The organism is Kitasatospora sp. NPDC001664, assembly GCF_053596675.1.
This window is the reverse complement of sequence record NZ_JBSFGS010000021.1, coordinates 1-113,761: the sequence shown is the minus strand read 5'-3', so window position 1 is coordinate 113,761 and position 113,761 is coordinate 1. Positions and strand designations below refer to the sequence as shown.

At 72.7% G+C, this 113,761-nt stretch carries 98 protein-coding genes, 3 tRNA genes and 2 pseudogenes (1 of these 103 cut by a window edge); 40 read left to right on the top strand and 63 right to left on the bottom strand.

Annotated elements, in window-relative coordinates:
- A protein-coding gene (locus ACWCYY_RS27435; protein ID WP_345288902.1) for a helix-turn-helix transcriptional regulator crosses the window boundary here: on the top strand, positions 1-614 show its 3' portion. The gene continues 478 nt to the left of window position 1, outside the view; 614 of the gene's 1,092 nt are visible here — the last part of the coding sequence; its start codon lies beyond the left edge, outside the window; it ends in the stop codon at positions 612-614.
- Positions 615-720: 106 nt separating this feature from the next.
- Here the strand turns inward: ACWCYY_RS27435 and thiC are convergent, their stop codons facing one another.
- The 4 genes from thiC to ACWCYY_RS27415 all read right to left on the bottom strand — a co-directional run bounded on the left by thiC (position 721) and on the right by ACWCYY_RS27415 (position 4,295).
- On the bottom strand, positions 721-2,547 hold the full coding sequence (thiC, locus tag ACWCYY_RS27430) for a phosphomethylpyrimidine synthase ThiC (protein ID WP_449797550.1): 1,827 nt from the start codon (positions 2,545-2,547) through the stop codon (positions 721-723).
- 329 nt (positions 2,548-2,876) lie between these two features.
- Entirely contained in the window at positions 2,877-3,077 is a 201-nt protein-coding gene (locus tag ACWCYY_RS27425; protein WP_345288883.1) for a DUF5326 family protein, read from the bottom strand.
- A 170-nt stretch (positions 3,078-3,247) separates the two neighbouring features.
- Positions 3,248-3,910 carry a thiaminase II gene (gene tenA / locus ACWCYY_RS27420; RefSeq protein WP_345288881.1) on the bottom strand — a complete coding sequence of 221 codons (663 nt, stop codon included), beginning with the start codon at positions 3,908-3,910 and terminating at the stop codon, positions 3,248-3,250.
- Between the two features lie 67 nt (positions 3,911-3,977).
- Entirely contained in the window at positions 3,978-4,295 is a 318-nt protein-coding gene (locus tag ACWCYY_RS27415) for a cupin domain-containing protein (protein WP_449797549.1), read from the bottom strand.
- Positions 4,296-4,384: 89 nt separating this feature from the next.
- On the opposite strand from ACWCYY_RS27415, the gene ACWCYY_RS27410 reads away from it, so the two are divergent.
- Complete coding sequence (locus ACWCYY_RS27410; protein ID WP_345288879.1) at positions 4,385-4,762, top strand: phage holin family protein; 378 nt, start codon at positions 4,385-4,387, stop codon at positions 4,760-4,762.
- A 72-nt stretch (positions 4,763-4,834) separates the two neighbouring features.
- Here the strand turns inward: ACWCYY_RS27410 and ACWCYY_RS27405 are convergent, their stop codons facing one another.
- Together ACWCYY_RS27405 and ACWCYY_RS27400 are read right to left on the bottom strand one after the other, a co-directional pair.
- On the bottom strand, positions 4,835-5,260 hold the full coding sequence (locus ACWCYY_RS27405) for an SsgA family sporulation/cell division regulator (RefSeq protein ID WP_345288878.1): 426 nt from the start codon (positions 5,258-5,260) through the stop codon (positions 4,835-4,837).
- Between the two features lie 177 nt (positions 5,261-5,437).
- Positions 5,438-6,244 (bottom strand): IclR family transcriptional regulator, encoded by an 807-nt coding sequence (locus ACWCYY_RS27400; protein WP_345288877.1) that lies wholly within the window; start codon positions 6,242-6,244, stop codon positions 5,438-5,440.
- A gap of 343 nt (positions 6,245-6,587) precedes the next feature.
- Here ACWCYY_RS27400 and ACWCYY_RS27395 point away from each other — a divergent pair, with 343 nt between their 5' ends.
- Positions 6,588-7,127: an NUDIX hydrolase gene (locus ACWCYY_RS27395; protein ID WP_345288876.1), complete on the top strand. Its 540-nt coding sequence runs from the start codon at positions 6,588-6,590 to the stop codon at positions 7,125-7,127.
- A gap of 16 nt (positions 7,128-7,143) precedes the next feature.
- Here ACWCYY_RS27395 and ACWCYY_RS27390 read toward each other — a convergent pair whose 3' ends face one another.
- The 4 genes from ACWCYY_RS27390 to pdhA all read right to left on the bottom strand — a co-directional run bounded on the left by ACWCYY_RS27390 (position 7,144) and on the right by pdhA (position 12,281).
- The gene (locus tag ACWCYY_RS27390; protein WP_449797548.1) at positions 7,144-8,550 is read right to left on the bottom strand and encodes a globin domain-containing protein; all 1,407 of its coding nucleotides are present in this window, start codon (positions 8,548-8,550) and stop codon (positions 7,144-7,146) included.
- A gap of 278 nt (positions 8,551-8,828) precedes the next feature.
- On the bottom strand, positions 8,829-10,136 hold the full coding sequence (locus ACWCYY_RS27385; RefSeq protein ID WP_449797567.1) for a dihydrolipoamide acetyltransferase family protein: 1,308 nt from the start codon (positions 10,134-10,136) through the stop codon (positions 8,829-8,831).
- A gap of 7 nt (positions 10,137-10,143) precedes the next feature.
- Positions 10,144-11,145 carry an alpha-ketoacid dehydrogenase subunit beta gene (locus ACWCYY_RS27380; protein WP_345288873.1) on the bottom strand — a complete coding sequence of 334 codons (1,002 nt, stop codon included), beginning with the start codon at positions 11,143-11,145 and terminating at the stop codon, positions 10,144-10,146.
- Complete coding sequence (gene pdhA, locus ACWCYY_RS27375) at positions 11,142-12,281, bottom strand: pyruvate dehydrogenase (acetyl-transferring) E1 component subunit alpha (protein WP_380149518.1); 1,140 nt, start codon at positions 12,279-12,281, stop codon at positions 11,142-11,144. The genes ACWCYY_RS27380 and pdhA overlap by 4 nt, the downstream gene beginning before the upstream one ends.
- Positions 12,282-12,470: 189 nt before the next feature.
- Here pdhA and ACWCYY_RS27370 point away from each other — a divergent pair, with 189 nt between their 5' ends.
- Positions 12,471-12,959 carry an Lrp/AsnC family transcriptional regulator gene (locus ACWCYY_RS27370; RefSeq protein ID WP_449797547.1) on the top strand — a complete coding sequence of 163 codons (489 nt, stop codon included), beginning with the start codon at positions 12,471-12,473 and terminating at the stop codon, positions 12,957-12,959.
- A 148-nt stretch (positions 12,960-13,107) separates the two neighbouring features.
- Here ACWCYY_RS27370 and ACWCYY_RS27365 read toward each other — a convergent pair whose 3' ends face one another.
- Together ACWCYY_RS27365 and ACWCYY_RS27360 are read right to left on the bottom strand one after the other, a co-directional pair.
- Positions 13,108-13,650, bottom strand: a complete 543-nt coding sequence (locus ACWCYY_RS27365; RefSeq protein WP_380149519.1) for a DinB family protein — start codon at positions 13,648-13,650, stop codon at positions 13,108-13,110.
- Positions 13,651-13,675: 25 nt separating this feature from the next.
- Entirely contained in the window at positions 13,676-14,257 is a 582-nt protein-coding gene (locus tag ACWCYY_RS27360) for a TetR/AcrR family transcriptional regulator (RefSeq protein ID WP_345288869.1), read from the bottom strand.
- A 109-nt stretch (positions 14,258-14,366) separates the two neighbouring features.
- Here ACWCYY_RS27360 and paaN point away from each other — a divergent pair, with 109 nt between their 5' ends.
- Positions 14,367-16,067: a phenylacetic acid degradation protein PaaN gene (gene paaN / locus ACWCYY_RS27355; protein ID WP_345288867.1), complete on the top strand. Its 1,701-nt coding sequence runs from the start codon at positions 14,367-14,369 to the stop codon at positions 16,065-16,067.
- A gap of 47 nt (positions 16,068-16,114) precedes the next feature.
- Here paaN and ACWCYY_RS27350 read toward each other — a convergent pair whose 3' ends face one another.
- Entirely contained in the window at positions 16,115-17,341 is a 1,227-nt protein-coding gene (locus ACWCYY_RS27350; protein WP_345288866.1) for a bifunctional glycosyltransferase family 2/GtrA family protein, read from the bottom strand.
- Positions 17,342-17,461: 120 nt separating this feature from the next.
- Here ACWCYY_RS27350 and ACWCYY_RS27345 point away from each other — a divergent pair, with 120 nt between their 5' ends.
- A complete protein-coding gene (locus tag ACWCYY_RS27345; RefSeq protein ID WP_345288864.1) occupies positions 17,462-18,934 on the top strand; it encodes an FAD-dependent monooxygenase in 1,473 nt (490 codons plus the stop codon).
- Between the two features lie 163 nt (positions 18,935-19,097).
- Here ACWCYY_RS27345 and ACWCYY_RS27340 read toward each other — a convergent pair whose 3' ends face one another.
- Complete coding sequence (locus ACWCYY_RS27340) at positions 19,098-19,820, bottom strand: TetR/AcrR family transcriptional regulator (protein ID WP_345288863.1); 723 nt, start codon at positions 19,818-19,820, stop codon at positions 19,098-19,100.
- Positions 19,821-19,954: 134 nt separating this feature from the next.
- On the opposite strand from ACWCYY_RS27340, the gene ACWCYY_RS27335 reads away from it, so the two are divergent.
- Both ACWCYY_RS27335 and ACWCYY_RS27330 read left to right on the top strand, forming a co-directional pair.
- Positions 19,955-21,451, top strand: coding sequence for an MFS transporter (locus tag ACWCYY_RS27335; protein WP_345290562.1), 1,497 nt, complete (start codon positions 19,955-19,957; stop codon positions 21,449-21,451).
- A gap of 210 nt (positions 21,452-21,661) precedes the next feature.
- Complete coding sequence (locus ACWCYY_RS27330) at positions 21,662-22,957, top strand: peptidoglycan-binding protein (protein WP_449797546.1); 1,296 nt, start codon at positions 21,662-21,664, stop codon at positions 22,955-22,957.
- Positions 22,958-22,964: 7 nt separating this feature from the next.
- Here the strand turns inward: ACWCYY_RS27330 and ACWCYY_RS27325 are convergent, their stop codons facing one another.
- The 5 genes from ACWCYY_RS27325 to ACWCYY_RS27305 all read right to left on the bottom strand — a co-directional run bounded on the left by ACWCYY_RS27325 (position 22,965) and on the right by ACWCYY_RS27305 (position 28,731).
- Positions 22,965-23,633 (bottom strand): TrmH family RNA methyltransferase, encoded by a 669-nt coding sequence (locus ACWCYY_RS27325; RefSeq protein WP_380149520.1) that lies wholly within the window; start codon positions 23,631-23,633, stop codon positions 22,965-22,967.
- The gene (locus ACWCYY_RS27320; protein ID WP_345290560.1) at positions 23,630-25,756 is read right to left on the bottom strand and encodes an FUSC family protein; all 2,127 of its coding nucleotides are present in this window, start codon (positions 25,754-25,756) and stop codon (positions 23,630-23,632) included. Before ACWCYY_RS27320 ends, ACWCYY_RS27325 begins: the two co-directional genes overlap by 4 nt.
- 10 nt (positions 25,757-25,766) lie before the next feature.
- The gene (locus ACWCYY_RS27315) at positions 25,767-26,909 is read right to left on the bottom strand and encodes an HTTM domain-containing protein (RefSeq protein ID WP_449797545.1); all 1,143 of its coding nucleotides are present in this window, start codon (positions 26,907-26,909) and stop codon (positions 25,767-25,769) included.
- On the bottom strand, positions 26,906-27,532 hold the full coding sequence (locus tag ACWCYY_RS27310) for a DUF5819 family protein (RefSeq protein ID WP_449797544.1): 627 nt from the start codon (positions 27,530-27,532) through the stop codon (positions 26,906-26,908). The genes ACWCYY_RS27315 and ACWCYY_RS27310 overlap by 4 nt, the downstream gene beginning before the upstream one ends.
- Before the next feature lie 71 nt (positions 27,533-27,603).
- The gene (locus tag ACWCYY_RS27305; protein ID WP_345290558.1) at positions 27,604-28,731 is read right to left on the bottom strand and encodes a rhodanese-like domain-containing protein; all 1,128 of its coding nucleotides are present in this window, start codon (positions 28,729-28,731) and stop codon (positions 27,604-27,606) included.
- Between the two features lie 214 nt (positions 28,732-28,945).
- Between ACWCYY_RS27305 and ACWCYY_RS27300 the strand changes: the two genes are divergently transcribed.
- Positions 28,946-31,729, top strand: a complete 2,784-nt coding sequence (locus ACWCYY_RS27300; protein ID WP_449797543.1) for a SpoIIE family protein phosphatase — start codon at positions 28,946-28,948, stop codon at positions 31,727-31,729.
- Positions 31,730-31,874: 145 nt separating this feature from the next.
- Here ACWCYY_RS27300 and ACWCYY_RS27295 read toward each other — a convergent pair whose 3' ends face one another.
- Positions 31,875-32,630: a hypothetical protein gene (locus ACWCYY_RS27295; protein ID WP_345290556.1), complete on the bottom strand. Its 756-nt coding sequence runs from the start codon at positions 32,628-32,630 to the stop codon at positions 31,875-31,877.
- A gap of 236 nt (positions 32,631-32,866) precedes the next feature.
- Entirely contained in the window at positions 32,867-34,654 is a 1,788-nt protein-coding gene (locus ACWCYY_RS27290) for a phosphatidylglycerol lysyltransferase domain-containing protein (protein ID WP_345290570.1), read from the bottom strand.
- Positions 34,655-34,973: 319 nt separating this feature from the next.
- Here ACWCYY_RS27290 and ACWCYY_RS27285 point away from each other — a divergent pair, with 319 nt between their 5' ends.
- Together ACWCYY_RS27285 and ACWCYY_RS27280 are read left to right on the top strand one after the other, a co-directional pair.
- Positions 34,974-35,645 (top strand): response regulator transcription factor, encoded by a 672-nt coding sequence (locus tag ACWCYY_RS27285; protein WP_345290555.1) that lies wholly within the window; start codon positions 34,974-34,976, stop codon positions 35,643-35,645.
- On the top strand, positions 35,642-36,811 hold the full coding sequence (locus tag ACWCYY_RS27280) for a sensor histidine kinase (RefSeq protein WP_345290554.1): 1,170 nt from the start codon (positions 35,642-35,644) through the stop codon (positions 36,809-36,811). The genes ACWCYY_RS27285 and ACWCYY_RS27280 overlap by 4 nt, the downstream gene beginning before the upstream one ends.
- A gap of 107 nt (positions 36,812-36,918) precedes the next feature.
- Here ACWCYY_RS27280 and ACWCYY_RS27275 read toward each other — a convergent pair.
- A tRNA-Leu gene (locus ACWCYY_RS27275) sits at positions 36,919-37,002 on the bottom strand.
- 376 nt (positions 37,003-37,378) lie between these two features.
- Between ACWCYY_RS27275 and ACWCYY_RS27270 the strand changes: the two genes are divergently transcribed.
- The 6 genes from ACWCYY_RS27270 to pknB all read left to right on the top strand — a co-directional run bounded on the left by ACWCYY_RS27270 (position 37,379) and on the right by pknB (position 45,729).
- Complete coding sequence (locus ACWCYY_RS27270) at positions 37,379-38,248, top strand: DUF3662 and FHA domain-containing protein (protein WP_345290553.1); 870 nt, start codon at positions 37,379-37,381, stop codon at positions 38,246-38,248.
- 10 nt (positions 38,249-38,258) lie between these two features.
- Complete coding sequence (locus ACWCYY_RS27265) at positions 38,259-38,774, top strand: FHA domain-containing protein FhaB/FipA (protein WP_345290552.1); 516 nt, start codon at positions 38,259-38,261, stop codon at positions 38,772-38,774.
- 50 nt (positions 38,775-38,824) lie between these two features.
- Positions 38,825-40,243, top strand: a complete 1,419-nt coding sequence (locus ACWCYY_RS27260; protein ID WP_345290551.1) for a PP2C family protein-serine/threonine phosphatase — start codon at positions 38,825-38,827, stop codon at positions 40,241-40,243.
- Positions 40,244-40,346: 103 nt separating this feature from the next.
- Positions 40,347-41,909, top strand: a complete 1,563-nt coding sequence (locus ACWCYY_RS27255) for an FtsW/RodA/SpoVE family cell cycle protein (RefSeq protein WP_380149531.1) — start codon at positions 40,347-40,349, stop codon at positions 41,907-41,909.
- Positions 41,906-43,369, top strand: a complete 1,464-nt coding sequence (locus ACWCYY_RS27250; RefSeq protein ID WP_449797542.1) for a peptidoglycan D,D-transpeptidase FtsI family protein — start codon at positions 41,906-41,908, stop codon at positions 43,367-43,369. Before ACWCYY_RS27255 ends, ACWCYY_RS27250 begins: the two co-directional genes overlap by 4 nt.
- A gap of 287 nt (positions 43,370-43,656) precedes the next feature.
- Positions 43,657-45,729: a Stk1 family PASTA domain-containing Ser/Thr kinase gene (gene pknB / locus ACWCYY_RS27245; protein WP_345290549.1), complete on the top strand. Its 2,073-nt coding sequence runs from the start codon at positions 43,657-43,659 to the stop codon at positions 45,727-45,729.
- Between the two features lie 57 nt (positions 45,730-45,786).
- Here the strand turns inward: pknB and ACWCYY_RS27240 are convergent, their stop codons facing one another.
- The 6 genes from ACWCYY_RS27240 to ACWCYY_RS27215 form a co-directional block, all read right to left on the bottom strand.
- Positions 45,787-46,425, bottom strand: coding sequence for a hypothetical protein (locus tag ACWCYY_RS27240; protein WP_449797541.1), 639 nt, complete (start codon positions 46,423-46,425; stop codon positions 45,787-45,789).
- 142 nt (positions 46,426-46,567) lie between these two features.
- Entirely contained in the window at positions 46,568-47,311 is a 744-nt protein-coding gene (locus ACWCYY_RS27235; RefSeq protein WP_449797540.1) for a class E sortase, read from the bottom strand.
- 24 nt (positions 47,312-47,335) lie between these two features.
- Positions 47,336-48,496, bottom strand: a complete 1,161-nt coding sequence (locus tag ACWCYY_RS27230) for a class E sortase (protein WP_449797539.1) — start codon at positions 48,494-48,496, stop codon at positions 47,336-47,338.
- 4 nt (positions 48,497-48,500) lie between these two features.
- A complete protein-coding gene (locus ACWCYY_RS27225; protein ID WP_345290545.1) occupies positions 48,501-49,163 on the bottom strand; it encodes an aminodeoxychorismate/anthranilate synthase component II in 663 nt (220 codons plus the stop codon).
- A gap of 95 nt (positions 49,164-49,258) precedes the next feature.
- Positions 49,259-49,435, bottom strand: coding sequence for a hypothetical protein (locus ACWCYY_RS27220; protein ID WP_345290544.1), 177 nt, complete (start codon positions 49,433-49,435; stop codon positions 49,259-49,261).
- Between the two features lie 70 nt (positions 49,436-49,505).
- Positions 49,506-50,261: a DUF881 domain-containing protein gene (locus tag ACWCYY_RS27215; RefSeq protein ID WP_345290568.1), complete on the bottom strand. Its 756-nt coding sequence runs from the start codon at positions 50,259-50,261 to the stop codon at positions 49,506-49,508.
- Between the two features lie 165 nt (positions 50,262-50,426).
- On the opposite strand from ACWCYY_RS27215, the gene crgA reads away from it, so the two are divergent.
- Entirely contained in the window at positions 50,427-50,681 is a 255-nt protein-coding gene (gene crgA, locus ACWCYY_RS27210; protein ID WP_345290543.1) for a cell division protein CrgA, read from the top strand.
- A gap of 289 nt (positions 50,682-50,970) precedes the next feature.
- Here the strand turns inward: crgA and ACWCYY_RS27205 are convergent, their stop codons facing one another.
- Complete coding sequence (locus ACWCYY_RS27205) at positions 50,971-51,873, bottom strand: rhomboid family intramembrane serine protease (protein WP_449797538.1); 903 nt, start codon at positions 51,871-51,873, stop codon at positions 50,971-50,973.
- A 54-nt stretch (positions 51,874-51,927) separates the two neighbouring features.
- Positions 51,928-52,449: a peptidylprolyl isomerase gene (locus tag ACWCYY_RS27200; protein WP_345290541.1), complete on the bottom strand. Its 522-nt coding sequence runs from the start codon at positions 52,447-52,449 to the stop codon at positions 51,928-51,930.
- A gap of 191 nt (positions 52,450-52,640) precedes the next feature.
- On the opposite strand from ACWCYY_RS27200, the gene ACWCYY_RS27195 reads away from it, so the two are divergent.
- Complete coding sequence (locus ACWCYY_RS27195) at positions 52,641-53,465, top strand: DUF5324 family protein (protein ID WP_449797537.1); 825 nt, start codon at positions 52,641-52,643, stop codon at positions 53,463-53,465.
- 68 nt (positions 53,466-53,533) lie between these two features.
- Here ACWCYY_RS27195 and ACWCYY_RS27190 read toward each other — a convergent pair.
- The 13 genes from ACWCYY_RS27190 to dnaA form a co-directional block, all read right to left on the bottom strand.
- Positions 53,534-53,606 (bottom strand) — tRNA-Ala (locus ACWCYY_RS27190).
- Positions 53,607-53,691: 85 nt separating this feature from the next.
- A complete protein-coding gene (locus tag ACWCYY_RS27185; RefSeq protein ID WP_014137031.1) occupies positions 53,692-53,820 on the bottom strand; it encodes a DLW-39 family protein in 129 nt (42 codons plus the stop codon).
- A gap of 199 nt (positions 53,821-54,019) precedes the next feature.
- Positions 54,020-54,325 carry a DUF6191 domain-containing protein gene (locus ACWCYY_RS27180; RefSeq protein WP_449797566.1) on the bottom strand — a complete coding sequence of 102 codons (306 nt, stop codon included), beginning with the start codon at positions 54,323-54,325 and terminating at the stop codon, positions 54,020-54,022.
- 80 nt (positions 54,326-54,405) lie between these two features.
- Positions 54,406-54,479: transfer RNA gene (locus ACWCYY_RS27175), tRNA-Ile, on the bottom strand.
- 16 nt (positions 54,480-54,495) lie between these two features.
- Complete coding sequence (locus ACWCYY_RS27170; protein ID WP_449797536.1) at positions 54,496-55,857, bottom strand: class I SAM-dependent methyltransferase; 1,362 nt, start codon at positions 55,855-55,857, stop codon at positions 54,496-54,498.
- Between the two features lie 190 nt (positions 55,858-56,047).
- Positions 56,048-56,779, bottom strand: coding sequence for a DUF3566 domain-containing protein (locus ACWCYY_RS27165; RefSeq protein ID WP_449797535.1), 732 nt, complete (start codon positions 56,777-56,779; stop codon positions 56,048-56,050).
- Positions 56,780-56,917: 138 nt separating this feature from the next.
- Positions 56,918-59,503: a DNA gyrase subunit A gene (gyrA, locus tag ACWCYY_RS27160; RefSeq protein ID WP_345290537.1), complete on the bottom strand. Its 2,586-nt coding sequence runs from the start codon at positions 59,501-59,503 to the stop codon at positions 56,918-56,920.
- 50 nt (positions 59,504-59,553) lie between these two features.
- Positions 59,554-61,554, bottom strand: a complete 2,001-nt coding sequence (gyrB, locus tag ACWCYY_RS27155) for a DNA topoisomerase (ATP-hydrolyzing) subunit B (protein ID WP_345290536.1) — start codon at positions 61,552-61,554, stop codon at positions 59,554-59,556.
- A 273-nt stretch (positions 61,555-61,827) separates the two neighbouring features.
- The gene (locus ACWCYY_RS27150; protein WP_345290535.1) at positions 61,828-62,337 is read right to left on the bottom strand and encodes a DUF721 domain-containing protein; all 510 of its coding nucleotides are present in this window, start codon (positions 62,335-62,337) and stop codon (positions 61,828-61,830) included.
- Between the two features lie 153 nt (positions 62,338-62,490).
- Complete coding sequence (gene recF, locus ACWCYY_RS27145) at positions 62,491-63,624, bottom strand: DNA replication/repair protein RecF (RefSeq protein ID WP_345290534.1); 1,134 nt, start codon at positions 63,622-63,624, stop codon at positions 62,491-62,493.
- Positions 63,625-63,683: 59 nt separating this feature from the next.
- On the bottom strand, positions 63,684-64,559 hold the full coding sequence (gene gnd / locus ACWCYY_RS27140) for a phosphogluconate dehydrogenase (NAD(+)-dependent, decarboxylating) (RefSeq protein ID WP_345290533.1): 876 nt from the start codon (positions 64,557-64,559) through the stop codon (positions 63,684-63,686).
- A 147-nt stretch (positions 64,560-64,706) separates the two neighbouring features.
- Positions 64,707-65,837 (bottom strand): DNA polymerase III subunit beta, encoded by a 1,131-nt coding sequence (gene dnaN / locus ACWCYY_RS27135; protein ID WP_345290532.1) that lies wholly within the window; start codon positions 65,835-65,837, stop codon positions 64,707-64,709.
- A gap of 985 nt (positions 65,838-66,822) precedes the next feature.
- Positions 66,823-68,871 carry a chromosomal replication initiator protein DnaA gene (gene dnaA / locus ACWCYY_RS27130; RefSeq protein WP_449797534.1) on the bottom strand — a complete coding sequence of 683 codons (2,049 nt, stop codon included), beginning with the start codon at positions 68,869-68,871 and terminating at the stop codon, positions 66,823-66,825.
- Positions 68,872-69,376: 505 nt separating this feature from the next.
- Between dnaA and rpmH the strand changes: the two genes are divergently transcribed.
- From rpmH to ACWCYY_RS27085, 9 genes and pseudogenes are all read left to right on the top strand, one after another.
- On the top strand, positions 69,377-69,514 hold the full coding sequence (gene rpmH, locus ACWCYY_RS27125; protein WP_148643823.1) for a 50S ribosomal protein L34: 138 nt from the start codon (positions 69,377-69,379) through the stop codon (positions 69,512-69,514).
- A gap of 22 nt (positions 69,515-69,536) precedes the next feature.
- Positions 69,537-69,965 (top strand): ribonuclease P protein component, encoded by a 429-nt coding sequence (gene rnpA, locus ACWCYY_RS27120; protein WP_345290531.1) that lies wholly within the window; start codon positions 69,537-69,539, stop codon positions 69,963-69,965.
- On the top strand, positions 69,962-70,282 hold the full coding sequence (gene yidD / locus ACWCYY_RS27115) for a membrane protein insertion efficiency factor YidD (RefSeq protein WP_345290530.1): 321 nt from the start codon (positions 69,962-69,964) through the stop codon (positions 70,280-70,282). The genes rnpA and yidD overlap by 4 nt, the downstream gene beginning before the upstream one ends.
- Positions 70,279-71,454 (top strand): membrane protein insertase YidC, encoded by a 1,176-nt coding sequence (gene yidC, locus ACWCYY_RS27110; protein ID WP_449797533.1) that lies wholly within the window; start codon positions 70,279-70,281, stop codon positions 71,452-71,454. The genes yidD and yidC overlap by 4 nt, the downstream gene beginning before the upstream one ends.
- An 84-nt stretch (positions 71,455-71,538) precedes the next feature.
- A complete protein-coding gene (locus tag ACWCYY_RS27105) occupies positions 71,539-72,054 on the top strand; it encodes a Jag family protein (RefSeq protein WP_345290528.1) in 516 nt (171 codons plus the stop codon).
- 208 nt (positions 72,055-72,262) lie between these two features.
- Positions 72,263-73,054, top strand: a complete 792-nt coding sequence (gene rsmG / locus ACWCYY_RS27100; RefSeq protein ID WP_449797532.1) for a 16S rRNA (guanine(527)-N(7))-methyltransferase RsmG — start codon at positions 72,263-72,265, stop codon at positions 73,052-73,054.
- 228 nt (positions 73,055-73,282) lie between these two features.
- A pseudogene (locus tag ACWCYY_RS27095) lies at positions 73,283-74,293 on the top strand (ParA family protein); the annotation flags it as partial.
- Complete coding sequence (locus ACWCYY_RS27090; RefSeq protein WP_345290525.1) at positions 74,290-75,393, top strand: ParB/RepB/Spo0J family partition protein; 1,104 nt, start codon at positions 74,290-74,292, stop codon at positions 75,391-75,393. The pseudogene ACWCYY_RS27095 and the gene ACWCYY_RS27090, both read left to right, overlap by 4 nt.
- A gap of 147 nt (positions 75,394-75,540) precedes the next feature.
- A complete protein-coding gene (locus ACWCYY_RS27085; protein ID WP_345290524.1) occupies positions 75,541-76,176 on the top strand; it encodes a GNAT family N-acetyltransferase in 636 nt (211 codons plus the stop codon).
- Positions 76,177-76,278: 102 nt separating this feature from the next.
- On the opposite strand, the gene trxA is transcribed toward ACWCYY_RS27085, so the two are convergent.
- The 7 genes from trxA to ACWCYY_RS27050 all read right to left on the bottom strand — a co-directional run bounded on the left by trxA (position 76,279) and on the right by ACWCYY_RS27050 (position 86,571).
- Positions 76,279-76,605 (bottom strand): thioredoxin, encoded by a 327-nt coding sequence (trxA, locus tag ACWCYY_RS27080; RefSeq protein WP_345290523.1) that lies wholly within the window; start codon positions 76,603-76,605, stop codon positions 76,279-76,281.
- Between the two features lie 66 nt (positions 76,606-76,671).
- On the bottom strand, positions 76,672-77,640 hold the full coding sequence (trxB, locus tag ACWCYY_RS27075; protein ID WP_345290522.1) for a thioredoxin-disulfide reductase: 969 nt from the start codon (positions 77,638-77,640) through the stop codon (positions 76,672-76,674).
- Positions 77,641-77,848: 208 nt separating this feature from the next.
- Entirely contained in the window at positions 77,849-78,736 is an 888-nt protein-coding gene (locus tag ACWCYY_RS27070) for a zf-HC2 domain-containing protein (RefSeq protein ID WP_449797531.1), read from the bottom strand.
- Complete coding sequence (gene sigM, locus ACWCYY_RS27065) at positions 78,733-79,458, bottom strand: RNA polymerase sigma factor SigM (protein WP_380149532.1); 726 nt, start codon at positions 79,456-79,458, stop codon at positions 78,733-78,735. The genes ACWCYY_RS27070 and sigM overlap by 4 nt, the downstream gene beginning before the upstream one ends.
- Positions 79,455-81,374 (bottom strand): protein kinase family protein, encoded by a 1,920-nt coding sequence (locus tag ACWCYY_RS27060; RefSeq protein WP_345290519.1) that lies wholly within the window; start codon positions 81,372-81,374, stop codon positions 79,455-79,457. Before ACWCYY_RS27060 ends, sigM begins: the two co-directional genes overlap by 4 nt.
- Positions 81,375-81,649: 275 nt before the next feature.
- Entirely contained in the window at positions 81,650-84,070 is a 2,421-nt protein-coding gene (murJ, locus tag ACWCYY_RS27055; RefSeq protein ID WP_449797530.1) for a murein biosynthesis integral membrane protein MurJ, read from the bottom strand.
- 44 nt (positions 84,071-84,114) lie between these two features.
- Positions 84,115-86,571, bottom strand: coding sequence for a DUF6049 family protein (locus ACWCYY_RS27050; protein ID WP_449797529.1), 2,457 nt, complete (start codon positions 86,569-86,571; stop codon positions 84,115-84,117).
- 487 nt (positions 86,572-87,058) lie between these two features.
- Here ACWCYY_RS27050 and ACWCYY_RS27045 point away from each other — a divergent pair, with 487 nt between their 5' ends.
- On the top strand, positions 87,059-88,519 hold the full coding sequence (locus ACWCYY_RS27045) for a CCA tRNA nucleotidyltransferase (RefSeq protein ID WP_380149533.1): 1,461 nt from the start codon (positions 87,059-87,061) through the stop codon (positions 88,517-88,519).
- A gap of 213 nt (positions 88,520-88,732) precedes the next feature.
- Entirely contained in the window at positions 88,733-89,416 is a 684-nt protein-coding gene (locus ACWCYY_RS27040; protein ID WP_345290516.1) for a restriction endonuclease, read from the top strand.
- Here ACWCYY_RS27040 and ACWCYY_RS27035 read toward each other — a convergent pair.
- The 3 genes from ACWCYY_RS27035 to ACWCYY_RS27025 all read right to left on the bottom strand — a co-directional run bounded on the left by ACWCYY_RS27035 (position 89,389) and on the right by ACWCYY_RS27025 (position 92,673).
- Positions 89,389-90,675, bottom strand: coding sequence for an MFS transporter (locus tag ACWCYY_RS27035; RefSeq protein ID WP_345290515.1), 1,287 nt, complete (start codon positions 90,673-90,675; stop codon positions 89,389-89,391). The genes ACWCYY_RS27040 and ACWCYY_RS27035 overlap by 28 nt on opposite strands.
- Positions 90,676-90,794: 119 nt before the next feature.
- Positions 90,795-91,877, bottom strand: a complete 1,083-nt coding sequence (locus ACWCYY_RS27030) for an inositol-3-phosphate synthase (protein ID WP_345290514.1) — start codon at positions 91,875-91,877, stop codon at positions 90,795-90,797.
- 130 nt (positions 91,878-92,007) lie between these two features.
- Positions 92,008-92,673 carry a PadR family transcriptional regulator gene (locus ACWCYY_RS27025; protein ID WP_345290513.1) on the bottom strand — a complete coding sequence of 222 codons (666 nt, stop codon included), beginning with the start codon at positions 92,671-92,673 and terminating at the stop codon, positions 92,008-92,010.
- 320 nt (positions 92,674-92,993) lie between these two features.
- Between ACWCYY_RS27025 and ACWCYY_RS27020 the strand changes: the two genes are divergently transcribed.
- Both ACWCYY_RS27020 and ACWCYY_RS27015 read left to right on the top strand, forming a co-directional pair.
- Positions 92,994-95,654: a transglycosylase domain-containing protein gene (locus ACWCYY_RS27020; protein WP_345290512.1), complete on the top strand. Its 2,661-nt coding sequence runs from the start codon at positions 92,994-92,996 to the stop codon at positions 95,652-95,654.
- A 202-nt stretch (positions 95,655-95,856) separates the two neighbouring features.
- On the top strand, positions 95,857-97,482 hold the full coding sequence (locus ACWCYY_RS27015) for a glycosyltransferase family 87 protein (protein WP_449797528.1): 1,626 nt from the start codon (positions 95,857-95,859) through the stop codon (positions 97,480-97,482).
- Here the strand turns inward: ACWCYY_RS27015 and ACWCYY_RS27010 are convergent.
- From ACWCYY_RS27010 to ACWCYY_RS27000, 3 genes are all read right to left on the bottom strand, one after another.
- Entirely contained in the window at positions 97,479-98,504 is a 1,026-nt protein-coding gene (locus ACWCYY_RS27010) for an alanine racemase (RefSeq protein ID WP_449797527.1), read from the bottom strand. The genes ACWCYY_RS27015 and ACWCYY_RS27010 overlap by 4 nt on opposite strands.
- Before the next feature lie 32 nt (positions 98,505-98,536).
- Positions 98,537-99,655, bottom strand: coding sequence for a lipid II:glycine glycyltransferase FemX (locus ACWCYY_RS27005; RefSeq protein ID WP_449797526.1), 1,119 nt, complete (start codon positions 99,653-99,655; stop codon positions 98,537-98,539).
- A gap of 212 nt (positions 99,656-99,867) precedes the next feature.
- On the bottom strand, positions 99,868-100,170 hold the full coding sequence (locus ACWCYY_RS27000; protein WP_345290508.1) for a hypothetical protein: 303 nt from the start codon (positions 100,168-100,170) through the stop codon (positions 99,868-99,870).
- Positions 100,171-100,452: 282 nt separating this feature from the next.
- Between ACWCYY_RS27000 and rpsF the strand changes: the two genes are divergently transcribed.
- From rpsF to rplI, 4 genes are all read left to right on the top strand, one after another.
- Positions 100,453-100,743, top strand: coding sequence for a 30S ribosomal protein S6 (gene rpsF / locus ACWCYY_RS26995; protein ID WP_345290507.1), 291 nt, complete (start codon positions 100,453-100,455; stop codon positions 100,741-100,743).
- A 102-nt stretch (positions 100,744-100,845) separates the two neighbouring features.
- Positions 100,846-101,463, top strand: coding sequence for a single-stranded DNA-binding protein (locus ACWCYY_RS26990; protein WP_345290506.1), 618 nt, complete (start codon positions 100,846-100,848; stop codon positions 101,461-101,463).
- A gap of 68 nt (positions 101,464-101,531) precedes the next feature.
- Entirely contained in the window at positions 101,532-101,768 is a 237-nt protein-coding gene (rpsR, locus tag ACWCYY_RS26985) for a 30S ribosomal protein S18 (RefSeq protein WP_030270170.1), read from the top strand.
- Between the two features lie 17 nt (positions 101,769-101,785).
- Positions 101,786-102,232, top strand: a complete 447-nt coding sequence (gene rplI / locus ACWCYY_RS26980; protein ID WP_345290505.1) for a 50S ribosomal protein L9 — start codon at positions 101,786-101,788, stop codon at positions 102,230-102,232.
- An 83-nt stretch (positions 102,233-102,315) separates the two neighbouring features.
- Here rplI and ACWCYY_RS26975 read toward each other — a convergent pair whose 3' ends face one another.
- The gene (locus tag ACWCYY_RS26975; protein WP_449797525.1) at positions 102,316-103,641 is read right to left on the bottom strand and encodes an MATE family efflux transporter; all 1,326 of its coding nucleotides are present in this window, start codon (positions 103,639-103,641) and stop codon (positions 102,316-102,318) included.
- A gap of 271 nt (positions 103,642-103,912) precedes the next feature.
- On the opposite strand from ACWCYY_RS26975, the gene dnaB reads away from it, so the two are divergent.
- Positions 103,913-105,505, top strand: a complete 1,593-nt coding sequence (dnaB, locus tag ACWCYY_RS26970; protein ID WP_380149527.1) for a replicative DNA helicase — start codon at positions 103,913-103,915, stop codon at positions 105,503-105,505.
- 18 nt (positions 105,506-105,523) lie between these two features.
- Here the strand turns inward: dnaB and ACWCYY_RS26965 are convergent, their stop codons facing one another.
- Both ACWCYY_RS26965 and ACWCYY_RS26960 read right to left on the bottom strand, forming a co-directional pair.
- The gene (locus ACWCYY_RS26965; protein WP_345290503.1) at positions 105,524-106,732 is read right to left on the bottom strand and encodes a GNAT family N-acetyltransferase; all 1,209 of its coding nucleotides are present in this window, start codon (positions 106,730-106,732) and stop codon (positions 105,524-105,526) included.
- A 122-nt stretch (positions 106,733-106,854) separates the two neighbouring features.
- Positions 106,855-107,574 (bottom strand): GbsR/MarR family transcriptional regulator, encoded by a 720-nt coding sequence (locus ACWCYY_RS26960; protein ID WP_345290502.1) that lies wholly within the window; start codon positions 107,572-107,574, stop codon positions 106,855-106,857.
- A 211-nt stretch (positions 107,575-107,785) separates the two neighbouring features.
- On the opposite strand from ACWCYY_RS26960, the gene ACWCYY_RS26955 reads away from it, so the two are divergent.
- Together ACWCYY_RS26955 and ACWCYY_RS26950 are read left to right on the top strand one after the other, a co-directional pair.
- Positions 107,786-108,451 carry a DUF4097 family beta strand repeat-containing protein gene (locus ACWCYY_RS26955; RefSeq protein WP_345290501.1) on the top strand — a complete coding sequence of 222 codons (666 nt, stop codon included), beginning with the start codon at positions 107,786-107,788 and terminating at the stop codon, positions 108,449-108,451.
- 56 nt (positions 108,452-108,507) lie between these two features.
- Positions 108,508-109,335, top strand: coding sequence for an alpha/beta fold hydrolase (locus tag ACWCYY_RS26950; protein ID WP_449797524.1), 828 nt, complete (start codon positions 108,508-108,510; stop codon positions 109,333-109,335).
- A gap of 23 nt (positions 109,336-109,358) precedes the next feature.
- On the opposite strand, the gene ACWCYY_RS26945 is transcribed toward ACWCYY_RS26950, so the two are convergent.
- Both ACWCYY_RS26945 and ACWCYY_RS26940 read right to left on the bottom strand, forming a co-directional pair.
- Positions 109,359-110,288 carry an oxygenase MpaB family protein gene (locus tag ACWCYY_RS26945; RefSeq protein ID WP_449797523.1) on the bottom strand — a complete coding sequence of 310 codons (930 nt, stop codon included), beginning with the start codon at positions 110,286-110,288 and terminating at the stop codon, positions 109,359-109,361.
- Between the two features lie 123 nt (positions 110,289-110,411).
- The gene (locus ACWCYY_RS26940; RefSeq protein WP_449797522.1) at positions 110,412-111,326 is read right to left on the bottom strand and encodes an alcohol dehydrogenase catalytic domain-containing protein; all 915 of its coding nucleotides are present in this window, start codon (positions 111,324-111,326) and stop codon (positions 110,412-110,414) included.
- Positions 111,327-111,462: 136 nt separating this feature from the next.
- On the opposite strand from ACWCYY_RS26940, the gene ACWCYY_RS26935 reads away from it, so the two are divergent.
- On the top strand, positions 111,463-112,038 hold the full coding sequence (locus tag ACWCYY_RS26935; protein ID WP_449797521.1) for a class I SAM-dependent methyltransferase: 576 nt from the start codon (positions 111,463-111,465) through the stop codon (positions 112,036-112,038).
- Positions 112,039-112,073: 35 nt separating this feature from the next.
- On the opposite strand, the gene manA is transcribed toward ACWCYY_RS26935, so the two are convergent.
- Together manA and manB are read right to left on the bottom strand one after the other, a co-directional pair.
- A complete protein-coding gene (manA, locus tag ACWCYY_RS26930) occupies positions 112,074-113,270 on the bottom strand; it encodes a mannose-6-phosphate isomerase, class I (RefSeq protein WP_449797520.1) in 1,197 nt (398 codons plus the stop codon).
- Positions 113,271-113,376: 106 nt separating this feature from the next.
- Positions 113,377-113,761: pseudogene (gene manB / locus ACWCYY_RS26925) on the bottom strand (phosphomannomutase/phosphoglucomutase); the annotation flags it as partial.

Below are 113,761 nucleotides of genomic sequence, written 5' to 3'. Positions count from 1 at the left end.
TGCTGGTCGAGGCCACCCCTCGCGCGCTCGCGATGCTCCAGCGCGGCCTGCGGATGCGGACGATCTACCAGCACACCGCCGCCTTCTCCGGGCCGACCAGGGACTACGTCCACGAGGTCACCCGCAAGGGCGCGGAGGTCCGGATCTTCGGGGAGGACTTCACCCGAATGATCATCTTCGACCGGGAGACGGCCTTCGTCGGCGACCGGGAGCACCCCGAACGGGCACTGCTGATCCGCGAACCCACCCTGGTCGGGCTGCTCGCCGACGACTTCGAACGGGTCTGGCGCTGGAGCAATCCCTTCCTCACCCCGCACCGCCCGCACCGGCCGGCCGACTCCGGCCTGAGCAGCGCCAAGCGCACCGTGCTCCGGCTGATGGCCGACGGCCTCAAGGACGAGGTGATCGCCCGCTCGCTCGGCATGTCGGTGCGCACCTGCCGCAAGCACATCGCCGAGATCATGCAGGAGCTCGACGCCACCAGCCGCTTCCAGGCCGGCTACCGCGCGCTCCAGCGCGGCCTGATCGAGGACGGCCCGCTGAACGTCTCCCCCGACGGCTACCTGCTCGCCGACCCGTGCCGCCCGGTGCACTACGAGAGCATCCCCGCCTGACCGGCCCCCGGCGGCCCGGCCGGGGGCCGGTGGCCCCACCGGCCGGAGCGCCGCCCCGGGGAGTCCCCTCCTCCCCCCGGAGCAGCGCGGTTCGGGTGACGACGGGTCAGTCGGCCAGCGGGAGGTAGACCCGGTTGCCGGCGGCGGCGAACTCCTCGGACTTGGCCTGCATGCCGGCCAGCGCCTCGGCGTCGAAGTCGGTGGCCACGGCACTGGAGCCGTCGCCGTGCTCGTCGCGGATCTTCTGCGAGATCTTCATCGAGCAGAACTTCGGGCCGCACATGGAGCAGAAGTGCGCGGTCTTGGCCGGCTCGGCGGGCAGCGTCTCGTCGTGGAAGGCGCGGGCCGTCTCCGGGTCGAGGGCCAGGTTGAACTGGTCCTCCCAGCGGAACTCGAAGCGGGCGTCGGAGAGCGCGTCGTCCCAGGCGGAGGCGCCGGGGTGGCCCTTGGCCAGGTCGGCGGCGTGGGCGGCGATCTTGTAGGTGATCACGCCGGTCTTGACGTCGTCCCGGTTGGGCAGGCCCAGGTGCTCCTTGGGCGTGACGTAGCAGAGCATCGCGGTGCCCCACCAGGCGATCATGGCCGCGCCGATGCCCGAGGTGATGTGGTCGTAGCCGGGGGCCACGTCCGTGGTGAGCGGGCCGAGGGTGTAGAACGGCGCCTCGTCGCAGATCTCCTTCTGGAGATCCATGTTCTCCTTGATCTTGTTCATCGCGACGTGGCCGGGGCCCTCGATCATCACCTGGACGTCCCGCTCGCGGGCGATCCGGCCCAGCTCGCCGAGGGTCTGCAGCTCGGCGAACTGCGCCTCGTCGTTGGCGTCCGCGGTGGAGCCCGGCCGCAGGCCGTCACCCAGCGAGAAGGTGACGTCGTAGCGGGCCAGGATGTCGCAGAGCTCCTCGAAGTTGGTGTAGAGGAAGTTCTCCTGGTGGTGCGCCAGGCACCAGGCCGCCATGATCGAGCCGCCGCGCGAGACGATGCCGGTCTTCCGACGGGCCGTCAGGGGGACGTAGCGGAGCAGCACGCCGGCGTGCACCGTCATGTAGTCCACGCCCTGCTCGCACTGCTCGATGATCGTGTCCCGGTAGACCTCCCAGTTCAGCTCCTCGGCCTTGCCGTCCACCTTCTCCAGCGCCTGGTACAGCGGCACGGTGCCGATCGGCACCGGCGAGTTGCGCAGGATCCACTCGCGGGTGGTGTGGATGTTCCGCCCGGTGGAGAGGTCCATGACGGTGTCGGCGCCCCAGCGGGTGGCCCAGGTCATCTTCTCCACCTCCTCCTCGATCGAGGAGGTGACGGCGGAGTTGCCGATGTTGGCGTTGATCTTCACCAGGAAGTTGGTGCCGATGATCGACGGCTCCACCTCGGGGTGGTTCACGTTCAGCGGGATGACCGCGCGGCCGCGGGCCACCTCGGAGCGGACGTACTCCGGGTCCATGCCCTCCCGCAGCGCCACGAACTCCATCTCCGGGGTGACGATCCCCCGCTTCGCGTAGGCGAGTTGGGTCACCGCGACGCCCTCGCGCCCGCGCAGCGGGCGGCGCGGGCGGCCGGGGAAGACCGCGTCCAGGTTGCGCAGGTTCCCGCCGCGCGGCGAGGTGTGCTTGATGCCGTCGTCCTCCGGGCGGGCCTCGCGGCCCTCGTACTCCTCGACGTCGCCGCGCTGGCGGATCCAGGCGTCGCGCAGCGCGGGCAGGCCCCGGCGCACGTCGGGCTGGTAGGAGGGGTCGGTGTACGGACCCGAGGTGTCGTACAGCGGAACGGACTTGCCGTTGGTGAGGACGACCTCCTTGAACGGCACCCGCAGGTCGGGGCGGGATCCGTCGCGGTAGGCCTTGCGCCATGCCGGGGTCGGGTAGCCGGTGGTGGCGCTGGTGACCGCGCTCTCCACCTGGGCCGGGGCAGACTTCTGCTGTGCGTCGAACGTGGTCATGAGACCTCTATCTCCCTACGCCGGCATTACCCGGTCAGGTTCCTGCGGTCGACGCAGCGGTCGGTACGCGGCTCGCACGTACCTTTCAGCGCCCTCTCAGCCCGGTGCTCCGAGCTCCCGTGTCCACAGGCGGTTTGCCTGCAACAAGACGTCCATCACCGTAGCGGTCAGGTCCCGGATGGTCCAGAGCGGACCTGACGGTCTGTTCGGCATGCGGACAGGTCAGGGGCGTCACGGCGTCTCCCCGGACGCCTTCCGTCACTTCCGCCCCGCACGGCGAACGGCCCGGCCCCCGTGAGGGGCCGGGCCGTTCCGGGTTCGCGCCGCCGTCAGCTCTTGGCGGCCTTCTTCACCAGGATCACCACGCCGGCCGCGACGCCGACCACCACCAGTGCCTTGAACAGGAAGGCGAGCAGCGAGGTCACCGCACCGACGACGAACAAGATCAGGTTCCAGGCGAGGATCACCGCGACGATCGGGACGACGATGTTGCGCACCCACGAGGGCAGCGACTTCCAGAGCTCAGCCATGTCCGTTCCTTCTCTCCCCTCGGGCCGGTGACGGCTGGTCCGTCGCGTCCCGTTGCTTCGATACTTAGAACGTACCGGGCCGGAGCACGGCTTCCGAGGGGTTCGAGCCCGGAGAGAACCCGGAGATGCCCCCTAGGTCCGGGAGGGACGACCCCCTACCCGGGGAGGGCTCAGACCGGCCAGGTCTCCCGACGCCAGGCGGCGTCCCAGAACATCCACTCGTAGCGCGAGGTGGTCACGAAGTGCTCCACCACCCGGGCCCGCTCGGCCGGGGCGAGCTGCTCGCCCAGACGGTCCGTCAGCTCCAGCACCCGGCGGACCACGGACTGGAAGGCCTCGTCCCCGTAGGTGGCGATCCACTTGGCGTAGAGCGGGTCGGGGGAGGAGGAGGCGAGCAGCTGCTCGCCGACCCGGGCGTAGATCCAGTAGCAGGGGAGCACCGCGCCGACCGCCTCGGCGAAGGAGCCGCCGTAGACGGTGGCCAGCAGGTAGCTGGTGTAGGCCCGGGTGGTGGGCAGGACCGGCTCGGCGGCGGCCTCCTCGGCGCGCTCGCCGAAGGCGGAGAGGAAGTCGGCGTGCATCTCCTGCTCGGCGGCGATGGCGCCGACCGCGTCGGCGGCGAAGGCCCGCACGCCCTCCTCGTCGGGGGCCTTGGCGGCGCAGACGGCCAGCGCCCGGGCGTAGTCCCGCAGGTAGTGCGAGTCCTGGACCACGAAGTGGCGGAAGGCGTCCCGCGGCAGGGTGCCGTCGGTCAGTCCGGAGATGAAGGGGTGCGCCAGGATCTCGGCGTGGATCGGCTCGATCGCCGACCAGAGGTCCTCGGTGAAGGTCATCGCTGCTGCTCCTGCCGTACGGGGTCGGGCCTCGGCCGACCCTACCCGGAGCGTTCCGGACGGCCCGTCAGTCCTCCGGCGGGGAGAACACCACCAGCACCCGGAGCTCCTCGGTGACGTGGTGGAAGCGGTGCGGCGTCCCGGCCGGGACGTAGACCACGCTGCCCCGGCCGACGGTGGTGGTCTCGCCGCCGACGGTGAGCTCGGCCCGGCCGCTGATCACCTGGTAGAGCTCGTCCTGGGCGTGCGCGGTCTGGGTGTCGGTCTCGCCGGGGGAGAGCGCGTAGAGCCCGGCGGACATGTGACGCTCCTTCAGGAAGCGCAGGTAGGCGCCGCCGCCCTCGGTGCGCTCGGTGTCGAGCCGGTCCAGCCGGAAGACCTTCACGGGGCCACCCTCCTGTTGTGATGGCCACATTGAACAACATGCGGCCGGAGAGCTTCCGCCCGGCCCGGCGGCCTGCCAGGCTCGGGACCATGAAGAACTTCGTCATCAAGACGCTGATCAACGCGGCCGCCATCTGGGTGGCCGCCTGGATCGTGTCCGGCATCACGCTGTCCGGGGACGACTGGCAGAGCAAGACCGTGACGGTGATCCTGGTCGCCCTGGTCTTCGGGGTGGTGAACTTCCTGATCAAGCCGCTGGTCAAGCTGTTCTCGCTGCCGCTGTTCATCCTCACCCTGGGGCTGATCACCTTCGTGATCAACGCCCTGATGCTCTGGCTGACCTCCTGGGCCTCGGACAAGCTGAGCCTGGACTTCCACGTGGACGGGTTCTGGGCCGCGCTGCTCGGCTCGCTGATCATCAGCCTGGTCTCCTGGGGCCTCAACCTGGCCTTCGGCGACGACGACTGACGCGCCGCCGGACGCACGAGGGCCCACCGTCGGCGAGGCGGTGGGCCCTTCGTGCTGTCGGGAGCAGCGGCGTCAGCCGAGGTTCTCGCAGCCCTTGGCCAGGATCGCGGCCAGCTCCTCGTCCAGCTCGCTGCCGGTCGGCTCCTGGCCCATCGGCACCAGCCGGTCGGTCCGGGCCAGGAAGGCGATCAGCGGCGGGGCCGAGGCGACCAGACGGGCGTCGCCGTCCGGGGAGTGCAGCACGATGCAGACCTCGGAGAGCTCCTCGCCCACGGGGTGGATGTGCACGTCCCCCTCGCCGGTCGGGCGGCTGATGCCGTCCAGCAGCAGCTCGCGGGCGAAGTACCAGGTGACCGGGGCGTCACCGGGGAGGTGGAAGGTGAACCGGACCGCGAAGGGGTCCACGGGGTCGTAGTCGAGGTCGACCACGATGCGGAAGGAGAGCTCGTGCGAGACCACGAGGTTCATCACCACGTGGCCCTGGACCGTGCTGTGCATGCGCCAGTACCTCTCGTTCTGCCCGGTGTCCGGTGGCTGAGGGGGACCGCCGGTTGGCCGGGCATGCGATTCGATGTCGTGGTCCTCAAGGTCCCCATCCGGGTCCATCGTGGTGCTTTGGGGACGAATTGGACAAGACGCGCTTTTTCAAATGGTGAGCGGACACACCCGAGGGGGTCAGTGGACGAACGAGGGGGACATCGCCCCGACCAGCGAACGGAGCCGCTCGGCCTTCGCGGCCAACTCCCCGGCGCGGGCCGCCGGGAGGGAGATCGCCATGGTGGCGACGGCCGAGCCGACGGTGATCGGGACGGCGGCGCAGACCGTGCCGAGCGCGTACTGCTGACGCTCCAGCACCGGCCTGCTGGGCTCGGCCGCGGCCAGGCGGCGGAGCAGCAGGGTGCGGTCGGTGAGGGTGGACGGGGTGAGCCCGACCGGCGGGTGGCGGCTGAAGTGGTCCTGGCGGTCCTCCTCGCCGAGCTGGGAGAGCAGGCACTGGCCGACCGCGTGGGCGTTGGCGCTGACCTTGAAGTCGGCCACCTCCTCGACCGCGGGCCGGGCCGGGGCGTCGACCACGTCGACCACCCTGACCTCGCCGTCCTCGTAGACGGCGTAGTAGACGGCGGTGTCCAGCTCCTGGCCGATCTGTTCCATCCGGCCGCGCAGGTCGGCCCGGTCGGCCCGCCGGACGCCGTCCCGGCCGATGCCGTCCGCCGAGGCGCCGTAGAAGAACCGGCCGGCCACCCGGCACAGGTAGCCCTCGTGGGTCAGGGTGCGGAGCAGGTGGTACGTGGTGCCCAGCGGCAGCCCGGCGGCGCGGGCCAGCTGCTTGGCGGTGGCGCCCTCGCGGTACTCGCCGACGGCCTCCAGCAGCCGCAGCGCCCGCTGGACGGAGGCGATCAGGGTCGGCTCCCGGGTGCCCCCGGTCGCTGACCCGGCGCCCCGTATGCTCCGTGCGGCGTCCGTGATCTGATCCACTGTCATGCCCTGCCCCCTGCCCGGTTTCAGTGCAGTTGTGCCCGAATGGCGCTCATTGCAGCACAGGGCGCCCATGCCTGCAATCATTCCGGTGAGCAATGTCGGCTTTTGACCTTCGAATCCAAGGCACCCCCAGCGGAATGTGACTCTCCGGTAGGAGCATCTCCGGCGCCCGCCTTGCTATCGAAGATCCAAAGGGCCTGACTGCCCGCTGCGGCCCCGAAGCGCCCGGGCACGCCGAATCAACCGTTCGGCGGAACCGGGCCGTCCCGTTCGTCCGTCCGTACGAGTTTCACCGGTGGTCGGTGGCGGGAGACTCAGCCACAACGCTCCCCTCCCGGAGGTGGTCATGACCGGCCCCGTCCGTCCCGTGGTGAAGCGCACCGCGCGGGCGATCCTGCTGGAGCTGGACCCGGACGATCCGCACCGCCCGGCCTCGATCGTGCTGATCAAGCGGACCAGGCCCGGCGCCCGGCCGTACTGGATCACGCCGGGCGGAGGGGTGGAGGACACCGACCGCACCGTGGTGGCCGCCCTGCACCGGGAGGTGGACGAGGAGCTCGGGGGCAAGGTCGAGGGCGTGGTGCCCGCCTTCGTGGACACGGTCGCCCACTCCCACCACGAGGACGGCTCACCGGCCCACCCCCACGGCGTCAAGGTCCAGCACTTCTTCGTCTGCCGGCTCACCGCGATGGACCCGTCCCGCCGCCACGGCCCCGAGGTGGACGAACCCCGGGGCGAGTACGAGATCGTCCGGCTGCCCTTCACCCGCGAGGGCGTCACCTCGGTGAACGTCGTCCCGCCCAGCCTGCGCGCCTACCTGGCGGCCAACGTGGAGGGCGTCCGGGCCCTGCTCGCCCCGGACCTGGGCGCCGCCGAACGGCACTGACGGGCGGCCGGCCACCTCAGGCCTCCTCGCCCAGGTCGTGGAAGACCCGGCCCGGCGCCACCCCGGCCCGGGCCAGCGCCCGCGCGCCCCGGCGGACCATGGCCGCCGGGCCGCTCAGGTACGCGTCCCGGCCGGCCCAGCTGCCGTAGCGGGAGACCGCGTCCGGCAGCTCCCCCGCCAGCAGACCGACGGCCTGCTCCTCGGAGACCACCGGATGCACCGTCAGCCACGGGTTCCCGGCGGCCAGTTCGCGCAGCCGGTCCAGCTCGTACAGGCCGTCCTGCCGGCGGGCGCCGTAGAAGACGTCCACCGTCCGCCGGCCCCCGCCGCGCTCGACCAGCTCCTCCACCAGCGCGGTGACCGGGGCGATCCCGGTGCCGCCGCCCAGGCAGACCAGGTCGGCCCCGTCCCCCTGGTCCAGCAGCATCGACCCGGCCGCCGGGCCGAGCCGCAGCACGTCGCCCGGCGCGGCCCGGTGCACCAGCGCGTTGCTCACCCAGCCCGCCTGCACCGCCTTGACGTGCAGGGTCAGCAGCCCGTCCGGCCGGGGCGCGGTGGCGAAGGAGAACGGCCGCCAGACCCGGGGCCACCAGGGCGTCTCCAGGGTGGTGTACTGCCCGGCCCGGTACGGGTACGCCTGGTCCGGACGGAGCGTCAGCTCCGCCACGTCCGGCGTGCGCATCCGGTGGCCCACCACCTCGGCCTGCCACCACGGCGGGGAGGTGCGGGCCGCCGCCTCGGCCGCCTCCGACATCACGGTGGCGACCAGGCCGTAGACCCGGCGCCAGGCCAGCTCGGTCTCCGCGTCCCACTTCGGGCCGCAGTACTTGGCCAGCGCCGCCACCAGGCACTCACCGACCGGGGCGTAGTGGCCCGTCAGGGTGCCGTACTTGCGGTGCCCCTGGCCCAGCCGGGTCAGGTAGGCGGTCAGGCCCGGCAGGTCGTCCGCACTCCGGGCGGCCATCAGCAGCGAGCGGAACAGCCGGTCCCGCTGGACGTCCATGGCGGCCGGGAAGAGCGCCCGGACCTCGGGGTGGTGTACGAAGATCAGCGCGTAGAAGTGCGCGGTGGCCCGGTCGGCGAGCGGCTCCACCACCGCCAGGCTGGCCCGGATCAGTTCGACGTCCCGCGCGGTCGGCGGGTCCCCCGCACCGGCCGGGGGCTCGGCGGCCGGCGCCTGCGGGGCGACGCCGCCCAGGGTGTCCATCGCCCAGGCCCGGCTCCAGTGGTCGCCCGGCCCGGCCCAGTTGAGGCCCGGGGCCTGCGGGAACAGCGGCTCCACCGGGGAGGGCGCCACGGCCGGCACCGCCGGCGGGTGCACCGGCCGCGGCGGGATCACCAGGGCCGCCGGCTCCACCACGACGGGGGCTTCCGGCTCCACCGGGACGACCGGCTCCACCACGGCCAGGGGTTCCGGCTCCACCGGAACGACCGGCTCCACCACCCGTGCGGGTGGCTCCGGTTCCGTCTCCGGCATGCCCGGTACGGCGGCCACCGCGACCGAGCCGCGCCCCGCCCGGACCCTCAACGGGGCTGTCTTCACCGCGATTTGACGAGTGCCCAAGAGAATCGTTTCGCTTCCGGTCGTGCCAGTTGCTGAGGCTCAGCAGCGTGGCACGACCGTGAAGCTCATCCGACAAATCCTCGGAAGCCCGGACACAAGGCCCCCGAAGCGCTACCCTCCCGCGCCCACAGCGGCCGTCAGAGCTGCCGCAGCAGCGTCCCGGGCTGCTCCACGCAGTCCGCGACGAACCGCAGGAAGCCGCCCGCCGTACCGCCGTCGCAGACCCGGTGGTCGAAGGTGAAGGAGAGCTGGGTGACCTGACGGACCGCCAACTCCCCTTGGTGGACCCAGGGTTTGGGCGTGATGCGGCCGACGCCGAGCATCGCCGCCTCCGGGTGGTTGAGGATCGGCGTGGAGCCGTCCACTCCGAAGACCCCGTAGTTGTTGAGGGTGAAGGTGCCCCCGGTCAGCTCCGCCGGGGTGATCCGGCCCTCCCGGGCCGCCTCGGTCAACCGTGCGAGCTCCGCACCGAGGTGCTCCGTCCCGAGCGCGTGCGCGTCCCTCACCACCGGCACCACCAGACCGCGCTCGCTCTGCGCGGCGAAGCCCAGGTGCACGGCGGTGTGCCGGACGATGCCGGAACCGTCGGGCGTCACGCTGGAGTTGAGCTCGGGGAAGCGGGCCAGCGCGGCGGTGGAGATCCGGGCGAGCAGGGCCAGCACGCTGATCTTCGGCCCGGCCGCCCGGTTGAGCTCGGCCCGCAGCTCCATCAGGGCGGTGGCGTCGGCGTCCACCCAGCAGGTCGCGGCGGGGATCTCCCGGTGACTGCGGGTCAGCTTCTCGGCCACCGCCTTGCGCAGCCCGCGCAGCGGGACGACGCCCTCGGCCACCGGGGCCGCCACCGGCGCGGCGGGAGCGGTCAGCAACCGCTCCACGTCCCGCCGCAGGATCAGCCCGTCCGGGCCGGAGCCGGCCACCGTCCGCAGGTCCAGGTCGTGCTCGCGGGCGATCCTCCGCACCAGCGGCGAGATCACCGCCACGACGGCGGGCGCCACGGGGACCACGGGAGCCACGGGCACCACGGGAGCCACGGGAGCCACCGGAGCGGCGGGCACCACCGGAGCGGCCGGAGCCGCGCTCCGCGCGCCCGCACCGATCCGGGCCCGCCGCGCACCGGCCGGCCGCTCGGCCACCCCGTACCCGACCAACGGCCGCTCCACCGCCGGCTCCTGCTCGGCCAGCGGCTGCGGGCCCTCGCCCGGCGCCACCGCGACCGTCACCAGCGGGGCCCCGACCGGAATCTCCTCGCCCTCGGCACCGAACCGGGCCGTCACCACCCCGCCGTACGGGCAGGGCACCTCGACCACCGCCTTGGCGGTCTCCACCTCCACCACGGGCTGGTCCACGGCGATCACCTCGCCGACCTCCACCAGCCAGCGGACCACCTCGGCCCCGGTCAGCCCCTCGCCCAGGTCGGGCAGGGTGAACTCGCGCACCACCGGCATCATCTGGTCAGTCCTCCCACTGCAGCCGCGCCACCGCGTCGAGGATGCGGTCCACACCCGGCAGGTGGTGGTGCTCCAGCATCGGCGGCGGGTACGGGATGTCGAAGCCGGTCACCCGGAGCACCGGGGCCGCCAGGTGGTGGAAGCACTTCTCGGTCAGCCGCGCGGCGATCTCCGCCCCGGCGCCGCCGAAGCCGGAGGCCTCGTGCACCACGACCGCCCGCCCGAGCGAGCGCACCACCTGACAGGCCGTCGCCTCGTCGAAGGGCACCAGCGAACGCAGGTCCAGCACCGCCAGGTCCCAGCCCTCGGCCTTCGCCGCCTCGGCCGCCTCCAGGCAGACCGGCAGCGAGGGCCCGTAGGTCACCAGCACCGCCGAGGTGCCGGGGCGGCGCAGCACCGCGCGGCCGATCGGCTCCACCGCGGCGGCGGTGTCCAGCCGGTCCTTGCCCCAGTAGAGCCGCTTGGGCTCCAGGAAGACCACCGGATCGTCGGAGGCGATGGCCTCGCGGAGCAGCCCGTAGGAGTCGGCCACGGTGGCCGGGGTGACCACGTGCAGGCCGGGGGTGTGGGCGTAGTACGCCTCGGAGGAGTCGCTGTGGTGCTCGACCCCGCCGATGCCGCCGCCGTACGGGATGCGGATGGTGATCGGCAGCGGGAGCTTCCCGGCGGTGCGGTTGCGCATCTTGGCGACGTGCGAGAACAGCTGCTCCATCGCCGGGTAGGCGAAGGCGTCGAACTGCATCTCGACCACCGGGCGCAGCCCGTACATCGCCATGCCGACGGCGGTGCCCAGGATGCCGGCCTCGGCCAGCGGGGTGTCCAGGCAGCGGTCCGGGCCGAACTCGGCGGTCAGGCCGTCGGTGATCCGGAAGACGCCGCCGAGCTGACCGACGTCCTCGCCCAGCACGTGCACCGTCGGGTCCTCGCGCATGGCGTCCCGCAGTGCGGTGTTGAGCGCCTGGGCCATGGTGCGGGTCTGGGCACCGGTGGTGGTGGCGGTGGTCATCGAGAGTGCTCCTCGGCGGCCAGCTCGGCGGCCAACTGATCGGCCTGCTCCCGCAGTTGCTGGGTGGGCTCGGCGTAGACGTGGGCGAACAGCGACATCGGGTCGAGCGTCGCGTCGGCGTGGAACTCGCTGCGCATCCGGGCGGCCAGCGCCTCGGCGGCCTCGGCGGCGTCCCGGGCCAGCGCGTCCTCCATCAGGCCGGCCTCGCGGAGCTGACGCTCGATCAGCAGGATCGGATCGTGGTCCCGCCAGGCGGCGATCTCCTCCTCCTCGCGGTACCGGGTGGCGTCGTCGGCGTTGGTGTGCGCCTCGATCCGGTAGGTGACCGCCTCGACCAGGGTCGGGCCGCCGCCGGAGCGGGCCCGCTCGACCGCCTCGGTGAGCACGGTGTGCATGGCCAGCGCGTCGTTGCCGTCCACCAGCCGGCCGGGCAGGCCGTAGCCGACGGCCTTGTGGGCCAGGCTGGGCGCGGCGGACTGCCGGGTGAGCGGGACGGAGATGGCGTAGCCGTTGTTCTGCACCAGGAAGACCACCGGGGCGTTCAGCACGGCGGCGAAGTTCAGCGCCTCGTGGAAGTCGCCCTCGCTGGTGCCGCCGTCGCCGAGCATGGCCAGCGCGACGGTGTCGTCGCCGCGCAGCCGGGCCGCGTGCGCCAGGCCGACCGCGTGCGGGGCCTGGGTGGCGAGCGGGGTGGAGAGCGGGGCGGTGCGGGTGGCCCGGGGGTCGTAGCCGGTGTGCGCGTTGCCGCGCAGCAGGGTGAGCGCCTCCAGCGGGTCGACGCCCCGGCTGACCACGGCCAGGGTGTCCCGGTAGCTGGGGAAGAGCCAGTCGTCCTGACGGAGCGCCAGCGCGGCGGCCACCTGGCAGGCCTCCTGGCCGGTGGAGGCCGGGTAGACCGCGAGCCGGCCCTGCTTGGTCAGCGTGGTGGCCTGCTGGTTGTAGCGGCGGCCCGCGACCAGGCGGCGGTAGAGCTCGGTGAGCAGCAGCGGCTCGGCCTTCTCGGCGGCCGGGGTGCCCAGCATCCGGTAGGGCTCGTGGTCCGGCAGCAGCGGAGCCGGGTCGATCCGCGGGCCGGAGGCGCCGGGGCGCCAGCCGGGCACGTCGCCGGCCAGGTGTCGGTGGTCGAGAACGGTCATCTCGGGCACCTCCAGAGGGTGGGGGAGGGTGCGGCAGGGGCGGGGTCATGCCGGTGGTGCACGAGGGGTGGCAGGGCTGGTCGCCGGAGCGCCCTCTCCCTACCGATTGTTCGGTTGTCCGTTCAATCTGGCCACAGCTGTGCCGTAGTGGTGGACAATCGGCCCGAACAGCAGTCTTCTGGTGACAGCATGTCCACAGCGGGAGGGTCGGGGGCCGTGTCCACTGAACAGACGTCCAACCTGGACCGGATCGACCGGTCCATCCTGCGGCTGCTCCAGCAGGACGGACGGGCCTCGATACGCTCGGTGGCCGAGCGGGTGCACGTCTCCCGGGCCAACGCCTACGCGCGGATCTCCCGGATGGTCGAGGACGGCGTGATCCGCGGCTTCGCCGCCAGGGTCGACCACGAGCGGGCCGGGCAGGGCGCCTCCGCGTACATCACCCTGAAGATCGTGCAGAACTCCTGGCGGACCGTCCGCGAGCAGCTGCTCGCCCTCCCCGGCGTGGCGCACATCGCCCTGGTGGGCGGCGAGTTCGACGTGCTGCTGCTGGTCCACACCGCCGACAACCGGGCCCTGCGGGAGCTGGTCCTCGGCCAGATCCAGAACATCCCGCAGGTACTCGCCACCCAGACCCTGCTGGTCTTCGAGGAGACCGACCAGGTACCGCCGGTCTAGGACACCGCTTGCGCCCCGCAGGGGCGCGGGGAACTGCGCGCAGGGGAACGGCAACACGTGCAACTGGCTCGCGTGCCCCGATCTCACGCTGGTCCGCCTTCCGGTTCGCGCAGTTCCTCGCGCCCCTGGGGTGGCCGCGGCGCGTTCGTCAGTAGCCGGTGGTGCCGTCCAGGCGTTCGCGGAGGAGATCGGCGTGGCCGTTGTGGCGGGCGTACTCGGCGAGGGTGTGGATCAGGATGCGGCGCAGCGAGATCGGCTGCCCGGAGGCGCGGTGGGTGCCGGTGACGTCGAGCGAGGCGGCCTCGGCGGTGATCCGGCGGGACTCCGCGACCTCGGCGCGCCAGGCCTCGACGGCCTCGGCCACACTGCCGTCCAGGTGCTCGAAGTCCTGGTCCGGGTCCTCGTCGGAGTAGTACAGGAGCGGCAGCTCCTCCCCGGCGAACTGGATCCGGAACCACCAGCGTTCGACGCCGGTGAGGTGGCGCAGCAGACCGTGCAGGCTCAGGGTGGAGGGCTCGACCGGCAGGGTGGAGAGCTCGGCGTCGGTCAGGCCGGCGCACTTGAGCAGGAAGGTCTCCCGGTGCCAGTCCAGGAACGCGGTGAGCAGCTCGCGCTCGGAGCCGGTGAGCGGCAGCGGCTCGCGCGGGTCGTCGGCGAGCGGCGGGGCGAGGTGTGCGGGCATCTCGGTCATGCCCGCAGCCTGCCACCCCCCACCGTCAGCCGCGGAGCCCGTCGAAGGCCAGGTGGACCAGTGCCTCGGCCACCCCGTCGGTGTGCTTGCCGCCGGGCCGGTACCACTCCACGATCGAGTTGATCATCCCGAACAGCAGCCGGGTGGCCAGCCGGGGCTCCACGTCCGAGCGCAGCTCCCCCGCGGCCACCGCCTCGCGGACCAGCTCGGCCACCTGGTGGTCGAACTCGCGCCGCCGCTCCAGTGCCCACTGCTCGGTCGCGGTGTTCCCCCGGACCCTCAGCAGCAGCGTGACGTACGGGAGTTCGGTGATCAGCACCTCGGCGGTGCGGCGCACCACGTGCTCCAGCCGGTCCACCGCACGGCCCGTCAGCGCCTCCGGCTCGGCCAGGATGCCGAACAGCGCGTCCAGCGCGCGGCCGACGGCGAGCTTCAGCAGCTCCTCCTTGCCGCGCACGTGGTGGTAGATCGAGGACTTGGAGATCCCGGCGGCCCGGGACAGGTCCTCCATCGAGGTGCCGTCGTACCCGCGCTCGTTGAAGACCCCGACCGTGACGGCGAGCAGCGAGTCGACGGTGTAGGCGGTGCGGGTGGTGTTCTCGGCCATGTGAACGAGTATCACCCGTGCGCCCCCGGGTCACTCCACCGCCCCATTGACCCGACCGATCGTTCGGTTACCCTGAGGGGTGACCAGTCCGCCCCAAAAGGAGCGCGTCATGACCGCAGCGGCCAGCCACCCCGTCGTCGCCGAGCTGATCGAACGTCACCAGGCCACCCTCACCAGTGCGGTGGAGGCCACCAGGTCCCGCGACTACTGGTCGCCGTACCCGGAGTTCCCCAAGGCGTACGGCGAGACCGGGCAGGCCGACGGGCAGGCCGCCTTCGAGGCGCTGCTCGGCACCTCGCTGACCCTGGAGGGGCAGCCCGGCGACGGCTCCACGGTCGGCGGCGAGACCTCCCCGTACGGCCCGGAGCTGGGCGTTCGCTACCCGAAGGCCGAGGCCGAGGCACTGATCGGCGCCATGGAGCTGGCCCGTCCGGCCTGGGCGGCGGCCGGGCCCGAGGCCCGGGCGGCCGTCAGCCTGGAGATCCTGGCCCGGATCAACGCGCGCTCGCACGAGTTCGCCCACGCCGTGATGCACACCACCGGCCAGGCGTACGGGATGGCCTTCCAGGCCGGCGGCCCGCACGCGCAGGACCGCGGTCTGGAGGCGGTGGCCTACGCCTACATCGAGCAGACCCGGCTGCCCGCCCAGGCCCAGTGGACCAAGCCGCAGGGCAAGCGGGACCCGCTCTCGATGGTGAAGGACTTCGTGCCGGTGCCGCGCGGCCTCGCGCTGCTGGTCGGCTGCAACACCTTCCCGACCTGGAACGGCTACCCCGGCCTGTTCGCCTCGCTGGCCACCGGGAACCCGGTGCTGGTCAAGCCGCACCCCCGGGCCGTCCTGCCGCTGGCGCTCACCGTGCAGATCGCCCGCGAGGTGCTGGCCGAGGCCGGCTTCGACCCGAACCTGGTCACCCTGGCCGCCGAGGACGAGGGCGGCACGCTGGCCGCCACCCTGGCCGTGCGCCCGGAGATCAAGCTCATCGACTACACCGGCTCCACCCAGTTCGGCGACTGGCTGGAGGAGAACGCCAAGCAGGCGCTGGTCTACACCGAGAAGGCCGGCGTCAACTCGGTGGTCGTCGAGTCCACCGACAACTACCGCGGCATGCTCGCCAACCTGGCCTTCGCGCTCTCGCTCTACAGCGGCCAGATGTGCACCACCCCGCAGAACGTGCTGATCCCGCGCACCGGCGTGCGCACCGACGAGGGCGGCAAGTCCTACGACGAGGTGGCCGCCGACCTGGCCCACGCGATCGAGAAGCTGCTCGGCGACGACGCCCGGGCCGCCGCCATCCTGGGCGCCGTGGTCAACCCCGGCGTGCTGGGTCGCAGCACCCGGGCCGCCGACGGCGAGTACGGCGAACTGGCCCTGGCCCCGCGGGCGGTGGCCTCCGAGGAGTTCCCCGGCGCGACCATCCGGACCCCCGCGCTGGTCAAGGTGGACGCGGACAAGCCGGACGACCGGACCGCCTTCGCCGGCGAGTGCTTCGGCCCGGTCTCCTTCCTGGTCGCGGTCGAGTCCGCCGAGGCCGCGGTGGAGCTGCTGGCCCGCACCGTGCGCGAGCAGGGCGCGATGACCGCCTCCGCGTACACGGTGGACGCCGAGGTGGAGGCCGCCCTGGTCGCCGCCGCCCTGGACTCCGGGGTCTCGCTCTCGCTCAACCTCACCGGGGGCGTCTACCCGAACCAGACCGCCGCCTTCTCCGACCTGCACGGCACCGGCGCCAACCCGGCGGCCAACGCGGCCTACTGCGACGGCGCCTTCGTGGCCTCGCGCTTCCGCACCGTCGAGGTCCGTCGCCACAACTGACCGGTCCGCCGGCCCCGGAGCCCTGCACGGCTCCGGAGCCGGCGCCCTCACCTCCCCTGGCGACGGCGGGGGTTGAAGACCCAGACCCGCAGCAGCACGAAGCGCACCAGGGTGGCCAGCGCGTTGGCCCCCACCAGGGCGGCCAGTTCGGCCGGGTGGGACGCGCCGTCCGGCAGCAGGGCGATGGCGCCGCTGCTCAGCGCCAGGCCGATCAGGAAGGCGGCACCGCCCTCGACCTGGTGCTTCAGGGCGTCCTGACTGCCCGTCACGCCGAAGGTGAAGCGGCGGTTGAGCGCGGTGTTGCCGACCGCCGTGACGGCCAGCGCGAAGGCGTTCGCCCAGAAGGCGGGCGCGAGTTGACGGGTCAGCAGGTAGAGCAGCAGATAGGCCAGGGTGGACAGGGTGCCGACCACCGCGAAGCTGGCCAGCTGCCAGCCGAGGGCGGCCGGCATCCGGGCCTGCCGGACCCTGGTCGGCAGCTGCTCCGCCCGCTCGGCGCCGCTCAGCGAACGGCGCGCCACCCGGACCATGCCCCGCAGGTCGTCCAGCGCGGTGCGGACGATGTCCACCCGGCTGTCCGGGTCGTCCACCCAGTCCACCGGCACCTCGTGGATGCGCAGCCCGGACCGCTCCGCCAGCAGCAGCAGTTCGGTGTCGAAGAACCAGGCGTTGTCCTCGACCGAGCCCAGCAGCCGCTGCACCACCTCGGTCCTGGCCGCCTTGAAGCCGCACTGGGCGTCCGAGAACTTGGCCGCCATGGTGGCCCGCAGCAGCACGTTGTAGGTGCGCGAGATGAACTCCCGCTTGGCGCCCCGCACCACCGCCGAACCGCGGTGCAGCCGGCTGCCGATGGCCAGGTCGCTGTGGCCGGAGAGCAGCGGGGCGACCAGCGGGAGGAAGGCCTCCAGACCGGTGGAGAGGTCCACGTCCATGTAGGCCACCACGTCGGCCTCGCTGGCGCCCCAGACCTGACGGAGCGCCCGGCCCCGGCCCTTGAGGTCCAGGTGCACCGCGCGCACCCCGGGCAGCTCGGCGGCCAGCCCGGTGGCCGCCTCCCAGGTGCCGTCCGTGCTGGCGTTGTCCGCCACGGTGATCAGGAACGGGTAGGGGAAGGTCTCGGAGAGGTAGTCGTGCAGCGTACGGACGCACTTCTCCACCGTGTGCTGCTCGTTGTAGACCGGGACGACCACCTCGACCAGCTTGGTCCGGGTCGGGGTGGCGCTGGCGGGAGCGGGGCCGACCACGGTCGTGCCCCGAGCTGCGGGCTCAGTCATGTCAGTGAGATTCACAGGGACTGATGGGCCCGCGATGATGGAAGGCTGAGAGGAAGCTTAGAAGGCCCGGGCAGTGTGCGGGCCCGGCTCGAACGCTGGTCCGATCAACGGGAGATGGGCATGTCCGAGAAGCAGCTGGCATCCGATGTGGTGGTGGTCGGCGCGGGCCCGACCGGGCTCCTGCTGGCCGGGGACCTGGCCACCGCCGGGCTGCGGGTGACGGTGTTGGAGAAGCGGACCACCGAGTCCAACCTCACCCGGGCCTTCGCCGTGCACGCCCGCACCCTGGAACAGCTGGACGCCCGCGGCCTGGCCGACGAGCTGATCACCACCGGCACCACCCTGGACCACCTGCGGCTGTTCGGCGGCCTGGAGGCCCGGCTGGACCGGCTGCACTCCCGCTTCCCGTTCGTCCTGATCACCCCGCAGTACAACGTCGAACGGCTGCTCCAGGAGCGGGCGGTGAAGGCCGGGGCGGTGATCGTCCGGGGCGCCGAGGTCTCCGACCTGCGGCAGGACGGACAGCGGGTCGAGCTGGACACCCGCGACGGCCGGACCTACACCGCCGCCTACGCGGTCGGCACCGACGGGGTCCGCTCCGCCGTCCGCGACCTGCTGGGCATCCCCTTCCCCGGCCAGTCCGTGGTCAACTCCGTACTGCTCGCCGACGTCCGGCTGGAGCGGCCGCCGGCCGACACCCTGAACGTCGGCGCGGGGGAGAACGGCTTCGCCTTCCTGGTCCCGTTCGGCGACGGCTGGTACCGGGTGATCGCCTGGGACCGCAACCACCAACTCCCGGACGACGCACCGGTCGAGCTCGACGAGATCGCCGCCATCACCCGGGAGGCCTTCGGCGAGGACCACGGCCTGCACGACGCCCGCTGGCTCTCCCGCTTCCACAGCGACGAACGCCAGGCCCCCAACTACCGCTCCGGCCGGGTCCTGCTGGCCGGCGACGCCGCCCACTGCCACTCCCCGGCCGGCGGCATGGGCATGAACACCGGCCTCCAGGACGCCGCCAACCTCGGCTGGAAGCTGGCCGGAGCCGTCCGTGGCTGGGCCCCTGACGCCCTGTTGGACAGCTACCAGACCGAACGCTGGCCGGTCGGCCGGGCCGCCGTGCTCAGCTCCGGCGCCCTGGTCCGGGTCGCCCTCGGCGGCTCGGCCCCGGCCCGGCTGCTGCGCGGCGCGGTCGGCGTCCTCGGCGACCGGCTCGGCCCGGTCGGCGAGGCCGGGGTCAAGCGGATCTCCGGCATCGGCATCGACTACCCCGCCCCCAGCGGCACCCACCACCTGACCGGCCGTCGGATCCCCGACCTGCGCCTCGCCGTCGACGCCCCCGGCGCCCCCACCCGGCTCTACGAGGCGCTGCGCGGCGGCAAGGCCGTCCTGGTCTCCAACGACGACCTCAGCACCGTCCTCGAACCCTGGGCCGACCGCGCGGTGGCCGCCGCCCCCGCCTCCCCGCACGGCAAGCTCCGCGACACCACCCTGCTGGTCCGCCCCGACGGCCACGCCGCCTGGGCCGGGGTCGACCCCAGCCGCGCCGAGATCCGCCGCGCGCTCGCCGCGCTGCTCGGGCCCGAGGGCTGAGCGACGCGGTGGTTCCCGCAGGCGCGGCACCATGCAGCGCCCAGGGGCGCGAGGAACTGCGCGCGGGGGAACGGCAGCACCTGCAACTGGCTGACGGAGCCTCAGTTGCAGGTGAGCCGCCTTCCGACTCGCGCAGTTCCTCGCGCCCCCGGCGGCGTAGCCACTAACGCCTTGCGTTCAGCCTGCCTTCGAGGCCGTCCAGGATGATCTCCAGGCCGTCGGTGAACTTGTCCTCGCGGATGGCGACCGGGTCGGGGGCGACCGTCCCGTAGGCCGCCGTCAGGTGTGCGTGGTCGGAGGCCGCCACGAGGGCGGCCGGCATCCGGTTGGCGATGAACTCCGCCTCGGTCTCGCCCGAGCGGGCGATGGTCGCCAGCCAGGCCGACTCGGTGGTGGTCATGCCGATGACATAGGCGAAGACCACGTCGATGGCCCGTGAGGGCTCCTCGAAGCCGACCACGGTGACCAGCGCGGCGAGCTTCTCCGAATAGGCCATCAGGTTCGGCCCCAGGTAGGCCAGCCCGGCCTGGCCGAGCTGCGAGGACAGCCACGGGTGCCGGAGCGAGGCGTCCCGGAAGGACCGCGCGGCGGCCGTCACGTCGGCCCGCCAGTCCGCCCCGCCGGGCGGCGGCACCGAGATCTCGGCCGCGACCTCGTCCACCGCGAGCTCCATCAGCTCGTCCTTGGTGGCGACGTGCCGGTAGAGCGAGGTGGCCCCGGCGTTCAGCCGGGCGCCGAGCTTGCGCATGCTGAGCGCCTCCACGCCCTCCGCGTCGAGCATCGCGATCGCCTCCCGGACGATCCCGGCCCGGCTCAGGCCCGGCTGGTCGGGTTCGCGCTGCTCCCGGGCCCAGACCGATGCGACGGGTGCGGCCTTGGCTGCCATGCGTCCTCCTCCGTCTTCTCCGTGCGTACGGCGTTCGCTCCAGCGTACACAGCTCGCCTCTTGCGAACACTGTACGCAGCTGCGTACAGTGTTCTCACCGAAGGAACAGTGTGCGCAGCCGAGAGGGCAGAGTGATGGAATCCCGCAATCCCCACCGCTGGTGGATCCTGGTCGTGCTCTGCCTGGCGACCCTGGTGCTGGTGGTCGACAGCATGGCGCTGACCGTGGCGGTGCCGGCGATGACCGCCGAGATCGGGGCGAGCGCCCAGGACATCCAGTGGATCCTGGACTCCTACGTGCTGGTCTTCGCGGGCCTGCTGCTCACCTCGGGCAGCCTGGGTGACCGCTTCGGGCGCCGCAAGGTGATGATCACCGGTCTGCTGCTCTTCGGCCTGGCCTCACTGGCCGCGACGGTCTGCACCAACCCCGGAGAGGTGATCGCGGCCCGGATCGCGATGGGCGTCGGCGGTGCGCTGATCATGCCGTCCACGCTCTCCATCCTGATCACCGTCTTCGACGAGGACGAGCGCGGCAAGGCGATGGCGGCCTGGGGTTCGGTCTCGATGCTCGGCCTGGTCGGCAGCCCGGTGCTGGGCGGTTTCCTGATCGACCACTTCTCCTGGCACTCGATCTTCTTCGTGAACGTCCCGGTGGTGGCCGTGGCGATCGCCGCCGCCCTGCTGCTGATGCCCGAGTCCAAGGGCCCCTGGCGCAAGCCCGACCCGATCGGTGCGGTGCTCTCGGCGGTCGGCATGACGGCGCTGATCTGGTGGATCATCGAGATCCCGCAGCACGGCGCGTTCGATGGCCGCGGTCTGGTCACCCTGCTGGTCGCGGTCGCCGCCCTGGCCGGGTTCGTGGTCTGGGAGAACGTCCACCCGGAGCCGATGGTCCCGCTGGTGCTGTTCAAGCAGCGCAACTTCAGCGGTGGCTCGCTTTCCCTGACGCTGGTTCAGATCGGCAACGGCGGCCTGCTGCTGGTGCTCACCCAGTACCTGCAGTTCGTGCTGGACTACTCGCCGGTCGAGGCCGGTCTGGCCTTCCTCCCGCTGGCCGTGGCCGCGCTGATCGGCAACGGCGCCGGCGCCGGCCTGGCCGCCAAGCTCGGCAACCGCCCGGTGGTGGTGACCGGCCTGCTGGTGATGGCCTCCTCCTTCCTCCTCTTCACCACCGTCGACGCCGACAGCGGCTTCACCGTCCCGGCCGTGGCGCTCGGCCTGCTCGGCCTCGGCGCCGGGCTGGCGATGCCCGCGGCGATCAACGCCCTGATGGGCACCATCCCCGAGGAGCAGGCCGGCGTCGGCTCCGCCCTGAACGACACCATCCAGCAGTCCGGCACCGCGCTCGGCATCGCCATCCTCGGCTCGCTGCTGACCAGCCGGTTCGCCGCCGAGATGCCGGCCGGCTCCTCGGACCTGGCGAAGGGCTCGATCTCCGGGGCGCTGGCCGCCGCCGGGGGCGACGCGAGTCTGGTCCGGACCGCCCGGGAGGCCTTCACCGCCTCGATGTCCACCACCCTCACCATCAGCGCGGTCGGCGTGCTGGCCGCCGCCCTGCTGGCCGGGCTGGTGATGCGGGACAGGAAGAAGGACGCCCCCGCCCCGGCCGCCGAGCCCGAGCTCGCCGCCTGACCCCACCACCCCCACCACGGAGGCTGGCCCCACCCCGGGGCCGGCCTCCGGGCGTCCCCCCACCCGCTCTCCGGCTCCACCCCCTCATCCCGCCTCACACCCCACCTCCGGCCCGCTCTCACCAAATTCACAGCTTTTCAGGTGATATGTCGCAATCTGACGGTGGAACACATCCCCTCCGGTACACCCGAGGAGAGGAAGGCTCCGACCGTGCTGATCGAGTTCACCGAGATAGAACCGGACCGGGACTGCCGCTGCGGCGGCTGCTCGGCCCGCCGGCTGGCCAGGCTGCACGCCGCCCCGGTCGCCGAGGGCGGCCACCGCTCCGCCCACGGGGCCCGCCGGGCGGCCCTGCTGTTCGCGGCCGTCGGCTCCGTGCTCGGCGGCGGCTCCGTCGCCGCCGCCGCGCCGTCCCCCTCCCCCGCCCCCGCCGGGACGGAGAGCGGCTCCACCCCGCAGGGCTCGGTCGCCCCGCTGCGCGGCGGCGCCGCCGCCCAGACCCGGTCGCTCCGCGCGGTGCGCGCCACCACCCGGGCCGAGATCATGGCCCGGGCGCAGCGCTGGATCGACCAGCAGGTGCCGTACAGCATGGGCAGCTACTGGTCCGACGGGTACCGGCAGGACTGCTCCGGCTACGTCTCGATGGCCTGGGGCCTCGGCAGCAGCCAGACCACCTGGACCCTGCCGGACTACGCGACCCGAATAGCGCGGGCCGACCTCCAGCCGGGCGACATCCTGGTCTACAACAACGCGGCCGACCCGGCCGGCGGCTCGCACACCGTCGTCTTCGGCGGCTGGGCCGACTCCGCCCGCACCAAGTACCTGGCCTACGAGCAGACCAGGCCGGCCACCCGGAAGCGGACCACCCCGTACGCGTACTGGAACAACGCCTCCTCCTACGTGGCCTACCGCTACCTCGGCCTGGACGGCCCGGCCCCGGCGCCCGACCCGTCCCCGGACGCCTTCCCCGGGGCGGAGAAGTTCGGGCCCGGGCAGTCCAACCCGTACGTGAAGCGGCTGGGCGAGATGCTGGTGCAGCGCGGCGGCACCCGGTTCTACGCCGAGGGCCCCGACCCGAGCTGGGGCGAGGCCGACCGGCGGGCCACCGAGGCCTTCCAACTCGCCCAGGGCTGGCGCGGTTCCGAGGCCGACGGCTACCCCGGCAAGGACACCTGGGAGCTGCTGGTCCGTCACCAGGGCAAGGACATCCCGCCCGCCACCGGCCAACCGGCCCCGCCGCCCGCGCAGCCGGCCCCGTCCCCGGCCGCACCGCCGTACCCGGGCGCGGAGAGGTTCGGCCCCGGGCAGTCCAACGAGTCCGTCCGGCAGCTCGGCGAACAGCTGGTCAGGAAGGGCTACGGCCGCCACTACACCGAGGGCCCCGGCCCGGAGTGGGGCGAGGCCGACCGGCTCAACGTCGCCGACTTCCAGCGCGCCCAGGGCTGGAGCGGCAGCGAGGCGGACGGCTACCCGGGCCCGCACACCTGGAAGCTGCTCTTCGGCTGACGGGCCCTCAGGCCCCCGAGGCGTGCCGGCGGATCCAGGTGTGCATGGCGATCGCCGCTGCGGCGCCCGCGTTGATGGAGCGGGTGGAGCCGTACTGGGCGATCGAGCAGACCGCCGTCGCGTGCTCCCAGGCCTCGGGGGTCAGGCCGGGGCCCTCCTGGCCGAACAGCAGCACGCAGCGCTCGGGCATCTCGAAGGTCTCGATCGGGACGGCACCCGGCAGGTTGTCGATGCCGATCACGGCCAGGCCCTGCTCCGCGGCGTAGGCGGCCAGGGTGGCCACCGAGTCGTGGTGGCGGACGTGCTGGTACCGGTCGGTGACCATGGCGCCGCGGCGGTTCCAGCGGCGGCGGCCGACGATGTGGACCTCGCCGGCCAGGAAGGCGTTGGCGGTGCGGACCACCGAGCCGATGTTGAAGTCGTGCTGCCAGTTCTCCACCGCGACGTGGAAGCCGTGCCGCCGGGTGTCCAGGTCGGCGACGATCGCCTCCCGGGTCCAGTACCGGTACCGGTCGGTGACGTTGCGGCGGTCCCCGTGGGCGAGCAGCTCGGGGTCGTAGTGCGGGCCGACGGGCCAGGGCTCCGGGTGCGGGCCGACCCCGATCTCGCGGTCGTCGGAGGGGGCGAAGGCGTCGTCGTACTGCTCGCCCGTGTGCGGGCTACCCGTGCTGCTCACGCCCCCGAGGGTACGCGCCGGGCCTTGGTGGCCTTCTCCAGGTCGGTCAGGGCGGCGAGCACCATCCGGCTGCCGGCCCGGGCCACCTCGATCCGGTCGGCGGGCGGGAGGCCGGCGAGTTCGGCGTCCCAACGGCGGTGCAGGGCGCGCAGGGCGGCGAACTCCACCTGGTCTCCGACCAGCAGCGCCCCGGCCGCGATGGCGGTGGCGTCCCGCAGCTCCTCGGCGAACTCGGCCGCGCCGGGCACCGGATCGGCGTCGGCGGGCGGCAGGTGAGCCTCCATCAGGACGGTGGAGCGGCCGAGCATGCCGACCGCGGCCCGGGCCTTGTCGATCTGCTTGCGGGTCAGCTCGGGCAGCTGGCCCTCGTGGCGGACTGGCTCCGCGTCGGCCCGCTCCATCGCCTGGAGCAGCTCGGAGCGGGCCTCCCGGGAGTCCAGCAGGGCCGAGCGGACGTCCTCGCCGCCCCGGGCCGGCTCACCGAAGACGGTGAGCACCGAGGCCCCGTACCGTCCGGCCGCCGCCAGCCACTCGGCGAGGCGCTCGGCCAGCCGGGCGGTCTGCCAGGTGGGGAAGAGCGCGTAGGCGAGCAGTGCGATGCCGCCGCCGATCAGGGTGAGCAGGATCCGGTCGGTGGCGGTGCGCACCGGGTCGCCGGGCTGCAGGCCGAGCAGGAAGACCACGTAGGAGGAGACGCAGGCGGTCATCACCGCGTAGCCCGTACGGAGCGTCAGGTAGGCGCCGCCCATGAAGACCACCGCGAGCAGGGCGGAGAGCCACTGCCCGGGGTGGAAGAGCTGCACCACGGTGGTGGAGACCGCGACCCCGACCACCGTCCCGGCCAGCCGGGCCACGCCCCGGCTGAAGGTCTGGGCGAAGTCCGGCCGCATCACCATGGCGGCGGTGAGCGGCGCCCAGTAGCCGTGGTGCAGGTCGAGCACCTTGGCGGCCAGGTAGGAGAGGGTGACCACGGCGGAGAGCCGGACGGCGTGCTGGAACACCGCCGAGTGCGGGTCGAGCTGGCGCCGGACCGCCAGCAGGGCGGCCGGGGCCAGCCGGAACAGCGGGGGCCGGCGCAGCCCGGGCCCGGCGGTCGCGCTGGAGATCGTCTCCTTGTCCTCGCGGTCCAGGGTGTCCACGGCCTTGCGCAGCAGCGAGGTGAGCCGCCGGGAGGAGCGGGCGGCCGCGCCGGTGAGCACCGGGTGGTCCTGGTCGGCGGTCCGGCGGTCGCGGGCGGTGAGGGTCAGCGCGGGGGAGGACTTTGGGGAGCGGTACGGCTCGCCGCTGCGGACCGCCCTGGCCAGCGCGTCCATGGTCTCGGCGGCGGCGGCCAGCAGTTCCAGCGCCCGGTCCCGCTCCGGCCCCTCGGCGGCGGCGCCCACCTTGGGGTCGGCCAGCGCGGCCAGGGTGGGGCGGATCCGCTCCGCGATGCCGCGCAGGCCGCGCAGTTCGGGCGGGCGGTGCCGGGCCTGCCAGGGCGTCAGGGTGGCGGCGTGCCGGGCGGTGATGAACGGGGCCGGGTCCACGTGGGCCACCGGGTCCTGGCGCAGCCGGCGGGCGTAGTGGGCGAGTTCGGCGTACGCGTCGGCCAGCGCGTCCCGCTGGGCCCGCCAGGAGTCGATCGGCCAGAGCGTCACCACCAGGGCCTGGCTGGCGCCGCCCAGCGCGCAGAGCAGCCCGTGGCCCAGCGCCGTGGGGACGCTGACGGGCAGTTGGACGACGACCAGCATCACCGAGACGGTGGTCGCGGCCACCACCCCGGCACTCGGCCCGATCGACCAGGCCAGCCCGGCGCCGAAGGCCCAGAGCGCCAGCAGCACCGGGAAGGCCCCGGGGATGCCGACCGCCAGGTACCCGAGGAAGGTGCTGACGCCCAGTCCGATCCCGGCCGCCACGGCCAGCGAGACCCGGGGGCGGAAGCTGCGCTGGAAGGTGGCCGTCCCGGCGATGAAGGCGCCCATCGCGGCCGAGGTGGCGGAGCCCGGGCCGAGCAGGGCCAGGGTCGGGAAGACCACCAGGGCCGCGGCCACCGCTCCGCGCAGCGCCCGGCGGGGACTGCTGAGGCTCCGGTCCACCTTCAGCCCGGCGCGCACGCTGTCGCGCAGGGCCGCAAACCAGGACATAGGGCACAGCTTAGACCTGGGCCGGCCTCCGGCCCCGGATTCTCCGCTCGCACCACAGGAGCGCGGCGGTGGGCAGGAAGACCGCGTCCGCCGCGATCATCGTGAGGGAGAAGAAGGGCAGGCCCAGCAGGACCGCGATGCCCAGGTGCTCGGCCGCCAACAGGACCAGCATGACGTTCTTCAGACGGCGGTTCAGCAGGGTGAAGGGGAAGGCCACCTGGAGGATCACCGTGCCGTAGGTGAGCAGGAAGACCAGCACCAGGGAGCCCCCGGCCAGGGCCGAGAGGGCGGGCCAGGGGGTGAAGTAGTCCAGGTGGAGCGGGTAGTGCAGGGCGGTGCCGTCCTGCCAGCGCGAACCCTGCACCTTGTACCAGCCGGCCGTGGCGTACACCAGCACCACCTGGGCACCGATCACCACCAGGGCGCAGTGGTGGGTCATGTTCGCCAGCGCGTCCAGCACCGCCCGCGGCTCGCCCTCCGGGGCGCGGCGGTCGACGGCCCACCAGAGGGCGGCGGTCAGCCAGAGGAGGAGCAGCAGCCAGCGCGGCCACGGCCACGGACCGGGCCCGAGCAGCAGCGGCACGCCGAGCAGCGCCCAGAGCCAGGGCGCGCCCCGCCGCCGGCCGGCCCGGGCGGTGCGGCGGGCGTCCAGCGACCAGACCTCGGCGCAGCGGGTGAAGACCAGGTAGAGGGCGAGCAGGTGGATCACGTTGTCCCCGCCGTCGCCGACGAAGACGTTCCGGTTCTGCAGCGAGACCGCCGTGGCCAGGTACACCGCCCCGCTGGCCCTGGTCCGCCAGCCGAGTGCGAACAGCACCGCCGCCACGATCGCCAGGTGGTAGAGCAGCTCGAACCAGAGCCGCCCGGAGTACCAGGTCTGCACCGAGAAGGCGTCGTTCTCCGCCAGCAGACCGGCCGCCAGCCGGTCCGACCAGGGGGAGAGGTCGCCGTACAGCACCCGGCGGTCGGGCCACTCGCGGAGCAGGAAGGCCGCCCAGATCAGGCCGAAGCCGATCCGCACCACGGCCGCCTGGTGGCGGCCCAGGGTACGGGCGGAGAAAGCTTCCGCCGCGCGCCGCCAGGCAGGCGGGGGCGGTGGCTCGGGCTGCTGACCCTCGGTCAGCTCTTCGGGCGCCAGGTCGGTCGAGGTCACCGGAGCCCCCGCAGGTCGTCCTCGTCCACCGGCCACCAGGGCAGCTCACGGACCTTCGGGGCGGTGTCCACCTGCTCCCGGCTCCACGACGGCGGAGCCAGCACGGTGGTGACCACCCGCACCTGCACCTCGTACGGCCGGCGCCTCTCGGGGGACGGGCCGATCCGCTGCAGGGCGGTGCGCTTCAGGTAGAGCTCGGAGGGCTTGGCCCGGGTGCCGGGCGCGGTGCCGTCCTCCGGGTGGGCGGAGTCGTAGAAGTCCCAGGCCCGGCGGAGCTGGTTCTGGTCCAGGTGGCTGGGCGCCGGGTTGCCCCGCACCGCCGCGATGTCACGGGCCGTCAGGCCGAGCCACTCGCCGGTGGATTCGGTGCCGTCCGGTGCGACGGTGCGCAGCCTGGCCTCCAGGGAGACGTTCTGCTGGAGCGGGTCGGGCGCGAAGAGCTTCCAGTTCTGCTCGAACTCCGGGTAGACCACCGCGTCCAACTGCGGCCGGTACCGGTCGGAGAGGGCGTTCGGCGGCGCCGAGTTCAGGAACAGCACGGCCAGGAAGAGACCGGTGGCGCCGAGCAGCGCCGCACCCGCGAGCACGAGCACGGCGGCCGCCGGGGCGGACCAGGTACGCACGGCAGCAGCTCCCCTCCGGCACGGGCGTGCCGGGGGTCATCCTGCCGCAGCGCCCACCTGGGCGGAAGGCACTACAGGACGAAGGCGTCCCGGCCGTCGCTGCTGACCATCGGGCGGCCGGCCGCCTCCCAGGCGAACATGCCGCCGTCCACGTTGACCGCCTCGCGGCCCTGCTGGACCAGGTACTGCACGACCTGCGCGGAGCGGCCGCCGACCCGGCACATCACGTACAGCTTCTCCGCCGGCAGCTCGTCCAGGCGGGCCACCACCTGGCCGATCGGGATGTGCAGCGCGCCGTCCACGTGCCCGGCGTCCCACTCGTCCTGCTCGCGGACGTCGAGCAGCGGGGCGTCGGCGGGCACCGAGGCGGCATCGGTGGTGGGGAGCTGGGCGAACATCTCGGTCTCCTGGGTGCGTCGGCGGTCCCCGCCATTCTGCCCCGCCGCGGCGCCCGCGGTGGCCTCGGACAGCAGCCGGTCCAGTTCGGCCTGCTGGGCGGCGGCCCGGCCGAGCAGCTGCTCGGCCAGCTCCTCCAGCAGCCGCTCCGGCTCCTGCGGGGCCAGCCGGAGGAGCTCGCCCATCGAGCTGTTCTCCAGCCGGACCTGCTCGACGGCCAGGTTGCGGATCCTGACGGTCAGCCAGTCCAGCCGCTGGAGCAGCCAGCCCTCGCGCTCCGGGGCGCCCGGGGCGGGGGCCGACTCGGGAGCGGTCGACCACTCCTCGGCCAGCTCCTCCAGGCCCTTGGCGTCGCCCTGCGCGTAGGCCTCGTTGACCCGGGCGATGAAGGCCGCCCGGCGCTGCTGCTCGGCCGGGTCGGTGGTCAGGTCGGGGTGGGCCCGGCGGGCCAGCTCGCGGTACAACCGCTGCGCCTCCCTCCCCGGGCGGACCCTGCGCGGCTGCTCCGGCGCGGCGGCCGGGGCCTCCGGCGGCAGCTGGTCGAAGAGGGCGTCCAGGTCCGGGAGTTCTGCGACCCGGTGGCGGGCCTCGGCGGCCCGGCGGATGTCCTCGTGGAGCCCGGTGCGGGCCGCGACGGTCTCCGCGACCAGGGCGTCCAGCTCGTCGAGCCGGGCGTACAGCGGGCCGAGCAGCTGATGGTGGATCAGCGCGAAGTTGTCGATCTCCACCCGTAGCGTCTCGACGTCCACCTCCAGGGTCAGCCACGCCAACTCCGCAGCGGCGACCCGCTCCTCCAACTCCACCGCAGCCTCCAACCCGGTCGGACGACTGGCCAGCCTACCGACCGGGTAAGGGAGGGGCTGGTGGTGCGCAGGGGGCGCGCGTGAGGTGACACGCAACTGATACTTACGAATCTCCCCGATTCGCTTTCAGTCCCGCCCCCCACCGTGCTTCGCTGGAAGGTGCAGCGGGAACGACCACACAGGAGCGGCAGCCAGGCGGGAGCAGACGTCATCCATGGTGCACGAGCCCAACTCCACACCGTCGGCCGATCAGCCGTCAGTCTCCGCACTGGTCAGACTGGCCGCCCTGCTGGTCGACCCCGACGGTCGGATCGCGCACTGGAACCGCGCCGCCGAGGAGCTGTTCGGCCACCGCGCCGAAGTCGCCCACGGCCGCACCGCCTCCGGCCTGCTGCCCGCCGTCGAACCGCGCCCCGAGACCGCCCTCCCCCGCCCGGCCGGCACCCCGCCGCGCCGCTGCGACGCGCTGGACACCCTGGACGACCTGACCCAGACCGGCCCCGCCCCGTGGGCCGGGGCGATGCCGGTGCTGGACCGCGAGGAGCGGCTGCGGGACGTCCTCTGGTGGGCCTGGCCGCTGACCGAGCCGTCCGGCCGCAGCCTGCTGGTGCTCGCCGCCGACGCCCGCCCGCTGCGCACCGGCGGCCCGCGGATCGCGCTCGGCGCCCGGCAGCTGCCGTTCGCCCCCGCCCCCGGGCCGGTCGGCGGGCTGCACCGCGCCACCCCCGACTTCACCCCCGCCGGCCCGGCCGGCGCCGCCGCCCTGGCCGGCCTGCTGCCCCCGCACTCCTCCGAGACCCGCCGGGCCCGCCTGCTCACCGCCCTCACCACCGCCGGGCTGCCCGCCCTCTGGGTCGACCCGACCACCCGGCTCCCGGTCCTCCCGTACGAGCCCTCCGGCGCCCGGGCCGCCTCCGGCCTCGGCCGCCGCTACCCGACCCCGCAGCAGCGCGGCGCCCAGCAGCGGGCCGAGCGGCCGCGGGCGCTGCGCCGCCCGCCCGAACCCCAGCGGCCCGCCACCGGCAGCCTCCAGGTGCTGACCGGCGGCACCGTGCCGCAGCCCCGCGACCCGGCCGCGCCCGCCGCCGGTGAGCCCGCGGCACCGTCCGCACCGTCCGTACCGATCCAGGGCACCGCACCGAACGGCAACCGGGCCGCCACCGCCGCGGCCGACACCCCCTCCACCGGCCCGACCCCGGGAGGCCCCGCCATCGAGTCCGCCGCCGACCGCACCGACCCCCAGCCCGCCGACCCGCGGCAGAACGGGCACCGCCCGCACCAGCTACCCACCCAGCCCGCCGCACCCTCCCCCGCCGTGGAGGTGCTGACCACCAGTCAGGCCGGGGAGCAGCTGGCCCTGTTGAGCGAGTTCGGCAGCCGGGTCGGCACCACCCTGGACCTGGACGCCACCGCCCGCGAGCTGTGCGACGTCCTGGTGCCGAGGATCGCCGACTTCGCCTGCGTGGACCTGCGGGACGGCCTGATCTCCGACTCGGTGCTCCCGTCCACCCCGCCCTCCGACACCACCACGCTGCGCCGGGTCGCCCGCGCGTACAACGCCACCGCGGGGGAGTGGGAGCACGTGCTGGAGGAGGGCGCGCTGCTCCAGATGCCCCGCTCCACCCCGCCCGGCCTGGCGCTCCAGGAGAACCACCCCGTGCTGGTCCCGGTGATCAACCCGGACGTGGCGGTGGACTACGCGGCCTCGCTCGGCGGGCCCGAGCTGGTGCCGGTGGTGATGGACCGTTCGATGCTGGTGCTGCCGCTCTCCGCCCGCGGCACCGTGCTCGGCATCCTCAAGCTGCTCCGGCTGCCCGACCGGGCCCCCTTCGACCACAGCGACGCCGCCACCCTGCGCGAGCTGGCCGCCCGGGCCGCCCTCTCACTGGACAACGCGCGCGCCCACCGGGCCGAGCAGAAGACCGCCACCACCCTCCAGCGCTCGATGATCCCGACCAGGCCGCCGCGGATCCCCGGCGTCCAGATCGCCCACCGCTACCTGCCGGGCGACCCGAAGGCCGAGGTCGGTGGCGACTGGTTCGACGCGATCCAGCTGCCCGGCAGCCGGGTCGCCCTGGTGGTCGGCGACGTGATGGGCCACGGCCTGCTGTCGGCCGCCGCGATGGGCCGCTTCCGCACCGCGATGCAGACCCTGGCCGCCCTCGACCTGCCGCCCGGCCAGCTGCTGCGCCACCTGGACAACCTGGCCCACAAGCTCGGCGACGACCACCTGGCCACCTGCCTGTACGCGGTCTACGACCCGATCAACCGCACCTGCGAGCTGGCCAGCGCCGGCCACGTCCCCCCGGTGCTGGTGCACCCGGACGGCACCGGCGAGCTGCTGGAGATCCCGGCCGGCGCCCCGATCGGGGTCGGCGGGGTGCCCTTCGTGGCCAAGCGGATCGACGTCTCGGACGGCTCGATGCTGGTGCTCTGCACCGACGGTCTGGTCGAGGTCAGGGGCGGGGACATAGGGGCCGGCCTGGCCGCCCTGTGCGGGAACCTGATCGACCCCAAGCAGACCCCCGAGGAGGCCTGCGACGTGGTCCTGGAGCGGCTCCACTCGGAGGACCGCCAGGACGACATCGCCCTGCTGGTGGCCCGCTTCGACGGGGTCGCCCCGACCGAGGTGGCCACCTGGGAGCTCAACGTCGGCGAGGCGGAGGTCCGCCGGGCCCGCCGGCTGGTCCGCGAGCAGCTCGCCGCCTGGCACCTGGAGGGGCTCACCGACACCGTCGAGCTGCTGGTCAGCGAGCTGGTGACGAACGCGGTCCGGGTGGCCCGGGACCACGTCCAGCTCCAGCTCATCCGGGTGGACAAGCTGCTGGTCGAGGTCAGCGACGACAACCACAACCTGCCCTCGCTGGAGCCCTCCGAGGAGATGGACGAGAACGGCCGCGGGCTCAACCTGGTCAGCAAGCTCGCCGAGAAGTGGGGCACCGCCCGCAAGGCGGTGGGCAAGGTCGTCTGGTTCGAGATGGCCCTCCCCCGCGGTTAGGGGGGACAACGTGATGCTTTCTGGGGGCGCGAGGAACTGCGCGAGTACGGAAGGCGGACCAGTGCCAGGTCGGGGCAGGCGAGCCAGTTGCAGCACGTGCCGTTCCCCTGCGCGCAGTTCCTCGCGCCCCTAAGGGCCTACGGCCCTAAGGGGCGACGGGCGCGCGGCGGCGGCGGGCCTCGGTGGCCACGGCCGTGGCGGCGGTGACGCCGGCCAGCACCCGCGGCCAGAAGTCACCGAAGACCTCCATCGCGGCCGCGATCAGCACCGCGGCGACCAGCGCGGCCACATGCTCCAGCCCCGCCAGGTTCGGCAGCACGATCGCCTCGCCGATCATCACCGCGGCCACCAGCCCGCCGGTGAACCAGGCCCGGCAGCGGATCGCGATCACGATCGCCAGCGCCACCACGGCGGCCGACGGCCCGGTGTCCCGGACGTGCGCCACCTCGGGCGGGAAGCCGAACAGGTGGTCCGGGCCGATCGCCACCCCGATCCGGGCGAACAGCGTCCCGGCCAGCGTGCAGGCGTAGGCCACCACCAGGGTCAGCCGCCGCCCGAGCACCAGCTCGGCGAGCCCGAAGACCAGGAAGACCTGTGCCAACGCGCCCCAGACCGGCAGGTCCAGCGCGGGGACGTACAGCGAGAGGGGGGTGCGCAGCAGCGAGACGTCCAGCGGGAGGGCGGCCTTGACCACCCCGACGTGGGTGACGAAGCGCCCTCCGCCGGGCAGGTGCTGGACGATGCTGAACAGCAGCACCAGCAGGGTCGCGGTGGTGGCGAGCGGGACGGCGGCGAACTTCTTGCGGGCCAGCTCGGTGCGGACGGTGGAGTACAGCTGACCCCACTCCGCGACGGCGGCCCGCCGCACGTGGCCCATCGGCCCCGTTCGCTGTTCGTTCACTGACGTCCCCGTTCACTGCGCAACGCCGACACGGAATGCCGACTCCGTATTGTCGACAACGCATTGCCGACGGCCACCAGACTTTCGCGGCCCACTACATCCACAGTAGGTATCCGCTAAACGGACCGCATCAGCTCACGAGCCGAATCGGGGTCATCCTCCAGACGGATATCGACCCCCGGACATCCCCCGGTCGGGGGTCCATTGCGGCTTCCCTCCGCCCCCCGGCGGAGGGCTTACCGCTCCCCGTCGCGTTCCGGCGCCGGCAGCGCGGCGGGACCTCCGGCTGCGGCGATGGCCGACCGGGCGTGCCGGCGGCGGAACAGGGCGGGAAGGCTCGGTGCGGTGATGAAGCCCTCGGCCCGGGCACTCGCGATGCCGATCCGGGGAATCTCACCGCTCTTCTCGAAGAGCAGATAACGCGGTTCCCAGATCGGGCGGTACTTCGCATTCGCCCGGTAGAGCGACTCGATCTGCCACCAGCGGGAGAAGAAGCCGAGCACCGAACGCCACAGCCGGAGCACCGGCCCGGCGCCGAGCTTGGAGCCGCGCTCGAAAACGGAACGGAACATCGCGAAGTTCAGCGAGACCCGCTGGAGGTCGACGGTCTTCGCCTGCTGGAGCAGTTCGATCACCATGAACTCCATCAGGCCGTTCTCGGTGTCCCGGGCCCGGCGCATCAGGTCCAGCGAGAGCCCGTTCGCGCCCCAGGGCACGAAGCTCAGCAGCGCCTGCAGCTCGCCCTCGGCGTCGTGGCACTCCAGCATCACGCAGCGGCCGTCGCCCGGATCGCCCAGGCGGCCGAGCGCCATCGAGAAGCCGCGCTCGGTGGCGCCGTCCCGCCAGTGGTCCGCCTTCTCCACCAGCTCGGCCATCTCGGCCTCGGGGATCTCCTCGTGCCGGCGGATCCGGACGGTGTACCCGGCCCGCTTGACCCGGTTGTACGCCTGCCGGACCACCCGCATCGCCCGGCCGTCCAGCGAGAACTCGTCCAGCTCGACGATCGCCTCGTCACCCAGCTCCAGCGCGTCCAGCCCGTGCCGGGCGTAGATCACCCCGGCCTCCTCGGAGGCGCCCATCACCGCGGGGGCCCAGGCGTGCTCGCGGGCCTCGGCCAGCCAGCACTCGATCGCCCCCGGCCAGGCCTCCGGATCGCCGATCGGGTCGCCGGAGGCCAGCGAGACACCGCCGACCACCCGGTAGGTGACGGCCGCCTTGCCGCTCGGCGAGAAGATCACCGCCTTGTCCCGGCGGAGCGCGAAGTAGCCCAGCGAGTCCCGCTCGCCCTGCTTCTCCAGCAGCGCGCGCAGCTTGGCCTCGTCCTCCGGGGTCTGCAGCTCCTGGCCGCGCGGCGAGCGGAACGCCACGTACAGCACCAGCAGGAAGAGCACCGCGCCCATCGCGTTGATGAAGCCGTTCACCCAGGTGGGGGCGGAGATCACCCGCTCCATGTGGGCCGAGGGCTCGACCGTGATCATCCGGGCGATCGAGTACCGGAAGCGGTCCCCGAAGTCGGCCCCGGTGATCTCGTTGGTCCAGCCGACCAGCAGGGCGCCGATCCCGCCGCCGACCAGCAGGCCGCCGACGAAGGCCGCCACCGCCGACTTGGGGTTGGAGCGGTCGCCCTTGGAGGTGAACTCCCGCCGGCCGAGCAGCAGGGCGAAGAAGAACAGCCCGGTCAGCACGGCGGAGAAGTAGTTGAAGGGGTGACGGTTGAAGTGCAGGCCGTCCGGCGAGACCGCCAGCAGCAGCACGTAGGCCGTGAAGAACACCCCGGACAGCACCGTGTTGAAGATCCACGCGGCCCGCTTGCGGCGGCGCATCGCCACCGCGAGCAGCAGCGAGAGCACCACCGAGGTGAGGCCGGCCGTCATCAGGTACGGGGTGAAGAACTCGCCCTCGTTGTGGGTGCGCACCTGGTCCTTGAACGGGACGGCGAGCACCGCGACCAGGTTCAGCAGCGCCAGCAGCCGCAGGTACCAGACGGTGAACGCGGCGGCCCGGGGCCGCCAGCGGGCCAGCAGCCTCCCGAGGGCGCCGGTGTGCTCGGCTGGCGTGGTCGCGGGCTCCGGCTTCACGGTGGAGGACACAGCTCAATTCCAAACGATCAGGTGACGGGGCGCATCCGCACGCACACGGGCCGACGGCCAGGGCCTGTCCCCGCAGACCATGGTTGCTCACCGGAGATGAGAAATACGTGAACCCGGTAGCGGATTCGCGACCCCCCCGAACGGCGGGGGTCCTCTCCCCCCGACCGACGGCACGGCCGCCCCGGCCTGCCCCTAGGCTCGAATCGCACGCGCTCCCACACCCTCATACCCGCGCGCGCGAGGAGGCACGGCCATGACGGCCATCCGCGTACTGATCGTGGACGACGAGATCCTGGTCCGCTCCGGCCTCGGCCTGATCGTGGGCTCCGCCCCCGACCTCGAGGTGGTCGGCGACTGCTCCGGGGCCCAGGCCGAGGACCGGGTGACGGCGCTGCGGCCGCACGTGGTGCTGCTGGACATCCGGATGCCCGACCTGGACGGCATCTCGGTGCTCCGCAGGCTGCGCGCCCTGCCCTACCCCCCGGCCGTGGCGATGCTGACCACCTTCGACACCGACGAGTACATCGGCACCGCGCTGCGGGCCGGCGCGGCCGGCTTCCTGCTCAAGGACACCGCCCCCGAGCAGCTGGTGCACGCCGTCCGGGTGCTGGCGGCCGGCGGCAGCGTGCTCTCGCCGACCGTCACCCGCACGGTGATCAGCGGCTACGTCGAGGGCGGCGGCCCGGACGCCGAGGCGGCCGCCCTCACCCGCGGCCTGACCGGCCGCGAGCTGGACGTGCTGGCCCTGCTCGGCGAGGGCCTGTCCAACGCCGAGATCGCCGACCGGCTCTTCCTCGGCACCGGCACCGTCAAGGACCACATCAGCGCCATCCTCGGGAAGCTCGCCGCCGCCAACCGGGTGCAGGCCGCCGTGGTGGCCAACCGGGCCGGGCTGGTCCGCACCCCGCCCCGGCCCGAGGCGTGACCACCCCCGGCCGGGCCCGCCCGGCCTGGCTCAGCGCCCCCTGGACCACCGCGCCCTGGCTGATGCTGCTGCTCCCGGTGCTGGCGGCCGCGGCGGACGCCGCCCTGGTGGCCAGGGACTCCCCCTGGTGGGAGCTGGTGCTCTCGGCCCTGTCCACCGGTGCGCTGGTGCTGCGCCGCCGCTTCCCGGTGCTCACCCTGCTGCTGGTGCTGCCCGGCACCTTCGTCAACTACATCTGGATCGCGCCGATGACCGCGGTCTACTCGGTCGCCGCGCACCGGCCCGGGCTGCGCGCCCCCGTCATCAGCGCCACCGTCCTCTCGCTGGTGGAGTTCTTCCACTGGCCGCTGACCGACCACCCGCTGGCCCTGGACCAGGACAACGCGCTCTACGCCATCCAGTGCGTGATGGTCGGCGCCGGGCCCGCAGCCCTCGGCCTGCTGGCCCGCACCCGGAAGGAACTGGCCGACCGGCTGGCCGAACTGACGGAGGGCCGGCAGCGCGAGCACCGGCTGCTGGCCGAGCGGGTGCTCTCCACCGAACGGGCCCGGCTGGCCCGGGAGATGCACGACGTGGTCTCGCACCAGGTCAGCCTGATCTCGATCCAGGCCGGTGCGCTCCAGGTCTCCGCCACCGACCCGGCCACCCGGGCCACCGCCCGCACCATCCGGGAGCTCTCGGTCCGCACCCTGGACGAGCTGCGCCAGATGGTCGGCGTGCTGCGGGCCGCCGCGCAGGCCCCCGGCGGCGACCGCCTCGCCGAACCGCTCTCCCCGCAGCCCCGGCTGGCCGACCTGCCCCGGCTGATCGAGGGCAGCGGACTGCCCGTCACCAGCGAGCTGGCGGCGGGGGACCGGCCCTGGCCGGAGTCGGTGGAGCGGGCCGCCTTCCGCACCGTGCAGGAGGCGCTCACCAACATCACCAAGCACGCGCCGGAGGCCGCCGTCGAGGTCCGGCTCTGCACCGCGGGCAGCCGGCTGCTGGTCGAGGTCCGCAACGGCCCGCCCGGCCGCCACCCCGAACCCTCCGAGACCCTGCCCGGCGGCGGCCACGGACTGGTCGGCCTGCGCGAGCGGGCCGAGCGCCTCGGCGGCACGCTGACCGCGGGGCCCACGCCCGAGGGCGGCTTCGTGGTCCGGGCGGAGCTCCCGGTCGCGGGGGAGTGAGCCCACCGGGGTGACCCTGGTCACAGGGGCGGGCCTCCGGGGCCCGCCCCTGTGCACCGGAGAACGAGAAAGCCCCGCAGATCCTGAGGATCTGCGGGGCTTCGCTGTGCGCGAGGGGGGAGTTGAACCCCCACGCCCTTTCGGGCACTGGAACCTGAATCCAGCGCGTCTGCCTATTCCGCCACCCGCGCAAGGGTGTTTGTCTTCCGGTCTTCCGACCCGCTCGGCCTGGGCCTTGCTGGTCTTCCGTTCGGCTCCCTCTCGGGCGCCCCTTCCGACATGAGAAACATTAGCACGCCTCCGCCCGAACCTACGAATCCCTTCCCGCGGCACCCCGCAACCGGAGCGGTCGCCCTTCCCGCAGCGCCGCCGGTCGGGGCCGGTCGGGTGCAGGCGAACGGGTGATCGAGGGATGACCACGGGCCCCTGCGGGTAGCCCTGGCTTGCGCCCCGCCGCGCCGGGGGAACCGTGGGGACGGCCCCGGCGTGGATACGATCAGTACGGAAGTACCGCTATCGCGCCCGCGGGCGGCCGGACCGAACGCCCTTGGAAGGGGGTGCCCCACGGTGGGAGTACTGAAGAAGTTCGAGCAGCGGCTCGAGGGTCTCGTGAACGGCACCTTCGCCAAGGTGTTCAAGTCCGAGGTGCAGCCGGTGGAGATCGCCGGAGCGCTCCAGCGGGAGTGCGACAACAACGCGACCATCTGGAACCGCGACCGCACCGTGGTGCCGAACGACTTCATCGTCGAGCTCTCCCCGCACGACCACGAGCGCCTCAGCCCGTACGCCGGGCAGCTGGGCAGCGAGCTGGCCGGCATGGTGCAGGAGTACGCCGAGGCACAGCGGTACAGCTTCATGGGCCCGCTCCAGGTGTCGCTGGAGAAGGCCGACGACCTGGACACCGGGCTCTACCGGGTGCGCAGCCGCACGCTGGCCTCCGAGCAGCCGCCGGCCCAGCCCGCGCCGCCGCAACAGCAGCAGGGCTACGGCCGCCAGCCCACCCCGCCGGCCCCCGGCGCACCGTGGCAGCAGCAGGGCGCGGCTCCGTACGGGGCGCCGCCCCCGCCGGCCGCACCCCCCTCGATGCCCCCGACGCCCCCGCAGGCGGGCGGCGGCAACGTCCGGCCGTTCCCCGGGGCGGGCCACGGCGGCCCGGCCACCCGGCGCTGGATCGAGGTGAACGGGCAGCGGCACCAGATCACCGGGAACGCCTGCGTGCTCGGCCGCTCGACCGAGGCCGACATCCGGATCGACGACCCCGGGGTCTCCCGCAAGCACGCCGAGATCAGGCCCGGGACCCCGGCCATGGTGCTCGACCTGGGATCGACCAACGGCATCGTGGTGGACGGACAGCACACCCAGCGCGCTACGCTCCGCGACGGCTCCAGGATCGTCCTGGGCAGCACCACCATCGTCTACCGACAGGTCGAAGGGTGATCGCCCGGTCATGTCAGAACTGACCCTGACGGTCATGCGGCTGGGTTTCCTCGCCGTGCTGTGGCTGTTCGTCATCGTCGCCGTCCAGGTGATCCGCAGTGACCTGTTCGGCACCAAGGTGAACCAGCGCACCGCCGCGCGCCGCGCGGCCGCGCCGGCCTCCGCCGCCCCCGGCGGGGGGCACCCCGCCCCGCCCCCGCAGGCCGCCCCCGGCCCCGGCCGCCGCCGCGGTGCGCCGACCCAGCTGGTCGTCGTGCAGGGCTCCCTGGCCGGCACCACGGTGGCGCTGCAGGGGCAGACCATCACGCTCGGCCGGGCCCACGACTCCACGATCGTGCTGGACGACGACTACGCCTCGTCCCGGCATGCCAGGATCTACCCCGATCAGACTGGGCAGTGGACGGTGGAGGATCTAGGCTCCACCAACGGCACCTATCTGGACCGGCAGCGGCTCACCGCGCCCACCCCGCTCCAGCCGGGGATGCCGATCCGTATCGGCAGGACCGTCATCGAACTGCGGAAGTAGCGGCGCATGAGGGACAGCACACCGTCCACCCGAAGGAGGGCTCGGACCGCATGACTCTCGTGCTGCGCTTCGCCGCCGGATCGCACAAGGGACTGATCCGGGAGGGGAACGAGGACTCCGGCTACGCCGGCCCCCGGCTGCTCGCGGTCGCCGACGGCATGGGCGGCGCCGCCGCCGGTGAGGTCGCCTCCTCCGAGGTGCTGGGCTCCATCGTCCGCCTGGACGAGGACGTGCCCGGCGCCGACCTGCTGACCCTGCTGAACGACGCCGTGCAGGGCGCCAACGAGCGCCTGCGGCAGATGGTCGAGGACGACCCGCACCTCGAGGGCATGGGCTGCACGCTCACCGCGATGCTCTGGACCGGGCAGCGGATGGGCATGGTGCACATCGGCGACTCCCGGGCCTACCTGCTCCGGGACGGCTCGCTGGCCCAGATCACCCAGGACCACACCTGGGTGCAGCGGCTGGTCGACGAGGGCCGGATCACGCCCGAGGAGGCCGAGACCCACCCGCAGCGCTCGCTGCTGATGCGGGCGCTGGACGGCCGCGGCCAGGTCGAGCCCGACCTGTCGATCCGTGAGGTCCGGGCCGGCGACCGCTACCTGATCTGTTCCGACGGTCTGTCGGGACCGGTCAGCCACCAGACCCTGGAGGAGACGCTCGGGAGCTTCTACTCCCCCGAGCAGACCGTCCAGGAGCTGATCCAGCTGGCGCTGCGCGGCGGCGGCCCGGACAACATCACCTGCGTGGTGGCGGACGTCATCGACGTCGGCGCCACCGACCCGCACAGCGCCGGCTACGCCGACGTCCCCGTGGTGGTCGGCGCGGTGGCCGACGCCCCGCCCGCCAACGACCACGCCCTCCCGAACACCGCGGCCGGCCGGGCCGCCGGACTGGGCCGCCCGCAGGGCGCGTTCGGACCGGCCAGCGGCTACGGCCAGCAGGCCGGCTTCGGCCCCGCCGAGGGCTACGGGGCGGGCGAGGGCGCGCCGGACGCGCACGAGCACGGCGGCTACGAGGAGGAGGGGGCGCAGCCCGCCCCGCCCTCGAGGCGCCGGAAGAAGAAGTTCGGCTGGTTCAAGCTGACCCTCACCCTGCTGGTGCTCCTGGGCCTGCTCGGCGCCGGCGGCTACGCGGGCTGGCGCTGGACCCAGGGCCAGTACTACGTGGGCGCCTCCGGCGACTCCGTGGCGGTCTACCGGGGCATCAACCAGAACCTGGCCGGCCTCGGACTGTCGAAGGTCTACCAGGCGCACGCCGAGGTGCAGCTGAAGTTCCTTCCGCCGTACCAGCAGACCCAGGTGTCCAACACCATCCAGGCCAGCAGCCTGGCGGACGCCGAGGAGCAGGTGAAGAAGCTGGGCGCCCAGGCGGAGGTCTGCAAGAAGGTCGCCGCCACCCCGGCCGGCACCGCCCCGACCCTGACCGAGCAGGAGCAGAAGCTGGCCGCCTCCTGCCCGACCCCGTAGTGGCGCCCGCCGCCACCGCGACCCTGATGACCGCAGCGACACCGGCCCCTCCAGCGGGTCCCACAGCCGTCGGGGAGCGGCCGTCAACGTGAGCAGTTTCGACCTGAGCAGTAGTCAGACCGGTGGTGAACAGCGCTCCCGGCGCCGGGAGAACACCACCATCACGCCCCAGGGCGCACCCAACCGCCGCAACACCGAACTGGCCCTGCTGGCCTTCGCGGTGCTGCTGCCGATGCTGGCGTACGCCAACGTCGGCCTGGCGATGGACGGCACCCTGCCCGCCGGCATGCTCGGCTACGGCCTGGGCATGGGCGCGCTCGCGCTCGTCGCCCACCTGGTGATGCGGAAGTGGGCGCCGTACGCCGACCCGCTGCTGCTGCCGCTGGCCACCCTGCTCAACGGCCTCGGCGTGGTGATGATCTGGCGGCTCGACAAGGCCGGCAAGGTGCTCTCCAACAACTTCGCGGCCGCGCCCAACCAGCTGATGTGGTCCGGGCTCGGGGTCGCGATGTTCATCGGCGTGATCCTGCTGCTCAAGGACCACCGGATCCTCCAGCGGTACACCTACATCTCGATGGTGGTGGCCCTGGTGCTGCTGGCCGCGCCGGCCTTCTTCCCGAGCCGGGCCGAGGACTTCGGCGCCAAGATCTGGATCCGCTTCGGCGGCTTCTCGATCCAGCCGGGAGAGTTCGCAAAGATCATCCTGACCGTGTTCTTCGCCGGGTACCTGATGGTCAAGCGGGACGCGCTGGCGCTGGCCAGCCGCCGCTTCATGGGCCTCTACCTGCCGCGCGGGCGCGACCTCGGGCCGATCATCGTGGTCTGGCTGCTCTCCATCCTGATCCTGATCTTCGAGACCGACCTCGGCTCCTCCTTCCTCTTCTTCGGCCTCTTCGTGGTGATGCTCTACGTCGCCACCGAGCGGACCAGCTGGATCGTCTTCGGCCTGCTGATGTCGGTCAGCGGCGCGGCCCTGGTGGCCACCTCCGAGCCGCACGTGAAGACCCGCATCGACGCCTGGCTCGACCCGATGGCCGCCTTCAGCCCCACCCCGCCGAAGGGCGCCACCGAGCAGATCGGCCAGACCCTGATGGCCTTCGGCTCCGGCGGGGTCACCGGCAGCGGGCTCGGCCAGGGGCGGTCCTGGCTGATCCAGTTCGCCGCCAAGAGCGACTTCATCCTCGGCTCCTTCGGCGAGGAGCTCGGGCTCACCGGCCTGATGGCGCTCTTCCTGCTCTACGGCCTGGTGGTCCAGCGCGGCCTGCGCACCGCGATCGCCGCCCGCGACCCGTTCGGCAAGCTGCTCGCGGTCGGCCTCTCCTCCGCCTTCGCGCTCCAGGTCTTCGTGGTGGCCGGCGGCGTCACCGGCCTGATCCCGCTGACCGGCATGACGATGCCCTTCCTCGCCCAGGGCGGCTCCTCGGTGGTGGCCAACTGGGCGCTGATCGCCGTCCTGCTCAAGATCAGCGACTCCGCCCGGCGCCCGGCCGCCGAGCCGCAGCCGCAGCCCTCCGGCGGCGAACCCCTGGGCCGTCCGGCGGCCGGCGCACCGCAGCCGACCACACCGCCGCTCGGCACCCCGCAGCCCGGCACCCCGTCGCTCGGGGGCCAGGCCGGGCCCGGCCCCGAAGGCGTGACCGAACCCATCCGGGGAGCCCACTCGTGAACAAGCCGATCCGCCGGGTCTCGATCTTCTGCCTGGTGCTGGTGCTGGCCCTGATGATCCGGGTCAACTGGGTCCAGGGCGTCCAGGCCGACAGCCTGGCCAACCACCCCAAGAACCTGCGCACCAAGTTCGACCGCTACGCCTACCCGCGCGGCAACATCGTCGTGGCCGGGGGCCAGCCGGTCACCAAGTCGGACTTCGTCAACGGCTACCGCTACAAGTACAAGCGCGCCTGGGTGGACGGCCCGATGTGGGCGCCCGTCACCGGGTACTCCTCGCAGGCCTTCGACACCAGCCAGCTGGAGAAGCTGGAGGACGGCATCCTCTCCGGCTCCGACTCCCGGCTGTTCTTCCGCAACACCCTGGACATGCTGACCGGCAAGGAGAAGCAGGGCGGCGACGTGGTCACCACCCTCAGCCCCAAGGCGCAGAAGGCCGGCTTCGAGGGGCTCGGCGACAAGAAGGGCGCCGTGGTCGCGCTCGACCCGCGCACCGGCGCGATCCTCGCTCTGGTCTCCACGCCCTCCTACGACCCCGGCAGCTTCGCCGGCACCGGGGACGCCGACTCCAAGGCCTGGAACGCGCTGCAGGCCGACGCCAACAAGCCGATGCTCAACCGCGCGCTGCGCGAGACGTACCCGCCCGGCTCGACCTTCAAGCTGGTCACCGCCGCGGCCGCGTTCGAGAGCGGCAAGTACCAGAACGTGACCGACGTCACCGACACCCCGGCCAAGTACCTGCTGCCCGGCACCAACACCGAGCTGAAGAACGCCAGCGCCAACGAGCCCTGCGCCAACGCCACCGTCCAGGACGCCATGGACCTGTCCTGCAACACGGTCTTCGGCAAGATCGGCGCCGAGGTCGGCGGCGACAAGCTGCGCGCCCAGGCGGAGAAGTTCGGCTTCAACAACGACCAGGTCGACGTCCCGATCCGGGCCGCCGAGTCGACCTTCCCCACCGGCTCCAAGCCGGACGGCACCGCGATGGACGCGATCGGCCAGCACGACACCCGGGCCACCCCGCTCCAGATGGCCATGGTCGCCGCCGCCATCGCCAACGACGGCCGGCTGATGCAGCCGTACATGGTGGACGAGGAGCGGGCGGCCAACCTGACCACCATCTCCAAGCACACCGAGCGCCAGCTGGGGCAGGCCGTCACCCCGTCCACCGCGCAGAAGCTCCAGCAGCTGATGGAGAGCGTGGTCGCCAACGGCACCGGCACCAAGGCCCAGATCAAGGGCCTGAAGGTCGGCGGCAAGACCGGCACCGCGCAGCACGGCGTGGACAACAAGGGCCTGCCGTTCGCCTGGTTCATGTCCTACGCCAAGGCCGACGACGGCCGCTCGGTCGCGGTCGCGGTGGTGGTCGAGGACGGCTCCAACGAGCGCGACGAGATCTCCGGCGGCGGTCTCGCCGCGCCGATCGCCAAGGCCGTGATGCAGGCGGCGCTGGAGCGCTGACCCGGGGGTGTCGGCGTGGTCGGAACGAGGCCCGTTCCGGCCACGCCCCTGTCAGAATGGGGCCCGGCCGGAGGATACCGGTCTGGTCTCATCCGGCAGCCCGTTCCGGTCGCCCCAGGTTGGGCAGGTAGCGTATCCGCAAGCAGCGGGTCTACCCGCCGCCCGTCCGCGGCCCCGGCCGTGGGGTCGGTCACGGAAACCGGCACGGCGGCGCGGGCGTCCAACACAGCGTGCGGGGACAACCTACGTGACATCCTCACCTGCCGGTGAGGGAGAGGGTCGGAACTATGGAAGAGCCTCGTCGCCTCGGCGGCAGGTACGAGCTCGGCGGCGTCCTAGGACGCGGCGGCATGGCCGAGGTGTACCTCGCCCATGACACCAGGCTCGGCCGCTCCGTCGCCGTGAAGACGCTCCGTGCCGACATGGCCCGCGATCCGTCGTTCCAGGCCCGGTTCCGCCGCGAGGCCCAGTCCGCGGCCTCGCTGAACCACCCCGCGATCGTCGCCGTGTACGACACCGGCGAGGACTACATCGACGGGATCTCCATCCCGTACATCGTGATGGAGTACGTCGAGGGCTCCACCCTGCGCGAGCTGCTGCACTCCGGGCGGCGGCTGCTGCCCGAGCGCGCGCTGGAGATGACCATCGGCATCCTCCAGGCCCTCGAGTACTCGCACCGCGCCAACATCGTCCACCGCGACATCAAGCCCGCCAACGTCATGCTGACCCGGCAGGGCAACGTCAAGGTGATGGACTTCGGCATCGCCCGCGCCATGGGTGACGCCGGCATGACGATGACCCAGACCTCGGCCGTCATCGGCACCGCCCAGTACCTCTCCCCGGAGCAGGCCAAGGGCGAGACCGTGGACGCCCGGTCCGACATCTACTCCACCGGCTGCCTGCTCTACGAGCTGCTGACGCTCCGTCCGCCGTTCGTCGGCGACTCCCCGGTCGCGGTCGCGTACCAGCACGTCCGGGAGGAGGCCATGCCGCCGTCCTCCTACGACCCCGAGGTCCGCCCCGAGGTCGACGCGATCGTGCTGAAGGCGCTCACCAAGGACCGCGAGTACCGGTACCAGAGCGCCGCCGAGATGCGCGACGACATCGAGCGCTTCCTCGACGGCCTGCCGGTCGCCGCCGCCCAGCAGGCCGCCGCCTTCGGCATGGCCGGCCAGGGCTACGGCTACGACCAGCAGGGCTACCCCGCCGGCCAGCACGACCCGTACGGCCAGACCAACCTGCTGCCGCAGCAGGGCGCGGCCGGCCCGACCACCATGCTGCCGCAGGTCGGCAACCAGCAGCCCGGGTACGACAACTACAACGGCGCGGGCGGCAACGGCGGCTACGACGAGTACGGAAACGGCGGAGGCGGCGGGCGGCGCTCCGAACAGCCGCGCAAGAGCAGCAACACCTCATGGGTGCTGCTGGCCATCGCGGCCGTGCTGGTGCTGGTCGGCGCCTACTTCGTGGTGGACGCCGTCATGATCAAGCCCGGTGGGCGCAACGGCGACAAGGTCGCGGTGCCCAACCTGGTCGGCCAGACGCTGGACGACGCCAAGCTCAAGGCCGCCAACGTCAACAGCAAGCTCGTGGTGGTCACCGGGTCCGAGATCGCCTGCCCCGACGCCTCGGTGAAGAAGGGTCAGGTCTGCACCCAGAACCCGACCGCCACCACCCAGGTCGCGCCGGACACCCAGATCACCGTCCAGCTCTCCACCGGGCCGACCGCCGCGGACCTCCCCGACGTCACCGGCAAGGACCTGGACGTCGCCAAGGAGACCATCACCAAGGCCGGCTTCACCGTCGGCAAGGTCAGCTACGAGAACAGCGACACCGTCCAGCAGAACAAGGTCATCTCCCAGGACCCCTCGGCGGGCAAGGCCACCCCCAACAGCGCGATCAACCTGACCGTCTCCTCCGGCCAGACCAAGGTCGCCGTCCCCGGCGTGATCAACCAGACCGAGGCCGCCGCGCGCACCGCCCTGGAGGCGGCCGGCTTCACGGTGGAGGTCAAGAACACCCCCACCCCGGACACCACCAAGATCGGCCAGGTCTACAACCAGGACCCCAAGGGCAACCAGAAGGCCGCCCCCAACTCCAAGGTGACGATCTTCGTCTATAAGGCCCAGGACAAGGTCACCGTCCCGCCGCTGGAGAACGTCGTCCTCAAGGACGCCATCAAGCAGCTCGACCAGGCCGGCCTGGGATACGACTTCCTGTTCGGCCCCCAGGACCCGACCGCGATCGTCGTCAGCGCCACCCCCGGCGCCGGCAACCAGGTCGACCCGAGCACCAAGATCATGCTCACCACCAAGGCCGCACCCCCCAAGCCCACGAACTCCTCGTCGCCGCCTCGCTGACCCACCCCGAGGGGCCCGCCGCACCCACCGTGCGGCGGGCCCCTCGGCGTTCCACCACTACCGCCGCCTACGCCGCCGGTCCCCCGGCCCGCGCGCGGCGAGCACGGTGCAGAGCATGTCCACCCGCCCGCCGAGCGTCTGGACGGCGCTCTGGCAGTCGGCCATCCGCACGCTCAGCCCGGCTATCACCTCACGGTCCAGCTGCGACTGACGGAGCATCACCAGCTGCAGCTCCCGGATCTCCGCCAGCTCCTCCCGCAGCCCGGACAGCTCGTACCGCCACTCGGCCGCACCCGCCACCGCCCGCTCCGCGAGGTCCAGCAGCTCCCGGCGGACCGCCTTCGCCACCGTGCTCCCTCGCAGCAGCATCCCGACGACGAGGACGGCCCGGCGGGGGAAAATCCCAACCCCGCGTCCCGGCACCGACCGTTCCTTCAAGTTGAAGGAAAGAAATTCTCGCAGGTCAGCGCCCTTGAGCACGCGGTGGCCGTGCTCGGCCAGCTCCGCCCGGTGCCGGTACACCAGGCTGTCCACAGCCTTTTCCCCAACCCCGTAGTAGTCGGCGATCATCCGCGCCGTCACGTGCACGCCGTCCGGGAGCAGCACCAGCGCCTTCACCCGGTCCAGCGCCTCGACCCGGTCGGCCATCCCGCCGCGCATCGTGCGCGACTCCTGCAGAACCGCTTCACGGTCCATGGTCCTCACCTCTTCCGTCGGTGGCACTGACCCCGGTCGGATCGGTGCCGCCGTGGAAACGAGATGATCCGACTGCCCGTCACCGCCTCGGCGCAGCGCTCGGGATCACGACGGCGGCGCCCGCCGACGGCTCCGCTCCAGGTCAGCGCAGTTCCGGTGGCGGGGTGCGGTGGCTGTCCACGGGGTCGGTGCGGACCAGGGAGCCCCAGACGGCCATGCGGTAGCGGGAGGTGTAGACCGGGGTGCAGGTGGTGAGGGTGATGTAGCGCCCGGGGGCGGTGTACGGGGAGCCCTTGGGGACGGGGGCGACGATGCCGGTGTCGTACTTGGAGGTCTGGGGGAGGAGGCCGTCGACGCGGTAGACGTACCAGGCGTCGCGGGTCTCGACCACGATCGGGTCGCCGACGGCGAGGGCGTCGAGGTCGTGGAAGCGGGCGCCGTGCCCGTCCCGGTGCGCGGCGAGCGCGAAGTTGCCCTCCGGGTCCCAGGGCATCGCGGAGCGGTACGGCTGGTCGTAGACCCCGGCCACGCCCTCGTTGAGGACGTCCGGTTCGGTGCCCATCCGGATCAGGGTCTGCCGGGCCGCCCCGAGGGCGGGGACGTGCAGGAAGCCGATGCCGTCCCCGGCCGCGTACGCGGGCGGTGCGGGTTCGGCCCCGGGCGTGGCGGGGGCCGCCGCGGACCAGCTGTCCCTGAGCCGGTCCCCCGCGGTGCCGGCCTGACGGTCCGCCACCACCCCGGTCCACCAGAGGGAGTAGCCGACGAAGAGGCCGAGCACCACTCCGGCGGTGATCAGCAGTTCCCCGACCACCCCGAGCAGGACGGCCGTGCGGCCGCGCCGTCGCGGGGGTTCGGCGGCGGTGGCCCCGTCCGGCTGGATCTCCACCGCGCGCCTCCTCCTGACGACCGGTCAGCCGGCCAGTGCGGCGGGCTGCCCCTGACTCCTCGGCTTCTCCTCGACCATCTTGCCAAAGACGATCAGCCGTCCCCGGGCACTGAACTCCGGCGTGCATGTCGTGAGGGTGATGTACCGCCCGGCCTCCTTGAACGGGGAGCCGTTGGGGATCGGACGGATCACCGAGACGTTGGTCGGCGGGGTCTCCGGGATGCCCCCGGCCACCTGGTACGTGTAGTACGCCGTCGCGGTCTCGACCACGATGCTGTCCCCCGGCACCAGTTCGCCGATCTTCCGGAACGGCTGGCCGTGGGTGGTGCGGTGCGCGGCGACGGCGAAGTTGCCCGCCTTGTCGGTGGGCATCGCGGTGCCGGTGTAGTGGCCGACCAGGCCCTTGTCGAGGACCTTCTGCTTGTCGGTGCCCTCGGCGATCGGGTACGTGAGGCCGAGCTTGGGGATGTGGATGATCGCGAAGCCCTTGCCGGGCTCGAAGGCGGTGGGCTGCGGTGCCGGGGCGGCGCCGGAGGCCGGGGCGGTGCCCTGCTGGCCGGCGGCCTGGTCCCACTGCTGGGTGAGGGCGTCGCGCTCGCCGCTGGCGGCGTTGTCGGCCTGCACGTTGGTCCACCAGAGCTGGTACGAGACGAAGAGCAGCATCACCAGCCCGAGGGTGATGAAGAGCTCGCCGAGCACCCGGGCGGCGACCACCCGCTTGCGCTCCGGGGGCCGGGCGACGGGTGTCGCGGGACGGCCCGCGGCCCGCCGCCGGCCGTTGCCCGAGCCGACGGTGGTGCGGCGCCGGTCGGCCCGGCGTCCGGGCGGCGGCAGCACGGCACCGCCGTCCGGCACCACCCGCAGCTGCATGGTGGAGTCGTCCGCCACCGGCCCCGGCTGCCCGTACGGGGCGCCCTGCGCGGCCCCGCCGCCGGCGGCAGGCCCGTACGGGGCACCGCCCCGGCCGTACGGAGCGTCCTGCCCGTGGGGGGCTCCCTGCCCGTGGGAGGCACCGCCCGGCCCGTACGGGGCACCGCCCGGCCCGTGCGGCGGCTGTCCGCCCCAGCCCGGCCCGTCCCGGCCCGTCCCGGCCGAGGGCGGAGCGGCCTGCTCGTAGACCCCCCAGTCGCCCGGCCCGCCGTCGGCGCCGTCCGGTGCGCGCCCCTCCGGGCGTACCGCCGTCACGGCCTCAGCCCCGGCCGATCACCGGGGCGAGGCCGGCCGAGCGGCCGACCGCCTCCGGGAATCCGCACTCGGCCAGCCAGTTGGCGAGCATCCGGTGGCCGCCCTCGGTGAGCACCGACTCGGGGTGGAACTGCACGCCCTCGACCGGCAGCTCCCGGTGCCGCAGGCCCATGATCACTCCGCTCTCGGTCTCGGCGGTGACCTCCAGCTCCGCGGGCACGGTGCCGGGCTCGACCGCGAGCGAGTGGTAGCGGGTGGTGGTGACGGGCGAGGGCAGGCCGGCGAAGACGCCGCCGTCCCGGTGGGTGACCGGGGAGGTCTTGCCGTGCAGCAGTTCGGGCGCCCGCCCGACCACCGCGCCGTAGGCGACCGCGATGGACTGCAGGCCCAGGCAGACCCCGAACAGCGGCAGCCCGACGGCGGCGCAGTGCCGCACCATGTCGACGCAGACCCCGGCCTCCTCCGGCGAGCCGGGGCCGGGGGAGAGCAGCACCCCGTCGTAGCCGGTCTCCCCGTCGCGGTGGACGGCCCGGTCGACGGTCAGCTCGTCGTTGCGGACCACCTCGCAGGTGGCGCCGAGCTGGTACAGGTACTGGACCAGGTTGAAGACGAAGCTGTCGTAGTTGTCCACCACGAGAATCCGGGGCGGGCTGCCTGCGGCGGTCATCCGTGCACTACTCCTGGGCTGGGTGCTGGTGGGGCGGGCCGCCCGGCCCGCCAAGCGGTCCGGTGGGTGCTGTCCGGTGGGGTGCTGACGGCGGCTCAGCCGACGCCCGCGCCGCCCTCGTCCACTGTGACGTCGCCGAAGGGGAGCAGCGGTTCCGCCCAGGGGAAGACGTACTCGAAGAGGACGTAGACGGTCCCGAGCACCAGCAGGAGGGCGAGCACGGCCTTGACGAAGGCGTTGCCCGGCAGCAACCGCCAGATCCAGCCGTACATGGTGCTCCTCCGGGTATCGGGTCCGGTACAGATTAGACGGCCGACGCGGGGCGGAAGGCGGCCAGTGCCATTACTGACCGGAAGCGGTGTGCAGGTCGACCGTTCCGGTGTACCCCGGGACCGTCAGGTCGCCGCTCTCCTGGACCTTCCAGCCCAGTCCGTAGGCGGCCACGTAGCCCAGGTAGTTGGCGATGGTCGGGTCGGCGTCCACCGCTGAGCGCAGCCTGTCGGTCCTCCCGACCGCCTTGACGACGTACGGCGGGGAGTAGACCCGGCCCTGGAGCAGCAGGGTGTTGCCGACGCAGCGGACGGCGCTGGTCGAGATCAGCCGCTGGTCCATCACCTGGACGCCCTCGGCGCCGCCGCGCCAGAGCGCGTTCACCACCGCCTGGATGTCCTGCTGGTGGATCACCAGGTCGTTGACGCCCGGCTCGGGGATGCCGGGCAGCTTGGCGGTGGCGCCGGGCGGGGCGTCGTTGAGGGTGACGGTGAGCCCGGGGCCGCGCAGCTCCTGGAGGCCCGCCTGCTGCTGGAGCAGGGCGAGCCGGTTGCTCTCGGCCGGGCTGGGGTTGCGCTGGGCGGTGAGCTCGTCCACCCGGTTCTGGAGTCCGGCCAGCTCGCTCTGCGCCGCCTGGTTCTGCGAGGAGCGCTGCTCTATGACGTCGCTGAGCCGCAGCAGGGAGTTGTCGGTGCGCAGATCGGTGCCCCGGGCGGTGTCCGCGCTGATGTAGAAGAGGAGACCGGCCATCGCGAACACGGTGCAGGTCAGGGCACGTCCGACAATTCGGGTGCGCGGAGGGCGTCCGGACGCATCGGGGGAGGGAATCGTGGAATTCGGCACCGTACCCTTATCTCCTTACGACCCGGCGAGCCACTACGCTAACGGACGCCGGAGGCGCGTGCGGAGCACCCCACGCGCGGGCCGGCCCCCACAGTCGCCCATCCCCGCTGCACCCTGCGCGGTCACAGCGCATCGACAGGAGAGCCTCTCGTGCCGAAGTCTCGACTCCGCAAGAAGTCCGACTACACCCCGCCGCCGTCCGGCACGACAGCGGTGAAGATCAGTTCCGGACGCGGCTGGGTGGCACCGCTGATGCTCGTGCTGTTCCTGGTGGGTCTCGTCTGGATCGTCACCTACTACGTCACCAGCGGCACCTGGCCGGTGAGCAGCTGGGGCAACTGGAACATCCTGGCCGGCTTCGGCTTCATCGCGGCGGGCTTCGGCGTCTCCACCCAGTGGAAGTGACGTCCCACCACTGACGAACCGTCAGGCACCGCTCCGGGGCGCCCCGGAGCGGTGTTTCGCGCTGCCCCAACCCGGGCCGCCCGTCCATACCATCGGGTTGTCCACACGGTTATCCACACTGGGGAAAAGTCGCCCACACCTGTGGATAACTTTTCTGTTCGAGGCCCGTCAGATTCTCCGAATTCCCCTCGAATTCCCAGCGGGACGCGCGTAGACCGGCCTTTCCCCAGCCCCCTGCCGTACCGGCTGTGCACAGCCCGGTGCGCTCTGTGGACAACCGTGCGCGCCGTCAGCCGCTCAACTGCGCCGTGTGGACCACGACCACCAGCAGCGCGGCCGCCACCACCCCGGCCACGGTCAGCCCCTGCACCAGGTTCCGGTGGGCCCGGGGGGCGTACATCAGCCCGACCCCGGTGACCACGCCGGCCAGCAGGCCGCCGACGTGCGCCTTCCAGTCGATGACGACGCCGGAGAGGTTGGGCCGGGCCAGCGCGAAGGTGATCACCAGGTTGACCACCAGCAGGGTCATCACCGGGCGCAGCGGGGCCCGGTTCGCCTTGAACAGCACCACCGTCGCGCCCAGCAGCCCGAAGATCGCCCCCGAGGCTCCGACCGACTCCACCCGCACCCCGCCGAGCGCGTAGGTGCAGGCTCCCCCGGCCAGGCCGGAGGCGACGTACAGCCCGAGGAAGCGCCACCGCCCGAGCACGTGCTCCAGCTGCGGCCCCAGCACCCAGAGCGAGACCATGTTCAGCGCCACGTGCATCACCCCGGCGTGCACGAACATCGCCGTCACCAGCCGGTACCACTCGTGCGGCCCGGCGGCCAGGCCGTCCGGCCGGTACGGGTAGGAGACGCTCCACAGCTCCAGGTCGGCGCCCAGCTCCGGCCGCAGGTACTCGGTGAGCAGGAAGACCAGCAGGTTGAGCCCGATCAGCACCTTGGTGACCAGGGCCCGGTCCAGCGCCAGCGCCCCGCCGTACCGGGTCCGCGCCTCGCGGGCGCCCTGGTGGCCCTCCCGGACGCACTCCGGGCACTGGAAGCCCACCGAGGCGCTCACCATGCAGTCGGGGCAGATCGGCCGCCCGCAGCGGGCGCAGCCGATGCCGGTCTCCCGCTCGGGGTGCCGGTAGCAACCGGGCAGCCGGTGGCCCTCCTCCGGTGCCGCGCCGGCCGGTACGTCGGGACCCATCACGCTCTCCTCGCTCGCCGCCGCCGGAACTGCCAGGCTACTGCTGACGCCCCGTCAGCCCCTCGTGATCGTGACCGACTCGATCACCACGTCCTCGACCGGGCGGTCGTCGCCGCCGGTCGCGGTGCCCGCGATCTCCAGCACGACCTTCCGGCTGTCCGGGTCGGTGACCTCGCCGAAGATCGTGTGCTTGCGGGTCAGCCGGAGGGCCGGCTCGACGGTGATGAAGAACTGGGAGCCGTTGGTGCCCGGCCCGGCGTTGGCCATGGCCAGCAGGAACGGCTTGGTGAAGGCCAGTTCGGGGTGGAACTCGTCGGCGAAGGCGTAGCCCGGGCCGCCGGTGCCGGTGCCCAGGGGGTCGCCGCCCTGGATCATGAAGCCCTTGATCACCCGGTGGAACACGGTGCCGTCGTACAGCGGGGCCGAGGACGGCTGCCCGGTGCGCGGGTCGGTCCACTCGCGGGTGCCCTCGGCCAGCTCGACGAAGTTCGCCACGGTCTTCGGAGCGTGGAACGGCAGGAGCTTCACCACGATGTCACCGCGGTCGGTCCTCAGGGTGGCTATCAGGTCTCCCACGGCGCGGCGCTCCTCGTCTGTGCGGATCGGACCCCGGAATCATCCCACGGTCCGTCAGCCGTACGGCCTCGCCGGACCGGTCCGCCGACCCGCGTCCGGACCAACCCGACGCGCCACGGAACAGAACGACATGCATGATCTCGAAACAGGTGGAAATGTGCATAACGGACGCCACCGAGGAGGAGAAACCCGTGACCCGTTTGGACACCGCCCGAGAAACGGCCGACAAGGCCAGGGAGACCCTCGCGCCCTATGCCGCCACCGCCAAGGAGACCGCGCTGACCTACGCGGAGGAGGCCAGGCACCGGATCGGCCCGCACCTGGAGGCGATCGGCCCCAAGGCGAGCGAGAAGGCGGGCCAGGCCGCGCAGGCCGCCCGGGTGCAGTACGCCAAGCACCTCGCCCCGCAGCTGGAGCACGCCTTCGGCGCCCTCCCGCCGCACGCCCAGCAGTCCACCCTGAAGGCCGTGCACCGGGCCCAGGAGGCCGCGCTCTCCGCCAAGCTCTCGGCCGGCAAGGCCGTCGGCCAGGCCCGCGGCGCGGTGCTTCCCCGGGTCGCCGACGCCCGGGCCGCGCTCGGCCCGGCCGCCCAGGAGGCGCAGAACCGCGGTGCCGCCGCCCTGACGGCCCTTCAGGGCCACGTCAGCTCGGCCGAGATCAGCGACCTGGCGACCCGCAACGTCAAGCGCGAGCAGCACCCGCACCGGGGCCGCGGCCTCGGTCTGGCGCTGACCGGGGTGCTGACGATCGCCGCCGGCCTGGCCGCCTGGAAGTGGTGGCGCGGCCGCGGCGAGCCCGAGTGGCTGGTCGAGCCGCCCGCCGCCGCGCGCGAGGAGGAGCACCTGAACGGCGCCTCGGCGGCCCCCAAGCCCGGCCCGCCGCCCGGCCGCCACGCGGCGCCCGCCCCCGCCCCCGGCCCCGCGCCGGAGGCCCCGGCGGCCCCCGAGGACCACCCGAAGGGCTCCCCCGTCCCGGACGACCGCCCCAAGCCGCACGACCCGCGCAAGCCCCACTGACGGGCCGGGGAAAACGCGGAAGGCCGCTGACCTGATACCAGGTCAGCGGCCTTCCGTCCTACGCACGGTGGAGCTTAGGAGACTCGAACTCCTGACATCTGCCTTGCAAAGGCAGCGCTCTACCAACTGAGCTAAAGCCCCGTGCAGCGAAGTGCTGCGCACCAGAGTACCCGCTCCCCGGGCCGGCCGGGCCTCTCGCCCGGACCGGCCTCGCGGGAGCGTCGCGTCAGCGGCCGGCCGGGACCGGGTCGGTGGCCTCGGTCCACAGGTCCTGCTCGGCGCGGTCCGCCTGCACCTGACGGTAGACAAAGAAGCCGCCGAGGGCGACCAGGGCGACCAGGAGGAGCTTCTTCACCGCGGGACCTCGTCCTTCTTGCTGGGGAACGGGCCCTGACCACGGACCCTCGGATGTTGCGGGCACCTACCGGCGGTCTCGCCGTTCGGACCGCCTCCGGCCGATGATACACATCGGTAACCACCTCCCGGGCGCCCCCGCGAGTCGTCAACCGCCCGGCCCGCGCCAGGGATTGACGCCGTGCCTCCTGTCGTACCAACTACCGCTCGGGCATCCTCAGCACCGCGCGGCCGCCCTCCAGGTCCACCGTGGAGCGCGGCGGCGCCCCGTCGCCCTCCTCGTCGCGCAGCATCATCGTGCTCCGGCGCTGCTCGAGCTCGTGCTGCTTGCCGGCGGCGAACTGCGCGTGCAGCTGCTCGAATCCGGTGGCCGAGACCTGCCCCTCCCGCCCCGTCCCCCGCCACGGCAGCCAGGACGCGCGGCGGGCCCGCAGCGCCAGCTGGTCCACGAAGGCCAGCAGCACCAGCCCGACCACCAACCCGGGAAGGCTCATCACCCAGAACATCTCCACCCGGCCAGCCTACGGACCGGGCGGGAACGTCAGAAGGCCCGGAGTGGAAATCCACTCCGGGCCTTCTGCGCCGGTGGGCCTAACAGGACTTGAACCTGTGGCCTCTTCCTTATCAGGGAAGCGCTCTAACCGTCTGAGCTATAGGCCCTTGCCGCACTCAAAGATTAGCGGACCGTCGGCCGATCTCCCAAATCCGGGTCGGCGGCGTGCAGCTCAGGGGCCCCGGAGAGCCACTGCGGACGGGTGGCGGGCAGGTGGCTGGCGCCCTCCGGAGTGGTCCGGACGGCGAGCACCTGGTTGATCCCGATCCGGTTCTGCTCGAAGGCCAGCGCGGAGGCGGCCATGTACAGGCGCCAGACCCGGGCCCGCCCCTGGCCGGCCAGCCGGACCGCCTGCGGCCAGTTCGCCTCCAGGTTGGCCACCCACTCGCGCAGCGTCAGGGCGTAGTGCTCGCGCAGCGACTCGACGTCCCGGACCTCGAAGCCGGCCTCCTCCAGGGCGGAGACGGTGGCGCCGACCGGCGAGAGCTCGCCGTCCGGGAAGACGTAGTGCTGGATGAACGGGCTGGGCCGGTACGGCTCGCCGGGCCGGTCGGGGCGGCGGGCGATCTGGTGGTTCAACAGGCGGCCGCCCGGGGCCAGCAGTTGCAGCAGGCCCTCGGCGTAGACCTGGTACTGGGCGGTGCCGACGTGCTCGGCCATGCCGACGCTGGAGACGGCGTCGAAGGGGCCGTCCGTGATCTCCCGGTAGTCCTGGAGGCGCACCTCCACCCGGCCGCCCAGACCGGCCGCCAGCACCCGCTGGCGGGCCAGCGCGACCTGCTCCTCGGAGATGGAGACGCCGACCGCCCGCACGCCGTAGTGCTCGGCCGCGTGCAGCAGCAGCGAGCCCCAGCCGCAGCCGACGTCCAGCAGCCGCATCCCGGGCCGCAGGCCCAGCTTGCGGCAGATCAGGTCGAGCTTGGCGGTCTGGGCCGCCTCCAGGCTCTTGGCCTCGGGCTCCCAGTAGGCGCAGGAGTAGACCATGGTGGGGCCGAGCACCAGGCCGTAGAACTCGTTGCCCACGTCGTAGTGGTGGCTGATCGCGGCCCGGTCGCGGCCGCGGCTGTGCAGCCGGCCGCCGCCGAGGCGGGCCTCCTCGGCCGGGGGAGCGGGCTGCGGGGCCAGCACCCCGGCGCGCAGCAGCAGGCCCAGCAGGCGGCGCCCGGCGGGGCCGAGGGCGTCCTTGGGACCGAGGGCCAGGGTGGCGATCTCGGGGCGCTCGGCGAAGCGGGCGGCCAGCGAGAGGACCTCGTACAGGTCGGTGCCGGGGGCAGTGTCCAGGTCGCCGGAGACGTAGGCCCGGGCGAGGCCCAACTCACCGGGCTGCCAGAGCAGGTGACGGAGCGCCCGGCGGTTGCGCAGGACCAGCTGCGGGGCGTCGGCGGGGCCGGCCTGGCTGCCGTCCCAGAGCCTGATCCGGAGCGGGATCCGGGAGCCGAGGACATCCTCGACCGAGCCGAGCAGTTGTGTGGCGAGCTGAGCCATGGCACGCACCTCCGACCGACGGGGCAGGACGTTGCTGAGTCTGCCCCGTGTCGGCTCCAAGCCAACACAGCCCGGCCGGGACTCCGTCAGGTGACGCGCCGTGTACGAGGCGCCTGTCACCCGAACGCTCCGGGCCGGGCTGGTGCGGGTGCGAACTGACGGATGGTCAGCGCACGGACGGACGGTCCGGTCAGTCCTCCTCGGCCAGGGTCAGCTCGACCCCGCCGGTGAAGCCGGCCGCGGTGTTGTAGATGAAGGCGGAGAGGGTGGCCAGCGCGGTCATCAGGACCACGTCCACCACGGCGATCAGCGAGGTGAACATCATGACCTTGCCGAAGCCGATGTAGTCCATGAGGTCCACGCCGCCGGTGGTGTCCGACCCGGTGACGTCCTTCAGGGTGCCGCCGAGCGAGTCGAAGACGCCCAGGCCGTCCAGGGTCATCCAGAGCACCGCGGTGGCGACGATGATGATCACGCCGACCGCCAGCGAGAGCAGGAAGGCGACCTTCATCACCGACCACGGGTCGGCCTTGGTGATCCGCAGCCGGGCCTTGCGGGTCCGCCCGGTGGCCGAGGGCGGCGCCTGGCCGGGGCGGCGGGCGGCGCCGCCCACCTTGGTGCCCCGGGGCGGGGTCTGCTGGCCCTTGGTGTAGGTGGTCGGCTGGGAGAAGCCGCCCGCGCCCGGGGCGGGCTGTGCGGGGGGCGGCGGGACCGCCCCGGCCTGCCCGGCCGCACCGTAGGACGCGCCGCCCGCCACCGGCGGCATCAGCGAGGTCGAGGCCGAGGAGTGTCCGTCCGGCGCGCCGGGGACACCCGTCGGGCGGGGCGGCACACCGGCCACGCCGCCGGCCCCGCCGTAGGACGCACCGCCACCCGGCAGCCCGCCCCCGGCACCGCCCGCAGCACCCGTGGCTCCACTCACCCTGGTCCTCCCGCAACTCACCCGTCAGGACGGGTGTCCGCCCTGCTCATGTACGTCTCCAGCGCCCGGCGGGATTGCCCGGAACTGTTCGGCGGCCGGTGCCCTCCCGGCAGGGGAGGGCACCGGCCACCGGGGCGGTCAGTCCTGCTCGGCCGGACCGTCCGCCGTGGTCTCCGCCTGGGCCGTTCCGTCGGGCTCGGTGCCCTCCTCGACGGCCTCCTCGTCGTCCGCCTCCGCGTTGCGGGCCATGCCCACCACCGCGTCGCGCTTTCCGAGGTTGATCAGTTGGACGCCCATCGTGTCACGTCCGGTTTCACGGACTTCGGAAACCCTGGTCCGGATGACGCCGCCCGAGAGGGTGATCGCCATGATCTCGTCGCTCTCCTCGACCACCAGGGCGCCGACCAGCGAGCCCCGGCCCTCGACGATCTTCGCCGCCTTGGTGCCGAAACCGCCGCGGCCCTGGACCCGGTACTCGTCCACGCCGGTGCGCTTGGCGTAGCCGCCGTCGGTCGCGGTGAAGACGAAGGTGCCCGGCCGGACCACGTTCATCGAGAGCAGCTCGTCGTCCTCGCGGAAGGCCATGCCCTTCACGCCCGAGGTGGCCCGGCTCATCGGCCGGAGCGCCTCGTCGGTGGCGGTGAAGCGGATCGACTGGGCCTTCTTGGAGACCAGCAGCAGGTCGTCCTCGGCGGAGACCAGCTCGGCGCCGATCAGCTCGTCGTCCTTGCCGTCCTCGTCCTGCCGCAGGTTGATCGCGATCAGGCCGCCGGAGCGGGGCGAGTCGTAGTCCTTGAGCGGGGTCTTCTTCACCAGGCCGCCGCGGGTGGCCAGCACCAGGTACGGCTTGTCCTCGTAGGTGCGGACCGCCATCACCTGGGTGATGTGCTCCTCCGGCTGGAAGGCCAGCAGGTTGGCCACGTGCTGCCCGCGGGCGTCCCGGCCGGCGTCGGGCAGCTCGTAGCCCTTCGCCCGGTAGACACGGCCCTTGTTGGTGAAGAACAGGATCCAGTTGTGCGTGGTGGTCACGAAGAAGTGGTCGACGATGTCGTCCTGCTTCAGCTGCGCGCCGCGCACGCCCTTGCCGCCGCGCTTCTGCGAGCGGTACAGGTCGGACCGGGTGCGCTTGACGTAGCCGCCACGGGTGATCGTGACGACGATGTCCTCCTCCGCGATCAGGTCCTCGACGGACATGTCGCCGTCGAAGGGGATCAGCGTGGAGCGCCGCTCGTCGCCGTACTTCTCGACGATCGCGGTCAGCTCCTCGGAGATGATCTCGCGCTGACGGGCCGGCGAGGCCAGGATCGCGTTGTACTCGTTGATCTTGGCCTGCAGCTCGTCGTGCTCGCTCAGGATGCGCGCGCTCTCCAGCGCGGCCAGGCGGCGCAGCTGCATCTCGAGGATCGCGTTGGCCTGCAGCTCGTCGATGTCGAGCAGGTCCATCAGGCCGGTGCGGGCCGCGTCGGCGCTGTCCGAGGCCCGGATCAGCGCGATCACCGCGTCGATCTGGTCCAGCGCCTTGAGCAGCGCGCGCAGGATGTGGGCGCGCTCCTCGGCCTTGCGCAGCCGGAAGGTGGTCCGGCGGACGATCACGTCGACCTGGTGGTTGACCCAGTGCCGGATGAAGGCGTCCAGCGACAGCGTGCGCGGCACCCCGTCGACCAGGGCCAGCATGTTGGCGCCGAAGTTGGTCTGCAGGTCGGTGTGCTTGTACAGGTTGTTCAGCACGACCTTGGCGACCGCGTCGCGCTTGAGCACGACCACCAGGCGCTGGCCGGTCCGCGAGGAGGACTCGTCGCGGACGTCGGCGATGCCGGCCACCCGGCCGTCCTTGACCAGGTCGGCGATCTTCAGCGCCAGGTTGTCCGGGTTCACCTGGTACGGCAGCTCGGTGATCACCAGGCACTGGCGGCCCTGGATCTCCTCGACCTCGACCACCGCGCGCATGGTGATCGAGCCGCGGCCGGTGCGGTACGCGTCCTCGATGCCGCGGCGGCCGACGATCAGCGCGCCGGTCGGGAAGTCCGGGCCCTTGATCCGCTCGATCAGGGCGTCCAGCAGCTCCTCGTTGGAGGCCTCGGGGTTCTCCAGCGCCCAGAGCGCGCCGGAGGCCACCTCGCGGAGGTTGTGCGGCGGGATGTTGGTGGCCATGCCGACCGCGATGCCGGTGGCGCCGTTGATCAGCAGGTTGGGGATGCGGGCCGGCAGGACGGTCGGCTCCTGCGAGCGGCCGTCGTAGTTGGCGGCGAAGTCGACGGTCTCCTCGTCGATGTCGCGCATCATCTCCATGGCCAGCGGCATCATCTTGCACTCGGTGTAGCGCATGGCCGCGGCCGGGTCGTTGCCCGGCGAGCCGAAGTTGCCGTTGCCGTCGACCAGCGGCATCCGCATCGACCACGGCTGGGCCAGCCGGACCAGGGTGTCGTAGATCGAGGTGTCGCCGTGCGGGTGGTAGTTGCCCATCACGTCGCCGACCACGCGGGCGCACTTGTAGTAGCCCTTCTCGGGCCGGTAGCCGCCGTCGTACATCGCGTACAGCACCCGGCGGTGCACCGGCTTGAGGCCGTCGCGCACCTCGGGCAGCGCGCGGCTCACGATCACGCTCATCGCGTAGTCGAGGTAGGAGCGCTGCATCTCGGTCTCGAGCTCGATCGGCTCGATCCGCAGCGCGGTGCCGGTGCTCTCCGGCGCTTCGTCGCCCTCGGGACGGTTGTCGTCGACCACTGGTCGTCAGGTTCCTTTCGCGTGTGACTGGTTCGTGGGACGGCGGGGCGTCACACGTCCAGGAAGCGGACGTCCTTGGCGTTGCGCTGGATGAAGGAGCGCCGGGCCTCCACGTCCTCGCCCATCAGGACGGAGAACAGGTCGTCGGCGCGGGCCGCGTCCTCCAGGGTGATCTTCTGGAGCAGGCGCAGGCCCTGGTCCATGGTGGTCACCCGCAGCTCCTCGGCGTTCATCTCGCCGAGACCCTTGAAGCGCTGGATCGCGTCGTCCTTGGGGAGCCGGCGGCCGGCCGCCACGCCCGCGGCGATCACCGCGTCGCGCTCGCGGTCCGAGTAGACGTACTCGAAGTCGTCCTTGCCCCACTTGATCTTGTACAGCGGCGGCATGGCCAGGTAGACGTACCCGGCCTCGACCAGCGGCCGCATGAAGCGGAACAGCAGGGTGAGCAGCAGGGTCCGGATGTGCTGCCCGTCGACGTCGGCGTCCGCCATCAGGACGATCTTGTGATAGCGGAGCTTGGACTCGTCGTAGTCCTCCTGGATGCCGCAGCCGAACGCCGAGATCAGCGCCTGCACCTCGGTGTTCTGGAGGACCTTGTCGATCCGGGCCTTCTCGACGTTCAGGATCTTGCCGCGGATCGGCAGGATGGCCTGGACCCGCGGGTCACGGCCCTGCTTGGCCGAGCCGCCGGCCGAGTCGCCCTCGACGATGAAGATCTCGCACTCGGCCGGGTCCTTGGACTGGCAGTCGCTCAGCTTGCCGGGCAGCGAGGCGGACTCCAGCAGGCCCTTGCGCCGGGTCAGGTCGCGGGCCTTGCGGGCGGCGACGCGCGCGGTGGCGGCCTGGATGGACTTGCGGATGATGTCCGAGGCCTCGACCGGGTTCCGGTCCAGCCAGTCGTTCAGGTGCTCGTGGACGACCTTCTGGACGAAGGTCTTGACCTCGGTGTTGCCCAGCTTGTCCTTGGTCTGGCCCTCGAACTGCGGCTCGCCGAGCTTGACCGAGATGATCGCGGTCAGACCCTCGCGGATGTCCTCGCCGGAGAGGTTGTCGTCCTTCTCGCGGAGCAGCTTCTTGTCCCGCGCGTAGCGGTTCACCAGGCCGGTGAGCGCCGCGCGGAAGCCCTCCTCGTGGGTGCCGCCGCCGTGGGTGTGGATGGTGTTGGCGAAGGAGTAGACGCTCTCGGTGTAGGAGCTGTTCCACTGCATGGCGATCTCGACCGAGATCTTCTTGTCCTTGTCCTCCGCCTCGAAGTCGATCACCGAGGGGTGGACGACCTCGCCCTTGCGGGAGTTGAGGTGGGTGACGAAGTCGGCGATGCCGCCGTCGTACTTGTAGGTGATCGAGAGCGGCTTGCCCTCGTCGTCCTGGTGCTCCGGACGCTCGTCGGTGAGCGCGATGGAGAGGCCCTTGTTGAGGAAGGCCATCTCCTGGAAGCGCCGGGAGAGCGTCTCGAAGGAGTAGACGGTGGTCTCGAAGATGTCGCCGTCGGCCCAGAAGGTGACCGTGGTGCCGGTCCTCTCGGTGGCCTCGTGCTTCGCCAGCGGGGCGGTCGGGGCGCCCGCCTTGTAGTCCTGGGTCCAGCGGTGGCCGTCGGTGTGGATCTCGACCGAGAGCCGGGTGGAGAGGGCGTTCACCACCGAGATGCCGACGCCGTGCAGACCGCCGGAGACGGCGTAGCCGCCGCCGCCGAACTTGCCGCCCGCGTGCAGCACCGTGAGCACGACCTCGACGGCCGGCTTGTCCTGCCCCGGCATGATGCCGACCGGGATGCCGCGGCCGTTGTCGGTGACCCGCACGCCGCCGTCGGCCAGGATGGTCACGTCGATGGTGTCGGCGTGACCGGCCAGCGCCTCGTCGACGGAGTTGTCCACGATCTCCTGCACCAGGTGGTGCAGGCCGCGCTCGCCGGTGGAGCCGATGTACATGCCCGGGCGCTTGCGGACGGCGTCGAGGCCCTCGAGCACCTGGATCGCGTTCGCGTCGTAGGAGCTGCCGGCCTGCTGGTCGGCGGGGTCAGGGGTCTGGCTGGAGTTGCCGGAATCGGCCACGAAGCGCCCTCTCTGGCACAGCGCGGGCCGCAGACCCACCCCCTGTCCGGGAGGGCTTGCGACCACGGCGTTTCGACTCGGTTGCTGCGAGCAACGGTGTTTGCTCCTCAGTCTACCGGTACGACTGACATAGATGGCCGTTTGGCAGCCTCAGAAGGCAGATGTGCCGCTCTGAACCCCCGGCGGACATGTCCCGATACTCGCCAGGGGGGCTCAGAAGCCTCAGAAGGGCCGTCAGCGGTTCCGGAAGATCGGCTTCCCGTACACCCGGGCTCACCCCCAGGTGTCGCCCGGCCCCTTGCTCCCCGGAGCGCGCAGCCGGCCGTACCCGCGCTGCGGGGCGGCCGGCCCCAGCACCTTGATCACCCGGACCGTGCCGTGCCCCAGCTCGTGGTTCAGGCGGGCCACCAACTGCCGTGCCAGCAGGCGGAGTTGCGTCGCCCAGGCGGTGGAGTCGCACTGCACGGTGAGCACCGCCTCGGCCTCCTCGAAGCTCTTCGGCACGCAGTGCGCGGCGATGTCGGGCCCGACGATCTGCGCCCAGCGGCCCATCACGCCGCCCACCGCGGCCGGGGCCTCCCAGCCCCGCTCGGTGATCAGCCGGTTGAGCGCCGCCCCCAGCGGCACCGGGTCGCGGCCGTCCGCCCGGGCCCCGCTGCGCAGGCCGTGCTTCTTCGCCTCGCGCTTCTCCCGCACCTGCTCGCCCCGCAGCCGGGCCTGCTCCTTGGCCGCGCGCAGCGCGACCCGGGCCAGGTCCACCCCGGAGAGCTCCGGTTCGCTCATCGCGGCGGCCCCTTTCTCTGTCCCCAGGCTGTGGACGGACGGGGAGCTGTCCAGAATACGGCGGTCCGGGGACGCAGCGGACGCCGCCCGGGCCCTCGGCGCGGGCCGGCGGATCGCGGCAGGTCGTGCGGGGTGGGGGAGTGGAGGGGAGGGTCAGGCGCCGAGGCGGGTGACGGTGCCGTCGGAGACCGCGTACCGGGTGCCGCTGAGCGCCTTGGGGACGTCCTCCGGCACCGCCGCCGTCACCAGCACCTGCTCGGCCCCGGCCACCAGCTCGGCCAGCCGCTCCCGGCGGCGGGCGTCCAGCTCGGCGAAGACGTCGTCCAGGACCAGCACCGGCTCGCCGCCGTCGGCGCGCAGCAGCTCGTAGGAGGCCAGCCGGAGCGCCAGTGCGAACGACCAGGACTCGCCGTGGCTGGCGTAGCCCTTGGCGGGCAGCGGGCCGAGCTTCAGGCCCAGCTCGTCGCGGTGCGGGCCGACCAGGGTCAGGCCGCGGGCCACCTCCTGGGAGCGGACCTCCGTCAGGGCCGCGAGCAGCTGCTGCTCGGCCTCCTCCCGGCTGGTCGGCAGGGCGCCCTCGAAGGAGCTGCGGTACTCCAGCGCCGTCTCCCCGCCGCCCGGCGCCAGCTGCTCGTAGGCGGCGGCCACCAGCGGCTGCAGGGCGGCCACCAGCTGCAGCCGGAACGCGGTCAGCTCGGCCCCGGCGCGGGCCAGGTGACCGTCCCAGATCTCCAGGGTGGAGAGGTCGGCGCCCTTGCCGCCGCCGCCCCGGCGGGCCTGGGCGGCGGTCTTCAGCAGGGCGTTGCGCTGCTTCAGCACGCGCTCGTAGTCCGAGCGCACGCCCGCCAGCCGGGGGGCGCGGGCGGTCAGCAGCTCGTCCAGGAAGCGCCGGCGCTCGCCCGGGTCGCCCTTCACCAGGGCCAGGTCCTCGGGGGCGAACAGCACGGTGCGCAGCAGCCCGAGGACGTCCCGCGGGCGGACGTTGTCGGAGCGGTTGATCCGGGCCCGGTTGGCCTTGCCGGCGGTGATCTCCAGCTCGACCAGGGTGGAGCGCTCGTCCCGGACCACACTGGTGCGGATCACCGCCCGCTCGGCGCCGAGCCGGATCAGCGGGGCGTCGGTGGCCACCCGGTGGCTGCCCAGGGTGGCCACGTAGCCGACGGCCTCGACCAGATTGGTCTTGCCCTGGCCGTTCGGCCCGACGAAGGCCGTCACGCCCGGGTCGAGGGCCACCTCGGCCCGGGCGTACGAACGGAAGTCGGCGAGCGACAGGTGCGCTACGTGCATGCTGTGGACTACGCCGCCTTCTTGTGGATAACTCCCCTGTTGCGCAGGGGAGTCGGGGCTTACTTCGACTCGACCGCGTGGCCGCCGAACTGGTTGCGCAGCGCGGCGATCATCTTCATCTGCGGCGAGTCCTCCTGGCGCGAGGCGAAGCGCGCGAACAGCGAGGCGGTGATCGCGGGCAGCGGCACCGCGTGGTCGATCGCGGCCTCCACCGTCCAGCGGCCCTCGCCCGAGTCCGCGGCCCAGCCCTTGAGCTTGGCCAGGTGCTCGTCGTCGTCCAGCGCCCGGACGGCCAGGTCGAGCAGCCAGGAGCGGATGACCGTGCCCTCCTGCCAGCTGCGGAAGACCTCGCGCACGTCGGTGACCTCGGGGGCCGCCTCCAGCAGCTCCCAGCCCTCGGCGAAGGCCTGCATCATCGCGTACTCGATGCCGTTGTGGACCATCTTGGCGAAGTGGCCGGCACCGACCTTGCCCGCGTGCACCGAGCCGAAGTCGCCCTCGGGCTTCAGCGCGTCGAAGACCGGCTGGACCTTGGCGACGTCGGCCGCCTCGCCGCCGTACATCAGCGCGTAGCCGTTCTCCAGGCCCCAGACGCCGCCGGAGACGCCGCAGTCGACGAAGCCGATGCCCTTCTCGGCCAGCGCCTCGGCGTGCTTGACGTCGTCCGTCCAGCGGGAGTTGCCGCCGTCCACCACCACGTCGCCGGGGGAGAGCAGCTCGGCGAGGCGGTCCACGGTGTCCTGGGTCGGGCCGCCGGCCGGGACCATCACCCAGACCACGCGGGGCGCCTCCAGCTTGGAGACCAGCTCCTCGAGGCTGTCGACGTCGGCGAGTTCCGGGTTCTGGTCGAAGCCGATGACGGTGTGCCCTGCGCGGCGGATGCGCTCGCGCATGTTGCCGCCCATCTTGCCGAGACCGATGAGGCCGAGCTCCATGCCAAGTCCTTACCTGTGGTGACGTGCCTGATCGGCGGCGCCGTTGCCGCACAGGCTGAGCCTACGCCGCCGGGAATGCCGCCTCCCCCGGCCAGAGCTGACCGGGGGAGGAGTCGTCCACAGCTGTGGACGGGGACCGACGGTCCGTCAGCCGGAGAGGCGGACCGGCATGATCAGGTACTGGTAGGCCTCGTCGGCCTCGGCGTCCACCGCGGGCTTGCCGCTGAGCAGGGCCGGCTTGGTGGCGGTGGTGAAGCTCAGCTGCGCGTACGCGGCGTCGATCGCCTTCAGACCCTCCTCCAGGTAGCCGGGGTTGAAAGCGATCGAGATGTCGTCACCTTCGAGGTCGGCCTCGATCCGCTCGGTGGCCTGGGCGTCGTCGCCCGAACCGGCCTCCAGGGTGAGCACGCCCTGCTCGAAGCTCAGCCGGACCGGCGTGTTCCGCTCGGCGACCAGCGAGACGCGCTTGAGCGCCTCCAGGAAGGGCTGCGTCTGGATCGCGGCGACGGCGCTGAACTCCGTCGGGAAGAGGCTGCGGAACTTCGGGAACTCGCCCTCGAGCAGGCGGGTGGTGGTCCGGCGACCGGCGCCCTCGAAGCCGATCAGACCCTCGCCGGCGCCGCCGGAGGCCAGCGCGATGGAGACCGTGTCCCCGCTGCCCAGCGACTTGGCGATGTCCTGCAGGGTGCGGGCGGGCACCAGGGCGACGGCCGAGATGTCGTCCTGCTCCGGCTTCCACATCAGCTCGCGGACCGCGAAGCGGTAGCGGTCGGTGGCGGCCAGGGTGATCTTGTCGCCCTCGATCTCCACCCGGACGCCGGTGAGCACCGGCAGGGTGTCGTCGCGGCCGGCCGCGACGGCGGCCTGGCTGACGGCGGAGGCGAAGACGTCACCGGAGACGGTGCCGGTCGCGGTGGGCATCTGCGGCAGCGCCGGGTACTCGTCCACCGGGAGGGTGGGGAGGGTGAACCGGGAGGAGCCGCAGACCACGCTGACCCGCTGGCCGTCGGTGGAGATCTCCACAGGCCTGTTGGGAAGGTTGCGCGAGATGTCGTTCAGCAGGCGGCCGGAGACCAGGACGGTGCCGGCCTCCTCCACCTCGGCCGCCAGCTCGACCCGGGCCGAGACCTCGTAGTCGAAGCCGGAGAGGGCCAGGCTGCCCTCCTGGGCCGTCAGCAGCAGGCCGGCGAGCACCGGCACCGGCGGCCGCGCCGGGAGGCTGCGGGCAGCCCAGGCCACCGCCTCCGCGAGGACGTCACGCTCCACCCGGAACTTCACCGGTAACCGCCTCCTGGGTCCTGCTGTCGTCTGCGTCTGGTCGGCACCGGGCGCTCCGGTTGCCGGAGAACAGTCTGACGTACTCGGCCGACAGTCGGGGCACAAGGGCGGGGACGGGCCGAACACACGTCGGACATCGGCTGTCCACAGATTTCGGGCCCACCCACCATTTTCCGGATCGATCGCTCTATAGGTGTAGTGGTAGTAGTAGGGCCTGTGGATACCGTGGAAAACCTTGTTTCCGCAGGTCAGACCCGGTTTTCTGTCCACAGGCGCTGTGGATGCGGAGTGTGGACAACCAGGGCCCGCTGTGGACGACGGAGCGTTACCCACAGGGCACGTTGAGTATCCACAGGTTATCCCCAGGCTCGTCCCCAGATCATGGACGGGTTATCCACCGGCCCCGATCAACATCACGTGACGCCTTTCACACGGCGCGGTGAACTGTGCACCAAGGTTGTCGAACTGTGGACTCAGCTGTGGAGAACCTGGGGATAACCCACCTTTTCCTGGGGACAAGCGGTGGACAACTCTCGGGTCCCCCTGATGGCCCATCAGATGTCCACAGCCTGTGGAAAACCGTTGTGCACAAGTCCACAGGGGGCTGACCTGCGCGGAAGAGCGTAGCCCGGGCGGGCCTGTGGAGGAATTCTGGATAACTCGGCGGCTGTGCACCTGTGGACGGGGCGAACCCACCCGTCCCTGTGGAAATCCGCCTCGCGGACCGGCGCCGTTCGAATTGCTGCTCACTTGTTCGGCGCGGTAACGGATCTGGCGGAGCGTCACTCGGTGCATTACTGCCCCGCCTCCGCGCCTTCCACACCTGTGGAGGGGCCGGACGTGTGACACCGGGTGCCCCGGGCTGGCGTTCGCGGGGCCGCGGACGGGCCGGCCAGCGGGCCCGGGGACCGTCCGGGAACGCCGGACGGGGAGCCGGCGCCCGTAGGGCCGACTCCCCGTCAGTTGTCCGTACTGGAGCCCGGACTCAGCTCTTGATGCGGTTGGTGAGCTCGGTGACCTGGTTGTAGATGGACCGCCGCTCGGCCATCAGCGAGCGGATCTTCCGGTCCGCGTGCATCACCGTGGTGTGGTCCCGGCCGCCGAACTGCGCGCCGATCTTCGGCAGCGAGAGGTCGGTGAGCTCCCGGCAGAGGTACATGGCGATCTGGCGGGCCGTCACCAGCACCCGGCTGCGGGAGGATCCGCAGAGGTCCTCCACGCCCAGCCCGAAGTAGGCGGCGGTCTGCTGCATGATGACCTGCGCGGTGATCTCCGGCCCGGCGTCCTCGTCGCCGCCCGGGATCAGGTCCTTGAGGACGATCCCGGCCAGCTCCAGGTCGACCGGCGCCCGGTTCAGGTTGGCGAACGCGGTGACCCGGATCAGCGCGCCCTCCAGCTCCCGGATGTTCCGGGTGATCCGGGAGGCGATGAACTCCAACACGTCGGCGGGGGCGTTGAGTTGCTCCTGGATCGCCTTCTTGCGGAGGATCGCGATCCGGGTCTCCAGCTCCGGCGGGGTGACGTCGGTGATCAGGCCCCACTCGAAGCGGTTGCGCAGCCGGTCCTCCAGGGTGGTCAGCAGCTTGGGCGGCCGGTCCGAGGAGAGCACGATCTGCTTGTTCGCGTTGTGCAGGGTGTTGAAGGTGTGGAAGAACTCCTCCTGGGTGGACTCCTTCGACGCCAGGAACTGCACGTCGTCCACCAGCAGGATGTCCATGTCCCGGTACCGCTTGCGGAAGGTGTCCGCCTTGCCGTCCCGGATCGAGTTGATGAACTCGTTGGTGAACTCCTCCGAGCTCACGTAGCGCACCCGGGTGCCCGGGAAGAGGCTGCGCGAGTAGTGCCCGATGGCGTGCAGCAGGTGGGTCTTGCCCAGCCCGGACTCGCCGTAGATGAAGAGCGGGTTGTACGCCTTGGCCGGGGCCTCGGCGACCGCCACCGCGGCCGCGTGCGCGAAGCGGTTGGAGGCCCCGATCACGAAGGTGTCGAAGAGGTACTTGGGGTTCAGCCGGGCGGCCGGCTCGTCCTTGCGCGAGCTGCTGCCGGCCGGCGGCGCACCCGGCGGCGCGGGCACCGGCACGGGGGAGCGCTCGGCCGGCGAACCGCCCGACTGCGGCCTGACGTCCGGGAGTTGACCGCCCGTCGGCTCCGGCCGTCCGTCCGGACGCGGCCCGCCCCGCCGGGCCGGGGGAGCCCCCGCCGCCGGGCGGTAGGCGCCGCCGAACAGGTCGTCCTGGCCCGAGCCGCCCTCGGACCCCTGGTAGGACGGGCCCTCCTGGTACGAGGTCGACTCGGGGTACGACTGGCTCTCCCAGGGGCGGCCCTCCGACCGGCCCTCGGCCTGCGCCCCCCAGCCACCGGACTGCTCCGTCCCCGCGCCGCTGCCGTACGGCGCGGGCCGCTGCTGGTACCCGGCGGTGTCGTACCGGCCGGGCCGCTCGTAGCTCTGCTCCGGGCCGGCCTCGTAGGAGGGCCGCTGCCCGGCCGGGCCGTACTCGGCGCCGGACGGCTGGTAGGACTCGGGCTGCTGGTAGTCGTCCTGGTACTGCTCCGGCGCGGACGGGTACGGCTCCGCCACCGGCCAGCGCCCGGGGCCCGACTGGCGCTCGGGGCGGTCCTGCCGGTCCTGGTGGTCCTGCCGCTCCGAGTAGCCCGACGGCTCGTCGCGGTACTGCTGCCGGGGCGGCCACTCCTCGGCCTGGTGCTGCGGCGGCTGCGGGGCCGGAGCCTGCTGCGGCTCGGCGGGGGAGGGGGCGGGCGGCGGCGTGGCGTTGGCGTCGACCATCACGGCGATCCGGACCGGGCGGCTGAAGGCCTTGCTCAGCTCCTCGGTCAGCGGCGGCAGCAGCCGGCCCTCCAGCACCTGCTTGGCCCGCTCGTTGGGGGCCGCCAGCAGGGCGGTGTCGTGCATCATCCACATCGGCTGGGTGCGCTTGAGCCACATCTTGTCGCTGTCACCGACACCCGGGTCGTTGACCAGCCGCTCGACGACCCTCGTCCAGACCGCGACGAGATCGCTGTTGACATCAGCCACTGGTGCACGCTTTCTCGTTCCCCGCGACGGGGGGTGTCAAGGGACTCCCGTGCCGGCCCGATCAAGACGAACAAACCCGACAAGTCCTGCAACGGTAGTCAGCCGACTGGGATGGTTCAAGTTTCTGTCCACAGGCTGTGGGCAGGCTCGCCGGGAGGGTGCCGGGTCGGCGACGGTGCCGGGACGGTCCTTGTGCCGCTTGGCCTCTATCATGATCGGGTCGCTTCCGGTGGGTACTTCCCGGAGCTCCCCGGGCGGGGTCCGGTTTGACCCTCCGCCCCCGTCCCGCGTACCGTAACCAGGTCGAGTTGTCGATGGCCGCTGCCGCATGTCCGCGGGTCCCCCCGCATTCCGAAGGCGCGCAGCACGGGCGCCGTGGATTGCCTCAACCCCAGCCGACCTGGGCGTTAGGGGCCGGATTTCCCAGCGAGGGGAGATCACGCGGACGCACGGTGACGGCCAAGCGACCTCCCGTCACCCTACGATTCACCTCAGGAGCCCCCGAGTGAGCAAGCGCACCTTCCAGCCGAACAACCGTCGTCGCGCCAAGACCCACGGCTTCCGGCTGCGGATGCGTACCCGCGCCGGCCGCGCCATCCTGGCCGCCCGCCGTGGCAAGGGCCGCAGCGCCATCTCCGCCTGATCCGCGTAGTACAGGGTCTGCAGTGCTGCCCTCCGAGAATCGGCTGCGGCGGCGCCAGGACTTCGCGACCGCGGTGAAACGCGGTCGCCGGGCCGGCCGGCCCCTGCTGGTGGTCCATCTCAACAGAGACGGATCCGCCGGGGGCCGCGCCGACCGGAACAGCGACACCAGCCCGCACGTCGCCGAGGGGTCTCCTTCGGCGCGTGCGGGTTTCGTCGTGAGCAAGGCCGTCGGCCCCGCCGTCGTGCGCAATCTGGTGAAGCGTCGGCTGCGCCACCTGGTCCGTGACCGTCTGGCGCTGCTGCCCGCAGGTAGCCTGATCGTGGTGCGCGCGCTTCCCCCCGCGGGGGCGGCCTCGTACCTCGATCTCGAACAGGACCTGGACGCGGCGCTCCGCCGGCTGCTCCGGGCGGAGCCGACCGGCAGCGCGCCGACGGGAGCAGGGCGATGAAGTACCTGCTGATGGGGCTGATCAGGCTCTACCAGTGGACCATCAGTCCCCTGCTCGGACCGGTCTGCCGCTACTACCCCTCGTGCTCGCACTACGGGTACGAGGCGGTCAGGACGCACGGCGCGATCAAGGGAAGCGGTCTGACCGCCTGGCGCATCCTTCGATGCAATCCGTGGTCCCCCGGTGGGGTCGACCATGTACCGCCGCGCAAGCACCCGGTCTGGCACCGTCGGCTGCGCGATCTGCTGAGCCCCCCGAGCGGGACCGCCGGGCCAGAGCCGGTGGCTAGCCCGATGTCCAAGGAGTCTGACCGGTGACCTTCGGTTTTCTGAGTCCCCTCTACACAGCGGTGTCCTGGATCATCGTCCAGTTCCACTCGCTGTACAGCCACGTCTTCGACCCGGACGGCGGCTGGGCCTGGGGCCTTGCCATCGTCTCGATGGTGATCGTCATCCGGATCTGCCTGATCCCGCTCTTCGTGAAGCAGATCAAGGCGACCCGGGCCATGCAGGCGATCCAGCCGAAGATGAAGGCCATCCAGGAGCGCTACAAGAACGACAAGCAGCGCCAGTCCGAAGAGATGATGAAGCTGTACAAGGAGGCGGGCACCAACCCGTTCTCCAGCTGCCTTCCCATCCTCGTGCAGGCGCCGTTCTTCACCGCCCTCTACGGCGTGCTCGCCTCGGTCGCCGACGGCAAGACCATCGGCGTCATCAACTCCACGCTCCTGGTGAGCGCCCAGAAGGCGCACATCCTCGGCGCCCCGCTCTCGGCGACCTTCCTGAAGAGCGACGAGGCCAGCGTCAAGGTCGTCACCGCCGGCATGATCATCCTGATGTCGCTGTCGCAGTTCATCACGCAGCGCCAGCTGATGACCAAGAACATGGACCTGACGGTCAAGACGCCGTTCATGCAGCAGCAGAAGATGCTGATGTACGTCTTCCCGATCATGTTCGCCGTGATGGGCATCAACTTCCCGGTCGGTGTGCTGCTCTACTGGCTGACCACCAACGTCTGGTCGATGGGCCAGCAGCTGATCGTCATCCGCAACAACCCGACGCCCGGCTCCCAGGCCTTCGCCGAGCGCCAGGAACGCCTGAAGAAGGCGGGCCGGCTCAACCCGGACGGCACCGTGAAGAAGGGCGCGCTGATGGCGATGCTCACCGGTGGCGGTGCGAAGAAGGGCGCCGAGGCGCAGGCCCAGGCGGCGGTGCAGGACGCGGTGCAGGTCCGCCGGCAGCAGCCGAAGAAGACCACCAAGGCGCAGCGTCAGCACACCGGTGCCCAGACGGCCGCGGTCGAGGAGACCGAGCCGGCCGGGGCGGGCGACGCGGCCGCGGCGGCCGAGCCGAAGGCCAGCCTGGAGAAGGACGCCGGCGCCGGCGCCAAGGGCGGTGCGGCCAAGCCGGCCGCGGCCCGTGGCGGCCAGCGGCAGCAGCCGAAGCGCGGTGGCCAGCAGGGCGGCCAGCGGCCGAAGAAGAAGTCCTGACCCGGCTCCATCCCCGGCCGTCAGCGGCCCCCTGAACTTCGTTCTCGGCCCCACCCGAGGGCCCATTCCCGAAGGAGTCCACCAGTGACGGAAGGCACCACCTCCGCCGCCGAGTCCTCGACCGACACCCTGGTCTCGCGCCTGGAGCAGGAGGGCGACATCGCGGCCGACTACCTGGAGGGTCTGCTCGACATCGCCGACCTCGACGGTGACATCGACATGGACGTCGAGGGCGACCGCGCCCTGGTCTCCATCGTCAGCGAAGGCAACGACCGCTCGCTGAGCCGGCTGGTCGGCCAGGACGGCGAGGTGCTGGAGGCGCTCCAGGAGCTGACCCGGCTGGCGGTGCACCGCGAGACCGGCGAGCGCAGCCGCCTCATGCTGGACATCGCGGGCTTCCGGGCGCGCAAGCGCGCGGAGCTGGCGGAGCTGGGGGCCGAGGCGGCCGAGAAGGCGAAGTCGACGGGCGAGCAGGTGAAGCTCCGTCCGATGACGCCGTTCGAGCGCAAGGTGGTGCACGACGCGGTGGCGGCGGCCGGCCTGAGCAGCGAGTCGGAGGGCGAGGAGCCCCAGCGCTGCGTGGTCGTGCTGCCGCGCTGACCGCGGCGCGCAGCCGGTCCGGTCCGACGACCCCGTCCGCCTCGTGCGGGCGGGGTCGTCGTCGCTGGGAGCGGCGGAGCGGGCGAGCGGCTGAGTGGCCGAGCGGCTGAGCGGGTGTCAGAAGGGTGCTGTTTCACGTGAAACGGCGCCCTCGTGACAGAGTGTCCGGTAGCGCGGGTGAGTGGAGACGGTGAGCGGAGAGGCTGAGATGGACACGGACGGCGTGGCGACCGAGGGCACCCCGGAGGAGAACGGTCCGCAGGGACCGGGCGAGGCTCCGGCTGTGGCGCAGCAGATCTTCGGGGACCGGCTCCCGGTGGCCGTGCGCTACACCGAGCTGCTGGCCACCGCGGGCGTGCAGCGCGGACTGATCGGTCCGCGCGAGGTGCCCCGGCTCTGGGACCGCCACGTGCTGAACTGCGCGGTGCTGGCCGAGCTGCTGGCGCCCGGCGCCTCGCTCTGCGACGTCGGCTCGGGGGCCGGGCTGCCCGGCATCCCGGTGGCGATGGCCCGCCCGGACGTCTCGGTGACCCTGCTGGAGCCGCTGCTGCGGCGGACCACCTTCCTGGAGGAGGTGGTCCGAGAGTTGGGGCTGACCAACGTCACGGTGCTGCGCGGCCGGGCCGAGGAGATGGTCGGCAAGCTGGCGGTGGACGTGGTGACCGCCCGGGCGGTGGCGCCGATGGACCGGCTGGCCGGCTGGGGGCTGCCGCTGCTGCGACCGTACGGACAGATGCTCGCGCTCAAGGGCGACACCGCGGAGCAGGAGCTGGCCGACTCGCGGTCGGCGCTGACCAAGCTCGGTGCGGTGAAGTGGTCGGTCATCGCGGTCGGCGAGGGCACCCTGGAGACCTCGACCCGGGTGGTCCGGGTGGAGGCGGGGGAGAGCCCGGGCGGTGTGAAGGCGGCCACCCGGCGGGCCAAGGCGGCCCGGGCCGGGCGCGGTGCCCGGCCCGGCGAGTCCGGTGGCCGGGGCGGCGGAGCGCGTCGCCGGCGCTGACACGGGGCCGGGGCGGGCCGGGGTTCGCCCAGTGTTCACTTCCGCGGAGCGGGTACCCGAACGGGTGCCCGCTCCGTCGCGTTCGGGGGGGCGCACGGGGGCACGGGGCCGGGAGTCGGAGTGTCGCACCGTCAGATTTCCGACATTGCGGGCATGGTGTTTCACGTGAAACGTCGCTCACTGCTTTCCGGAATCCTCGGCCGCAGCCGGGCGGTGACTGTTGCCGCTCCGGTTTCACGTGAAACACTGACCCCCATGCAGGAGTCGGAGACCATCGATCACGTCGATGACACGCCCATCGCACGGGCCGCCATGGCCGCGGTGGAGGCCGCCGGACGGGCCGGCGAAGGACTGCCCCGCCCGGACACCACCCGCGTGATCGTGGTGGCCAACCAGAAGGGCGGCGTCGGCAAGACCACCACCACCGTGAACATGGCCGCCGGGCTGGCCATGCACGGGCTGCGGGTCCTGGTGGTCGACCTCGACCCGCAGGGGAACGCGTCCACCGCGCTGGGCATCGACCACCACGCCGAGGTGCCGTCGATCTACGACGTGCTGGTCGAGGGCAAGCCGCTGGCCGACGTGGTGCAGCCGGTCCGGGACGTGGAGGGGCTGTTCTGCGTGCCCGCCACCATCGACCTGGCGGGCGCGGAGATCGAGCTGGTCTCGCTGGTGGCCCGGGAGAGCCGGCTGCAGCGGGCGATCGCCGCCTACGAGCAGCCGCTGGACTACATCCTGATCGACTGTCCGCCCTCGCTCGGGCTGCTGACGGTCAACGCCCTGGTGGCCGGTCAGGAAGTGCTGATCCCGATCCAGTGCGAGTACTACGCGCTGGAGGGACTCGGCCAGCTGCTCCGGAACGTCGAGCTGGTCCGGGCGCACCTGAACCAGGCGCTGCACGTCTCCACCATCCTGCTCACCATGTACGACGCCCGGACCAGGCTGGCCGCCCAGGTGGCCGAGGAGGTCCGGACGCACTTCGCCCAGGAGGTGCTGAGCACGGCGATCCCGCGCTCGGTCCGCATCTCCGAGGCGCCCAGCTACGGACAGACCGTGCTGACCTACGACCCGGGTTCCACCGGGGCGCTCTCCTACCTGGAGGCGGCACGCGAACTCGCCCTGCGCTCGGCGGGGCCGGCGGTGGCCGGGCAGCAGCCCGGCGCCGCCCTGGGCCAGCAGCGCACCGGCGCGCCGGCCCCGATGGCACAGCACGGCAGCACGATGGAGGACAACCGGTGAGTGGTGGGCGCAGGGGCTTGGGACGCGGGCTCGGAGCACTGATCCCGGCGGCGACGCCGGCGGCGGCTCCGGCCGTGGCGGCCGGTACCGGTGTCCCGGAGCGGTCGGCCGGGGCGCTCTCGCCGAGCGCGCTGCCGGCCCTGCCCACCGACCGGGGCACGGTGGCCGCCAAGGTCGCGGCCGAGCTGGCCCGGGACGCCGCAGTGCCCGCCGGCCGGAGCGCGCTGGAGGACGAGCTCACCGCGCTGGCCCCGGTGGACGGTGCCCGGTTCGCCGAGCTGCCGCTGGACTCGATCACGCCGAACCCGCGCCAGCCGCGCGAGGTCTTCGACGAGGACAAGCTGGCCGAGCTGGTCGCCTCCATCAAGGAGGTGGGCCTGCTCCAGCCGGTGGTGGTCCGTCAGACCGCGGTCGGCCGCTTCGAACTGATCATGGGTGAGCGGCGCTGGCGCGCCTCCCGGGAGGCCGGACTCGACGTCATCCCGGCCATCGTCCGGGCCACCGACGACGACAAGCTGCTGCTCGACGCGCTGCTGGAGAACCTCCACCGGGCCGAGCTGAACCCGCTGGAGGAGGCGGCCGCCTACGACCAGCTGCTGCGGGACTTCTCCTGCACCCACGACGAGCTGGCCGACCGGATCGGCCGGTCCCGCTCGCACGTCTCCAACACCCTGCGGCTGCTGAAGCTCTCGCCCACGGTCCAGCGCCGGGTCGCCGCCGGGGTGCTGACGGCGGGTCACGCCCGGGCGCTGCTCGGCGTGCTGGACGCCGAGGCGCAGGACCAGCTGGCCCGCAGGATCATCGCGGAGGGGCTCTCGGTGCGCACCACCGAGGAGATCGTCGCGGTGATGGACCAGGACCAGAAGCCGCAGCGGGCGGCGCGGCCGCAGGCCGGCAAGCTGATCTCGCCCGCCTTCAACGACCTCTCGGCGCGGCTCTCGGACCGCTTCGAGACCCGGGTCAAGGTCGAGGTCTCGCAGCGGAACGGCCGGCTCGGCAAGGGCAAGGTGGTGCTGGAGTTCGCCTCGGTGGAGGACCTGAACCGGATCCTGGACAGCCTGGCCCCGGGCGAGGAGGGGCTCCGCCTCTCCGGCGGCTGACCGTCCCCGGTCTCCGGGCGGAGACGGCGACGCGGGTGCATGTTTCACGTGAAACATGCACCCGCCGCCGTTTCGGGTGAGAGTGTTCCGGTGGGCTGACGGACCGTCGGGAGCGTGCCGGCGGGGGAGCGCTGAGGAGGCGTGGGCGTGGGGCGAAGGATCGTTCCGTTGACGCTGGACAATCTGGCGGACCTTCCGCTGCCCTGCCGCTCCTGCGTGTTCTGGGAGCTGGACCCGGTGAGCGGCAGGGCGGCCGAGGACGGCGGCAAGCCGGAGCTGGAGAAGGAGGGCTGGATCTCCGCGGTGCTGCTGGAGTGGGGCTCCTGCGGCCGGGTGGTCTACGTGGACGAGCGCCCGGTCGGCCACGTGCTCTACGCGCCGCCCGCGTACGTGCCGCGCTCGGCCTCCTTCCCGACCAGTCCGGTCTCGCCGGACGCCGTCCAGCTGATGGTCAGTCGGCTGCTGCCGGGCTACCAGCGGCAGGGGATCGGGCGGGTGCTGGTGCAGACCGTGGTGAAGGACGTGGTGGCCCGGGGCTTCAAGGCGGTCGAGGCCTTCGGCGCGGCCGGGCGGGACGTGCCCAGCTGCCTGCTGCCGGCCGACCACCTGAGGGCGGTCGGCTTCAAGACCGTCCGGCCGCACCACCGGTACCCGCGGCTGCGGCTGGAGGCGCGCTCCGCGCTCTCCTGGAAGGGCGACGTGGAGACCGCGCTGGAGCGGCTGCTCGGGGGCGCGCGGGCACGGGGAGGCCCGCGCAAGGAGCCCGCGCTGCGGCCGTTCTGACGGTCCGGCCGGAGGGCCCGGGCGGACGGTCCGGCCGGACGGACGGCGAAGGGCCTCCCGGTACCCACCGGGAGGCCCTTCGCCGTCAGGGCGTGGTGAGCCCTAGAGGTACTCGGCCAGCTCGCGGAGCAGCGCGGCCTTCGGGCGGGCGCCGGTGATGCTCTTCACCAGCTCGCCGTTCTGGTAGACGTTCAGCGTCGGGATGGAGATCACGCCGTACTGGGCGGCGGTGCCCTGGTTGGCGTCCACGTCCAGCTTGGCCACGGTGAGCTTCTCACCGTGCTCGGTGGCGATCTCCTCGAGGATCGGGGCGACCTGGCGGCACGGGCCGCACCAGGTGGCCCAGAAGTCGACCAGGACGGGCTTGTCGCTCTTCAGGACCTCGGCGTCGAAGGTCGCGTCGGTCACGTTGATGGTGGCGCCGGCCACGGGAACTCCTCAGGGTCAGAACGGGGGGTGTGCTGGTGAGAACAACGCGCTGCGCTGTTCTGTTTCTCAGACCGCGACGGCGGCGGTGGCCTGGGCGGCCTCGTGGTCCAGGGCGGCCAGGTAGCGCTCGGCGTCCAGCGCGGCGGCGCAGCCGGTGCCGGAGGCGGTGATGGCCTGGCGGTAGGTGTGGTCCACCACGTCACCGGCGCCGAAGACGCCGGGGATGTTGGTCCGGGTGGAGGGGGCCTCGACCTTGAGGTAACCCTCGGCGTCCAGCTCCAGCTGGCCCTTGAACAGCTCGGTGCGCGGGTCGTGGCCGATCGCGATGAACAGGCCGGTGACCGGGAGCTCGCGCAGCTCGCCGGTGGTGGTGTCGCGCAGGGTCAGGTGGCTCAGCTTCGGGTCGCCGTGGATCTCCTCGACCGCGCTGTCCCACGCGAAGGTGATCTTCGGGTCGGCGAAGGCGCGCTCCTGCATCGCCTTGGAGGCGCGCAGGCTGTCGCGGCGGTGCACCACGGTGACCGACTTGGCGAAGCGGGAGAGGAAGGTCGCCTCCTCCAGGGCGGTGTCGCCGCCGCCGACCACCGCGATGTCCTGGTCGCGGAAGAAGAAGCCGTCGCAGGTCGCGCACCAGGAGACGCCGCGGCCGGAGAGCTTGTCCTCGTTCGGCAGGTTGAGCTTGCGGTGCTGCGAGCCGGTGGTGACGATCACCGCGCGGGCCCGGTGCACGGTGCCCTCGGAGTCGGTGACGGTCTTGATCTCACCGGTGAGGTCGACCGCGACGATGTCGTCCGGGATCAGCTCGGCGCCGAAGCGCTCGGCCTGGGCCCGCATGTTGTCCATCAGCTCGGGGCCCATGATGCCGTCCCGGAAGCCGGGGAAGTTCTCGACCTCGGTGGTGTTCATCAGCGCACCGCCGGCCGTCACCGCGCCCTCGAAGACCAAGGGCTTGAGGGAGGCACGGGCGGTGTAGAGCGCAGCGGTGTACCCGGCGGGGCCGGAACCGATGATGATCACGTTACGGACGTCGCTCACTGCTTCTCCTGGTTCGCATCGCGGCCCCGCGCTGTGCGGGAGGGCGGTCCTGCCCCGCCGCCGGGGACAACGACTGACCAGTCTCCCTCATTCCCGCTCCGTACCGTGACAGGCGCCCGGAGTGTGGGCTGTCCGGTGGGACAACGTCACCTGGGCGCGCGTTCTCCGGCGGACGGGAGCCCCGGGGCCGTCCGCCGTCCGGGGCCCGTCAGCGGGCCGGGACGGTGCGGTGCAGCAGGGTGCGGCAGTCGGGGGTGACCAGGTAGGTGTCGTAGCGGTCGGGGCCGAGCGGGAAGACCAGCGCCGTCACCCGCTCCGGTCCGTACCGGCCGGCGGTCCGGGCGAGCGGCTGCCCGGCGGGAAGGCCGGGGCAGGAGGGCTGCGCGGTGGCCCCGGTGGCGGTCTCGGCGCCGGTACCGCTCCCGGAGGCCTCGGGGCTCCCGCCGCCGGGGGAGGAGGGGAGCAGGCCGCCGTCGCCGGCGCCCGGGACCTCGGGGGGCCGGCTGGAGGGCGAGCCCTTCCCGCCGGCGATCGCGGGGGCCCCGGTGCCGACCAGCTGCCGCACCTGTGCGGCCAGCCCCTCGTCGGTGAACAGCGGACCGGATCCGTCGGGCCCGATCGCCGCGGTGTCCGCCTTCGCGGCGCCGGAGGAGGCGGTCACGGTGCCGCCGTCCGTCGGCAGGCTCCGGAGCAGCGCGCCGGCCAGGCCGGTCCCGAGCACCGCCAGGACGGCGCCGACCAGCACCCGGCGGGGCACCCGCGGGCGCCGCGGCGACCGGGACCGCTGCCGGGTGCGGGCCCGGGCGTCCGACCGGCCGGACGGGAGCACCACCGGGGCGGCCGCCTCGGCGGCCAGCGCGGCGTCGAGCCGCCCGGCCACGTCGGCGGGCAGCTCCTCGGTGGGCAGCGAGCCCAGCAGCTCGCTCACCTCGTCCAGGGCGGCGAGGGTGTCGGTGCACTCCGGGCAGCCGGCCAGGTGGGCCCGGAGCTCCGCGGCCGGGGCGGGGTCGGTGAGGCCCTCGGCCAGGTCGGCCAGCAGGTCGACGTCGGGGTGGTCGGTGCCGGACCAGGGCTCGGTGGGGGAGGAGTGGTTCATCGCGGGGTCACGTCTCCTCTCATGGCCTGGCCGGGGCCCGGCTGCTCTGGGACGGGCGGGGCGGCGTTCCGGTTCCCGGCGGCTGTTTCACGTGAAACAGCGGCGCCGGGGGCGGGCTCGGTTTCACGTGAAACCGAGCGCAGGTGCCGCACCAGCGGCAGCAGCCTGGCCCGGCCGCGGGCGCAGCGGCTCTTCACCGTGCCGACCGGGACACCCAGCACCTCGGCCGCCTCGGCCACCCCGTAGCCCTGCATGTCGACCAGCACCAGCGCGGCCCGCTGGTCCGGCGGCAGGGCGGCCAGCGCGGCGGTCACCTCCCGCCGGAGCTCGGCCCGGACCACCACCGCCTCGGTGGCCTCGGCGCTGCCCAGCAGGCGGTCCAGGCGGTGCTCCTCCTGGTCCAGCGGGGTGGCCGGGCGGCTGGCGGAGCGGCGGGCCCGGTCCAGGCAGGCGTTGACCACGATCCGGTGCAGCCAGGTGGTGACGGCCGAGCGGCCCTCGAAGGTGTGGGCGGCCCGGAAGGCCGACACCAGGGCGTCCTGGAGAGCGTCGGCGGCCTCCTCGCGGTCGCCCAGGGTGCGCAGCGCGACCGCCCAGAGGCGGTCCCGGTGGCGGCGGACCAGCACGCCGAAGGCGTCCGGGTCGCCGGCCGCGTGCCGTGCCAGCAGGGTGGCGTCGGGGAGCTCCTCCTCCGTCACCGCCACCCCCTCTCCGTCCGTCAGCCGGTGACCTTCACCTCGGCGATCCGGCCGCGGTACCGGCCGTCCGTCCCATCCTTGGGGATGCTGGTGAGCCAGAGCAAGAGGTAACGGGTGGTCAGCGGCTGGCCGGGCTTGAGCTCCACCTGGGGGCCCTGCTGGGTGGCCACCGGGCTGCCGAAGGAGGACAGGCCGTTCCTGTCCACGCGCGGTGCGGAGGCGGTGCCCTTGGGCTGCGCGTAGAGCTCCATCTTGCTGCTGCCGCCGGCGAACTGGACCTCGACGGAGCTCACCTGCTGCTCGCTGCCGAGGTCGACCAGCAGGCCGGTGCCGGCCTTGTAGGCCCCGCCCAGGTCGTCCTCGTAGCCCGAGGTGGACCAGTTGGTGGCCGGGTCGCCGTCGAAGGACCTGGGTACCTCACTGGTGTGCTCCGGGCCGGTGCCGAGCGGGTTGAAGTCGGAGACGCCGGCGATGGTGAGGGGCTTGCCGGGCGGGGCGGCCGGGTTGCCGGTCGCGGTCGGGCCGGTGGTCGTGCCCTTGTCGTGCACCTCGGTCCCGGACCGGTCGTTGTAGTAGCTGACGAGCTGCCAGGAGGCCACCCCGATGACGGCCAGCGCGACCACCGAGGCGGTCAGCCGGACCAGCCGCCGCAGGCGCGGGCGGCGGGGGCGGGGCTGCGGGGCATCGTGCGGCAGCGGGTGCGGGTGCGGGGCGGTGTGCGCCGGGGAGTTCTGGGGGGCGTGCTGCTGGGCCCGGCCGTGCGGCTGCTGGGGCCGGTGCGGGCGGGGCGGCAGCGGCGGTGGGGCGAACGACGGTGCGGGCTGCTCGGGCTGACGGACCTTCGGCATCAGCGCGATCGCCTTGGCCAGCTCCTCCGGCGTGGTGATCGGGTCCAGGTGGTGCGGCGGGTGCTCGCACAGCGCCCGGGCGGCCAGCTCGGAGAGGCCCTTGTGGACGCCCGCCTTGACCTGCTCCGGCGGGGCGCAGTCCAGCCCCTTCGGCACGCCCTGGAGGTCGTAGCGGTCCTCGGGGTAGGGCCAACGGTGCGTCAGGGCGGCGAACAGCAGCGCCCCGATGGCCCGGGTGTCGGTCCGGGAGGCGTCCTCGTCCGGGAGCCCGCGCAGCGCGGCGTCCACCGCGATGCCGTTGATCCGGTACTGGCCGCTGTCGGTGCGCAGCACGCACCTCGGGGTGAGCCGCAGGTGCGCCTGGCCGCGGCGGTGCGCGGCCGCGATGGCGTCGGTGACCTGACGGACCATCTGGTAGGCCTCGTAGGGCTCCATCGGGCCCTCGGCGAGCAGCTGGGCCAGGTCGGAGGCGCCGGGCAGCCACTCCCGGACGACGTAGACGTGGTCGCCGTCCTGGACCGCGTCGAGCACCTGGACGAAGCGCGGATCGCCCAGCAGTGCGGCCGACTTGGCGGCGGCCAGCACCCCGCGGGCGCGCTGGTGGCCGGCCGAGAGCAGGTGCACGCCGACCGGGCGGCGGAGCTTCTCGTCCACCGCGCGCCAGCTGCTGAAGTGCTCGGACTGGGTGATGCACTCCTCCAGCCGGTACCGGTCGGCGATCCGGTCGCCGCTGTGCCGCACCGGGGCGGGGCGGAGCAGCGGCAGTTCGCCGGTGGGCTGGTCGATGGTGGCGGCCAGCTCCTCCGAGGTGGCCGCAGGCGGATCGGTGGCCCGCACCGCTCCCCGGGCGGCCTCGGCGGCCGCCTGTGCGGGGTGCGGGGCCGCGCCCCGGGACGCGCCCGCCGTGGCGTCGTCGGCGTCCCCGTCCGGGGCGGCGTCCCCGTCGGGCAGGCCGGTGCGCTCCGACAGCGGTGGCCGGTCGGCGAGTTCGGCGGCGAGTTCGGCGGTGGAGAGCGGTGCGGTGGCCTCGGCCGCCCGCTCCGTCGTGCCGTCGGCGCGCAGGTCGGAGACGCCCCCGAGAGCGGTGGCCACCGCCGTGTCGTCAGCCGTGGACGTGTCGACTACCGCCTTGGTGCCATCAGCCACCGTTGTCCTGCCTCCCCTTGCGTCGCCCCGGGCTCCGGAAAGTCGGCCGTCGTCCCGGCCCCGGAGGGCGGCGGCGTGCCAGGACAATTGTGCCCACTCTTCCTCCCCTGCTACGACCGCTGGGCGAACCGACCGGTTGCGTTCCGGCCGTGTCGGGCCGGAGTTCACCGCTCGGTGGGTTGCGCCGTCGCCGGGAGGACCCCGGCCCGGCTGACGGTGGGTCAGCGTCCCAGCCTGCTGCGCACCATACCGATCATCGCGTTGAGCTCCTCGATCCGCATCCGACGGGCGATCAGGCCGAAGACGGCCAGTTGCAGCCCGCCGGCCACCACCAGGGTGACCACCGAGCCCGGCCAGTCGCCGAGCGCGCCGGTGAGCGCGTCGTTCAGCAGCAGTCCGGTGCCGACGCCGACAGCGGCCGCGGGCACCGAGGCGATCGCCAGCCGGACGTAGGTCTTGGCGATCCGTCCGGTGTCCAGCCCGCCGATCCGGGCCTTCAGCTTGGGCACCGCCACTGCCACGCCGACGGCGTAGGCCAGCCCGTAGCCGAGGGCCATCCCGGTGACCGCCCACTGCGAGGGCAGGAGGTACCAGCAGAGCACCGCGAAGGCGGCCTGGCAGCCCGCCACCCAGACGGTGTTGGCGAACGGCGTGCGGGTGTCCTCGTAGGCGTAGAAGCCGCGCAGCAGCACGTACTGGACCGAGTAGGGGATCAGCCCCAGGGCGAAGGCGGAGAGCATGTAGCCGATCGCGGTGGTGCCGTGGGCGACCGCGCCGCCGTTGCCGAAGCCGTAGATCGCGCTGCCGATCACCGGGCCGAGGGCGAGGAAGAGGAAGGCGGCCGGCACGATCGCCACCGCGGAGGTACGCAGCCCGTAGGAGAGGTCGTCGCGGACCGCCCCGGCGTCGCCGTCGGCGGCCGAACGGGAGAGCCGGGGGAGCACCGCGCTCATCACCGAGACGGTGATCACGGCCATCGGCAGCTGCCAGATCAGCAGCGCGTTGGAGTACGCGGCCAGGCCGACGCCCAGGTGTCCGGTGGCCTCGGCGGCCGAGCCGGCGGCGGTGGCCAACTGGGTGATCACCAGGTACCCGGCCTGGTTGGCCAGGACGAACAGGAAGGTCCACTTGGCCAGCCGGGCGGCCTTGCCCAGGCCGTGGCCGCGCCAGTCGAAGCGCGGCCGGAAGCGGAACTCGGCGGCCCGCAGGTAGGGCACCATCGCCAGGGCCTGGACGGCCAGGCCGAGCAGGGTGCCGATGCCGAGCAGCCGGATGCCCTCGGGAGCGATGGTCCCCGGGGTCACCTCGCTGTGCTGGAAGGTGCCGTAGACCCAGATGTACATCCCGAAGGTGGCGATCACCACGACGTTGTTGAGGACCGGGGTCCACATCATCGCGCCGAACCGGCCCCGGGCGTTGAGGATCTGACCCATCACCACGTGGATGCCCATGAAGAAGATGGTGGGCAGGCAGTACCGGGCCAGTGCCACGGTGGTGTCCGCGCTGGCCGGGTCCTTCATCAGCGAGTGCGAGATCAGCTGCACCAGCAGCGGGGCGCCGAGCACGGCCAGGAAGGTCACCCCGGCCAGGCCGACCATCACCACGGTGAGCAGCCGGTTGGCGTAGGCGGTGCCGCCGTCCTCGTCGTTCTTCATCGCCCGGACCAGCTGCGGGACGAAGACCGCGTTGAGCGCGCCGCCGCCGATCAGGATGTAGAGCAGGGTCGGCAGGGTGTTGGCCGCGTTGTACGAGTCGCCCATGGTGCCGACGCCGATCGCGGCGGCGATCACCATGGTGCGCAGGAAGCCGGTGCCCCGGGAGACCAGGGTGCCGGCCGCCATCAGGGCACTGGAGTTGACCAGGCTGGCCACCTTGCCGCCGGCCGCCGGCCTGGCGGGGGCGGCCGCGGCGGGCTGCTCGGCCGCGACCGGAGGGGTGAGGGGGGTGGCCGGCGGGCCGATGGCCTCCGCCTCGGAGAGCGGCGGGTCGAACTCGATCGGCGGGACGTAGGGCTCCTCGCCGTCCGGGCCGCTGCCGCCCTCCTTGCCGGGCGCGGCGGCCGTCGTGGTCGCGGGGGTGCCCGCCGTCGTCGCTCCGGCGGTGCCGCCGCCGGCGGCCGCGAGCAGGCCGTCCACGCCGACGTACTCGGCGGTCGGGTCGGCCGGGTCGGCGGTGGGGGCGGCCGGGGCAGACGGGGCGGCGGGATCCGTGAGCGGTTCGGCGGCCAGTGAGGCCCAGCGCGGCGCGGGGGCGGTCAGGCCGGTCTCGGCCGGCCGCTGCCCGGACGGCTGGAGCAGCCGGAGGGTCTGCGGGTCGTCCGCGGCGGCGAGGGGGTGCAGGGGGTGGGCCGGGAGCGGCGGGTCGGCGTCGGCGGACGGTCCGGTGGCGGCGGCCTCGGTCCCGGCGGGCGCGGTCCCGGCGGGTTCCTCGGGGGCCGGGTGCTGCGGCGGGACGGCGGCCGCCGGGGTGCGGGTCCCGTACGGGTCCGGACCGGGCTCGGTCGGGTACGGGTCCACCGCGTAGGGGTCCTGGGCGTAGGTGTCCGTCAGGTACCAGTCGGCGGGCTGCGCCGCCGGGCCGTCCTGCCCCGCGGCGCGTCCCTGCTCACGGCCCTGTGCTCGGTCCTCGCGCGGCCCGCTCATGCCACCTCATCGCTGGTCGGGTACGTCCGCCCGGGCGGGGCGGCTCAGTGACCCACCTTCTCATCACCGGAGGCGTGTTCCCCGGCACCTGCGCCGCTCTCCTGCGACGTGCCTCCGGCCGCCGGTCCCGTCCCGGCGGCCGCGTCGGAGGCGGTCCCGCCGGGCCCGCTGCCCGCGGTGTCCCCGGTCTCCGCGCCGTCTGCGCCGTCTGCGCCGTCCGTACCGTCCGTGCCGGACGGCGCGGTGGTCTCGTCGAGGAGGGCCTCGGGGTCCTCGTGCGGCTCGTCGGCCCGCTTGCGCCGCTGCAGGGTGAAGCGGACGGCGGCCAGCAGCATCAGGATCACGCCGCCGCCGATGACGTACAGCACGCCGGAGGTGACCGAGGTGACCTCCACGGTGAAGGACATCGGCTCGCCGTACGGGTAGCCGTTGGTGGTCTCCAGCTGGGCGGTCATCGGGACCGGCCCGTTGCTCTTGGCCCTGGCGTTGAAGCGGAGCGTGCGGCTGGTGACCGCCTCCACCACCACGGGGTCGGCGCCGCCGACGTGGACGCGGTTCGGCTGGCTGGAGGAGAGCCTGATCCGCAGGTTGCCGACCGCCTGGTTGAGGTCGTTCTTCATGCTCACCAGGACGATCCCGTTGTCACCTGCGAGGGTGACCGTGCTCTTGGGGGTGAGCTTGACCGCGCCGATCAGGCCGTCCAGGTAGTTCTGCACCCCGGCGCGGTAGGTGGAGCCGGCCGGGCCCTGGTCGCGCCACTGGGTGGACATCGAGCGGACCATCGCGGCGTTGAACGGCCCGCGCACCCGCTGCGGCTGGGTGAGGATGAAGAGCAGCTGGTCCAGCTTGCCCTGGATGCCCATCACCTGGGCCAGGGTCTCCCGGGTCAGCTCGCCGGCCCGCAGGTGCTGCGGGTAGTCGCCCGGGGCCGGGACCGCGCCGTTGGCGTTGCGGTCGGCCGGGGTGGTGGCCACCGTGTCCAGCTTCACCAGTTTGGTCCAGCCGCCCTGCTGGGCGGCGGCCACCGCCTTGGCCAGGGTCTCGGCCGCGACGCCGCCGAGGTTGCGCGGGGGCAGCACCAGCAGGGTGCGGGGGTCCGGCCGCTGGTGATTGACCGTCACGGTCTCGGCGAGGAAGCGCTGGATCGCCGCGGACTGCGCTGCGGGGGTGCTCAGGTCCTGCTGGAACAGGTTGGAGATGGTGGGGTCGGCGACCACGGCGGTCTGCCCGTCGCCGATCGGCCGGGCCGCGTTCGGGGTGTAGTCCAGCCCGCTGTCGGAGAGCGCGGTGCCGCTGGTCAGCAGGACGTCGCCGCCCGTGGTGCGGGCCACCGCCGCGATCTGCTGGTCCAGCTGGCCCTGGTAGGGCCAGGCCACGTTGGAGCTGACGTCCACCGAGAGCCGGCCCTCGGTGGTGACCTCACCGGCGGTGTGCGCCTTGCGCAGCGCGGTGTCCATGCCGGGCAGGTCGGCGCCCTCGTGGGCGATCGAGGCCAGGTCCGGGTCGGCGTACGGCAGCGAGACCACCTGGCTGCCGGCCGTGGCCACCGCCGCGCGCAGCAGCTTTAGCCACTCGGTGGCGGCGTCCCGGCCGCTGCCGGCGACGGTGTTGTCCTCCTTCGCCGACTCGCCCGCGGTGCCCGGCTTCTGCACCCGGTAGCCCCGGGTCATCGCCAGCACGGTGTCCAGCAGGTCGGGGTCGACCACCCAGGTCAGACCGGGGAGCTCCTTGCCGGTCTGCACCAGCTGGTGGAGCCGGCCGCCGGGGGCCAGCTCGGTGGCCAGCGAGTCGTCGCGCAGCACCGCGGTCTGGTCGTTCTCGGTGCCGAGGGTCTGGGCGACCAGTTCCGGGGCGTGGGTGATCGGCCAGACCACCGCGAGCTGGGTCGGCTGCGGCATCGGTTCGGAGTTGAAGGGGAGGAAGGTGCGGGCGATCCCCAGCGTGTGCGGGTCGTCGTCGTCCGGGGTCCGGCCGGAGGCGTCCACCGCCAGCTCCAGCACGCCGCCCTTGGTCGGCTTGAGCTCGCCGACGGGCAGCGTGACGGTGAAGGAGTGGCTCTCACCCGGTGCCAGGTTCCCCAGGACCTCCCGCCCGGTGGTGATGGGGGTGCCGTCCGCGTTCAACGGATCGGTGCGGCGGACGATCGAGTCGATGGTGCTGCGGTTGGTCACCGGCTTCGGGGTGCGCAGGCCCGCCGAGACCTCCCTGATCGGCGAGGGCCCCGCGTTGGTCACCTTTCCGGTGACCGTGACCGGAGTCTGCTGGGTGGCCACGTGGGGGCTCACCGAGTCGATCGTGACCACCGCCGGGTACTCCGCGGAGGCGGTCGGGGACAGCGCGGGCGGGCCACCGGCGGCCATGACGGGCCGGGCCGAGGCGGGCTGCGTGCCGCAGGCCAGCAGCGCGGCGGCGGTCAGCAGCCCCGACAGCGGCCGGACCCATCGGCGTCGCCGTGCCCCGCCCGCCGTGCCCTGCCCCTGGTGCCGCACCGGCTCACCCACGCGTGTCGACCTCGCCGTTCTGGATCGGAGGGCTCTGGATCGGATGACTCGATGGAACTCGATGGAACCGATCCAGACCTCGAAGGGGATCTGGAAGGGGATACCGCAGCGGCAGCCGAGGCCCGGGCCGGGATCTCACCACCGGCATGGTAACGAGGCCGGTGGCGCGCTGGTGTTGCGGGCCGGGAGCTCACGGGGCGTGACCGAACCGTCGGGCTCCGGGCCGACCGCCCGGCAGCTCCGTCCGACGGGTCGTCAGCCGCCTTCACGGGGTGGGAAGGTGGCTGTGCGGGCGGGTCCGCGGCGGGTCCGTGGCGGGTGCGCAGCGGGTCTGCGGTGCGCGTCCGGTGGCGCGGTGGACGGCCGGAGCCCGGCGCACCCCGGGTGAACCGGACGAAACCGGGCGGCGGACAGCCGGGGCGGGCACGTACCCTTGTGAGCCGTGTCCACTGCCAATGATCCCGGCGCCGAGCCCGACCGCGCCCCGCTGTCCCGTACCGAAGCCGTCCGCGCCGCCGCTCCCGGCCTGACCGAGGCCCAGGCCCGCGGCCTGCAAGAGCTGCTCCGGGTCTCCCCGGTCGCCGACGAGATCGCCGGACGGTTCCGGGCGGCCGGGCACCGGCTGGCCCTGGTCGGCGGCTCGGTCCGGGACGCGCTGCTCGGCCGGCTCGGCAACGACCTCGACTTCACCACCGACGCCCGCCCCGAGCAGGTGCTGAAGCTGGTCAAGGGCTGGGCGGACGCGGTCTGGGACGTCGGCATCGCCTTCGGCACCGTCGGCGCCCGCAAGGACACGGCGGACGGGTCGTTCCTGATCGAGATCACCACCTACCGCAGCGAGTCCTACGACCGCACCTCGCGCAAGCCCGAGGTCAGCTACGGGGACAGCATCGAGGAGGACCTCGTCCGACGGGACTTCACCGTCAACGCGATGGCCGTCGACCTGCCCGGCCGCGGGTTCGTCGACCCGCACCACGGCCTGGACGACCTGGAGGCCCGGGTGCTGCGCACCCCCGCCACCCCCGAGGAGTCCTTCTCCGACGACCCGCTGCGGATGATGCGGGCCGCCCGGTTCGCCGCCCAGCTGGACTTCACCCCGGCGCCCGAGGTGGTCGCCGCGATGACCGCGATGGCCGAGCGGATCACCATCGTCTCCGCAGAGCGGGTCCAGGCCGAGCTCAACAAGCTGCTGCTCGCCGACCACCCGGTGAAGGGCCTGCGGCTGCTGGTCGACACCGGGCTGGCCGCGCACGTGCTGCCCGAGCTGCCCGCCCTCCAGCTGGAGAGCGACGAGCACCACCGGCACAAGGACGTCTACGAGCACTCGCTGACGGTGCTGGAGCAGGCCGTCGCCCTGGAGCAGGACGGTCCCGACCTGGTGCTGCGGCTCGCCGCGCTGCTCCACGACATCGGCAAGCCGCGCACCCGCCGCTTCGAGTCCGACGGGCGGGTCTCCTTCCACCACCACGAGGTGGTCGGCGCCAAGATGACCCGCAAGCGGATGCGGGAGCTCAAGTACTCCAAGGAGATGACCGAGGACGTCTCCCGGCTGGTCGAGCTCCACCTGCGCTTCCACGGGTACGGCGGCGGGGAGTGGACCGACTCCGCGGTGCGGCGCTACGTCACCGACGCCGGCCCGCTGCTGGAGCGCCTGCACAAGCTGACCCGCTCCGACTGCACCACCCGCAACCGCAAGAAGGCCGCCGCCCTCTCCCGGACGTACGACTCCCTGGAGGAGCGGATCGTCGTCCTGCGGGAGCAGGAGGAACTGGACGCCGTCCGGCCCGCCCTGGACGGCAACCAGATCATGCAGCTCCTCGACCTCAAGCCCGGCCCGCAGGTCGGCCGCGCCTACAAGCACATGCTCGAACTCCGGCTGGAGAACGGCCCGATGGAGCACGACGAGGCGGTGGCCGCCCTCAAGCAGTGGTGGGCGGAGCAGGACTGACGTCCTTTCAGGAGGTCTGTGGGGGGTGTCCGGCGCGGACGCCCCCCACAGTCGTTCACCGGTGCTCGCTCCAAGATCGCCTGAACACTTGTCGCTTTAGTGGATCCGCTCGATGGTGTGCTCCAACTCGTCGGCCCTGGTGGCGGGTTGGGCGGGCGTGGTGCCCTGTCCTCGGGAGCGGGACGGACCCGGCTCCTGGAGAGGAGCACGGCCATGGCTGTGGACGCGGTGCTGTTGGAGTCCCCGACGATGCGGGCGGTGGTCGCGGAGCGGGTGGAGATGCTGGACCGGGTGAAGGCGCTGGCGCTGCTGCCGGACGGGGTGCACGTGACCACCGAGGGGGTGGCGCGGTACTTCGGAGTGGGTGAGACGGTGATCAAGGCGATTGTCCATGACCATCGGGAGGAGCTGGAGGGCAACGGGTACCGGGCGATCGTGGGTGACGAACTGAGTTGCTTCAAGCAACTCTGTGGGATCCAGTCCCGCGCCAGGTCGCTCGCGCTGTTCAGCCGGCGGGCGGTGCTGAACGTGGCGATGCTGCTGCGGGACAGCGAAACCGCACGTCAGGTGCGGTGCCACCTGCTGGACGCAGAGCAGGAGTGGCGCCGCCGGCCTGTGGATAACCCTGTGCAGCGGCCTGTGGACAACCGGTCGCCCTACCCCGAGGGGTCGGTGGACGCGGCGGTGGCGCGGGTGGCGGGGGAGGTGGTGCGGGACGTGATCGGGACGGCGGTGGTGCCGGTGTTGAACGCGCTGGTGCTGGAGGTCGGCCGGAACAGCCGGAAGCTGGACGAGCTCGGCGGCCGGGTGGAGCGGCTGGAGCGGGTGGTGCTGGGGGCGGCACCGGGCCGGGGTGGGGTGAGGCGGCGTCAGCGGGTGCGGGCGGAGCGGCTGTAGAGGGCGGCGGTGGCGGCGTAGAGGAGGGCGGTGCCGAGCATCAGGGCGGGGGAGCGGCCGTCGAGGGGGAGGAGGGCGGCGGTGACGGCGGCGGCGGCGACGAAGGCGAGGTTGAAGAGGACGTCGTAGAGGGCGAAGACCCGGCCGCGGTAGGCGTCCTCGACGGACTCCTGGACCACGGTGTCGGCGCAGATCTTGACGGACTGGGTGACCAGGCCGAGCAGCAGGGCCGCGATCAGGCAGGGGACCAGCGCGTAGGTGAGGCCGAGGGCGGGGACGAAGACCGCGGCGGCGCCGGTGCAGCCGGTGAGCCAGCCGGCGATGCCGAAGCGGCGGGTGCACCAGGGGCTGATCAGCGCGGCGAGGAAGAAGCCGACGGCCGAGACGGCCACCGCCTGGCCGAGCGTGGCCATGCCGCCGGGGATGTCCTCGGGGGAGTTGAAGGTGTAGCGGGCGAGCATCAGCACCGTGACGACCAGGATCCCGTAGCAGAACCGGGCGGCGGTGACGGCGGCCAGTGCGTGGGTGGCGGGGCGGCAGTCCCGCACCAGGTGCCGTACGCCGTCGGCGAGTTCGCGGGTGGCCAGGGCCAGGGCGAGGTGCAGCGGGGGACGGTCGGGGTGGTGGTCGGGGCCGAGCAGGTCGGGGCTCATCCGCAGGGCGGAGAGGCCGGCGCAGAGGTAGAGCACGGCGGCCGTGGTGACCAGCAGGGCGTCGGCGCCCGCGCCGGCCGGGACGACCAGGTGGACCAGGAAGCCGAGGCCGCCGCCGCAGGTCGCGGCGACGGTGCCGAGGGTGGGGGAGAGGGCGTTGGCGGTGACCAGCTGCTCGGGGCGGACCACCCGGGGGAGCGAGGCGGAGAGCCCGGCCAGGATGAAGCGGTTGAGCGCGGTGACCAGCAGGGCGGCGAGCAGGAAGAGCCACTCGGGCGCCCGGGCCAGCAGCAGTCCGGCGGTGGCGAGGCCGAGGCCGCAGCGGGCCAGGTTGCCGAGGTAGAGCACCTGGCGTCGGCGCCAGCGGTCCAGCAGCACCCCGGCGAACGGGCCGACCACGGAGAACGGCAGCAGCAGCACCACCAGCAGCGAGGCGATGTCGGCCGGGCTGGACTGCCGCTCCGGGGAGAACACCACGTACGAGGCCAGCGAGACCTGGAAGACCCCGTCGGAGAGTTGGGAGAGCACCCGGGCGGTGAGCAGTCGCCGGAAGTCCGCACCCCGGAGCAGTGCGCTGAGCGATGTGCCGTTCCCCGTCCGATCCACCCGCCAAGGGTGCCACGGGCCCGGGCGGTGTTTCACGTGAAACATCACCCGGACATGCGAACGGGGGCCCTGACGGAAGGTCAGGGCCCCCGTTCAGGGGCTCAGGAGGGGAGCCGTGGTCAGCGCTCGACCTCGCCGCGGATGAACTTCTCCACGTTCTCCTTGGCCTCGTCGTCGAAGTACTGCACCGGCGGCGACTTCATGAAGTACGAGGAGGCGGACAGGATCGGGCCGCCGATGCCCCGGTCCAGGGCGATCTTCGCGGCGCGGACGGCGTCGATGATGACACCGGCCGAGTTCGGCGAGTCCCAGACCTCGAGCTTGTACTCGAGGTTCAGCGGGACGTCGCCGAAGGCGCGACCCTCGAGGCGGACGTACGCCCACTTGCGGTCGTCGAGCCAGGCGACGTAGTCCGACGGGCCGATGTGGACGTTCTTGGCGCCCAGCTCGCGGTCGCGGATCTGCGAGGTGACGGCCTGGGTCTTGGAGATCTTCTTGGACTCCAGGCGCTCGCGCTCGAGCATGTTCTTGAAGTCCATGTTGCCGCCGACGTTCAGCTGCATGGTGCGCTCGAGGATGACACCGCGGTCCTCGAACAGCTTGGCCATCACGCGGTGCGTGATGGTCGCGCCGACCTGGGACTTGATGTCGTCACCGACGATCGGCACGCCGGCCTCGGTGAACTTGTCCGCCCACTCCTTGGTGCCGGCGATGAACACCGGGAGGGCGTTCACGAAGGCGACCTTGGCGTCGATGGCGGCCTGGGCGTAGAACTTGGCGGCCTTCTCCGAGCCGACCGGCAGGTAGCAGACCAGGACGTCGACCTGGGCGTCCTTCAGGGCCTGGACGACGTCGACCGGAGCGGCGTCCGACTCCTCGATGGTCTCCAGGTAGTACTTGCCGAGGCCGTCCAGGGTGTGGCCGCGCTGCACGGTGACGCCGGTCGGCGGCACGTCGCAGATCTTGATGGTGTTGTTCTCGCTGGCGCCGATGGCGTCGGAGAGGTCGAAGCCGACCTTCTTGGCGTCGACGTCGAACGCGGCGACGAACTCCACGTCACGGACGTGGTAGTCGCCGAACTGCACGTGCATCAGCCCGGGGACCTTGCCGGCGGGGTCGGCGTCCTTGTAGTACTCGACACCCTGAACCAGCGACGCGGCACAGTTGCCGACGCCCACGATGGCTACGCGAACCGAACCCATTCCGGTTGCTCCCTACTGATCTCATGAGGACGGCCCGATCGGGCCGCCTCGCTCAACTTCTCTTCTCTGGCGGGCGCGACGCGCCCAGTCCCGCCGCACACGCTCCGGGCGCGGCGGGTTCGGCGCTCCGTCAGGAACGCCCCGGGCGGTCGTGCGGTGGCCCCGGCGGGTCCGAGGACCCGGCCTCCTGGCCACGGCCGTCCGAAGTCTTCTCGTTCGGGCCGGGGCTGCGCCCGGCCCGGTTGGCCCGCTCGGTCTCGATCAGCTCGTTCAGCCAGCGGACCTCGCGCTCCACCGACTCGAGCCCGTGCCGCTGCAGTTCGAGGGTGTAGTCGTCGAACCGTTCGCGGGTGCGGGCGATCGAGCTGCGCATCCGCTCCAGCCGCTCCTCCAGCCGGCTCCGTCGCCCCTCCAGCACGCGCATCCGGACGGCCTTGTCGGTCTGTCCGAAGAACGCGAAGTGCACGCCGAAGTGCTCGTCCTCCCAGGCGTCCGGCCCGGAGTCGGCGAGCAGCTCCTCGAAGCGCTGCTTGCCCTCGGGGGAGAGCCGATAGGTGATCTTCGAGCGCTTGCCGTTGAGCGCGGTGGCCGGGACGTACTCGGCCTCCGGGTTGTCCTCCACCAGGAAGCCCTGGGCCACCAGGCTCTTCAGGCAGGGGTAGAGCGTGCCGTAGGAGAAGGCGCGGAACGAGCCGAGCAGGACGTTGAGCCGCTTGCGGAGCTCGTAGCCGTGCATCGGGGCGTCGTGCAGCAGGCCGAGGACGGCGAACTCCAGCACTCCCGAGCGCCTGCTCACTGTGTCCCCCGCCTCCTTCCACCCGTGCGCTTATGTCGTGCCGATGTATCGGCTCGATATATCGAGAACAGTAAACCTGGGTCACGGAACGAGCAAGAGCGACTCGGGTGAACGAGGTCACAGGATTTCGCCGGTCCGTGCTGAGCATCCGTCAAGGGCCGTTCGGGGCCAGGTTGGCAACGGGCATGTAATGATCTGGCGGCGTTATGCGCAGCTTGTCATCTGATGCCCGATTAGGTGCGTTTTTCGGATGCGTACTCTGTCGCGTGTGCACGGGCTCTCTGTACGCCTGCGCACGAGGACCGAGGAGTGGCTGGAAGATGAGCGAACGACGCCGAAGGTCGCCGAACCCGGACGGTGGTCAGGGGCCGCAGGGGAACCCGGCCGACGGCGGCCGTCCGTACGCGTATGGGTCCCCGCCCGAGGGCGCGCCGGTCTACGGCGGCGACCGCGCGGGGGCCGGCCCCCGCGCCGCGGGCCCCCGGGCCGGTGCGGCCAGGGCCACCGCCCAGCAGCCCCGTCTGACCAGGGCGGAGATGCGCAGGCAGGCCCAGAAGGGCGGGGCCAAGGGCGGCGCCGAGTCCGGCCCCGGCCGGGGCGCCAAGGGCGGTGGGCCCGGGAAGCCCGGCAAGAAGCGCTTCATCGACTACCCGCGGTTCGGCAAGACCGGCGTGCGGCGCTGGATCCCGTCCTGGAAGCAGCAGCTGACGGTCTTCCTGCTGTTCGTCGGCAGCGGCGTCGCGGTGGTCGGCGCGGCCTACGCGCTCACCCCGGTGCCCGACCTGAACGCGGCCGTGGACCGCCAGAACAACATCTACTACTGGGCCGACGGCTCCGAGATGACCCGCCAGGGCGACACCAACCGCCAGGTGGTCGGGCTCGCCGACATCAGCAAGGACCTGCAGAACGCGGCCATCTCGATCGAGAACGCCAGCTTCTGGAACGACACCGGCATCGACCCCAAGGGCATCGCCCGCGCCGTGTACAACATGGCCACCGGCGGCGAGACCCAGGGCGGTTCGACCATCACCCAGCAGTACGTGAAGAACGCGTACCTGAGCCAGGACCAGACCCTGAGCCGCAAGGCCAAGGAGCTGATCATCACGCTCAAGGTGAACCAGGACAAGGGCAAGGAGGAGATCCTCACCGGATACCTCAACACCAGCTGGTTCGGCCGCGGCGCCACCGGCGCGCAGGCCGCCGCCCAGGCGTACTACGGGGTGGACGCCAAGAACCTGAACCTCTGTCAGAGCGCCATGCTGGCCGGTCTGCTCAAGGGCGCCTCGTACTACGACCCCTCGATCAAGGCCAACCACGACCGCGCGGTCTCCCGGTGGAACGAGGTGCTGGACCGCATGGTGGTCACCGGCGCCATCACCAAGGAGAAGCGGGCGGGCTGCACCGAGTTCCCCGAGCCGCAGCCCAAGAAGATCTCGGCCAGCATGAACGGCCAGGTCAGCTACATGGTCGAGCTGGCCAACAAGTACCTGATGGCCAAGGACAAGAACATCACCGAGGCCGCGCTCGGCCGGGGCGGCTACCAGATCTACACCACCTTCCAGAAGGACAAGGTCGACGCCCTGAAGAAGGCCGTGGACGACTTCCGGACCGAGACCCTGGACGAGAACAAGCGCCCCGACACCGACAGGTTCGTCCAGGTCGGCGCCGCCTCCGTGGTGCCCAACGACGGCGCCATCATCGCGATCTACGGCGGTGACGGGGTCGAGAAGGGCCATCACACCGACAACGCGGACACCTTCGGCGTGCCGGTCGGCTCGACCTTCAAGCCCTTCGTGCTGGCCGCCGCCATGCAGGACGGCGTGCAGACCGAGACCGGCCCCGACGGCAAGCCGAAGCGGATCAACGCCGACAGCCGCTACCTGGCCGACGACAAGTCGGAGATCCGCGGCCTGAACGGCCAGCCGGTGCTGGAGGACGGCAAGCCCTACCGGCAGAAGAACAGCGGCAGCAGCAAGCCCGGCTACGTGACCCTGCGCAAGGCCATGGAGCAGTCCTACAACGTGCCCTTCGTCCAGCTCGGCCAGGACGTCGGCACCAAGAAGGTCGGCGAGCTGGTCGAGCAGATGGGCCTGCGCAAGGAGAGCCTCGCCGACTCCTCCACCACCACCTTCCCGCTCGGCACCTCCACCCCGAGCGCGATCCGGATGGCCTCGGCCTACGGGGTCTTCGCGGCCCGCGGCATGCAGACCGACCCGTACTCGGTGAGCAAGGTGGTGCACCAGGGCGCCGAGCAGAAGCAGTTCACCCGGGCGGCCCCGAAGCAGGTGCTGGAGCAGCCGGTGGCCGACAACGTCACCGACGTGCTGGTGAACGTCGCCAAGAACGGCACCGGCAGCAAGACCAACGCGCTGAACCGGCCGGTGGCCGGCAAGACCGGCACCACCGACGGCGGCAAGTCGGCCTGGTGGGTCGGCTACACGCCGTCCCTGGTCACCTCGGTCGGCATGTGGCGCGAGGAGCCGGGCAAGCCCGGTCTGCTCACCCTGAACGGGACCGCCAAGAAGGACGAGGTCCACGGTGGTGACTTCCCGACCGACATCTTCACCCGCTACATGAAGACGATCCTGAACGGCCAGCCGAAGGAGAGCTTCCCCAAGCCGGAGGAGATCGGCGAGCAGGTGGACTCCTCGGGCGCCCCGTCCACGGCCAGCCCGTCGGCCAGCGCGACCGAGACCGCCCCGGTGGCTCCGCCGACCACGATCGCCCCGACCGTGCCGGACACCACCAACTCCCCGACCGGCCCGGCCACCACGAGGCCGAGCGAGTCGCCGACCGGCACCGACGAGCCCTGCCTGGTCCCGGCGCTCTGCCCCACCGGCGGCCCCTCGTCGAGCGGCAAGCCGAGCGGCAAGCCCACCGGAAGGCCGACCGGCACCGGCGGTCCGAGCTCCAGCGGGAGCCCGTCCGGCGGCGCGAGCGGTCCGGCCGGCGGCAACAACGGGGTCGCCCCGCAGGGCTGACGGAACGTCGGCCCGACCCGCACCACCCGGTGGCGGTCCTCCTCGGAGGGCCGCCACCGGCGCGTTCCGGCCGCGTTCCGCTCGGGCGCGGGGTCTCGGCCGGGCCCCGAGGGGGGCATTCCGGGCGCCCGCCGGCCCGCGGCCGAAACCCGTGGGCGGGGGCACCTGCTGTGGAGTGGACCAGTGCGGCATCATGTCCGCCATGACGTCGAGCGCACGTGACGAGAACGGCAGCAGCACGGCCACCGTCCCGGACCCGGAGGCCGCCCCGGGGCCGCCGCCGAACACCGTGGTCGTCCCCGCGGACGAGGACCCGGTGGCCGCTGCGGGCAGCGAGCTGTTCGGCGGCCCGCCCGGCCGCCGTGCCCTGCTCGGCGTCAACTGGTGGGTCCCCGCCCGCTTCCTGGCCCTGCTGGTGATCGTCACCTGCGTGCTGGGCATGGCACAGAAGCTGCCCTGCTACGACGGCGGCTGGTTCCGGGGCGCCACCACCCAGTACACCCACGCCTGTTACAGCGACATCCCGCACCTGTACACCTGGCGCGGCTTCGCGGCCGGGCTGACGCCGTACGTGGACATGCTGCCGCAGCCGAGCGCGGACATGCAGTACCTCGAGTACCCGGTGCTGACCGGCCTGTTCATGCAGGTGGCGGCCTGGCTCACGCCGGGCACCGGGGACACCGAGACCCAGGAGCAGTGGTTCTGGCTGATCAACGCCGGGATGCTGACGGCCTGTGCGGTGGTCACCGTGGTGGCGCTCACCCGGGCGCACCGCCGCCGCCCCTGGGACGCCCTGCTGTTCGCCCTGGCCCCCGCGCTGGCGCTCAACCTCACCATCAACTGGGACCTGTTGGCGGTCGCCTTCTGCGCCGTCTCGATGGCCTTCTGGGCCGGCCGCCGCCCGGCCTGGGCCGGCGCCTTCATCGGCCTGGCCACCGCGGCCAAGCTCTACCCCTTCCTGCTGCTCGGCCCGCTGCTGGTGCTCTGCTGGCGGGCCGGCAGGTGGCGCGCCTTCTGGCAGGCGGTCGGCGGCGCGGCCGGCGCCTGGCTGCTCGTCAACCTCCCGGTGATGGTGGCCAACTTCAAGGGCTGGGCCACCTTCTACACCTTCAGCCAGACCCGCAAGGAGGACTTCGGCTCCTTCTGGCTGATCCTGATGCAGGACCGCGGCGAGCAGCTGGAGACCCTCAACACCTGGATCGCCGGCCTGCTGATCGCCGCCTGCCTGGGCATCTGCTGGCTGGCGCTCTCCGCGCCGCGCCGCCCGCGCTTCGCCCAGCTGGCGTTCCTGATCGTGGCCGCGTTCATCCTGACCAACAAGGTCTACTCGCCGCAGTACGTGCTCTGGCTGATCCCGCTCGCCGCGCTGGCCCGCCCGCGCTGGCGGGACTTCCTGATCTGGCAGGCCTGCGAGGTGCTGTACTTCCTCGGCGTCTGGTCCTACCTGGCCTTCACCGGAGACTCCAAGCAGCACGGCATCAACCAGGACTGGTACCACCTGGCGATCGTGCTCCACCTGCTCGGCACGCTCTACCTGTGCTGGATGGTGGTCCGCGACGTCCTGCGCCCCGAGCTCGACCCGGTCCGCTGGGACGGCAGCGACGACCCCTCGGGCGGTGTGCTCGACGAGGCCCCGGACGTCTTCGTGCTCGGCGCCGCCCGCCGCCTGCGCGAGGACCGCAGCTACGCGGACTACGCCCTGCCCGAGCAGACCGACTGGCTGCCCGAGCGCTTCGAGCCCGGCCACACGGTGGGCGGGCCGGACCCGGAGCCGGAGTCGGCGCCGGCTCCGGCAGAGGAGCTCCGCAGCGGCAAGGAGGACTCCTAGGCGTCCACCACCCGGTCGAAGTGGGTGGTGGTGTGACGGGTGTTCAGCTCCAGCTCGTCGCCGATCGCCGGGGGCTTGGCGCCGCCGCCGGGCAGGAAGAGGATGCTCACCTGCATGTGCGGCGGCTCGGCGAACCAGAGCTGGCGCCCGTCCCAGGCGTAGGGCGAGAGCGTCCGGTTGACGGTCGCCAGGCCCGCCCGGGCCAGGCCCTTGGCCCGGGGGAGCATGCCGTGCACGTACTTGGGCGCCTCCAGGCCGACCCCGTGCGCGGTGCCGCCGGAGACCACCAGCAGGTGGCCGTCGGAGGGCGCGCGGTGCTGCCGGTAGCCGTACCGGTCGCCCTTGGCCACCGGGATGACGTCCATGACGGTGGCCAGGGCGGTGAGCGCGCCGACGTCGCCGAGCCAGAGCCGGGTGCCGATCCGGGAGCGGAACTCGGTGTCCGGGTACCGCCGGGCCAGCCGGGCCAGGTCGGCCGAGCCGAGGTGGCTGAGGAAGAACCGGTCGGTGGGCAGCCCGGCGGCGGCCACCGCCGTCACCCAGTTCGCCACCTCGGCCACCGGGTCGGAGCCGTCGGGCCGGTCCAGCGGCAGGTGCAGGGCGAAGCCCTCCAGCCGCAGGCCGTCCACCGGGAGCCGGGCCAGGTCGGCTGTCGAGACGCCGTGCCGCCGCATCGAGGTCATGCACTCGACCACGGCCCGGCTGCCCGTCGGCAGCGCGCGGGCCGCCTCCAGGTGGGCGACGGTGCGGATGACCTCGGCGGGCAGCGGCTCCTCGCCGGGCCGGTACGGGGTGAGCACCAGCAGCTCGCCGTCGAAGGCGCCGGCCAGGGTCCGGGCCTCGTCGGCGGTGCCGACCGCGAGCAGCCCGGTGCCCAGGCGGTTCGCCTCCTCGGCCAGCCGGAGGTTGCCGAGGCCGTAGCCGTTGCCCTTGGCCACCGGCACCAGTCCGGGGAACTCGGCCAGGACGGACCGCTGGTGGGCCCGCCACCGGGCGGTGTCCAGCTGGAGCGAGAGGGTCATCGGAACGTTCTCCCCGGGGTGGTGAGGATGGGTCAGCGGCGCGACATGTAGAGGTCGAGCGCCTTGTGCAGCAGCTTGTTGAGCGGGAAGTCCCACTCGCCGACGTACTCGGCGGCCTGGCCGCCGGTGCCGACCTTGAACTGGATCAGCCCGAACAGGTGGTCCTCCTCGTCCAGGGTGTCGCTGATCCCGCGCAGGTCGTAGACGCTCGCGCCGAGCGCGTAGGAGTCGCGCATCATCCGCCACTGGACGGCGTTGGACGGCTTGACCTCGCGCTTGTGGTTGGCGGAGGCGCCGTAGGAGTACCAGACGTGCTCACCGACCGTCAGCATCGTGGTGGCGGCCAGCGGTTCGCCCTCGTGGTAGGCGAGGTAGAGCCGCATCCGGTTGGGGTCCTCGGTGGTGAGGGCGGTCCACATCCGCTGGAAGTAGGAGAGCGGGCGCGGGGTGAAGTGGTCCCGCTCGGCGGTCACCACGTAGAGCCGGTGGAAGACCGCGAGGTCCTCGTAGCCGCCCTGGACCACCTCGACGCCGCTCTTCTCGGCCTTCTTGATGTTGCGCCGCCAGAGCTGGTTGAAGCCCTTCTGGACGTCGTCCAGCGAGCGGTCGGCCAGCGGCACCTGGAACACGTAGCGCGGCTGCACGTCGCCGAAGCCGGCCCCGCCGTCCTCGCCCTGCAGCCAGCCGGACTTCCGCAGGCGGTCGGCCAGCTCGAAGGCGCGCGGCTCGTACCAGTCGGGCTCCAGGTCGCGCAGGCGCTTGGCGCTCTTTCCGGCGATCGCCTCCTTGATGCTGGGCGCGTTCCACCGGCGGATCACCACCGGCGGCCCCATCTTCACCGAGAACGCGCCCTGCGCCTTGAGGTGCGCCAGCATCGGGTCCAGCCAGCGGTCCAGGTCCCGGTCGAACCAGTCGATCACCGGGCCCTCCGGGAGGTAGGCCAGGTAGCGCTTGAGCTTGGGCAGCTGCCGGTAGAGCACCAGCCCGGCGCCGACCAGCTGGTCGGAGGCGTCGAACCAGCCGATGCTCTCGGTGCGCCACTCGCTCTTGACGTCCCCCCAGGACGGAACCTGCATGTGACTGGCGGAGGGGCGGGCCCGGACGAAGGCCAGGTGTTCCTCGCGGGTGATCGTCCTCAGACGCAGGCTCATGCTGGGGTGCTCCTCCTAGGTCGGGCCGGTCCAGGGTGACCCTATCGCCCGAATGGTCCGTTTCGGGCGCAGTGCTCCGGGCCGGTCGGACGGCCGGGGGCGGGCGGGGTCGGGCAGCGGGACGCCCCCCTCGCGGTGTGTACGCGGGGAGGGCGTCGGAGGTTACGCGGTCGGACCGGACGGATCGTGCCGGACCAGCGCGCGGGGGCCGGTCACGCGCCCCAGAGTCCGCCGTGGGCGACGCCGAGGTAGAAGCCGACCGCCGCGGCGACGATCGAGATCATCAGGACGAAGCGCTCGGCCGTGGTGACCGAGACGAACTGCCCCCAGAGCCCGACCACGATGCCGAACAGGCCGGTCCAGGAGCTGATCAGGTGCAGGTTGTGGAAGAACGCCGTCGTGAAGGCCACCAGGCCCAGGACGGCTGCCACCCCGACCAGCGCGTTCTCCTTGGGGTGTGCGTGGCCGTCGGTGTTGAGGGTGAACGGCGGCGTGCGGCGCACGGTCTGTGCCATGGGGCCCACCTCCCGGGTGAAGAGCCGTTCTGTCCAGATTGCGGCGATTGGGTGGTGGATCACAACCCCTATGCATTTTGTTCGGCCGTACGGGTGCGGGTAGGCTGTGCGGTCTGCACTGGTGTACTTGTGCCCCCGTCTGCCCTTCACCGGGCCGGGGGCGGATGTCAGTGCCGAGGGCTAGCGTCCTCGGTGCGTCGTCCGGACACCGGTGCCGACGCTGCACAACCCTCCTGCCACGGAGAGACCGTGGCCGTTGAGTCCAAAGGAGGTGGGTTACCCATGCGTCACTACGAGCTGATGCTCATCCTCGACCCGTCGGTCGAGGAGCGCGCCGTCGCCCCGCTGATCGAGTCGTTCCTGAACGTCGTCCGCAACGGCGGCGGCAAGGTCGAGAAGATCGACACCTGGGGTCGTCGCCGCCTGGCGTACGAGATCAACAAGCAGTCCGAGGGCATCTACTCGGTCATCGACCTGAAGGCCACGCCCGAGGTCGTCAAGGAGCTCGACCGCCAGCTCAGCCTGAGCGAGTCGGTTCTGCGGACCAAGGTCCTGCGCCCGGACACCCACTGAACCACGGCCTGACGCCCTAGGCGTCGGGAGGGTTCACGCCCGCTGTTTCACGTGAAACAGCGGACGAGCACCGCAGAACTTCTTTCCGAGAGGTCACCATCCATGGCAGGCGAGACCGTCATCACCCTCGTCGGCAATCTCGTCGACGACCCTGAGCTGCGCTTCACCCCGTCGGGTGCGGCGGTCGCGAAGTTCCGTATCGCGTCCACTCCGCGCACCTTCGACCGCCAGACCAACGAGTGGAAGGACGGCGAGAGCCTCTTCCTCACGTGCAACGTCTGGCGTCAGCCGGCGGAGAACGTGGCCGAGTCGCTGCAGCGCGGCATGCGCGTCATCGTGCAGGGCCGACTGCGCCAGCGGTCTTACGAGACCAAGGAAGGCGAGAAGCGGACGGTCTTCGAGGTCGAGGTCGACGAGGTCGGCCCGAGCCTGCGTTCGGCGACCGCCAAGGTCACCCGCGCCAACCGCTCCGGCGGTCCCGGCGGCGGCGGTGGCTACGGCGGCGGCGGTCAGCAGGGTGGCGGTGGCCAGGGCGGTTCCTGGGGCGGCGGTGGCGGCCAGCAGGGCGGCGGCAACTGGGGTGGCAACTCCGGTGGCGGCCAGTCCGGCCCGTCCGACGACCCGTGGGCGTCCAGCGCTCCGTCCTCTGGTGGCAACCAGGGCGGCGGCGGCTGGGGTGCCCCGGCCGGTGGCGGCTACTCGGAAGAGCCCCCGTTCTAACAGCGGTGCGTGCCGGGCCCTCGGAAGCCCGGCGATGCTGACAGATCTCGTATTCACAGGAGCACACAATGGCGAAGCCGCCTGCTCGCAAGCCTAAGAAGAAGGTTTGCGTCTTCTGCAAGGACAAGGTCAACTACGTTGACTACAAGGACACGAACCTGCTGCGGAAGTTCATCTCCGACCGCGGCAAGATCCGTGCCCGCCGGGTCACCGGCAACTGCACCCAGCACCAGCGTGACGTCGCCACGGCCGTGAAGAACAGCCGTGAGATGGCGCTGCTGCCCTACACCTCCACCACGCGCTAAGAGAGGGTGACCGAAGAATGAAGATCATCCTCACTCACGAGGTCCCCGGTCTCGGCTCGGCCGGCGAGGTCGTCGAGGTCAAGGACGGTTACGCCCGCAACTTCCTGGTCCCGCGTGGCTTCGCCATCCGCTGGACCAAGGGCGGCCAGAAGGACGTCGACGCGATCCGTCGCGCTCGCAAGATCCACGAGATCCAGACCCTCGAGGCCGCCAACGAGGTCAAGGGCAAGCTGGAGGGCGTCCAGGTCAAGCTGGCCGTCCGTTCGGGTGACGCCGGCCGTCTGTTCGGCTCGGTGACCCAGGCCGACGTCGTCGAGGCCATCAAGGCCGCCGGCGGCCCCGCCGTGGACAAGCGCGCCGTCGCGATCGCCTCGCCGATCAAGACCGTGGGCACCCACAAGGTCTCGGTCAAGCTGCACGCCGACGTCCAGGCCAACCTCGACGTCGCCGTCGTCGCCGCCTGAACCACGCGTTAGCGTCAACGGCCCGGTTCCCCCTCGGGGGAGCCGGGCCGTTCGCCGTGCGGGGCGGCGGTCCTGAGCGGCCGTCAGGTGCGGACCGCGCCGGTCACCAGCCAGCGGTCGGTCCTGACCCGCAGGCAGAGGAAGGCGCAGCGGGCCAGCATGAACAGGTTGATCGCCCACCAGAGCGCGGTCAGCCCGCCGCCCAGGGAGGGCACCAGCAGCGCCGCCGGGGCGAACACGGCCAGCGTGCCGAGCCCGGCCCAGGCCAGGTAGCGGCCGTCCCCGGCGCCCATCAGCACGCCGTCCAGCACGAAGACCACCCCGCCCACCGGCTGGGCCAGCGCGATCACCAGCAGCACCCGGGAGACCTGCTCGCGGACCACCGGGTCCTCGGTGAACAGCGGCACGTACAGCGGGCGGGCCAGCACCAGCAGCAGGCCGAGCAGCACGCCGACCGCCAGGCCCCACTCGATCATCCGGCGGGTGGCCTCCCGGGTGCCCGGCACGTCCGAGGCGCCCAGGTAGCGGCCGACGATGGCCTGGCCGGCGATGGCGATGGCGTCCAGCGCGAAGGCCAGGAAGCTCCAGATGGTGAAGACGATCTGATGGGCCGCCATCGGCACGTCGCCCAGGCCCGCCGCCACCGCGGTGGCCAGCATCAGCACGGCGCGCAGGCTGAGGGTGCGGACCAGCAGCGGGCCGCCGGCCCGGGCGCTGGCCCGGATGCCCGCCGCGTCCGGGCGCAGGCCCGCGCCCTCCCGCCGGGCGCCGCGCACCACCACGGCGACGTACACCGCCGCCATGCCGGCCTGGGCCAGCACGGTGCCCCAGGCCGAGCCGGCCACGCCGAGGCCGGCGCCGTAGACCAGCAGGAGGTTGAGCAGCAGGTTGACGGTGAAGCCGGCGATCGCCACCCTCAGCGGGGTGCGGGTGTCCTGCAGGCCGCGGAGCACGCCGGTGGCGGCCAGCACCAGCAGGATCGCCGGGATGCCGAGCGCGCTGATCCGCAGGTAGGTCACCGCGTACGGCGCGGCGGTGTCGGAGGCGCCGAGCAGTTCGGCGGCCTGCGGGGCGAACAGCAGGGTGAGCAGCACCAGCCCGGCCGAGATCATCAGGGCCAGCCAGATCCCGTCGATGCCCTGCTGGACGGCGGCCCGGCGGTCCCCGGCCCCGATCCGGCGGGCCACCGCGGCGGTGGTCGCGTAGGCGAGGAAGACGAAGACGCCGGTGAGGGTGGCGAGCAGCGAGGTGGCGACGCCCAGGCCGGCCAGCTGGGCGGTGCCGAGGTGGCCGACGACGGCCGAGTCGGCCATCAGGAAGAGCGGTTCGGCGACCAGGGCGCCGAAGGCCGGGACGGCGAGGGCGAGGATCTCCCGGTCGTGCCGGCGGCGGGGCGTGGCGGATCTCATTCAGCCAAGGCTACTCATCCACAGGTAAGTGGCACAAGGGGTCGTGGATCATTACTCGAAACGGTGATCGAACGGCGGCGCGGCCGCCCGGGGAAGTGTGTGAACGATTTCTCATCACTCGACGAGCGGTCCGTTCTCGCAGGTCAGAGCGGGGGTGGTGAGGGTCACTCCAGGGTGTCCACAGGGTTGTGCACAGGAATCGGTGAGTTCTCCACAGCATGGGGACGGTTGTCCACACGCCCTGTGGATAACCGCTTGGTAGCGTTGGCTGGTGACCGGCCCCCAGTACGACGACCACGATGCGCCCCCGCCCCCGGAGGACGACTGGCAGCCGTCCGACGACGCCTTCCCGCCGGGGCCGTTCCCGGACGGACCCGGTGACCGCCTCCCGGTGAGCCGCCGCAACGACGAGCGCGGCGAAGGACGGGGCGAGGGCCGCGGCGAGGGCGGCTTCGGCAAGGGCAAGGGCTCCTTCGGGAAGGGCGGCGGACGCCGCCGCGACGGGGACGGCGAGGACCGCGCGCAGTCCGAGGGCTTCGAGCGGGTGCCCCCGCAGGACCTGGCGGCCGAGCAGTCCGTGCTCGGCGGCATGCTGCTCTCCAAGGACGCCATCGCCGACGTCGTCGAGGTGCTCAAGCCCGCCGACTACTACCGGCCCGCGCACGAGCTGATCCACGGCGCCATCCTCGACCTCTACGCCCGGGGCGAGCCCGCCGACCCGATCACCGTGGCCGGTGAGCTCACCAAGCGCGGAGAGCTGACCCGGGTCGGCGGCCCCGGCTACCTGCACACCCTGGTCAACTCGGTGCCCACCGCGGCCAACGCCGAGTACTACGCCGAGATCGTGCACGAGCGCGCGGTGCTCCGCCGCCTGGTCGAGGCCGGGACCAGGATCGCCGGCATGGGCTACGCCGCCGAGGGCGACGTGGACGAGATCGTCAACGCCGCCCAGGCCGAGATCTACGCCGTCACCGAGCAGCGGACCAGCGAGGACTACGCGCCGCTGGCCGACATCATGGAGGGCGCGCTCGACGAGATCGAGGCGATCGGCTCCCGGCAGGGCCAGATGTCCGGCGTGCCGACCGGCTTCGCCGACCTGGACGCGCTCACCAACGGGCTGCACCCCGGCCAGATGATCGTCATCGCCGCCCGTCCCGCGATGGGCAAGTCCACGCTCGCGCTGGACTTCACCCGGGCCTGCTCGATCACCAACGGACTGCCCAGCGTCATCTTCTCCCTCGAAATGGGGCGCAACGAGATCGCCATGCGCCTGCTCTCGGCGGAGGCCCGGGTCGCGCTGCACCACATGCGCTCCGGCAACATGACCGACGACGACTGGACCCGGGTCGCCCGGCGGATGCCGGACGTCACCGCCGCCCCGCTCTTCATCGACGACTCGCCCAACCTGTCGATGATGGAGATCCGGGCCAAGTGCCGCCGCCTGAAGCAGCGTCAGGACCTCAAGCTGGTGGTCATCGACTACCTCCAGCTGATGCAGTCCGGCGGCTCCCGGCGGGCCGAGAACCGTCAGCAGGAGGTCTCGGACATGTCCCGTAACCTCAAGCTCCTCGCCAAGGAGCTGGAGCTCCCGGTCATCGCGCTCTCCCAGCTGAACCGTGGCCCCGAGCAGCGCACCGACAAGAAGCCGATGGTCAGCGACCTCCGCGAGTCGGGCTCCATCGAGCAGGACGCCGACATGGTCATCCTGCTCCACCGCGAGGACGCCTACGAGAAGGAGTCCCCCCGCGCCGGCGAGGCCGACCTGATCGTCGCCAAGCACCGCAACGGCCCCACCGCGACCATCACCGTGGCCTTCCAGGGCCACTACTCCCGCTTCGTCGACATGACCCGCGACGTGACCTGACGGACCGCCGGCCCCCGCTCAGAACCAGTGCAGGCAGTGCGGGGCCCGCTCGGCCCGGAAGAGGGCGTCGGCGGTGGCGGCCGCCTCCGGGGTGCGGGCCAGGACGTGGCCGGCCCGGACCAGGGTGGTGGGGGCGGTGCCGCCCAGGAGGACCGAGCCGAGGTCGCTGATGTCGAGCGTGAGGTCGGGGGCGCGGTCGGTGGGGGTGCAGCGGGCCTCGCCGGCCTTCACCGTGAGGGCGTGGCGGTGGTGTTCGCCGAGGAAGGGGTCGGTGACGTCCAGGACGAGCTCCCCGTCGGCCGGGTAGCCGCGCGAGGTGAGGGCCCCGGGGACGTCGAGCAGGCGGACCCAGAGCCAGTCGTCGTAGTGGGTGGCCTCGGCGGCGCGGAGGTCGTCGAGCTGCCAGCGCAGCGGGTGGTCGGGGGCGAAGTGCTTGAACACCACCGTGGAGACCAGGTCGTGCCGGAGCAGGAAGGCGGCCAGGGCGGCGACCACGGCGTCGTCGGCGGCGACGGTCTCGTCGACCACCAGGGTGTCGGGCTCGGCGAGGGAGTAGGTGGCGTAGCCGTCGGGGGTGCCGTCGGCGTCGCGGTGGACGGCGACGTAGCGGGCGGCCGGGGCGACGGGGGGCTGGCCGGCGCCGCGGTCCCACCAGCGCTGCGGGCGGGAGAGCGCGCCGGGCCGGGTGCGGCGGTAGCGGTCGTAGACCTGCGCCAGGAGCTCGGTGCACTCGGAGCGGCGCAGCAGTTCGACGGTGCCGGTGTCGCTGAGCCCGGCCCGGGAGGGGGCGGGGGCGGCCTTGGCGCGCCGGACGGTGAGGCGGCCGGTGTAGGTGGCGGGGCCGTAGCCGAAGCGGCGGTAGATGGTGGCCTCGGAGGCGAGCAGGACCGAGAGGTGTTCGCCGCGGGCGCGCAGGTCGGCGAGTTGACGGCGCATCAGGGCGGTGAGCACGCCCCGGCGGCGGTGGGTGGGCAGCACGCCGACCGCGCTCACGCCCGAGACCGGCGCCAACGCCCCGCCGGGCAGCGTGAGTTCGAAGCCGTAGGCGCTCGCGGTGCCGACCGGCCGGCCGTGCTCGTCCAGCGCGAGCAGGCCGCGTTCCGGCTCCAGCGCGGAGAACCAGCCCCCGGGGGCGTCCGCCGGCCCGTCCGGGAAGCGGGCGAAGGCCGCGTACATGGTGTCCACGAAGAGGTCGTGGTCCTCGGCGGTGGTGGGTCGGATCTGCATGCCTGCCACGGTCTCCCCGGTCCGGTGCGGGGCGCTGCCGTGCGCGGTGCCCCGCCACAGTGCAGCCGGGGCGGCCGGGGCGGTCAATCGATTTACCCGGCACCCCGGCGGGGGAGTGGTGCTCAGTCGGCCTCCGGCTTGGTGTGGAGGATCTCCCGGGCCTGTTCGGCGGCCCGGACGATGCTCTCGGAGACGAAGTCGACGAAGCGGGCGATGTTCTCCAGCCGGGTGCCGGCGGGGGTGCCGTGGCCGAGCACGGTGACGCCCTCGCGGGCGGCGGAGGCGAGCCGGGTGGTGCCCTCGGCGCTGGCGATCATCGACTGGTACCAGACGTCGTCGTCGACCACGTAGCGCTCGCGGCGCCGCTCGTCGCGCTCGCGCCGGACCAGGCCCTGCTGGTCGAGGTAGGCGATGGCCTTGGAGATCGAGGCGGGGCTGACCTGGAGGCGCTGGGCCAGGTCGGCGGCGGTGAGGCTGCCTGAGTCGGTGATGTAGAGGCAGGACAGCACCCGGGCCATCATCTTCGGCGTGCCGGAGGCCATCAGGACGGTGGTGAGCAGCTCCTCGAAGGCGCGCACCGCCTCGGCGTCCCGCCCGTGGGCCTGGGGGAGGTCGGTCCGGGCCTTGGGCGCGGCGGGGCTGCGGCGGCGGGTGCGCTGCTCGGTGGCCCGGTGGGCGAGGTCGGCCCGGTAGGAGGTGGGGCCGCCGTTGCGCATGACCTCGCGGGTCACGGTGGAGGTCGGGCGGTCCAGACGTCTGGCGATCTCCGCGTAGGCGAGGCCGTCGGCCAGGCCGAGGGCGATCTGCTGGCGTTCCTGCTGGGTGAGCCTGCCGCCCGGCATCGCGGTCTCCTTCTCTCGACGGAGCGTCAGCATAGCGTTAGCCGCCAATCCATTGCAACGTTTCGTTGCATTGCGCTGGAGAACGTTGCAATGATTTCCCGGCTCTGAGCTGCAAAGACGGCCTAACCATGCAATGAAGACGTTGCCAGATCAGTGAGTGCAACGTAGCTTTTGCGAAGTCAGAAACAACAGCGACGCAGGAGCAGACACCATGCAGAAGTTCGCCGCCACCGCCCCGATCACCGCCGTCCTGGACGTCGCCGCCGGCCGTGTCCAGCTGATCGCCGCCGACCGGGCGGACGTCGCCGTCGAGGTCCGGCCGGCCACCCCCGGCCGCGGCCGCGACCTGAAGGCCGCCGAGCAGACCCTGGTCGAGTACCGGGACGGGGTGCTGCGGGTCAGCACCCCGGAGGCCGCCAAGCGGGCCTTCGGCCCGAGCGGGTCGGTCGAGGTCACCGTCCAGCTGCCGGCCGGCTCCCGGGTGGAGGCCACCGCCGCCGCGGCCGACCTGCGCGGCGTGGGCCGGCTCGGAGAGGTCGTCTTCACCGGCGCGGCCGGCACCGTGAAGCTCGACGAGGCCTCCGCCGCCCGGCTCACCCTCCAGGCCGGGGACATCCACCTGGCCCGCCTCACCGGCAGCGCCGAACTCACCACCACCAAGGGCGACCTGACGGTCGCCGAGGCCCACGGCGGTGCCCTGGCGCTGCGCACCGAGGCCGGTGACATCACCGTCGGCGTCGCCCGCGGCGTCTCCGCCTCGCTGGACGCCGGCACCGCGTACGGCCGGATCGGCAACGCCCTGCGGAACGAGGGCGCCCCCGCCCTCACGATCCGCGCCACCACCTCCTACGGCGACATCGCCGCCCGCAGCCTCTGACCGCCCGCCGCCCGCAGCCCCTGACCGTCCGTCACACACCGAGGGAGAACCCAGCCATGAGCACCGCCGCCACCGCCGCCACCACCACCGTTGACACCACCACCGCCTGGACCGGCACCGTGCCGGTCGAGGACACCACCCTGGCCGTCCGCGACACCGGCGGCCCCGGCCGCCCGGTGGTCTACCTGAACGGCTGCTACGCCGACACCTCGCACTGGCGCCGGGTGATCGCCGAACTGGGCGACGGCTACCGGCACATCACCTTCGACGCCCGGGCCCGCGGCCGCTCCGGCCGCTCGGCCGACCACTCCTTCGACGCCTGCGTGCGGGACGTGAGCGCGGTCCTCGCCGCCCGCGGCATCACCGAGGCGGACCGGCCGGTGCTGGTCGGCTGGTCCTACGGCGCGGCGATCGGGATCAACTGGGCGGACCGCAACCCCGGCCGGGCCGAGGGCGTGGTCTCGGTGGACGGCGCGCTGCCGAACGACTGGCTGGACGAGGCCGGCCGGGCGCACATCCGCAGGCTGTTCCGCAAGCTCGGCCCGCTCTTCCCGATCGCCCGCCGGCTGGGCATGGCGGCGAAGATGAGCGCCGCCGAGCACGCCGAGGTGAACATCGAGGCCAACGAGGTCTGCGCCACCGGCGTCCTGGTGCCGGTGCTGGAGCGGATCACCACGCCGGTGCGCTACGTGCTCGCCTCCGGCGGGAACCTGGGCGCCGCGGCCGAGGTGATGGAGGGGATCCGCGCGGACTTCCGGAAGGTGGCCGAGGCCGCCCCGCAGGTGGAGATCAGCGCCAAGGTGCCGAGCAACCACTCCAAGATCCTGCGCAACGACTACCGTGCCGTGGCCGACGCGGTCCGCGGGCTGGCCCCGGCGGCATGACCGTCCGGAGGCCGGACGGACCGTCAGGCCGCGTCCGAGCCGGGCACGGCGGCGGCCCGCCGCACGGCCGCGGCCCGGATCTGGGACGGACCGCAGGCCCAGACCATCACCCGCCCGAGCGCCCGGGCCAGCGGCAGGTCCCAGCCGGAGCGCACCACCGCCGGGCGCCGGACGCCCAGTTCGGCCCGGGCCCAGGGCGGCAGCACCGCCAGGGCGGCGTTGGTGAGCACCCGGACGGCCAGGCGCTCGCGCGGGGAGCGCCCGAAGGTCCGCAGCAGCCGGAGCACCTCGAAGGCGGCCGGGACGGCGCGCAGGTCGGGCCGCACGCCGGCCAGGTAGGAGCGCACCCCGGCGCGCGAGGCCGGCACGCCGGTGGCGCCGAGCAGCTCGGCCACCAGGGCGTACTCGGCCAGGTAGGAATCGCACTCGGCCGGGGTCAGCCGCTCGGCGGCGAAGGTCTGGTACCCCGTCAGGAAGCAGGCCACCTCGGCGGTGTGCACCCAGGTGAGCAGGGCCGGGTCGTCGGCCCGGTACGGCCGGCCGTCGTCGGCGGTGCCCCGGATGTGCGGGTGGATCCGCCGGACGGCGGCTATCGCCCCCCGGGCCGCCTCGGTGGAGCCGAGCGTGGTGGTGGTGACGAAGCGGGCGGTGCGGTGCAGCCGGCCGGTCGGGTCGTCCCGGAAGTCGGAGTGGTGGTCCACCCCGGCCATCGCCAGCGGGTGCAGGGACTGCAGCAGCAGGGCGGCGAAGCCGCCGACCAGCATCCCGGCGGGGTGCGCGTGCACCCGCCAGACCACGCTGGAGGGCCCGAACAGGCCGGGGTCGCCGGCCGGCCGGTCGTACCGTTCGAGGTGCAGGTCGGGGCCGTGCACGGTGGCGTTGATCTGCGCCAGCAGGTGCTCCCGGAGCAGCTCCAGGGGGGTGGACCGGACGGCCGTGCTCGTTGCGGTCATGGACAGCTCCCCCCGTCGCCGGTCATTCCGTCCCACGGTACCGACCGGCTCTCCGGAGGTCACCGGCGCCTCCCGCGAGACCTGCTGACGGTCGGTCAGGACAGTGGCCCCGCCGACATCCAGTCAGAAGGTGAGCACCACCGCGCCGCGCACCCCGCGCTCGGCCAGCCGGGCGTGGGCCTTCGCCGCCTCGGTGAACGGGACGGCGGTGTCCACCCGGACGGTGAGCGCGCCGGCGGCCACCAGCGCGGCCAGCTCGGCCAGCCGGGCGCCGTCCGGCACCACGTCCACCACGGTCAGCAGGGTGTCGGCCGGCAGGTCGTTGGTGGGGCGGACGGCGACGAAGACCGTGCCGGGCAGCAGGTGGGGGAGCAGGGCCGGGCCGAGCAGGGCGGTGTCCAGCACGGCGTCCACGCCGTCGGGGGCGAGCAGGGCCAGCGAGGCCAGGTCGTCCCGGTCGACGAAGCGCGCGCCGTGCGCGGTGACGAACGCGCGGTCGCCCGGGCCGGCCAGCGCCAGCACGTCCAGGCCGCGGGCGGTGGCCAGCTGGAGCGCCAGGCCGCCCAGGTTGCCGGCGGCGCCCGTGATCAGCAGGGTCCGACCCGCCGTCAGCCCGGTGGCGTCCAGCGCCTGGGCGGCGGTCAGGCCGTTCAGCGGGAGGGCGGCCGCCACCGCGGCGTCCACCCCGGCGGGGGCCGGGGCGACGGCGGAGGCGGGCAGCACCGCGTACTCGGCGTGCACGCCGTTGTGGCTGCGGAACCAGTGCGAGAGGCCGATCACCTCGTCGCCCGGGCGGAAGCCCGTCACCCCCTCGCCCACCGCGTCCACCGTGCCCGCCAGGTCCCAGCCCAGCCGGTGGGAGGGCAGCGGCGGCAGGTAGGCGGCGACGGCGCCGGAGCGGACGGCCGCGTCCGCCGGGTGGACGGCGGCCGCCCGGGTGCGGACGCGCAGCTCGCCGACGGCGGGCCCGGGCAGCGGGGCCTCGGTGATCTCGACGTTCTCGGGGCCGCCGAAGGTGGAGACGGTGACTGCGCGCATGGTGGGAACTCCTGGTCCGTTGCCGTTCGTGATCTCGCTGACGTGAACGAGGTTTCCACCGCGCGGCCGGCGGTGGCAGAGGACGGCTCAGCCTGGGACCGGCGGTCCCAGGCTGAGCCGGGAAGGAGCGGTGGGCGTGCACGGAACCGACGGGTACCGGGAGGCGGCGGCGGAGCTGATCACCCAGTACGAGGAGGTCACCTTCGAGCAGCTGCACGCGCAGGTGCTGCACCTGCTGCCGCAACGGCCGGTGCGGGTCCTGGAGTTGGGGGCGGGAACCGGCCGGGACGCGGCCTGGCTGGCGGCCCGCGGCCATCTGGTCACGGCGGTGGAGCCGGTGGTGGAGCTACGGGTGCACGAGGGGCCCGGGATCACCTGGCTGGTCGACGAACTGCCCGGCCTGGCCCGGGTGACGGGGCGGTTCGAGCTGGTGACGGCGGTCGCGGTGTGGATGCACCTGGACGAGGGGCAGCGGCGGGCGGCGATGCGCCGGGTGGCCGGACTGCTGGCGCCCGGCGGGCGGTTGGTGCTGACGCTGCGGCACGGGCCGGTGCCGGCCGGGCGGCGGATGTTCCCGGTGACGGCGGAGGAGACCGCCCTGCTGGGCGGCGGGTCCGGGCTGGCCGAGGTGCACCGCGGCAGCCGGGCCGACGGGCACGGGCGGGCCGGGGTGAGGTGGGAGCAGCTGGTGCTGGAAGCACCGCTGTCCTGAGCCCGGCCGGGCTCAGGACAGCGGGTGACGTGGCGTCAGAGGGTGACGGTGGCGCGGAAGACGGTGGCGTCCGCGCCCGAGAGGACGGTCTCGGTGCCGTCGGCCGGGAGGAAGGCCGACTGGCCGGTGGCGAGGGTCAGTTCGGTGCCGTCGGCGGCGGTGAGCACGGCGGTGCCCTCGGTGCAGAGCAGGATCTGCGGGGCCCGGCCGGACAGGGTGCGGGGGACGCCGGTCAGCGGGTAGCGGGAGAGCCGGAACTCGTCGATCGGCACCGGGTAGAGCTGCTCGCCGGAGGCGTCGACGGCGGGCCGCAGCACCTCGGGGCGGGAGGCGGTGAAGTCGACCACCTTGAGCAGCTCGGGCACGTCCACGTGCTTGGGGGTGAGGCCGCAGCGCAGCACGTTGTCCGAGTTGGCCATGATCTCGACGCCGGTCCCGCGCAGGTAGGCGTGGACCAGGCCCGCGCCCAGGTAGAGCGCCTCGCCGGGCTGGAGCCGGACGTGGTTGAGCAGCAGGGCCGCGATCAGCCCGGTGTCGCCGGGGAACTCCTTCGCGGCGTAGGCGTACCCGGCGAACTGGCCGGTCGGGTCCTCGCCCGCGGCGGCCCGCTCCACGGCGGCGGCGGTGGCCGCCACGGTGCGCGCGGCGGTCTCGCCGGTCATCGACAGGATGGTGGCCAGCGCGGCGCTGAGCGCCTCCGACTCCGGCTTGCCGCGCAGCAGTTCGACCAGCGGGGCCAGCTCGGGGACGCCGAGCGACTCCATCAGCGCAGCCGCCTCGGCCGGCGGGCGGAAGCCGCACAGGCCCTCGAACTCGTCCAGCGCGCAGATGAGTTCGGGCTTGTGGTTGGTGTCCTTGTAGTTGCGGTGCGGGGCCTCCAGCGGCACGCCGCGGGCCTCCTCGTCGGCGAAGCCGGCCTTGGCCTGCTCCAGCGTCGGGTGGGCCTGGATGGAGAGCGGCAGCCCGGCGGCCAGCACCTTGAGCAGGAAGGGCAGCGCGGGGCCGAACTTGGCCACCGACGCGGGCCCCAGCTCGGCCTCCGGGTCGGCCTCGATCAGCTCGTTCAGCGCGGCCGGGCCCCCGCCGCGGTTCACCCGGGAGGAGTCGCCCGGGTGGGCGCCCATCCAGAGCTCGGCCTGCGGTGCACCGGTGGCCGGGACACCCAGCAGCGCGGGGATCGCGTGGACGGACCCCCAGGCGTAGGGGCGGACGGTGTTGGTGAGCCGGTCCATGAGCTGTCGTCCTGTCTGGTGCCGAGTGCGCAGTGAGGTGACGACCCTAACCGACCGCCCGTACCGGCCGGAGAACGGCGGGACACGGGCGGTCGGTGCGGTGGTGTCAGGCGCGGACGATGCCCAGGACGGTGTCGCGGACCTCGGTCATGGTGGCCTGGTCCTTGGCCTCCACGTTCAGGCGCAGGAGGGGTTCGGTGTTGGAGGCGCGGAGGTTGAACCACCAGGTGGGGCCGGTGACGGTGACGCCGTCGAGGGTGTCGACGGTGATGTCGTCGCCGGTGTAGTGGGCCAGGACGGCCTGGGTGCGCTCGTCCTGGTCGGCGACGGTGGAGTTGATCTCGCCGGAGGCCGCGTAGCGGTCGTACTGCGCGGTCAGCTGCGACAGCGGCTGCTGCTGCCCGCCCAGGGCGGCCAGGACGTGCAGGGCGGCGAGCATGCCGGTGTCGGCGCGCCAGAAGTCACGGAAGTAGTAGTGCGCGGAGTGCTCG

Bases quoted from the DNA above. Each gene is read 5' to 3' on its own strand.
- thiC (WP_449797550.1), bottom strand. From the start codon at position 2,547: ATGACCACGTTCGACGCACAGCAGAAGTCTGCCCCGGCCCAGGTGGAG.
- ACWCYY_RS27425 (WP_345288883.1), bottom strand. From the start codon at position 3,077: ATGGCTGAGCTCTGGAAGTCGCTGCCCTCGTGGGTGCGCAACATCGTC.
- tenA (WP_345288881.1), bottom strand. From the start codon at position 3,910: ATGACCTTCACCGAGGACCTCTGGTCGGCGATCGAGCCGATCCACGCC.
- ACWCYY_RS27410 (WP_345288879.1), top strand. From the start codon at position 4,385: ATGAAGAACTTCGTCATCAAGACGCTGATCAACGCGGCCGCCATCTGG.
- ACWCYY_RS27405 (WP_345288878.1), bottom strand. From the start codon at position 5,260: ATGCACAGCACGGTCCAGGGCCACGTGGTGATGAACCTCGTGGTCTCG.
- ACWCYY_RS27400 (WP_345288877.1), bottom strand. From the start codon at position 6,244: ATGACAGTGGATCAGATCACGGACGCCGCACGGAGCATACGGGGCGCC.
- ACWCYY_RS27395 (WP_345288876.1), top strand. From the start codon at position 6,588: ATGACCGGCCCCGTCCGTCCCGTGGTGAAGCGCACCGCGCGGGCGATC.
- ACWCYY_RS27385 (WP_449797567.1), bottom strand. From the start codon at position 10,136: ATGCCGGTGGTGCGCGAGTTCACCCTGCCCGACCTGGGCGAGGGGCTG.
- ACWCYY_RS27380 (WP_345288873.1), bottom strand. From the start codon at position 11,145: ATGACCACCGCCACCACCACCGGTGCCCAGACCCGCACCATGGCCCAG.
- pdhA (WP_380149518.1), bottom strand. From the start codon at position 12,281: ATGACCGTTCTCGACCACCGACACCTGGCCGGCGACGTGCCCGGCTGG.
- ACWCYY_RS27370 (WP_449797547.1), top strand. From the start codon at position 12,471: ATGTCCACAGCGGGAGGGTCGGGGGCCGTGTCCACTGAACAGACGTCC.
- ACWCYY_RS27365 (WP_380149519.1), bottom strand. From the start codon at position 13,650: ATGACCGAGATGCCCGCACACCTCGCCCCGCCGCTCGCCGACGACCCG.
- ACWCYY_RS27360 (WP_345288869.1), bottom strand. From the start codon at position 14,257: ATGGCCGAGAACACCACCCGCACCGCCTACACCGTCGACTCGCTGCTC.
- paaN (WP_345288867.1), top strand. From the start codon at position 14,367: ATGACCGCAGCGGCCAGCCACCCCGTCGTCGCCGAGCTGATCGAACGT.
- ACWCYY_RS27350 (WP_345288866.1), bottom strand. From the start codon at position 17,341: ATGACTGAGCCCGCAGCTCGGGGCACGACCGTGGTCGGCCCCGCTCCC.
- ACWCYY_RS27345 (WP_345288864.1), top strand. From the start codon at position 17,462: ATGTCCGAGAAGCAGCTGGCATCCGATGTGGTGGTGGTCGGCGCGGGC.
- ACWCYY_RS27340 (WP_345288863.1), bottom strand. From the start codon at position 19,820: ATGGCAGCCAAGGCCGCACCCGTCGCATCGGTCTGGGCCCGGGAGCAG.
- ACWCYY_RS27335 (WP_345290562.1), top strand. From the start codon at position 19,955: ATGGAATCCCGCAATCCCCACCGCTGGTGGATCCTGGTCGTGCTCTGC.
- ACWCYY_RS27320 (WP_345290560.1), bottom strand. From the start codon at position 25,756: ATGTCCTGGTTTGCGGCCCTGCGCGACAGCGTGCGCGCCGGGCTGAAG.
- ACWCYY_RS27300 (WP_449797543.1), top strand. From the start codon at position 28,946: ATGGTGCACGAGCCCAACTCCACACCGTCGGCCGATCAGCCGTCAGTC.
- ACWCYY_RS27285 (WP_345290555.1), top strand. From the start codon at position 34,974: ATGACGGCCATCCGCGTACTGATCGTGGACGACGAGATCCTGGTCCGC.
- ACWCYY_RS27265 (WP_345290552.1), top strand. From the start codon at position 38,259: ATGTCAGAACTGACCCTGACGGTCATGCGGCTGGGTTTCCTCGCCGTG.
- ACWCYY_RS27260 (WP_345290551.1), top strand. From the start codon at position 38,825: ATGACTCTCGTGCTGCGCTTCGCCGCCGGATCGCACAAGGGACTGATC.
- pknB (WP_345290549.1), top strand. From the start codon at position 43,657: ATGGAAGAGCCTCGTCGCCTCGGCGGCAGGTACGAGCTCGGCGGCGTC.
- ACWCYY_RS27240 (WP_449797541.1), bottom strand. From the start codon at position 46,425: ATGGACCGTGAAGCGGTTCTGCAGGAGTCGCGCACGATGCGCGGCGGG.
- ACWCYY_RS27225 (WP_345290545.1), bottom strand. From the start codon at position 49,163: ATGACCGCCGCAGGCAGCCCGCCCCGGATTCTCGTGGTGGACAACTAC.
- ACWCYY_RS27220 (WP_345290544.1), bottom strand. From the start codon at position 49,435: ATGTACGGCTGGATCTGGCGGTTGCTGCCGGGCAACGCCTTCGTCAAG.
- ACWCYY_RS27205 (WP_449797538.1), bottom strand. From the start codon at position 51,873: ATGGGTCCCGACGTACCGGCCGGCGCGGCACCGGAGGAGGGCCACCGG.
- ACWCYY_RS27180 (WP_449797566.1), bottom strand. From the start codon at position 54,325: ATGTTCTGGGTGATGAGCCTTCCCGGGTTGGTGGTCGGGCTGGTGCTG.
- ACWCYY_RS27170 (WP_449797536.1), bottom strand. From the start codon at position 55,857: ATGGCTCAGCTCGCCACACAACTGCTCGGCTCGGTCGAGGATGTCCTC.
- ACWCYY_RS27150 (WP_345290535.1), bottom strand. From the start codon at position 62,337: ATGAGCGAACCGGAGCTCTCCGGGGTGGACCTGGCCCGGGTCGCGCTG.
- recF (WP_345290534.1), bottom strand. From the start codon at position 63,624: ATGCACGTAGCGCACCTGTCGCTCGCCGACTTCCGTTCGTACGCCCGG.
- gnd (WP_345290533.1), bottom strand. From the start codon at position 64,559: ATGGAGCTCGGCCTCATCGGTCTCGGCAAGATGGGCGGCAACATGCGC.
- yidD (WP_345290530.1), top strand. From the start codon at position 69,962: ATGAAGTACCTGCTGATGGGGCTGATCAGGCTCTACCAGTGGACCATC.
- rsmG (WP_449797532.1), top strand. From the start codon at position 72,263: ATGGACACGGACGGCGTGGCGACCGAGGGCACCCCGGAGGAGAACGGT.
- ACWCYY_RS27070 (WP_449797531.1), bottom strand. From the start codon at position 78,736: ATGAACCACTCCTCCCCCACCGAGCCCTGGTCCGGCACCGACCACCCC.
- murJ (WP_449797530.1), bottom strand. From the start codon at position 84,070: ATGAGCGGGCCGCGCGAGGACCGAGCACAGGGCCGTGAGCAGGGACGC.
- ACWCYY_RS27040 (WP_345290516.1), top strand. From the start codon at position 88,733: ATGGCTGTGGACGCGGTGCTGTTGGAGTCCCCGACGATGCGGGCGGTG.
- ACWCYY_RS27030 (WP_345290514.1), bottom strand. From the start codon at position 91,877: ATGGGTTCGGTTCGCGTAGCCATCGTGGGCGTCGGCAACTGTGCCGCG.
- ACWCYY_RS27020 (WP_345290512.1), top strand. From the start codon at position 92,994: ATGAGCGAACGACGCCGAAGGTCGCCGAACCCGGACGGTGGTCAGGGG.
- ACWCYY_RS27015 (WP_449797528.1), top strand. From the start codon at position 95,857: ATGACGTCGAGCGCACGTGACGAGAACGGCAGCAGCACGGCCACCGTC.
- ACWCYY_RS27010 (WP_449797527.1), bottom strand. From the start codon at position 98,504: ATGACCCTCTCGCTCCAGCTGGACACCGCCCGGTGGCGGGCCCACCAG.
- ACWCYY_RS27005 (WP_449797526.1), bottom strand. From the start codon at position 99,655: ATGAGCCTGCGTCTGAGGACGATCACCCGCGAGGAACACCTGGCCTTC.
- ACWCYY_RS27000 (WP_345290508.1), bottom strand. From the start codon at position 100,170: ATGGCACAGACCGTGCGCCGCACGCCGCCGTTCACCCTCAACACCGAC.
- rpsF (WP_345290507.1), top strand. From the start codon at position 100,453: ATGCGTCACTACGAGCTGATGCTCATCCTCGACCCGTCGGTCGAGGAG.
- ACWCYY_RS26990 (WP_345290506.1), top strand. From the start codon at position 100,846: ATGGCAGGCGAGACCGTCATCACCCTCGTCGGCAATCTCGTCGACGAC.
- rpsR (WP_030270170.1), top strand. From the start codon at position 101,532: ATGGCGAAGCCGCCTGCTCGCAAGCCTAAGAAGAAGGTTTGCGTCTTC.
- rplI (WP_345290505.1), top strand. From the start codon at position 101,786: ATGAAGATCATCCTCACTCACGAGGTCCCCGGTCTCGGCTCGGCCGGC.
- ACWCYY_RS26975 (WP_449797525.1), bottom strand. From the start codon at position 103,641: ATGAGATCCGCCACGCCCCGCCGCCGGCACGACCGGGAGATCCTCGCC.
- ACWCYY_RS26965 (WP_345290503.1), bottom strand. From the start codon at position 106,732: ATGCAGATCCGACCCACCACCGCCGAGGACCACGACCTCTTCGTGGAC.
- ACWCYY_RS26960 (WP_345290502.1), bottom strand. From the start codon at position 107,574: ATGCCGGGCGGCAGGCTCACCCAGCAGGAACGCCAGCAGATCGCCCTC.
- ACWCYY_RS26955 (WP_345290501.1), top strand. From the start codon at position 107,786: ATGCAGAAGTTCGCCGCCACCGCCCCGATCACCGCCGTCCTGGACGTC.
- ACWCYY_RS26950 (WP_449797524.1), top strand. From the start codon at position 108,508: ATGAGCACCGCCGCCACCGCCGCCACCACCACCGTTGACACCACCACC.
- ACWCYY_RS26945 (WP_449797523.1), bottom strand. From the start codon at position 110,288: ATGACCGCAACGAGCACGGCCGTCCGGTCCACCCCCCTGGAGCTGCTC.
- ACWCYY_RS26940 (WP_449797522.1), bottom strand. From the start codon at position 111,326: ATGCGCGCAGTCACCGTCTCCACCTTCGGCGGCCCCGAGAACGTCGAG.
- manA (WP_449797520.1), bottom strand. From the start codon at position 113,270: ATGGACCGGCTCACCAACACCGTCCGCCCCTACGCCTGGGGGTCCGTC.